The organism is Hymenobacter sp. R533113 (assembly GCF_056835965.1).
The window spans coordinates 856892-969226 of the sequence record NZ_JAKWBD010000013.1 but is presented as its reverse complement, the minus strand read 5'-3'; the positions used below and the strand labels follow the sequence as shown (position 1 = coordinate 969226).

Annotated in this window: 118 protein-coding genes, 3 pseudogenes and 1 riboswitch (1 of these 122 running past the window's edge); of the genes and pseudogenes, 84 read left to right on the top strand and 37 right to left on the bottom strand. The window is 53.5% G+C overall.

What is annotated here, in order from left to right:
• Positions 1 to 203 precede the first annotated feature (203 nt).
• The 42 genes and pseudogenes from rpoB to MKZ35_RS13220 all read left to right on the top strand — a co-directional run bounded on the left by rpoB (position 204) and on the right by MKZ35_RS13220 (position 32184).
• On the top strand, positions 204 to 4094 hold the full coding sequence (gene rpoB, locus MKZ35_RS13425; RefSeq protein WP_482513761.1) for a DNA-directed RNA polymerase subunit beta: 3891 nt from the start codon (positions 204 to 206) through the stop codon (positions 4092 to 4094).
• A gap of 115 nt (positions 4095 to 4209) precedes the next feature.
• Positions 4210 to 8559 carry a DNA-directed RNA polymerase subunit beta' gene (gene rpoC / locus MKZ35_RS13420; protein ID WP_482513760.1) on the top strand — a complete coding sequence of 1450 codons (4350 nt, stop codon included), beginning with the start codon at positions 4210 to 4212 and terminating at the stop codon, positions 8557 to 8559.
• A gap of 109 nt (positions 8560 to 8668) precedes the next feature.
• Positions 8669 to 9001, top strand: coding sequence for a DUF3467 domain-containing protein (locus MKZ35_RS13415; RefSeq protein ID WP_482513759.1), 333 nt, complete (start codon positions 8669 to 8671; stop codon positions 8999 to 9001).
• A gap of 423 nt (positions 9002 to 9424) precedes the next feature.
• Positions 9425 to 9853, top strand: a complete 429-nt coding sequence (rpsL, locus tag MKZ35_RS13410; RefSeq protein ID WP_084445982.1) for a 30S ribosomal protein S12 — start codon at positions 9425 to 9427, stop codon at positions 9851 to 9853.
• An 87-nt stretch (positions 9854 to 9940) separates the two neighbouring features.
• Positions 9941 to 10408: a 30S ribosomal protein S7 gene (gene rpsG / locus MKZ35_RS13405; protein ID WP_482513758.1), complete on the top strand. Its 468-nt coding sequence runs from the start codon at positions 9941 to 9943 to the stop codon at positions 10406 to 10408.
• Positions 10409 to 10506: 98 nt separating this feature from the next.
• Positions 10507 to 10917, top strand: a complete 411-nt coding sequence (locus MKZ35_RS13400) for a GTP-binding protein (protein WP_482513757.1) — start codon at positions 10507 to 10509, stop codon at positions 10915 to 10917.
• Positions 10880 to 12285 (top strand): annotated as a pseudogene (fusA, locus tag MKZ35_RS13395) (elongation factor G); the annotation flags it as partial. The gene MKZ35_RS13400 and the pseudogene fusA, both read left to right, overlap by 38 nt.
• A gap of 6 nt (positions 12286 to 12291) precedes the next feature.
• Positions 12292 to 12648 carry a hypothetical protein gene (locus tag MKZ35_RS13390; RefSeq protein ID WP_482514747.1) on the top strand — a complete coding sequence of 119 codons (357 nt, stop codon included), beginning with the start codon at positions 12292 to 12294 and terminating at the stop codon, positions 12646 to 12648.
• A 21-nt stretch (positions 12649 to 12669) separates the two neighbouring features.
• The gene (gene rpsJ, locus MKZ35_RS13385; protein ID WP_084445992.1) at positions 12670 to 12975 is read left to right on the top strand and encodes a 30S ribosomal protein S10; all 306 of its coding nucleotides are present in this window, start codon (positions 12670 to 12672) and stop codon (positions 12973 to 12975) included.
• 122 nt (positions 12976 to 13097) lie between these two features.
• Positions 13098 to 14375 (top strand): O-antigen ligase family protein, encoded by a 1278-nt coding sequence (locus MKZ35_RS13380; RefSeq protein ID WP_482513756.1) that lies wholly within the window; start codon positions 13098 to 13100, stop codon positions 14373 to 14375.
• Positions 14376 to 14561: 186 nt separating this feature from the next.
• Positions 14562 to 15182, top strand: coding sequence for a 50S ribosomal protein L3 (gene rplC / locus MKZ35_RS13375; protein ID WP_133271654.1), 621 nt, complete (start codon positions 14562 to 14564; stop codon positions 15180 to 15182).
• A 6-nt stretch (positions 15183 to 15188) separates the two neighbouring features.
• Positions 15189 to 15827: a 50S ribosomal protein L4 gene (rplD, locus tag MKZ35_RS13370; protein WP_482513755.1), complete on the top strand. Its 639-nt coding sequence runs from the start codon at positions 15189 to 15191 to the stop codon at positions 15825 to 15827.
• A complete protein-coding gene (gene rplW / locus MKZ35_RS13365) occupies positions 15827 to 16114 on the top strand; it encodes a 50S ribosomal protein L23 (RefSeq protein ID WP_482513754.1) in 288 nt (95 codons plus the stop codon). The genes rplD and rplW overlap by 1 nt, the downstream gene beginning before the upstream one ends.
• Before the next feature lie 34 nt (positions 16115 to 16148).
• Positions 16149 to 16976 (top strand): 50S ribosomal protein L2, encoded by an 828-nt coding sequence (gene rplB / locus MKZ35_RS13360; RefSeq protein WP_482513753.1) that lies wholly within the window; start codon positions 16149 to 16151, stop codon positions 16974 to 16976.
• A 3-nt stretch (positions 16977 to 16979) separates the two neighbouring features.
• Positions 16980 to 17258, top strand: coding sequence for a 30S ribosomal protein S19 (gene rpsS, locus MKZ35_RS13355; RefSeq protein WP_133271658.1), 279 nt, complete (start codon positions 16980 to 16982; stop codon positions 17256 to 17258).
• Position 17259: 1 nt separating this feature from the next.
• A complete protein-coding gene (rplV, locus tag MKZ35_RS13350; RefSeq protein WP_482513752.1) occupies positions 17260 to 17739 on the top strand; it encodes a 50S ribosomal protein L22 in 480 nt (159 codons plus the stop codon).
• Between the two features lie 5 nt (positions 17740 to 17744).
• Positions 17745 to 18638 (top strand): 30S ribosomal protein S3, encoded by an 894-nt coding sequence (gene rpsC / locus MKZ35_RS13345; RefSeq protein WP_482513751.1) that lies wholly within the window; start codon positions 17745 to 17747, stop codon positions 18636 to 18638.
• A 38-nt stretch (positions 18639 to 18676) separates the two neighbouring features.
• Positions 18677 to 19099: a 50S ribosomal protein L16 gene (rplP, locus tag MKZ35_RS13340; protein WP_084446017.1), complete on the top strand. Its 423-nt coding sequence runs from the start codon at positions 18677 to 18679 to the stop codon at positions 19097 to 19099.
• Between the two features lie 4 nt (positions 19100 to 19103).
• Positions 19104 to 19316 (top strand): 50S ribosomal protein L29, encoded by a 213-nt coding sequence (rpmC, locus tag MKZ35_RS13335; RefSeq protein ID WP_084446020.1) that lies wholly within the window; start codon positions 19104 to 19106, stop codon positions 19314 to 19316.
• Positions 19317 to 19318: 2 nt separating this feature from the next.
• On the top strand, positions 19319 to 19609 hold the full coding sequence (gene rpsQ, locus MKZ35_RS13330; protein WP_084446023.1) for a 30S ribosomal protein S17: 291 nt from the start codon (positions 19319 to 19321) through the stop codon (positions 19607 to 19609).
• A gap of 1 nt (position 19610) precedes the next feature.
• Positions 19611 to 19979: a 50S ribosomal protein L14 gene (rplN, locus tag MKZ35_RS13325; protein ID WP_084446026.1), complete on the top strand. Its 369-nt coding sequence runs from the start codon at positions 19611 to 19613 to the stop codon at positions 19977 to 19979.
• Between the two features lie 12 nt (positions 19980 to 19991).
• A complete protein-coding gene (gene rplX, locus MKZ35_RS13320; RefSeq protein WP_482513750.1) occupies positions 19992 to 20294 on the top strand; it encodes a 50S ribosomal protein L24 in 303 nt (100 codons plus the stop codon).
• 15 nt (positions 20295 to 20309) lie between these two features.
• A complete protein-coding gene (gene rplE, locus MKZ35_RS13315; RefSeq protein ID WP_133271662.1) occupies positions 20310 to 20870 on the top strand; it encodes a 50S ribosomal protein L5 in 561 nt (186 codons plus the stop codon).
• Entirely contained in the window at positions 20863 to 21132 is a 270-nt protein-coding gene (gene rpsN, locus MKZ35_RS13310) for a 30S ribosomal protein S14 (protein WP_084446035.1), read from the top strand. The genes rplE and rpsN overlap by 8 nt, the downstream gene beginning before the upstream one ends.
• Positions 21133 to 21333: 201 nt before the next feature.
• Positions 21334 to 21732 (top strand): 30S ribosomal protein S8, encoded by a 399-nt coding sequence (rpsH, locus tag MKZ35_RS13305; RefSeq protein WP_482513749.1) that lies wholly within the window; start codon positions 21334 to 21336, stop codon positions 21730 to 21732.
• Positions 21733 to 21750: 18 nt separating this feature from the next.
• A complete protein-coding gene (gene rplF / locus MKZ35_RS13300) occupies positions 21751 to 22305 on the top strand; it encodes a 50S ribosomal protein L6 (RefSeq protein WP_482513748.1) in 555 nt (184 codons plus the stop codon).
• A 9-nt stretch (positions 22306 to 22314) separates the two neighbouring features.
• Positions 22315 to 22668: a 50S ribosomal protein L18 gene (rplR, locus tag MKZ35_RS13295; RefSeq protein WP_482513747.1), complete on the top strand. Its 354-nt coding sequence runs from the start codon at positions 22315 to 22317 to the stop codon at positions 22666 to 22668.
• Between the two features lie 6 nt (positions 22669 to 22674).
• Positions 22675 to 23271: a 30S ribosomal protein S5 gene (gene rpsE, locus MKZ35_RS13290; RefSeq protein ID WP_482513746.1), complete on the top strand. Its 597-nt coding sequence runs from the start codon at positions 22675 to 22677 to the stop codon at positions 23269 to 23271.
• Positions 23272 to 23276: 5 nt separating this feature from the next.
• Positions 23277 to 23456: a 50S ribosomal protein L30 gene (rpmD, locus tag MKZ35_RS13285; RefSeq protein ID WP_187309875.1), complete on the top strand. Its 180-nt coding sequence runs from the start codon at positions 23277 to 23279 to the stop codon at positions 23454 to 23456.
• A gap of 13 nt (positions 23457 to 23469) precedes the next feature.
• Positions 23470 to 23916: a 50S ribosomal protein L15 gene (gene rplO, locus MKZ35_RS13280; protein ID WP_482513745.1), complete on the top strand. Its 447-nt coding sequence runs from the start codon at positions 23470 to 23472 to the stop codon at positions 23914 to 23916.
• A 13-nt stretch (positions 23917 to 23929) separates the two neighbouring features.
• Positions 23930 to 25246, top strand: a complete 1317-nt coding sequence (secY, locus tag MKZ35_RS13275; protein WP_482513744.1) for a preprotein translocase subunit SecY — start codon at positions 23930 to 23932, stop codon at positions 25244 to 25246.
• Between the two features lie 3 nt (positions 25247 to 25249).
• Positions 25250 to 26020, top strand: coding sequence for a type I methionyl aminopeptidase (map, locus tag MKZ35_RS13270; RefSeq protein WP_482513743.1), 771 nt, complete (start codon positions 25250 to 25252; stop codon positions 26018 to 26020).
• A 4-nt stretch (positions 26021 to 26024) separates the two neighbouring features.
• Positions 26025 to 26243, top strand: coding sequence for a translation initiation factor IF-1 (gene infA, locus MKZ35_RS13265; RefSeq protein WP_086592757.1), 219 nt, complete (start codon positions 26025 to 26027; stop codon positions 26241 to 26243).
• A 12-nt stretch (positions 26244 to 26255) separates the two neighbouring features.
• Positions 26256 to 26372 (top strand): 50S ribosomal protein L36, encoded by a 117-nt coding sequence (gene rpmJ / locus MKZ35_RS13260; protein ID WP_071890035.1) that lies wholly within the window; start codon positions 26256 to 26258, stop codon positions 26370 to 26372.
• Between the two features lie 22 nt (positions 26373 to 26394).
• On the top strand, positions 26395 to 26772 hold the full coding sequence (rpsM, locus tag MKZ35_RS13255; RefSeq protein WP_482513742.1) for a 30S ribosomal protein S13: 378 nt from the start codon (positions 26395 to 26397) through the stop codon (positions 26770 to 26772).
• A gap of 75 nt (positions 26773 to 26847) precedes the next feature.
• The gene (gene rpsK, locus MKZ35_RS13250) at positions 26848 to 27240 is read left to right on the top strand and encodes a 30S ribosomal protein S11 (RefSeq protein WP_084446069.1); all 393 of its coding nucleotides are present in this window, start codon (positions 26848 to 26850) and stop codon (positions 27238 to 27240) included.
• 143 nt (positions 27241 to 27383) lie between these two features.
• Positions 27384 to 27989, top strand: a complete 606-nt coding sequence (gene rpsD / locus MKZ35_RS13245) for a 30S ribosomal protein S4 (protein ID WP_166073293.1) — start codon at positions 27384 to 27386, stop codon at positions 27987 to 27989.
• A gap of 53 nt (positions 27990 to 28042) precedes the next feature.
• Positions 28043 to 29032, top strand: a complete 990-nt coding sequence (locus MKZ35_RS13240) for a DNA-directed RNA polymerase subunit alpha (RefSeq protein ID WP_482513741.1) — start codon at positions 28043 to 28045, stop codon at positions 29030 to 29032.
• A gap of 249 nt (positions 29033 to 29281) precedes the next feature.
• A complete protein-coding gene (gene rplQ, locus MKZ35_RS13235; RefSeq protein ID WP_482513740.1) occupies positions 29282 to 29824 on the top strand; it encodes a 50S ribosomal protein L17 in 543 nt (180 codons plus the stop codon).
• Between the two features lie 204 nt (positions 29825 to 30028).
• Complete coding sequence (gene eno, locus MKZ35_RS13230) at positions 30029 to 31300, top strand: phosphopyruvate hydratase (protein ID WP_482513739.1); 1272 nt, start codon at positions 30029 to 30031, stop codon at positions 31298 to 31300.
• A 36-nt stretch (positions 31301 to 31336) separates the two neighbouring features.
• Positions 31337 to 31714: an FtsB family cell division protein gene (locus tag MKZ35_RS13225; protein ID WP_482513738.1), complete on the top strand. Its 378-nt coding sequence runs from the start codon at positions 31337 to 31339 to the stop codon at positions 31712 to 31714.
• Entirely contained in the window at positions 31714 to 32184 is a 471-nt protein-coding gene (locus tag MKZ35_RS13220) for a hypothetical protein (protein WP_482513737.1), read from the top strand. Before MKZ35_RS13225 ends, MKZ35_RS13220 begins: the two co-directional genes overlap by 1 nt.
• 2 nt (positions 32185 to 32186) lie before the next feature.
• Here MKZ35_RS13220 and hscA read toward each other — a convergent pair whose 3' ends face one another.
• Complete coding sequence (gene hscA, locus MKZ35_RS13215; RefSeq protein WP_482513736.1) at positions 32187 to 34091, bottom strand: Fe-S protein assembly chaperone HscA; 1905 nt, start codon at positions 34089 to 34091, stop codon at positions 32187 to 32189.
• 480 nt (positions 34092 to 34571) lie between these two features.
• Here hscA and MKZ35_RS13210 point away from each other — a divergent pair, with 480 nt between their 5' ends.
• Entirely contained in the window at positions 34572 to 35402 is an 831-nt protein-coding gene (locus MKZ35_RS13210) for a murein L,D-transpeptidase catalytic domain family protein (RefSeq protein WP_482513735.1), read from the top strand.
• A gap of 76 nt (positions 35403 to 35478) precedes the next feature.
• Here MKZ35_RS13210 and MKZ35_RS13205 read toward each other — a convergent pair whose 3' ends face one another.
• The 3 genes from MKZ35_RS13205 to MKZ35_RS13195 form a co-directional block, all read right to left on the bottom strand.
• Positions 35479 to 36540: an Ldh family oxidoreductase gene (locus tag MKZ35_RS13205; protein WP_482513734.1), complete on the bottom strand. Its 1062-nt coding sequence runs from the start codon at positions 36538 to 36540 to the stop codon at positions 35479 to 35481.
• Positions 36541 to 36680: 140 nt separating this feature from the next.
• Positions 36681 to 37634 carry a Ppx/GppA phosphatase family protein gene (locus tag MKZ35_RS13200; RefSeq protein WP_482513733.1) on the bottom strand — a complete coding sequence of 318 codons (954 nt, stop codon included), beginning with the start codon at positions 37632 to 37634 and terminating at the stop codon, positions 36681 to 36683.
• 24 nt (positions 37635 to 37658) lie between these two features.
• Positions 37659 to 38540 carry a class I SAM-dependent methyltransferase gene (locus MKZ35_RS13195; RefSeq protein WP_482513732.1) on the bottom strand — a complete coding sequence of 294 codons (882 nt, stop codon included), beginning with the start codon at positions 38538 to 38540 and terminating at the stop codon, positions 37659 to 37661.
• A gap of 490 nt (positions 38541 to 39030) precedes the next feature.
• Between MKZ35_RS13195 and dapF the strand changes: the two genes are divergently transcribed.
• The 14 genes from dapF to MKZ35_RS13125 all read left to right on the top strand — a co-directional run bounded on the left by dapF (position 39031) and on the right by MKZ35_RS13125 (position 55263).
• Positions 39031 to 39825, top strand: a complete 795-nt coding sequence (gene dapF / locus MKZ35_RS13190; RefSeq protein ID WP_482513731.1) for a diaminopimelate epimerase — start codon at positions 39031 to 39033, stop codon at positions 39823 to 39825.
• Positions 39826 to 39886: 61 nt separating this feature from the next.
• Positions 39887 to 40399, top strand: a complete 513-nt coding sequence (locus MKZ35_RS13185) for a GNAT family N-acetyltransferase (RefSeq protein WP_482513730.1) — start codon at positions 39887 to 39889, stop codon at positions 40397 to 40399.
• 225 nt (positions 40400 to 40624) lie between these two features.
• Positions 40625 to 41347: a glycosyltransferase family protein gene (locus MKZ35_RS13180; RefSeq protein WP_482513729.1), complete on the top strand. Its 723-nt coding sequence runs from the start codon at positions 40625 to 40627 to the stop codon at positions 41345 to 41347.
• Positions 41341 to 41844, top strand: coding sequence for a glycosyltransferase (locus tag MKZ35_RS13175; protein WP_482513728.1), 504 nt, complete (start codon positions 41341 to 41343; stop codon positions 41842 to 41844). The genes MKZ35_RS13180 and MKZ35_RS13175 overlap by 7 nt, the downstream gene beginning before the upstream one ends.
• A 95-nt stretch (positions 41845 to 41939) precedes the next feature.
• Positions 41940 to 43121, top strand: a complete 1182-nt coding sequence (gene glf / locus MKZ35_RS13170) for a UDP-galactopyranose mutase (protein WP_482513727.1) — start codon at positions 41940 to 41942, stop codon at positions 43119 to 43121.
• A 186-nt stretch (positions 43122 to 43307) separates the two neighbouring features.
• Entirely contained in the window at positions 43308 to 44498 is a 1191-nt protein-coding gene (locus tag MKZ35_RS13165) for a family 1 glycosylhydrolase (RefSeq protein WP_482513726.1), read from the top strand.
• 119 nt (positions 44499 to 44617) lie between these two features.
• Complete coding sequence (locus MKZ35_RS13160) at positions 44618 to 45550, top strand: SDR family oxidoreductase (RefSeq protein ID WP_482513725.1); 933 nt, start codon at positions 44618 to 44620, stop codon at positions 45548 to 45550.
• A 227-nt stretch (positions 45551 to 45777) separates the two neighbouring features.
• A complete protein-coding gene (gene secA, locus MKZ35_RS13155; protein ID WP_482513724.1) occupies positions 45778 to 49191 on the top strand; it encodes a preprotein translocase subunit SecA in 3414 nt (1137 codons plus the stop codon).
• Positions 49192 to 49387: 196 nt separating this feature from the next.
• The gene (deoC, locus tag MKZ35_RS13150) at positions 49388 to 50065 is read left to right on the top strand and encodes a deoxyribose-phosphate aldolase (RefSeq protein WP_482513723.1); all 678 of its coding nucleotides are present in this window, start codon (positions 49388 to 49390) and stop codon (positions 50063 to 50065) included.
• A complete protein-coding gene (locus tag MKZ35_RS13145; protein WP_482513722.1) occupies positions 50046 to 50582 on the top strand; it encodes a sporulation protein in 537 nt (178 codons plus the stop codon). Before deoC ends, MKZ35_RS13145 begins: the two co-directional genes overlap by 20 nt.
• Before the next feature lie 98 nt (positions 50583 to 50680).
• Positions 50681 to 51874, top strand: coding sequence for a M20 metallopeptidase family protein (locus tag MKZ35_RS13140; protein ID WP_482513721.1), 1194 nt, complete (start codon positions 50681 to 50683; stop codon positions 51872 to 51874).
• A gap of 91 nt (positions 51875 to 51965) precedes the next feature.
• Complete coding sequence (locus tag MKZ35_RS13135) at positions 51966 to 52796, top strand: hypothetical protein (RefSeq protein WP_482513720.1); 831 nt, start codon at positions 51966 to 51968, stop codon at positions 52794 to 52796.
• Positions 52797 to 53095: 299 nt separating this feature from the next.
• Positions 53096 to 53566, top strand: a complete 471-nt coding sequence (locus MKZ35_RS13130) for an Hsp20/alpha crystallin family protein (protein ID WP_482513719.1) — start codon at positions 53096 to 53098, stop codon at positions 53564 to 53566.
• Between the two features lie 179 nt (positions 53567 to 53745).
• Positions 53746 to 55263 (top strand): Do family serine endopeptidase, encoded by a 1518-nt coding sequence (locus MKZ35_RS13125; protein ID WP_482513718.1) that lies wholly within the window; start codon positions 53746 to 53748, stop codon positions 55261 to 55263.
• Between the two features lie 230 nt (positions 55264 to 55493).
• Here MKZ35_RS13125 and MKZ35_RS13120 read toward each other — a convergent pair whose 3' ends face one another.
• Together MKZ35_RS13120 and MKZ35_RS13115 are read right to left on the bottom strand one after the other, a co-directional pair.
• Positions 55494 to 55793: a hypothetical protein gene (locus tag MKZ35_RS13120; RefSeq protein WP_482513717.1), complete on the bottom strand. Its 300-nt coding sequence runs from the start codon at positions 55791 to 55793 to the stop codon at positions 55494 to 55496.
• A gap of 3 nt (positions 55794 to 55796) precedes the next feature.
• Positions 55797 to 55919 carry a hypothetical protein gene (locus MKZ35_RS13115; RefSeq protein WP_482513716.1) on the bottom strand — a complete coding sequence of 41 codons (123 nt, stop codon included), beginning with the start codon at positions 55917 to 55919 and terminating at the stop codon, positions 55797 to 55799.
• A gap of 263 nt (positions 55920 to 56182) precedes the next feature.
• On the opposite strand from MKZ35_RS13115, the gene amaB reads away from it, so the two are divergent.
• The 6 genes from amaB (at position 56183) to MKZ35_RS13085 (ending at position 62002) form a co-directional block, all read left to right on the top strand.
• The gene (gene amaB, locus MKZ35_RS13110) at positions 56183 to 57781 is read left to right on the top strand and encodes an L-piperidine-6-carboxylate dehydrogenase (protein ID WP_482513715.1); all 1599 of its coding nucleotides are present in this window, start codon (positions 56183 to 56185) and stop codon (positions 57779 to 57781) included.
• A 272-nt stretch (positions 57782 to 58053) separates the two neighbouring features.
• Entirely contained in the window at positions 58054 to 58593 is a 540-nt protein-coding gene (locus MKZ35_RS13105; RefSeq protein WP_482513714.1) for an RNA polymerase sigma factor, read from the top strand.
• A 120-nt stretch (positions 58594 to 58713) separates the two neighbouring features.
• Complete coding sequence (locus MKZ35_RS13100; protein ID WP_482513713.1) at positions 58714 to 59472, top strand: hypothetical protein; 759 nt, start codon at positions 58714 to 58716, stop codon at positions 59470 to 59472.
• On the top strand, positions 59469 to 60719 hold the full coding sequence (locus MKZ35_RS13095; protein ID WP_482513712.1) for a hypothetical protein: 1251 nt from the start codon (positions 59469 to 59471) through the stop codon (positions 60717 to 60719). Before MKZ35_RS13100 ends, MKZ35_RS13095 begins: the two co-directional genes overlap by 4 nt.
• Before the next feature lie 181 nt (positions 60720 to 60900).
• Positions 60901 to 61458 (top strand): PPC domain-containing DNA-binding protein, encoded by a 558-nt coding sequence (locus MKZ35_RS13090; RefSeq protein WP_482513711.1) that lies wholly within the window; start codon positions 60901 to 60903, stop codon positions 61456 to 61458.
• 28 nt (positions 61459 to 61486) lie between these two features.
• Complete coding sequence (locus MKZ35_RS13085; RefSeq protein ID WP_482513710.1) at positions 61487 to 62002, top strand: PaaI family thioesterase; 516 nt, start codon at positions 61487 to 61489, stop codon at positions 62000 to 62002.
• 171 nt (positions 62003 to 62173) lie between these two features.
• Here the strand turns inward: MKZ35_RS13085 and MKZ35_RS13080 are convergent, their stop codons facing one another.
• Positions 62174 to 62701, bottom strand: coding sequence for an erythromycin esterase family protein (locus tag MKZ35_RS13080; RefSeq protein WP_482513709.1), 528 nt, complete (start codon positions 62699 to 62701; stop codon positions 62174 to 62176).
• On the bottom strand, positions 62682 to 63191 hold the full coding sequence (locus MKZ35_RS13075) for an erythromycin esterase family protein (protein WP_482513708.1): 510 nt from the start codon (positions 63189 to 63191) through the stop codon (positions 62682 to 62684). The genes MKZ35_RS13080 and MKZ35_RS13075 overlap by 20 nt, the downstream gene beginning before the upstream one ends.
• Before the next feature lie 201 nt (positions 63192 to 63392).
• On the opposite strand from MKZ35_RS13075, the gene MKZ35_RS13070 reads away from it, so the two are divergent.
• Positions 63393 to 64457 (top strand): IS701 family transposase, encoded by a 1065-nt coding sequence (locus tag MKZ35_RS13070; RefSeq protein ID WP_482511431.1) that lies wholly within the window; start codon positions 63393 to 63395, stop codon positions 64455 to 64457.
• 199 nt (positions 64458 to 64656) lie between these two features.
• Here the strand turns inward: MKZ35_RS13070 and MKZ35_RS13065 are convergent, their stop codons facing one another.
• From MKZ35_RS13065 to MKZ35_RS13055, 3 genes are all read right to left on the bottom strand, one after another.
• Positions 64657 to 65889 carry a diadenylate cyclase gene (locus tag MKZ35_RS13065; protein ID WP_482514746.1) on the bottom strand — a complete coding sequence of 411 codons (1233 nt, stop codon included), beginning with the start codon at positions 65887 to 65889 and terminating at the stop codon, positions 64657 to 64659.
• Entirely contained in the window at positions 65889 to 66239 is a 351-nt protein-coding gene (locus MKZ35_RS13060; protein WP_482513707.1) for a hypothetical protein, read from the bottom strand. The genes MKZ35_RS13065 and MKZ35_RS13060 overlap by 1 nt, the downstream gene beginning before the upstream one ends.
• A 111-nt stretch (positions 66240 to 66350) precedes the next feature.
• Positions 66351 to 67151: a TonB family protein gene (locus MKZ35_RS13055; RefSeq protein ID WP_482513706.1), complete on the bottom strand. Its 801-nt coding sequence runs from the start codon at positions 67149 to 67151 to the stop codon at positions 66351 to 66353.
• A 226-nt stretch (positions 67152 to 67377) separates the two neighbouring features.
• Here MKZ35_RS13055 and MKZ35_RS13050 point away from each other — a divergent pair, with 226 nt between their 5' ends.
• From MKZ35_RS13050 to MKZ35_RS13025, 6 genes are all read left to right on the top strand, one after another.
• Positions 67378 to 67734 (top strand): hypothetical protein, encoded by a 357-nt coding sequence (locus MKZ35_RS13050; protein WP_482513705.1) that lies wholly within the window; start codon positions 67378 to 67380, stop codon positions 67732 to 67734.
• Between the two features lie 37 nt (positions 67735 to 67771).
• The gene (locus MKZ35_RS13045; RefSeq protein WP_482513704.1) at positions 67772 to 69658 is read left to right on the top strand and encodes a MutS-related protein; all 1887 of its coding nucleotides are present in this window, start codon (positions 67772 to 67774) and stop codon (positions 69656 to 69658) included.
• A gap of 37 nt (positions 69659 to 69695) precedes the next feature.
• A complete protein-coding gene (locus MKZ35_RS13040) occupies positions 69696 to 70826 on the top strand; it encodes a bestrophin family protein (RefSeq protein ID WP_482513703.1) in 1131 nt (376 codons plus the stop codon).
• A gap of 86 nt (positions 70827 to 70912) precedes the next feature.
• The gene (locus MKZ35_RS13035; protein ID WP_482513702.1) at positions 70913 to 71461 is read left to right on the top strand and encodes a LysR family transcriptional regulator; all 549 of its coding nucleotides are present in this window, start codon (positions 70913 to 70915) and stop codon (positions 71459 to 71461) included.
• Positions 71462 to 71463: 2 nt separating this feature from the next.
• Positions 71464 to 71814 (top strand): LysR substrate-binding domain-containing protein, encoded by a 351-nt coding sequence (locus tag MKZ35_RS13030; RefSeq protein ID WP_482513701.1) that lies wholly within the window; start codon positions 71464 to 71466, stop codon positions 71812 to 71814.
• Between the two features lie 90 nt (positions 71815 to 71904).
• On the top strand, positions 71905 to 72933 hold the full coding sequence (locus tag MKZ35_RS13025) for a YeiH family protein (RefSeq protein WP_482513700.1): 1029 nt from the start codon (positions 71905 to 71907) through the stop codon (positions 72931 to 72933).
• A 64-nt stretch (positions 72934 to 72997) separates the two neighbouring features.
• Here the strand turns inward: MKZ35_RS13025 and MKZ35_RS13020 are convergent, their stop codons facing one another.
• Positions 72998 to 73186, bottom strand: coding sequence for a hypothetical protein (locus tag MKZ35_RS13020; RefSeq protein WP_482513699.1), 189 nt, complete (start codon positions 73184 to 73186; stop codon positions 72998 to 73000).
• A 130-nt stretch (positions 73187 to 73316) separates the two neighbouring features.
• Between MKZ35_RS13020 and MKZ35_RS13015 the strand changes: the two genes are divergently transcribed.
• The 4 genes from MKZ35_RS13015 to MKZ35_RS13000 all read left to right on the top strand — a co-directional run bounded on the left by MKZ35_RS13015 (position 73317) and on the right by MKZ35_RS13000 (position 76970).
• On the top strand, positions 73317 to 73577 hold the full coding sequence (locus MKZ35_RS13015) for a hypothetical protein (RefSeq protein ID WP_482513698.1): 261 nt from the start codon (positions 73317 to 73319) through the stop codon (positions 73575 to 73577).
• Between the two features lie 11 nt (positions 73578 to 73588).
• Positions 73589 to 74317, top strand: a complete 729-nt coding sequence (locus MKZ35_RS13010) for a hypothetical protein (protein ID WP_482513697.1) — start codon at positions 73589 to 73591, stop codon at positions 74315 to 74317.
• A gap of 56 nt (positions 74318 to 74373) precedes the next feature.
• Positions 74374 to 75831: an SHOCT domain-containing protein gene (locus tag MKZ35_RS13005; protein ID WP_482513696.1), complete on the top strand. Its 1458-nt coding sequence runs from the start codon at positions 74374 to 74376 to the stop codon at positions 75829 to 75831.
• 134 nt (positions 75832 to 75965) lie between these two features.
• Positions 75966 to 76970 carry a DUF3089 domain-containing protein gene (locus MKZ35_RS13000; protein ID WP_482513695.1) on the top strand — a complete coding sequence of 335 codons (1005 nt, stop codon included), beginning with the start codon at positions 75966 to 75968 and terminating at the stop codon, positions 76968 to 76970.
• On the opposite strand, the gene MKZ35_RS12995 is transcribed toward MKZ35_RS13000, so the two are convergent.
• From MKZ35_RS12995 to recA, 10 genes and pseudogenes are all read right to left on the bottom strand, one after another.
• On the bottom strand, positions 76961 to 77332 hold the full coding sequence (locus MKZ35_RS12995) for a hypothetical protein (protein ID WP_482513694.1): 372 nt from the start codon (positions 77330 to 77332) through the stop codon (positions 76961 to 76963). The two genes, MKZ35_RS13000 and MKZ35_RS12995, sit on opposite strands and share 10 nt — an antisense overlap.
• A 12-nt stretch (positions 77333 to 77344) precedes the next feature.
• Entirely contained in the window at positions 77345 to 78181 is an 837-nt protein-coding gene (tsf, locus tag MKZ35_RS12990) for a translation elongation factor Ts (RefSeq protein ID WP_482513693.1), read from the bottom strand.
• Between the two features lie 157 nt (positions 78182 to 78338).
• Complete coding sequence (gene rpsB, locus MKZ35_RS12985) at positions 78339 to 79106, bottom strand: 30S ribosomal protein S2 (RefSeq protein WP_482513692.1); 768 nt, start codon at positions 79104 to 79106, stop codon at positions 78339 to 78341.
• An 18-nt stretch (positions 79107 to 79124) separates the two neighbouring features.
• Positions 79125 to 79511, bottom strand: a complete 387-nt coding sequence (rpsI, locus tag MKZ35_RS12980; RefSeq protein ID WP_084446168.1) for a 30S ribosomal protein S9 — start codon at positions 79509 to 79511, stop codon at positions 79125 to 79127.
• A 39-nt stretch (positions 79512 to 79550) separates the two neighbouring features.
• Entirely contained in the window at positions 79551 to 80003 is a 453-nt protein-coding gene (gene rplM, locus MKZ35_RS12975; RefSeq protein WP_133271712.1) for a 50S ribosomal protein L13, read from the bottom strand.
• Positions 80004 to 80236: 233 nt separating this feature from the next.
• Positions 80237 to 80949: pseudogene (locus tag MKZ35_RS12970) on the bottom strand (RluA family pseudouridine synthase).
• A 63-nt stretch (positions 80950 to 81012) separates the two neighbouring features.
• Complete coding sequence (locus MKZ35_RS12965; protein ID WP_482513691.1) at positions 81013 to 82086, bottom strand: sensor histidine kinase; 1074 nt, start codon at positions 82084 to 82086, stop codon at positions 81013 to 81015.
• A gap of 113 nt (positions 82087 to 82199) precedes the next feature.
• Positions 82200 to 82901, bottom strand: a complete 702-nt coding sequence (locus tag MKZ35_RS12960) for a response regulator transcription factor (protein WP_482513690.1) — start codon at positions 82899 to 82901, stop codon at positions 82200 to 82202.
• A 104-nt stretch (positions 82902 to 83005) separates the two neighbouring features.
• Positions 83006 to 83842, bottom strand: a complete 837-nt coding sequence (locus tag MKZ35_RS12955; protein WP_482513689.1) for a DUF3108 domain-containing protein — start codon at positions 83840 to 83842, stop codon at positions 83006 to 83008.
• 248 nt (positions 83843 to 84090) lie between these two features.
• The gene (gene recA, locus MKZ35_RS12950) at positions 84091 to 85170 is read right to left on the bottom strand and encodes a recombinase RecA (RefSeq protein ID WP_482513688.1); all 1080 of its coding nucleotides are present in this window, start codon (positions 85168 to 85170) and stop codon (positions 84091 to 84093) included.
• Between the two features lie 200 nt (positions 85171 to 85370).
• Between recA and MKZ35_RS12945 the strand changes: the two genes are divergently transcribed.
• Positions 85371 to 86552 (top strand): hypothetical protein, encoded by a 1182-nt coding sequence (locus MKZ35_RS12945; RefSeq protein WP_482513687.1) that lies wholly within the window; start codon positions 85371 to 85373, stop codon positions 86550 to 86552.
• Between the two features lie 36 nt (positions 86553 to 86588).
• Here MKZ35_RS12945 and MKZ35_RS12940 read toward each other — a convergent pair whose 3' ends face one another.
• Positions 86589 to 87167 (bottom strand): GNAT family N-acetyltransferase, encoded by a 579-nt coding sequence (locus MKZ35_RS12940; RefSeq protein ID WP_482513686.1) that lies wholly within the window; start codon positions 87165 to 87167, stop codon positions 86589 to 86591.
• A 172-nt stretch (positions 87168 to 87339) separates the two neighbouring features.
• On the opposite strand from MKZ35_RS12940, the gene MKZ35_RS12935 reads away from it, so the two are divergent.
• Positions 87340 to 88224, top strand: coding sequence for an SDR family NAD(P)-dependent oxidoreductase (locus tag MKZ35_RS12935; RefSeq protein WP_482513685.1), 885 nt, complete (start codon positions 87340 to 87342; stop codon positions 88222 to 88224).
• Between the two features lie 70 nt (positions 88225 to 88294).
• Here the strand turns inward: MKZ35_RS12935 and MKZ35_RS12930 are convergent, their stop codons facing one another.
• The 12 genes and pseudogenes from MKZ35_RS12930 to MKZ35_RS12875 form a co-directional block, all read right to left on the bottom strand.
• Positions 88295 to 88711 carry a hypothetical protein gene (locus tag MKZ35_RS12930; RefSeq protein WP_482513684.1) on the bottom strand — a complete coding sequence of 139 codons (417 nt, stop codon included), beginning with the start codon at positions 88709 to 88711 and terminating at the stop codon, positions 88295 to 88297.
• Between the two features lie 119 nt (positions 88712 to 88830).
• Positions 88831 to 89796 carry an AAA family ATPase gene (locus tag MKZ35_RS12925; protein WP_482513683.1) on the bottom strand — a complete coding sequence of 322 codons (966 nt, stop codon included), beginning with the start codon at positions 89794 to 89796 and terminating at the stop codon, positions 88831 to 88833.
• Between the two features lie 109 nt (positions 89797 to 89905).
• The gene (locus MKZ35_RS12920) at positions 89906 to 91294 is read right to left on the bottom strand and encodes a peptidylprolyl isomerase (protein WP_482513682.1); all 1389 of its coding nucleotides are present in this window, start codon (positions 91292 to 91294) and stop codon (positions 89906 to 89908) included.
• 303 nt (positions 91295 to 91597) lie between these two features.
• Entirely contained in the window at positions 91598 to 93937 is a 2340-nt protein-coding gene (locus tag MKZ35_RS12915; RefSeq protein ID WP_482513681.1) for a peptidylprolyl isomerase, read from the bottom strand.
• 173 nt (positions 93938 to 94110) lie between these two features.
• Positions 94111 to 94524, bottom strand: a complete 414-nt coding sequence (locus tag MKZ35_RS12910) for an ATP-binding protein (protein WP_482513680.1) — start codon at positions 94522 to 94524, stop codon at positions 94111 to 94113.
• A gap of 21 nt (positions 94525 to 94545) precedes the next feature.
• Positions 94546 to 94875, bottom strand: a complete 330-nt coding sequence (locus MKZ35_RS12905; RefSeq protein WP_482513679.1) for an STAS domain-containing protein — start codon at positions 94873 to 94875, stop codon at positions 94546 to 94548.
• Positions 94876 to 94889: 14 nt separating this feature from the next.
• Positions 94890 to 95195, bottom strand: a complete 306-nt coding sequence (locus tag MKZ35_RS12900; RefSeq protein WP_482514745.1) for a PP2C family protein-serine/threonine phosphatase — start codon at positions 95193 to 95195, stop codon at positions 94890 to 94892.
• Complete coding sequence (locus MKZ35_RS12895) at positions 95155 to 96855, bottom strand: PP2C family protein-serine/threonine phosphatase (protein WP_482513678.1); 1701 nt, start codon at positions 96853 to 96855, stop codon at positions 95155 to 95157. The genes MKZ35_RS12900 and MKZ35_RS12895 overlap by 41 nt, the downstream gene beginning before the upstream one ends.
• 488 nt (positions 96856 to 97343) lie before the next feature.
• Positions 97344 to 98816 (bottom strand): IMP dehydrogenase, encoded by a 1473-nt coding sequence (gene guaB / locus MKZ35_RS12890; RefSeq protein ID WP_482513677.1) that lies wholly within the window; start codon positions 98814 to 98816, stop codon positions 97344 to 97346.
• 221 nt (positions 98817 to 99037) lie between these two features.
• A pseudogene (locus MKZ35_RS12885) lies at positions 99038 to 100134 on the bottom strand (ATP-dependent helicase C-terminal domain-containing protein).
• A 155-nt stretch (positions 100135 to 100289) separates the two neighbouring features.
• On the bottom strand, positions 100290 to 101576 hold the full coding sequence (gene hrpB / locus MKZ35_RS12880; protein WP_482513676.1) for an ATP-dependent helicase HrpB: 1287 nt from the start codon (positions 101574 to 101576) through the stop codon (positions 100290 to 100292).
• Positions 101577 to 101890: 314 nt separating this feature from the next.
• Positions 101891 to 102214, bottom strand: coding sequence for a rhodanese-like domain-containing protein (locus tag MKZ35_RS12875; protein WP_482513675.1), 324 nt, complete (start codon positions 102212 to 102214; stop codon positions 101891 to 101893).
• Between the two features lie 80 nt (positions 102215 to 102294).
• On the opposite strand from MKZ35_RS12875, the gene pnuC reads away from it, so the two are divergent.
• Genes pnuC through MKZ35_RS12860 form a run of 3 tightly spaced genes read left to right on the top strand, consistent with a single transcriptional unit; the run spans position 102295 to position 104311 of the window.
• Positions 102295 to 102909, top strand: coding sequence for a nicotinamide riboside transporter PnuC (gene pnuC, locus MKZ35_RS12870; protein ID WP_482513674.1), 615 nt, complete (start codon positions 102295 to 102297; stop codon positions 102907 to 102909).
• Positions 102909 to 103436 (top strand): AAA family ATPase, encoded by a 528-nt coding sequence (locus tag MKZ35_RS12865; RefSeq protein WP_482513673.1) that lies wholly within the window; start codon positions 102909 to 102911, stop codon positions 103434 to 103436. Before pnuC ends, MKZ35_RS12865 begins: the two co-directional genes overlap by 1 nt.
• On the top strand, positions 103433 to 104311 hold the full coding sequence (locus tag MKZ35_RS12860) for an aldose 1-epimerase family protein (protein WP_482513672.1): 879 nt from the start codon (positions 103433 to 103435) through the stop codon (positions 104309 to 104311). The genes MKZ35_RS12865 and MKZ35_RS12860 overlap by 4 nt, the downstream gene beginning before the upstream one ends.
• A gap of 115 nt (positions 104312 to 104426) precedes the next feature.
• Here MKZ35_RS12860 and MKZ35_RS12855 read toward each other — a convergent pair whose 3' ends face one another.
• Entirely contained in the window at positions 104427 to 104648 is a 222-nt protein-coding gene (locus MKZ35_RS12855; protein ID WP_482513671.1) for a hypothetical protein, read from the bottom strand.
• Positions 104649 to 104871: 223 nt separating this feature from the next.
• Positions 104872 to 104993: riboswitch (TPP riboswitch) on the top strand.
• A 60-nt stretch (positions 104994 to 105053) separates the two neighbouring features.
• On the opposite strand from MKZ35_RS12855, the gene MKZ35_RS12850 reads away from it, so the two are divergent.
• Positions 105054 to 107552, top strand: coding sequence for a TonB-dependent receptor (locus MKZ35_RS12850; RefSeq protein WP_482513670.1), 2499 nt, complete (start codon positions 105054 to 105056; stop codon positions 107550 to 107552).
• Positions 107553 to 107729: 177 nt separating this feature from the next.
• Here MKZ35_RS12850 and MKZ35_RS12845 read toward each other — a convergent pair whose 3' ends face one another.
• Entirely contained in the window at positions 107730 to 109469 is a 1740-nt protein-coding gene (locus MKZ35_RS12845) for an APC family permease (protein WP_482513669.1), read from the bottom strand.
• 290 nt (positions 109470 to 109759) lie between these two features.
• On the opposite strand from MKZ35_RS12845, the gene MKZ35_RS12840 reads away from it, so the two are divergent.
• From MKZ35_RS12840 to MKZ35_RS12825, 4 genes are all read left to right on the top strand, one after another.
• Positions 109760 to 110995: an acyl-CoA dehydrogenase family protein gene (locus tag MKZ35_RS12840; RefSeq protein WP_482513668.1), complete on the top strand. Its 1236-nt coding sequence runs from the start codon at positions 109760 to 109762 to the stop codon at positions 110993 to 110995.
• Between the two features lie 462 nt (positions 110996 to 111457).
• The gene (locus MKZ35_RS12835) at positions 111458 to 111679 is read left to right on the top strand and encodes a hypothetical protein (protein WP_482513667.1); all 222 of its coding nucleotides are present in this window, start codon (positions 111458 to 111460) and stop codon (positions 111677 to 111679) included.
• 7 nt (positions 111680 to 111686) lie between these two features.
• On the top strand, positions 111687 to 112034 hold the full coding sequence (locus MKZ35_RS12830; protein WP_482513666.1) for a hypothetical protein: 348 nt from the start codon (positions 111687 to 111689) through the stop codon (positions 112032 to 112034).
• A gap of 63 nt (positions 112035 to 112097) precedes the next feature.
• On the top strand, positions 112098 to 112335 hold the 5' portion of the coding sequence (locus tag MKZ35_RS12825; protein ID WP_482513665.1) for an HIRAN domain-containing protein. It continues 95 nt past the right edge of the window; 238 of the gene's 333 nt are visible here — the first part of the coding sequence; the start codon lies at positions 112098 to 112100; its stop codon lies off the right edge, out of view.

Genomic DNA, 112335 nt, shown 5'->3' with positions numbered 1-112335 from the left:
GCTGCGGCCCGCTTTTTCTCCTATAAACTTGGATAGGCCTGGCAACTAAGCCAGGTCTTTTCCTGTTTGTAGGCTATAAGTTTTAATAAAATGCCCCCCAGCGCCGCATTGCGGCTTTTCGTGCCTACGGGTACGTAGGTGGGAATGGTCAGGTTGACCAGAGTTAGTAAGCTTCAGTGTCCATTTCTTAAGACCCAAACGCATTGGCTACACCGAAAGCAGAGGCTTTGCAGAAAGCCGTTGAGCGAATCAATTTCGCCAAGATTAAAAAAGTTATCGAGTATCCGGACTTCTTGGACGTGCAGCTGCAGTCGTTCCAAGATTTCTTTCAGTTGGAGACTGCGGCCGAAAGCCGTGCCGACGAAGGCCTATTCAAGGTATTTGCGGAGAATTTTCCAATCTCGGACTCGCGCGAGAATTTCGTGCTGCAGTTTATGGATTATCACGTTGACCCGCCAAAATATTCGGTCGACGAGTGTATTGACCGTGGCTTGACTTATTCTGTACCGTTGAAGGCTAAGCTCCGTCTTATCTGCAACGACACGGATAATGAGGACTTCGAGACGATTGAGCAGGAAGTGTTTTTGGGAAATATCCCTTACATGACCGAAAAAGGCTCTTTCGTTATCAACGGTGCTGAGCGTGTTATTGTATCACAGTTGCACCGCTCACCTGGTGTGTTCTTTGCCCAAAGCAAGCACACCAACGGTACCAAGCTGTACTCAGCGCGTATCATCCCGTTCAAAGGCTCGTGGATTGAGTTTGCTACGGACGTGAACAACGTGATGTACGCTTACATTGATCGGAAGAAAAAATTCCCGGTAACGACTTTGCTCCGTGCTATCGGTTACGGAACTGACAAAGACATTCTCGATCTATTCGGTTTGTCGGAGGAAGTGAAGGCAGAGAAGAAGAGCTTGAAAAAGGCAGTAGGCCGTAAGTTAGCTGCTCGGGTGCTACGTACCTGGACGGAGGACTTTGTGGATGAGGATACTGGTGAAGTGGTCTCTATCGATCGTAACGAAGTTCTGTTGGAGCGTGACTCTACTATTCAGGAAGAGGATATCGATACTATTCTGAATGCAGGCCCTAAGTCTATCATTCTCCACAAAGAGAATGTAAACATCGCTGACTTCGCTATCATTTATAATACTCTTCAGAAGGACAATTCCAACTCGGAGAAGGAAGCTGTAGAGCAAATTTATCGTCAGCTCCGTAACACGGAAGCTCCTGACGAAGAGACTGCTCGCGACATCATCCAGAAGCTGTTCTTTTCTGATAAGCGCTATGACCTCGGCGACGTTGGTCGCTACCGTATTAATAAGAAGCTCGGTCTTGACAAGAACTGGGAAGCTCGGGTATTGACTAATGAGGACATCGTTCTCATCGTGAAATACCTGATCGGCCTTATCAACTCGAAGGCTGTGGTCGATGATATTGACCACTTGTCTAACCGTCGGGTACGTACGGTAGGGGAGCAGCTTTACGCCCAGTTTGGCGTGGGTCTGGCCCGTATGGCGCGTACTATTAAGGAGCGTATGAACGTGCGCGATAACGAGGACTTTAAGCCCGTTGACTTGATCAACGCTCGTACGCTGTCTTCGGTTATCAACTCCTTCTTCGGCACAAACCAGCTTTCTCAGTTCATGGACCAGACTAACCCGCTGGCCGAGGTGACGCACAAGCGTCGCGTATCGGCACTGGGGCCAGGAGGTCTGTCGCGTGAGCGTGCTGGTTTTGAAGTACGTGACGTACACTACACCCACTACGGGCGTTTGTGCACCATCGAGACTCCTGAAGGACCAAACATTGGTTTGATTTCTTCCCTCTGCGTTCACGCTCGCGTGAATGGCATGGGCTTTATCGAAACGCCTTACCGTGCTGTAAAAGAAGGTAAGGTAGACGTAAGCCATGAAGTGAAGTACCTAACCGCTGAAGAAGAAGATACTCACCACATCGCGCAGGCTAATGCTCGCATCGATGATAAAGGTAACTTCTTGTCAGAGCTGGTAAAAGGCCGCTTCGAAGGTGACTTCCCGGTTGTAGAGCCGGCTGAGTACTCCTATATGGACGTTGCGCCGAACCAGATTGTATCGGTAGCTGCTTCGTTGATTCCGTTCCTGGAGCACGATGACGCCAACCGCGCACTGATGGGCTCGAACATGCAACGTCAGGCCGTACCACTACTCCGTCCTGAGGCTCCCATTGTGGGCACAGGTCTGGAACGTCGTACTGCTATCGACTCTCGTACGCTAGTTGTATCTGAAGGCGACGGTGAAATTGATTATGTAGACGCTAATAGGATCATCGTTCGTTATGATCTGACTGCTGAGGATGTGCTCGTGAGCTTTGATGCGGAGCGAGTATCATATGACCTGATCAAGTTCCGCCGTACCAACCAGGATACCTGCATCAACCTCACGCCGCTGGTGAAGAAAGGCCAGCGCGTAAAGAAGGGTGAGCCGCTGTGCGAAGGTTATGGCACCAATAAAGGTGAGCTAGCTCTCGGTCGTAACATGCAAGTGGCCTTCATGCCATGGCAGGGTTACAACTTCGAGGATGCTATTGTCATTTCGGAGCGTGTAGTTCGTGATGACATCTTCACTTCTATCCACATTGAGGAATTCGAACTGGAAGTTCGGGAGACCAAGCGTGGTGAGGAGGAGTTGACGTCGGAAATTCCAAACGTGAGCGAAGAGGCTGTTCGTAACCTCGACGACAACGGTATCATCCGTCTAGGCGCTGAAGTAAAGGAAGGCGACATCCTTATTGGTAAGATTACTCCTAAAGGTGAAACTGATCCAACGCCAGAAGAGAAGTTGCTCCGCGCCATCTTTGGTGACAAAGCCGGTGATGTGAAAGATGCTTCGCTTAAGGCACCGCCATCCTTGAACGGGGTGGTTATCGGCACCAAGCTGTTTTCGCGTCCTAAGAAGGACAAGAACCTGCGCGCTAAGTCGAAGAAGGAGGTAGAAGAGTTGAAAGACCGCTACGCCCAAGAGCTTCGTAGCGTGAAGACAGTAATGGTTGATAAGCTGGTGCAGCTTCTGGAGGGTAAAACCTCTCAGGGTGTGAAGCACAAGTTTGGCGACGAGATATTATCTAAAGGAGTGAAGTTCGGTAAGAAGAACGTTACTGAGGCGCTCTTCCCTGAGAAGAACCCTTACAAGGATGAGAGCAACTATGCTGTACCGGAAGAGGTGAATATGTTCAAAGACCTTATCCTGGAGAACTGGACCGCCGACGAGAAAGTGAATGGTATGCTGCTGCAATTGGTGAAGAACTATGCCAAGCGTCGCAACACTATCACGGCTCGCTTCAAGCGCGACCGGTTCACCTTGGAGGTAGGTGATGAGCTACCCGCAGGTATCGTACAATTGGCCAAAGTTTACATCGCGAAGAAGCGTAAGCTGAAGGTGGGGGACAAAATGGCTGGTCGTCACGGTAATAAGGGGGTTGTAGCCCGCATCGTGCGCGATGAGGATATGCCTTTCCTAGCTGATGGTACACCAATGGACATTGTGCTTAACCCGCTCGGTGTACCAAGCCGTATGAACATCGGTCAGATTTATGAGACTGTACTAGGCTGGGCTGGCTTGAAGCTGGGCCGCACTTATGCTACTCCAATTTTCGATGGTGCTACTGAAGATGAGGTATCCAAAGAACTCGCGGAGGCTGGACTGCCAATTTTTGGTCGTTCTTATCTGCACGATGGTTTGACTGGTCAGCAGTTTGACCAGCCGGTGACTGTGGGTGTTATCTATATGCTGAAGCTGGGTCACTTGGTGGATGACAAGATGCACGCACGTTCTATCGGACCATACTCGCTTATTACGCAGCAGCCGCTGGGTGGTAAGGCTCAGTTTGGTGGTCAGCGCTTCGGCGAGATGGAAGTGTGGGCGTTGGAGGCCTTCGGTGCATCGAACGTACTGCAGGAAATCCTGACGGTGAAGTCGGACGACGTTGTTGGCCGAGCCAAAGCGTATGAAGCCATCGTGAAGGGCGACGTGCTGCCCAAGCCAAATATTCCTGAGTCGTTCAACGTACTCATTCACGAGTTGCGTGGTCTGGCACTGGAAATCACGCTTGAATAATTAGAAAAGGCGCGGTTCGCTTCTAAGTAATTGGAACGGGCCGCGCCGACTCTAGTGTTACGATAGGCTGCAAAGCACATTTTACTTCTGACATAGTTTTTAGAAAAACGACAGTATGGCGTTTGCAAAGAATAAAAAACTGGTGCAGGACTTCTCGAAAGTCACTATCTCACTGGCCTCGCCCGAATCCATTCTGGAGCGGTCGAACGGAGAAGTAGTGAAGCCCGAGACGATCAACTACCGGACGTACAAGCCTGAAATGGGCGGCCTATTTTGCGAGCGGATTTTTGGTCCTGTAAAGGACTGGGAATGCCACTGCGGCAAATACAAGCGCATCCGCTACAAGGGCATCATCTGCGACCGTTGCGGCGTGGAGGTGACTGAGAAAAAGGTGCGCCGGGAGCGGATGGGCCACATAGAACTGGTGGTGCCTGTTGCTCACATCTGGTACTTCAAGTCCCTGCCCAACAAAATTGGTTACTTGCTGGGCCTGCCTACCAAGAAGCTTGACCAGATTATCTACTACGAGCGCTATGTAGTAGTACAGCCTGGTGTATTAGCCGAAGAGGGCGTACAACAGCTAGACTTCCTCACCGAAGACGAGTACCTGGACATCATTGATAAACTCCCCCGGGAGAATCAGATGTTGCCCAATGAAGACCCTAATAAGTTTATTGCCCGTATGGGGGCCGATGCGCTACAACTCCTGTTGGAGCGTACCAACCTCGACGAGCTTTCCTATAGCCTGCGTGACTCCGCTGCGCACGAGACTTCGCAGCAGCGTAAAGCTGATGCGCTGAAGCGTCTGCGTGTGGTAGAAGCTTTCCGCGACGCGGCTACTCGCATTGAGAATAAGCCAGAGTGGATGGTAATTCGCATGGTGCCGGTGATTCCACCGGAGCTGCGTCCGCTTGTGCCGTTGGATGGGGGGCGTTTTGCTACCTCCGACCTGAATGACCTGTACCGTCGTGTTATCATCCGTAATAACCGCCTCAAGCGCCTGATCGAAATCAAGGCTCCTGAAGTGATTCTGCGGAACGAGAAGCGTATGCTACAGGAAGCAGTGGACTCGCTCTTTGACAACTCGCGTAAGGTAAACGCCGTGCGCGCCGAAGGCAACCGTGCGCTGAAGTCGCTGTCCGATATGCTGAAAGGCAAGCAGGGCCGCTTCCGTCAGAACTTGCTCGGTAAGCGTGTTGACTACTCTGGCCGTTCGGTTATTGTAGTTGGTCCTGAGCTGAAGCTGCACGAATGCGGTTTGCCTAAGAACATGGCAGCTGAGCTGTTTAAGCCATTCATTATCCGTAAGCTCATTGAGCGCGGCATTGTGAAGACGGTGAAATCAGCGAAGAAGATTGTTGATCGTAAGGATGCCGTGGTGTGGGATATCTTGGAGAACGTGCTGAAAGGCCATCCAGTCCTGCTTAACCGTGCTCCTACTTTGCACCGCTTGGGTATTCAAGCTTTCCAACCTCGTTTGATCGAAGGCAAGGCTATCCAACTGCACCCACTCGTTTGTACGGCCTTCAACGCTGACTTTGACGGTGACCAGATGGCTGTGCACGTTCCGCTTGGACCGGCCGCTATTCTGGAAGCTTCAACATTGATGCTGGCCTCGCACAACATTCTGAACCCAGCCAACGGCGCGCCTATCGCGGTACCGTCGCAGGACATGGTACTCGGACTGTATTATGTAACAAAAGGCAAGCGCAGCACCGATGAAGAGAAAGTACAAGGCGAAGGCCGTATTTTCTACTCAGATGAGGAAGTTGTAATTGCTATCAATGAAGGTCAGCTTTCTAAGCATGCCATTATCAAGGTGCGTACAAAGGTGCGGAACGAAAACGATGAGCTTGTTACCAAGATCATCGAGACCGTAGCCGGTCGTGTTTTGTTCAACCAGCTTGTTCCTGAGGAAGTAGGTTTCGTTGACGAGCTGCTGACCAAGAAGAAGCTACAGCAGATCATTTCGCTGGTGTTTAAGCGTACGGGCATGGCTCGCACGGCTCAGTTCCTCGACGACATCAAGACGCTGGGCTTCCAGTCGGCTTACAAAGGTGGTTTGTCGATGGGTCTGGGCGATATTCAGATTCCGAAGGAGAAGGATGCTCTTATCGCTCAGGCTCAGGCCGACGTGGTAGCGGTAACTCAAAACTACCAGATGGGTCTGATTACTGATAACGAGCGCTACAACCAGGTTATCGATATCTGGACGCGTATCAACAACCAGATCACAGAGACACTCATGGGCCGCCTCGAAAAGGAGAACCAGGGTTTCAACTCGATCTACATGATGATGCACTCCGGTGCTCGTGGCTCGCGTGAGCAGATTCGTCAGCTCGGCGGTATGCGGGGTCTGATGGCTAAGCCACAGAAGTCGCTGCAAGGCTCGGTAGGTGAGATTATCGAAAACCCGATTCTGTCTAACTTCAAAGAAGGGCTGGACGTTATCGAGTATTTCATCTCAACCCACGGTGCTCGGAAAGGTCTTGCCGATACAGCTCTGAAAACAGCCGATGCCGGTTACCTGACTCGTCGTCTGGTAGACGTATCGCAGGACGTTATCGTGAACGAAGTAGACTGCGGTACTCTCCGTGGCCTTGAGGTTTCGGCCTTGAAGGACAATGAGGACATCGTGGAGTCACTCGCTGAGCGTATCCTGGGTCGTGTGGCAGTTCACAACGTTGTGAACCCGCTGAATGATGAGATTATCTTAGCTGCGGGCGAAGAAATCACTGAGGAAATCACTCGCTTGATTGACAACACAGCTATTGAGACGGTGGAAATCCGTTCGGTACTGACTTGTGAGTCGAAGCGTGGTATTTGCGCCAAGTGCTACGGTCGTAACCTGTCTTCTGGCCGCATGGTGCAGAAAGGAGAGGCTGTCGGCGTAATTGCTGCTCAGTCTATTGGTGAGCCTGGTACTCAGCTTACCCTGCGAACCTTCCACGTAGGTGGTACTGCTTCTAACATTGCTGTTGAAGCCAGCATCCGCGCTAAGTTCGCCGGTACTGTTGAGTTCGAAGATATTCGTACAGTAGCTACTACTACCGATGAAGGTGTGAAGGGCAAAGTAGTAATGGGTCGCTCGGGCGAAGTTCGGATTGTAGATTCTGCTACGGGCAAAGTCTTCATCTCGAACCACGTTCCTTATGGCTCTTTCCTGATTGTTGACGAAGGTCAGCAAGTAGAGAAGGGTGATGAGCTTTGCAATTGGGATCCTTACAATGCCGTCATCCTTTCCGAATTTGATGGTACGGTTCAGTACGATGCTATCACGGAGGGTATCACGTATCGTGAGGAGTCGGATGAGCAGACAGGTCACCGCGAAAAGGTTATCATCGAATCGAAAGCCAAGGATCAGAACCCATCGATCATCGTTAGAGCTGGTAAGAAAGGCGATACTGAAGGTCAGAAGGGTTATAGCATCCCCGTAGGCTCTCACCTTAACGTGGAGAATGGCGATAAGATCAAGGCTGGTCACATTCTGGCTAAGATTCCCCGCGCCATTGGCAAGACCCGCGACATCACCGGTGGTCTGCCCCGCGTTACGGAGTTGTTCGAAGCACGTAACCCATCGAACCCGGCCGTAGTGTCGGAAATTGATGGTGTGGTAACCTACGGCACAGTGAAACGTGGCAACCGTGAAATCTTCATTGAGTCGAAAGACGGCGTGAAGAAGAAGTACATGGTGCCGCTGTCTAAGCACATTCTGGTGCAAGACAACGACTTCATTCGGGCTGGTATGCCACTCTCCGATGGTGCCATCACGCCATCCGACATCCTGAGCATTCAGGGTCCGGGTGCTGTGCAGGAGTACCTCGTGAACGAGATTCAGGAAGTTTACCGCTTGCAGGGTGTGAAAATCAACGATAAGCACATTGAGGTGGTAGTTCGCCAGATGATGCAGAAGGTGGTTATTCTCGATGCCGGCGACACAACTTTCCTCGAAAATCAGGTGATCGACAAAATCGTCTTCATGGAGGAGAACGATACCATCATCGACATGAAGGTGGTTACTGAGGCTGGCGACTCTACGGAACTGAAGCCTGGTCAGATTGTGAGTGCCCGCCGCCTGCGCGACGAGAATTCCAGCCTGAAGCGCCGCGACTTGAAACTCGTAGAAGTGCGCGATGCGCAGCCTTCGGTTTCTCGTCCGACACTGCAAGGCATCACCCAAGCCTCGTTGGGCACGCAAAGCTTCATTTCGGCCGCTTCCTTCCAGGAGACGACCAAGGTGCTTAGCGAAGCGGCTATCCGTGGCAAGGCTGATGAGTTGCTGGGCCTGAAGGAGAACGTAATTGTTGGTCACCTCATCCCGGCTGGTACCGGCCTGCGCGAGTATACTCGTCAGGTTGTGGGCTCGAAGGAGGAGATGGAGGCAGCTGCCGCTGCACCCAAGGCTGACACTGAAACAAAGCGTCCTGCTCGCGCAAGCAAGCGTGAGGCTTCCATTCAGGAGTAGTATTTGATACGTGAGTAAAGAGAAAAGCCGACTGGATACTTTCCGGTCGGCTTTTCTCTTTTCACTAATTTTGATTCTCAACTTGCAATTTGCCCCCTAGCCTTGTCCTATGAATCAACCACCTGACCAAAATGCCCCCCAGGATCCTAACGCAATTAATATTGAGCTGTCGGAAGAAATCGCAGAAGGCGAATATGCTAATCTGGCAATGATTGCGCATAGTAGCGGAGAATTTGTTATTGACTTCATCCGGCTTATGCCCGGTTTGCCGAAAGCGAAGGTTAAAGCTCGCATTGTCATAACGCCGGAGCATGCTAAGCGCCTTTTGGCAGCGCTGGCTGATAATGTTGACCGCTTCGAGCAGACATTTGGACCAATAAAAACGCAACCGGATATGCCAAACTTCCCGATGAACTTCGGTGGTACAATGGGGGAAGCTTAGTCGATATGGCTTTATACAACGAAACGTGGAGGAAGCATCCATTCAAACGTGGATGTAATTACTTAGCTAAACGGGACTTTGGAGGTTCACCAAGCTCTTTCTTTCGTGCTGGTGAGGTCTATAGATATATAACAGTTAACTACAGTCATTATGATTGTTGCACCATCTTTACTTTTTGTAAGGTTAGTGACAATGAAAATTATGGTTGGCATTGGTATGATGACGATCTAGTTAAACCATTAGATGTTTTTGCTGAAGTCGTAGCCTAAATCATGGTAATTAATAGCACTTGTTCCTTGCTGTTATCCTTGAGCTATACCATAAAACAAACTATTTCAACACGTTTGCTATTGTAAAGCAACTTCTATACCTTTGCAAGCCTAATTTTTGGGAGAGAACCCTCCTTGACAAACCATTCCGTAGATGCCTACCATCAATCAGTTAGTACGAAAAGGAAGAGAAAAGCTGACGACTAAGTCAAAGTCGCCGGCACTCGATTCCTGCCCGCAGCGCCGTGGCGTTTGCACCCGTGTATATACCACTACGCCCAAGAAGCCAAACTCGGCGATGCGTAAAGTCGCTCGTGTGCGCCTCACCAACGGCAAAGAAGTCAACGCCTACATTCCGGGCGAAGGCCACAACCTGCAGGAGCACAGCATCGTGCTGATTCGCGGTGGCCGCGTAAAGGACCTTCCCGGTGTGCGTTACCACATCATTCGCGGTGCCCTTGACACGGCTGGTGTAGGTGGTCGTACCCAGCGTCGTTCAAAGTATGGCGCTAAGCGTCCGAAGCCAGGGCAGCCCGCTGCAACCGGCAAAGGTGGCAAGCCAGCACCCGGCAAGAAAAAGTAATTAAATAAGAGATGAGTAGTAAGAAGTGAGCGGCGAGACACAAGTTCTCATCTCACTTCTCACTTCTCGTTACTCACTTCTGCTAAAATGAGAAAGTCAAAACCAAAAAAGCGCATCCTGCTGCCTGATCCTAAATACAAGGAGACGCTGGTAACCCGTTTCGTCAATTACATGATGTATGACGGAAAGAAGAACCTGGCGTACACCATTTTCTATGAGGCCTGCGAGCTAGTGGAGCAGCGTACCAAGGAAAATGGCCTCGAAATGTGGCGCAAGGCGCTGAACAACGTGATGCCGACTGTAGAAGTAAAGAGCCGCCGCGTAGGTGGTGCTACCTTCCAGGTGCCGATCGAAGTTCGTCCTGACCGTCGTATCTCCGTTGGTGCCAAGTGGATGATTCAGTACGCTCGTCGTCGTGGTGAGAAGACCATGAAGGATAAGTTGGCCGGCGAAATCATTGCCGCTGCTAAAGGCGAAGGTGCTTCCGTGAAAAAGAAAGACGATACGCACCGGATGGCGGAAGCCAACAAGGCTTTCTCGCACTTCCGTTTCTAAAGGAGAAAATTAGGGACTTGGGGACTAAGGAGCTTCAGGAGATGTTGTATCATTTCTACGCTCTTTAGTCCCCAAGCTCTTAAGACCCTACAAATAAAATGGCTAAACAAGACCTCAAATACCTCCGCAACATTGGGATTATGGCGCACATCGACGCCGGCAAGACCACGACCTCGGAGCGCATTCTGTATTATACAGGCAAAACCCACAAGATCGGGGAAGTACACGAAGGTGCTGCCACGATGGACTGGATGGAGCAAGAGCAGGAGCGGGGCATCACGATTACCTCGGCTGCCACCACTACCTTCTGGAACTACCCAACGGACGCCAGCGGTGAACCCACTGACGAAACCAAGCAGTACAAGATCAACCTGATTGACACTCCTGGCCACGTAGACTTTACCGTAGAGGTAGAGCGCTCTGTTGCGGGTACTGGATGGTGCTGTAGCATTGTTCTGTGCTGTATCAGGCGTGGAGCCTCAGTCGGAGACGGTATGGCGTCAGGCTGACAAATACAAAGTGCCACGTATCTGCTTCGTTAATAAGATGGACCGTGCTGGTGCTGACTTCTTTAAGGCAGTAGCTGAGATTAAGGACAAGCTAGGTGCTAACCCAGTTCCTTTGCAAATCCCAATCGGAGCCGAAGACACCTTCAAAGGTGTAGTCGATCTGCTGACGGGCAAAGCAATCGTGTGGGATGATGCTACGCAAGGCAAAGCCTATCACGAGATACCAGTACCTGAGGATCTGGTGGAAACGGTAGCCGAATGGCGTCAGAAGCTGGTAGAAAGCGTTGCTGAATATGATGACGCTCTGCTAGAGAAGTTCTTTGAAGATCCAGAAAGCATCACGCGTGAGGAAATGATGGTTGTTATCCGCCAGGCGGTTATCGACATGAAGTTCTCGCCCGTAATGTGTGGTTCGGCCTTCAAAAACAAAGGTGTGCAGTCCATGCTAGACGGTGTAATGGCTTACTTGCCTTCGCCGTTGGATATGCCCCCCATCATTGGTACCAACCCGGATACCCATGAAGAAGAAGTTCGTCTGCCTACTACCGAAGCACCTTTCGCTGCTTTAGCTTTTAAAATTGCTACTGACCCCTTCGTAGGTCGCTTGTGCTTCTTCCGCTGCTATAGCGGTACGCTGGAGGCTGGTTCGTACGTGTTCAACAACCGTACGGAGAAAAAAGAGCGTATCTCACGTTTGATGCAGATGCACTCCAATAAGCAGAATCCTATTGACCGCCTTGAGGCTGGTGATATTGGTGCTGGTGTTGGTTTCAAAGACATCAAAACTGGCGACACCCTCACCGATGAGAAGCACAGACTGGTGCTTGAGTCAATGAGCTTCCCTGAGCCTGTAATCGGCTACGCTATTGAGCCCAAAACTCAGGCTGACGTTGATAAGATGGGTATGGCTATTGCCAAGCTCGTAGAAGAAGACCCAACCCTGACGGTAAATACCGATCCTGAGACGGGCCAGACGATTCTGCGCGGCATGGGTGAGTTACACTTGGAAATCATCATCGACCGTATGCGTCGGGAGTTCAAAGTGGAAATCAACCAAGGTGCGCCGCAGGTGGCCTATAAGGAGATTCTGACCAAGAAAGTCGAGCACCGCGAGACGTATAAGAAGCAAACCGGTGGTCGTGGTAAGTTCGGCGACATCGTATTCGAACTTGGTCCGAAAGAGACTGAGCCAGAAAAAGCTGGCTTCGAATTCGACAATGCTATTGTAGGTGGTGTAATTCCCCGCGAATTCATTGCTCCGATTCAGAAGGGCTTTGAAGAAGCAATGAAGAACGGTCCATTGGCCGGATTCCCCTAGACTCAATGAAGGTGCGACTGTTCCACGGCTCCTTCCACGATGTTGACTCTGACGCCTTGTCGTTTGAATTGGCTGCCCGTGGTGGTTTCCGTGAGGCTGCTCGTCAGGCCGGCCCTAAGATCCTTGAACCTATCATGGCTGTCGAGGTTGTTTGCCCAGACGAGTACACCGGTCCCGTAACTGGTGACCTGAACCGTCGTCGGGGTATAATGAAAGGTATGGACACCAAAGCTGGTGCCCAGCTCATCAAGGCCGACGTGCCTCTGTCGGAGCTGTTCGGTTATGTAACTGACTTGCGTACCATCTCTTCAGGTCGTGCTTCCGCTTCGCTGACCTTCTCGCACTATGAGCAGGTACCAAATAACCTAGCTGAAGGCATTGTTGCTAAAGCCAAAGGTCACGCTGTTCGCTAATTCGCTTTCAAGACTTAAGACATGAACCAGAAAATTCGCATTAAACTCAAGTCCTACGATCATAACCTCGTAGACAAGTCGTCCGAGAAGATCGTGAAAGCGGTGAAGGCTACGGGCGCTATTGTAAGCGGCCCAATTCCGTTGCCCACTAAAAAAGAGAAGTTCACCGTTCTTCGTTCACCCCACGTGAACAAGAAGTCGCGTGAGCAATTTCAGCTTTGCACATACAAGCGCCTTGTGGACATCTACTCAACTTCGTCGAAGACGGTAGACGCCCTAATGAAGCTTGAGTTGCCCAGCGGTGTAGACGTAGAAATTAAAGTTTGAGGACTAATTTCTTCAATGATTAAAGAAGCCCCCCAGATTATTTCTGGGGGGCTTTTTTTTGCTGCGTAGGTTTGTCGCATCATTACATAAAGAAGGTAACCTGCTCACCACATTTCACTATAGTGTCTTTAGCTTCCGTTCTTACTACTGACCGTACCGAACTAGCAGCCACAGCGAGTATTGCGCTAATTCTTATTGGTCTCTTTACAAATGATTTCCTACCTGAGGTTTCTAGTATAGGTGTGCTGTGCTTGTTACTAACAGCCTTATTGCATTTTGTCGCGCATCAACAGATTGTGCAAAAGAAGCAATGGCGAGTTTATAGTGCACTCACTGGCGTATTCTTTCTGCACTTGATTGCGGGATTGAATACGAGTGAAGCAAATAGAGCAGCGTTTTGGATGGATGTATTTCAACAGCTTCCATTTCTAATATTGCCCATAGCTTTCTGGCTTCTGCCTCCATTATCCTCACGAGCCTTACGATATGTGTACTTACTATTTTACTATCTGGTAGTGGTATCAGCACTTGGGAGTACTGGCTACTATCTAATGCATGCAGATGAAATAAATCAGCTCTACTATCAGTCCCAGATTATGCCGACCGTCCCAGACTACATTCGATTTAGTCTAATGGTCACTTTGGCTATTGCTACAGGGGGGCTTTTCTTAGCAAAGAATGCAGTCATAGGACGCCATCGGTTATTGGTGTTGCTGGCTACTACCTTCTTAATTCTATACTTATACTTATTATCGGTAAGAAGCGGGCTAGTGGCTTTCAATGTGCTGGGTATCGTAACACTACTTTGGCTTCTGGTAAAGCGTAATTATAGGCAGGCAATCTGGGTAGGAGGAGTGTTGCTAATACTTCCATGGCTGAGCTTTCTGTGCTTTCCCACGTTTCACAACAAGTATTATAATACTCAAGATGATGTGAGCAGAGTAGAAAAAGTAAGTTCAGCTAATAACTTTTCGTTGGTAGGTAGAGTGTATTCCTATAAGGTCGGACTTCGGATTGCGCAAACTCACCCTTTGATAGGAGTAGGAAAAGCAGATATGCAGGATGAGGTAGCAGTCTACTACAAAGCTGACTTCCCCGATATCGAGCCATCAGCTTACCTACTACCACACAATCAGTTTCTCTACTACTTAGTAGCTTTTGGCGGACTGGGTCTCCTACTCTTCATTGTGTGTTTTTACTACCCATTTTATTGGGCCTGGACTAAAGTAAGGCCTTTAATGGTCGCTCAATACTTAGTTATTTCACTGTCATTTTTAGTAGAATATACACTTGATCAAAAAAATCACGTGGGCTTATTATTCACTTTGCTATTCGTATTACTACCAATAAATGGCTTAATGCCGCCTACCCGTCCAGAAGCAGGGTGGAGGCCTAGCTAGCTCAGCAGCTATTAATCGGAAATGATTGATAGAGAGCCCATAGCTTTAAGCACTGATGCAATGCTGCTCTAAAAATATTTTAGGCTGTGGTTTGAATAAAGCATTAAAATTCCCTAGCTTTGCACTCCCATTACGAAAACGTCATACGGGCGTTTTCTCTATGTCTTCTAATTAAACCAAAAACGAATGCCTGGCATCATCGGTAAAAAAATCGGTATGACAAGCCTCTTCACTCCGGACGGGAAAAATATTCCCTGCACGCTCATCGAAGCGGGTCCGTGCGTAGTGACGCAGGTTAAGACTATCGAAAAGGACGGCTACACAGCTGTTCAACTCGGTTACGGCGAGAAAAAAGCCAAGAATACCACCAAAGCACTGGCTGGTCACTTCGCCAAAGCCGGTACTACTCCCAAGAAAAAACTTGTTGAGTTCCGCCTCGACGCAGAGTCTACGTACGCTGCCGGTGCCGAAATCAAGGCTGACCTCTTCGAGGAAGGCGAGTTTGTCGACGTAGTAGGAACCTCAAAAGGTAAGGGTTTCCAAGGTGTCGTGAAGCGTTACAACTTTGCTGGTGTGGGTGGTCAAACCCACGGTCAGCATAACCGTCTTCGTCACCCTGGCTCTATCGGTGCCTGCTCATGGCCTTCGCGTGTATTCAAAGGAATGCGCATGGGTGGCCGTATGGGTGGTGACCGTGTGAAAATCCAGAACTTGAAGGTGATGCGCATTGTAGCCGATAAAAACCTGATTCTGGTTAGCGGCTCGGTTCCCGGCGCCAAGAATTCTTACGTGGTCCTGGAAAAATAACGCGAGATGGAACTGTCAGTATATAACATCAAAGGCGAAGACACGGGCCGTAAGGTTACGCTATCTGACGCAATCTTCGGTCTAGAGCCGAATGAGCACGTGATGTACCTCGACGTGAAGCAATACTTGGCCAATCAGCGCCAAGGCACGCACAAGTCGAAGCAGCGTCACGAAGTGCAAGGCAGCACTAAGAAAATCAAGAAGCAAAAAGGTACGGGCGGTGCCCGTGCTGGTAGCATGAAGTCACCGGTGTTTGTTGGTGGCGGTCGCGTATTTGGCCCCCAGCCCCGTGATTATGGCTTCAAGCTAAATAAAAAGACGAAGCGGGTTGCTCGTTTGTCGGCTCTGAGCGCTTTAGCTCAAGAAGGCAAAGTGGCTTTGGTAGAAACCATCACGCTAAATGCCCCCCGTACGAAAGATTTCCTTTCGATTCTGAATGGTTTGAAGCTGAACAACGGCAAGAAAACCTTGCTCGTGACCGGCGAAGCCAACAAGAACGTGCTGCTATCGGCGCGCAACATTCAGAAAGTGACCGTGGCTACGCCTATCGGCCTGAATACGCACGACCTGCTCAATACGGACACGCTGTTGCTGTCGGAAGACGGGCTGAAGTCGTTGGAACAACTTTACACCCCTGCTGAGTAATGAGCACGTTGAAGAAACCCATTGTGACCGAAAAGGCCACGGCTCTGAACGAAAAAGGTCAGTATGCTTTCGAAGTAGAGCGTACGGCTAATAAAGTTCAGATCAAAAAAGAGATCGAGCAATTGTATGGTGTAACGGTAACGGGCATTAGCACGATCCGCACTAACGGCAAGATCAAGTCTAAATTCCAGAAAGGTGGTGCCGTAACAGGCCGTCGTCCTCATGGGAAGAAGGCTATCGTGACTGTGAAGGAAGGCGATGTCATCGACTTCTATAGCGGTATATAAGGAGAGCTTACTCGCAAGCGCATTTTAAGATAAAATGGCACTCAAAAAACTAAGACCAACATCACCGGGTCAACGATTTCGCATCGCCCCGGCCTTCGACGAGATAACCACGTCGACGCCGGAGAAATCGTTGTTGGCACCCATGGAAAAATCCGGTGGCCGAAACAATTCGGGTAAAATGTCCAACCGCTACATCGGTGGTGGACACAAGCAGAAGTATCGTATCATCGACTTCAAGCGTGACAAAGCTGGTGTTCCAGCCACGGTGAAGACTATCGAGTACGATCCTAACCGCACAGCTCGCATTGCTCTACTTAACTACGCCGATGGCGAGAAGCGGTACATTATCGCTCCTGCTGGCTTAGAAGTAGGAACTACCATAATTGCTGGCCCTGGAGTCGCTCCTGAGGTAGGAAATGCACTGGTATTGCGCGAGATGCCTCTCGGTACCATCGTTCATAACATTGAACTGATGCCCGGCGGCGGTGCTGCAATCGCTCGCTCAGCTGGCACTTATGCTCAGCTAGTAGCTCGTGAAGACAAGTATGCTACATTGAAATTGCCCTCCGGTGAGATGCGCATGGTACTCGTTACCTGCATGGCTACGGTTGGTACCGTTTCGAATGGCGACCATATGAATGTGCGTCTTGGCAAAGCCGGTCGAAATCGTTGGATGGGTCGTCGTCCACGTGTTCGTGGTGTTGCTATGAACCCAGTCGATCACCCAATGGGTGGTGGCGAAGGTAAGTCGTCGGGTGGTCACCCACGTAGCCGTAACGGTATCTTCGCTAAGGGTCAGAAGACTCGCAACAAGAATAAGTACTCCGAGCAACTCATCGTAAACCGTAAAGGCAAAAAGTAAGCAATGGCACGTTCGCTAAAAAAAGGGCCGTACATTGACTTCCGGCTCGAGAAGAAAGTAACGGCAATGGAAGATTCCGGCAAGAAATCAGTGGTGAAGACTTGGTCGCGCCGCTCGATGATTTCTCCGGACTTCGTAGGCCACACCTTCGCTGTACACAATGGGAACAAGTTTATTCCCGTGTACGTGACTGAAAACATGGTTGGTCACAAGCTCGGTGAGTTCGCGCCCACGCGCAATTTCCGCGGCCACGTAGCCAAAAAAGATAAAGGCAAGCGCTAAGATGGAAGCAACAGCTAAACTCCGCAATGTGCCTACCTCGCCTCGTAAGATGCGTCTGGTAGCCGATATGGTCCGCGGTCAGAAAGTGACCCGCGCCTTGGGCTTGCTAAAGTTTGAAGCTAATTCAGGTGCTGAACGCATCGAGAAATTGCTTCTCTCGGCTTTGTCCAACTGGCAGCAGAAGAATGAAGACGAGCGCATCGAAGACGCTAACCTGTACATCAAAGAGATATTCGTTGATGAAGGTCGTCAGTTGAAGCGTCTGCGTCCTGCTCCTCAGGGTCGCGGTCACCGCATCCGCAAGCGCAGCAACCACGTGACGTTGGTAATTGATTCGAAGGTTGAGCCGCTAGGCAGCAAAGCTGCTGTTAAGCAAGCCTCCGAGCAAAAGCTGACTGAAGCGAAAGCTGGTGCTACTCGCACCCGTCGTAGCTCGACCAAGAAAACTACTACTGAAAACACGGCAGAAGCCACCGCATAAGCACTATGGGACAGAAAGTAAATCCGGTTGGCTTCCGCTTAGGTGTCATCAAAGGATGGGACTCGAACTGGTACGGCGGTAAGGACTTCGCCGACAAGCTAGTAGAGGACGAGAAAATCCGCAAATACATTCTTGCTCGTATTCCGAAAGGCGGTATTTCCCGCATCGTAATCGAGCGTACTCTGAAGCGTATCACCATTACTATTAATACGGCTCGTCCAGGTGTAGTAATCGGTAAGGGCGGTCAGGAAGTTGACAAGATTAAAGACGAACTAAAGCAGATTACCAGCAAAGACGTTCAGATCAACATCTTCGAAATTAAGCGTCCAGAACTTGATGCTAAGTTGGTAGGTGAGAGCATTGCTCAGCAGCTACAAGCTCGTATCTCGTTCCGTCGCGCAATGAAGCAGGCTATTCAGGCTGCAATGCGTGTAGGTGCCGAAGGTATCAAAGTGCAGTGTGGTGGTCGTCTTGGCGGCGCTGAAATTGCTCGCTCGGAGCAGTACAAAGAAGGTCGCACTCCGCTGCACACCTTGCGCGCTGACATTGATTATGCTTTGTCAGAAGCCCAAACTGTGTACGGTAAGATCGGCATCAAAGTGTGGATCATGCGTGGCGAGGTATTTGGCAAGCCCGACTTGTCGCCTAACCAGCAGCCTGCTAACCAGGGTACCGATAGCCGTGGCGGCAACGACCGTGGCCCACGTGGTGAGCGTGGCGACCGTGGTGGTGATCGTGGCCCGCGTCGTGACCGTAACGATCGTGGTGGCGAAAGCCGCGGCGACCGTGGCGGTGACAATCGTGGTGGTCAAGGTCAAGGTGCAGGCCCACGTCGCAACAGCGGTGCTGGTGGAGCTGGGGGGCAAAACCGCGGTGGCGGTGGTGCTCCTCGTCGCTAGCCCTCTCTCATTTCTCGAATCTATATTTTTCGATAATCATGTTACAACCGAAAAGGACCAAGTATCGCAAGATGCAAAAGGGTCGCGTAACAGGCCTAGCCTACCGCGGCAGCTCCATTGACTTCGGTTCATTCGCTATCAAGTCGCTGGAAACTGCGTGGATTACGGCTCGCCAGATTGAGGCGGCTCGTATCGCTATGACCCGTGCTATGAAGCGTGAAGGTCAAGTTTGGATCCGCATTTTCCCTGACAAGCCTATTACCAAGAAGCCTGCTGAAGTGCGGATGGGTAAAGGTAAAGGCTCACCAGAGTATTGGGTAGCCATTGTACACCCCGGCACTATCATGTTCGAATCGGACGGCGTTCCGCTCGAGGTAGCCCAGGAGTCTCTGCGTCTAGCGGCGCAAAAGTTGCCCGTGAAGACCAAGTTTGTTGTTCGTCGCGACTACGTAGAAAACTAGTAAGATGAAAAACGCTGATATCCGTGCTCTCTCAGTAGAAGAGCTAAAGAACCAGATCAAAACCGAACAGACTAGTGGTCAGTCGCTGCGTTTCGCGCACGCTATCTCTCCCCTAGAGAATCCGATTCGCCTGAAGCATAGCCGCAAGAACGTAGCTCGTCTGAAGACTGAGTTGACCCGCCGCGAGAACGAGCAGGCAAACCAAACTGCTAAATAACGATGGCAACCAACACAGATCAGCAGACTCCCGCTACTATTGAGCGGAATATGCGCAAAGAGATTATTGGGCGTGTGTCTAGCTCCAAAATGGATAAATCTATCACAGTAGTGGTAGAGGAAAAGCAGAAACACCCCATCTATGGCAAGTTCGTGAGCAAGACTACCAAGTTCATGGCTCATGATGAAAACAACGAATGTGGTGAAGGCGATACCGTGCGGATTATGTCCACGCGGCCGCTAAGCAAGAACAAGCGTTGGAGGTTAGTGGAAATCGTAGAGCGCGCCAAGTAAGATGATACAACAAGAATCCCGTCTGACCGTCGCTGATAATAGCGGCGCAAAAGAAGTGCTCTGTATCCGTGTCCTCGGGGGCACCGGTAAGAAATATGCTAGCGTAGGCGATAAGATCGTTGTTTCGATCAAGTCGGCTATCCCATCTGGCAACGCTAAAAAAGGCACTGTGTCGAGAGCGGTTGTCGTTCGCACGAAGAAAGAAGTACGTCGCAAAGACGGTTCTTACATTCGTTTCGACGACAACGCTGCCGTACTACTCAATAATAACGATGAACCGCGTGGTACCCGCATTTTCGGACCTGTGGCTCGTGAGTTGCGTGAGCGCCAGTTTATGAAGATTGTTTCACTGGCCCCAGAGGTTCTATAAGCATAGTAGCAAATGGCAACGAAAGCAAAAGACCAAAAGCCTGTGCAACTGCACGTGAAAACTGGTGATACCGTTAAGGTAATTGCTGGTGATGAGCGTGGCAAGACTGGCACTATAAAGTCGGTAAACCGCACTTCACAGCGTGTGATCATCGAGGGTTTGAATCTAGTGACGAAGCATAACAAGCCTAGCGCTAAAAACCCACAGGGTGGTATCACCAAGATTGAAGCTCCCATTCATGTGAGCAACGTGCAGCCCATTGACCCTAAGACGGGTGAGAGGGTACGCAAAAATGCCCCCCAGCAAAACGCCTAACCTGGCTTTACGACAATGGCTCGACTCAGAGAAATATATCAGAAAGACGTGGTGCCTGCGCTCCAGGAGAAATTCCAGTTCAAGAGCGTTATGCAGGTGCCACGCATCACTAAGATCTGTATCAACCGTGGTATCGGTGCAGCTGTAGCTGACAAGAAACTGGTTGATAATGGTGTGGACGAGCTGACGACTATCACTGGTCAGAAAGCTGTTCCTACCATTGCCAAGCGCTCGGTATCTAACTTTAAGCTCCGTGAAGGCATGCCCATCGGTGCTAAAGTTACCCTGCGCGGTGAGCGTATGTACGAGTTTATGGACCGTCTGCTGACGGTTGCTCTACCTCGTGTACGTGACTTCAAAGGCATCAACGATAAGGGCTTCGATGGCCGGGGTAATTATACCCTTGGCATCAAAGAGCAGATTATCTTCCCAGAAATTTCGATTGACAAAATCAAGTCGATTTCTGGTATGGATATCACCTTCGTTACAACCGCCGAGAACGACGAGCAGAGCTATGAGCTGCTTAAGGCTTTCGGAATGCCCTTCACTAACGCCAAGAAAGAAAATAATGGCTAAGGAATCCGTTAAAGCAAGAGAAAGAAAGCGTATCGCTACAGTTGCTCGTTATGCTGAGAAGCGTAAAGCACTTAAAGCTGCTGGCGATTACGAAGGTCTGGATAAGTTGCCCCGCAACGCTTCGCCAGTACGTGTTCACAACCGCGACAAGATCAACGGTCGCCCTCGAGGTTACATGCGTAAGTTCGGCATTAGCCGCGTTACGTTCCGTGAGATGGCGCTAGCTGGTAAGATCCCTGGAGTTACTAAGTCTAGCTGGTAGCTTAAGTGCAGCCATCATACCTCCCCAGTACTGGTATACTGGCTGTTCTTTACTCCTCTTACGGGTAACCCAAGAAACCATTGGCCGAGCTTTGAAGGCCGAGCCAAGTAGTCTTAACTGAAAATTTCGTTGTTGCTTTCTGCAGCTGCGAAATTTTCTTATCTTTGCGCTCCCTAAAAAGGAGTGTCTATTCTACATCAAATGAATACAGATCCAATTGCCGATTATTTGACTCGGGTGCGTAATGCCATCAAGGCAAACCACCGGGTAGTAGAAATACCGGCTAGCAAAATCAAAAAGGAAATCACGAAAGTGCTCTACCATAAGGGCTACATTCAGAGCTACCGCTTTGATGATTCGTCGGTACAAGGCACGATTAAGATTGCACTCAAGTACAACCCTGCTACTAAGCAGCCGGCTATTACGAAGCTGGAGCGTGTAAGTAAGCCTGGTCTGCGCAAATATGCGCATGTGGAGAATCTGCCACGTGTATTGAGCGGTCTCGGGGTAGCCATCCTATCCACGTCGAAAGGCGTGATGACGGAGAAAGAAGCCAAAAACGAAAACGTGGGCGGCGAGGTGCTGTGCTACGTTTACTAAGCGAGAGGAAACAGAACTATGTCACGCATTGGTAAACTGCCGATCAGCCTGCCCACAAGCGTGCAGATTGATATCAGCAAAGAAAACGAAGTAACTGTTAAGGGGCCGAAAGGGACCTTGACCACTCCCGTAGACCGCGACATCACCGTTTCTACTGCTGATGGTCAACTGGTAGTAGAGCGCCCTACCGAACAGAAGCGCCATAAGGCTATGCACGGTTTGTATCGTTCTCTCATTAACAACATGGTTGTTGGTGTTAGTGATGGCTATACAGAGCGTTTGGAGTTGGTAGGTGTAGGTTACAAGGCTGCAATGGCTGGTACTACGCTGGAACTCTCTTTAGGTTACTCGCACAATATTTTCTTGGCCTTGCCCAAGGAGGTAACTGCTACCGCTCTTACAGAGAAAGGTAAAAACCCCATCGTTACTCTGACTAGCATTGATAAGCAACTGTTAGGCCAAGTAGCTGCAAAAATTCGTTCGTTGCGTAAAGTTGAGCCTTACAAAGGCAAAGGTGTACGCTTCGTGGGTGAGCAGATTCGTCGCAAGGCTGGTAAAACAGCTTCGAAATAATTTCGCATTATGGCTTTCGATAAAGCATCAAGAAGAAAGCGGATCCAGCGCATCATTCGTACGCGGGTGGCTGGCACGTCCGATCGGCCGCGTTTGTCGGTGTTTCGCAGTAATAAGGGTATTTATGCCCAAATTATTGATGACACCATTGGTCAAACGCTGGTATCTGTATCATATAAGCACGTAACAACGGCTGATGATGCTACCCCAGTAGTTTCTGCTGCTGCTGTAGGCAAAGAAATTGCCTCACGCGCTCAGGAGAAAGGGATTACCAAAGTAGTGTTCGACCGTTCAGGTTACCTCTACCACGGCCGCGTAAAATCATTGGCAGAAGGAGCCCGCGAAGGCGGCCTCAATTTCTAAATCATCATGGCAGAATTTAACAACAGCAACCGTGGTGGTGGCAATGACCGTGGCGGGAACGATCGTCGTAGCGGCGGTAATGACCGTGGCGGTAACCGGGAGCAAACTCCTCGTGCTGGTGACACAGACCTAAAGGAAAAAGTAGTAGCCATCAATCGAGTAGCCAAAGTGGTGAAAGGTGGTCGTCGTTTCAGCTTTTCAGCTATTGTAGTAGTAGGTGATGGTAACGGTACTGTAGGCTTTGGCCTTGGTAAGGCTAACGAGGTAACTGATGCTATTGCAAAAGGTATTGACGACGCTAAGAAGAACTTAGTAAAAGTGCCTCTATATAAGCATACTGTGCCTCACGTAATGGAGGGTAAGTACTCAGGTGGCTTCGTTCTAGTTCAACCAGCAGCAGCCGGTACCGGAGTAATTGCTGGTGGTGCTATGCGCGCAGTTTTTGAAAGCGCAGGTATCAAAGACGTGCTAGCTAAGTCGAAAGGTTCGTCCAATCCCCACAACGTGGTAAAGGCTACCTTTGATGCTTTATTGAAGATGCGCGATCCTATGCAGATTGCTCAGCAGCGCGGTATTACTCTCCAACAAGTTTTCAACGGCTAGAAGAGATGGCGCAGATAAAAATCAAATTGATAAAAAGCGTAATTGATCGCCCTGAGCGTCAAAAGCGTACAGTTCAGGCCTTGGGTCTGGGTAAAATCGGTAGCACCTCGGAAAAGGAAAATACCCCCCAGATTGCTGGTATGGTAGCCGCAGTGCAACACTTGATTGAAGTAACCGAACTCTAAGAAGTATCTCAACATGAATCTCAGCAATCTAAAACCTGCCGTCGGCGCAACGCGCAACGAAAAGCGCATCGGTCGCGGTACAGGTTCAGGCCGCGGTGGTACATCTACTCGTGGTCATAAAGGGCAGAAGTCACGTTCGGGCTACTCTAAGAAGTCAGGCTTTGAGGGTGGTCAGATGCCTTTGCAGCGTCGTGTACCTAAGTTTGGTTTCACGAACATCAATCGGGTAGAGTACAAGGGAATTAACCTTGATGCTCTTCAGAGCCTAATGGAGAAAAACAGCGCAACCACTATGGACGTCGCTTATTTTGTATCCAATGGCCTTGTATCCAAGAACGCAAAAATTAAGATTCTAGGCCGCGGTGAAATCACCCAAGCTGTAGAAGTGCATGCTCATGCTTTCTCTAAATCTGCTGTTGAAGCGATTGAAAAGGCAGGTGGCAAAGCAGTGACTTTATAAAGCCTGACTGGCAATGAAGAAGTTTATCGAGACGATAAAGAATATTTTTGCGATTGAGGATCTGCGTATGCGGCTTCTCAATACGCTTTTTTTCATTGCCATCTACCGACTAGGTTCTTTCGTCGTGCTGCCTGGGGTAGATGCTACCAGATTAAAGCAAGGAGCTGAAGGCCTCTTCGGAATCCTAGATACCTTGTTAGGTGGGGCATTTAGTAATGCTTCTATCTTTGCATTAGGTATCATGCCTTATATCTCGGCTTCTATTGTACTGCAATTGCTAACAATAGCAGTTCCATACTTTCAAAAGCTACAAAAAGAAGGAGAGTCAGGTCGCAAGAAGATAAATCAATACACCCGTATTCTGACCATACCGATAGTGATGGCTCAGTCGATCGGCTTTATCGCTACCATAACACCTGAAGCCATCATATCGCCTGGCACATTCTTTACGATCTCCACCATGATTATTATCACGGCTGGAACGTTGTTCTGTATGTGGCTTGGAGAGAAAATTACCGATAAGGGCATTGGTAACGGTATCTCCATGATCATCATGATCGGTATCGTTTCCCGATTCCCAGGAGCTATTATCGGTGAAGCAGCAGCTAAGGGTATGCGTGGATCATTGATCTTTCTGATCGAGATGGTCGTGCTCTTCTTGGTTGTAATGGCAGTCATTGTGCTAACTCAAGCAGTTCGCCGTATTCCAGTACAATACGCAAAGCAGGTAGGTGGTACCACACAACTTACTGCTCAACGCCAGTTCATTCCTTTAAAGGTTAATGCTGCTGGCGTAATGCCAATCATCTTTGCTCAATCATTGATGTTTGTTCCAGCTATTGTTGCCTCCATTTGGCAAAATGATAGCGACACTGCTAGCTACATTGGTGTTAAATTTTCTGACTATACCTCTTGGCAGTATAACCTTGTGTTTGCTACCCTGATTATTGTCTTTACTTATTTCTACACCGCTATCAGTGTAAATCCTAATCAGATTGCCGACGACTTGAAACGTAGCGGCGGCTTTGTACCTGGAGTGAAGCCTGGTCGTGATACATCTGAGCATATGGATGAGATCTTAACTCGCATAACTTTGCCTGGGGCAATTGCACTTGCTCTAATTGCAATCTTTCCTGCTTTAGCATTGTTAGCAGGCGTAACTCGTCCTTTCTCAGCTTTCTACGGTGGTACCTCATTAATTATCATGGTAGGTGTTGTTTTAGATACGCTGAATCAAGTGGAAAGCTACTTGCTTATGCGCCACTACGATGGCATGATGAAGACGGGTAAGCTTAGAGGTAGATCGCAAAATGTGGCGATGGCTTCTTAAGTCATGATCGTCTACAAGACCGAAGAAGAAATAGAACTCATTCGGGCTAGTGCGAAAGTTTTAGCCCAGGCCCATGGTGAAGTCGCGAGCCTTATCAAAGAAGGAGTAACTACCCGCAAGCTAGATAAGCGAGCGGAGGAGTTCATCCGGGACAATGGAGGGCAGCCCTCATTTAAAGGCTATAATGATTTTCCCTATAGCCTTTGTATTTCGCCTAATTCCGTTGTAGTACATGGTTTTCCCAGTGACTATGCTCTAAGAGGTGGAGACATTGTTTCAGTAGACTGTGGTGTACTGCTCAATGGCTATCATAGTGACAGTGCTTACACCTACCCAATTGGGGAGGTAACGTCTGAGGTATTAGACTTATTAGCTCATACTAAACAGTCTTTATATCTTGGTATTGAACAAGCAATAGCCGGTAACCGAATGGGTGATGTCGGCCACGCTATTCAGAGCTTTGTTGAAAAACAAGGTTATGGAGTTGTCAGAGAGTTAGTTGGTCATGGCTTAGGCAAGAAGCTACACGAGCGACCTGAAGTACCTAACTATGGTAAACGTGGTTCAGGGCTTAAGTTGCAAACGGGGTTAGTTATTGCGATTGAGCCAATGATTAACTTAGGTGTAAAGCATGTTGTCCAAGAGAAAGATGGTTGGACCATCCGTACCAAAGACAAAAAGCCCTCGGCGCATTTTGAGCATACAGTAGTTGTTAGAAAAGACAAGGCGGAAATTTTAACCTCCTTCGAGTACATAGAAAAAGCCTTACAGTAGCCTTATGGCCAAACAATCCTCCATTGAGCAGGACGGAGTAATTCTAGAAGCACTCTCTAATGCGATGTTTCGTGTAGAGTTGGAAAACGGTCACCAACTGGTGGCTCATATTTCTGGGAAGATGCGTATGCACTACATCAAAATTCTGCCGGGAGATAAGGTGAAGCTGGAAATGTCACCCTACGACTTGTCGAAGGGACGCATTGTTTACCGTTACAAATAATTTACTGACGACATGAAAGTCAAAGCATCGGTCAAGAAACGCAGCGTTGACTGTAAGGTAATTCGCCGCAAAGGCAAACTTTACGTCATTAACAAAAAGAACCCTCGCTATAAGCAGCGTCAAGGTTAAACCATTCGTTTTATAAAAGCATATGGCTCGTATTGCAGGGGTTGATATCCCGGACAACAAGCGCGGCGAAATCGCCCTCACGTACATTTTTGGCATTGGCCGTTCCTTATCCCAGAAGATTCTTGGCCAAGCCGGCATCTCTGTAGATAAGAAGGTTAAAGACTGGACGGAGGCTGAAGCCAGCGAAATCCGTGCTATCATTGCCGCCCAGCACAAGACTGAGGGTGTTTTACGCTCGGAAGTGCAGCTCAACATCAAGCGCCTGATGGATATTGGCAGCTACCGTGGATTGCGTCACCGTAAGGGACTGCCAGTTCGTGGCCAGCGCACCAAGAACAACTCACGTACTCGTAAGGGTAAGCGTAAGACTGTTGCCAACAAGAAGAAGGCTACTAAATAACCAGTAGCGGAAATCGGTACTTGCTTAGGATACTAAGCGGGCATCAACACCTTCCGCGTTTTTTGCGATAACTAAATGGCACAAAAGAGAAAAGACAAAGCCAAGAAGCGCGTTGTCGTTGTTGAGCAAGTAGGTCAGATTCATATCAAGGCTTCTTTCAACAACATCATCATCTCCATCACCAACAACAACGGTCAGGTTATATCCTGGGCCTCTGCTGGTAAGATGGGCTTCCGTGGCTCGAAGAAGAATACTCCATATGCTGCTCAGATGGCAGCTACGGATTGCGGCAAAGTAGCTCATGATTTGGGTATGCGCAAAGCCGAAGTATTTGTAAAAGGACCAGGCTCAGGTCGTGAGTCGGCTATCCGTACCCTCCAGAATGTGGGCATTGAGGTAACTACCATCCGCGACGTAACACCGCTGCCCCACAACGGCTGCCGTCCGCCTAAGCGTCGTCGCGTCTGATATACTGAACAGGCAAAGCGTAGGCTACACGTCTGCGAATTTGCCCCCTGGTGTCGGGTTTCCGATGCGTATGCAACTGTTGCAACGCGTCTGCGAGGCTCGACATTCGCGGTTCAACCCCTGCAAAACTCAACATCCTCGAAATGGCACGTTATACCGGTCCTAAAACCAAGATTGCCCGTCGCTTCGCTGAGCCGATTTTCGGTCCAAGCAAGGCGCTCAATAAGAAAAATTACCCTCCCGGCCAGCATGGTCGTGGCCGCCGCAAGAAGCAGTCGGAATATGCTATCCAGCTGATGGAGAAGCAAAAGGTAAAGTACATGTACGGTGTACTGGAGAAGCAATTCGAAAACCTCTTCCATAAAGCTGCTGCCCTTCCTGGCATTACTGGCGACAACCTGTTGGCACTGTTGGAGTCACGGCTTGACAATACAGTGTACCGCTTAGGTGTAGCTCCTACCCGCCGTGCTGCTCGTCAGTTAGTGTTGCACAAGCACATCACTGTGAACGGCGAAGTGGTTAACATCGCTTCGTACAAGCTACGTGCGGGTGACGTTATTGGTGTTCGTGAGAAGTCAAAGTCGCTAGAAACTATCACCACCAGCTTGAGCGCTCGTAATGCCCGCGCTTTCTCGTGGTTGGAGTGGGACGGCAAGGAAATGGTGGGCAAATTCACGAATGCCCCCTCACGTGAGTTGATCCCGGAGAAGATCCAGGAGCAGTTGATCGTCGAGCTTTACTCGAAGTAATCGCCTTTTGGCAATCTTCGTTTTTCCCTTGTTGTATTTTTAAAGCCCCACTTATGTCAATCTTAGCTTTTCAAATGCCGGAGAAAGTTGTGATGGAGAAATCCGATGACTTTTACGGAACGTTTGAATTCAAGCCGCTGGAGAAAGGCTACGGCGTCACGATCGGCAATGCTTTGCGCCGTATCCTGCTGTCGTCGCTGGAGGGCTATGCCGTTACATCGGTTCGCACGCCCAGCGTGCTGCACGAATTCATGACTATTGAAGGTGTGATTGAGGATATGTCCGAAATCATTCTGAACCTGAAAATGGTCCGCTTTAAGAAGGTAAGCGACGCTATTGAGGACAAAATTACCGTCCGCATCAAAGGTCAGGATACATTCACGGCTGGTGATATCAATAAGTTTACCAACGGCTTCCAGGTATTGAATCCAGATTTGGTTATCTGCCATGTAGATGCCAACACTGAGTTGGAGTTCGAACTAGCTGTGCAGAAAGGCCGGGGCTATGTACCCGCCGAAGAAAATAAGCCTACCGATCAGGTATTCGGGCAAATTGCTATTGATGCCATCTTCACACCTATTAAGAATGTGAAGTATAGCATTGAGAACACTCGCGTAGAGCAGAAGACTGACTATGAGAAGCTTCTCATTGAAATTCAGACGGACGGCTCTATTCATCCTGAAGAAGCCCTCAAGGGTGCTGCTAACATTCTGATTCAGCATTTCATGTTGTTCTCTGATAATACAATGACCTTTGAAACGGCTAAAGCCGAAGAAGAGGAAACTGTAGACGAAGAGACACTGCATATGCGTAAGGTTCTGAAGACGCCATTGGCAGACATGGATCTGTCGGTGCGTGCTTACAACTGCCTCAAGGCTGCCGACATTAAGACGCTCGGTGACTTGGTACAGTTGGATATGAGCGACATGATGAAGTTCCGCAACTTTGGTAAGAAGTCGCTGACTGAGTTGGAGAACCTTGTAGAAGAAAAAGGTCTGAACTTTGGTATGGACCTGGGCAAGTATAAGCTCGACGAAGACTAGTATTTCTAAACAATGGCTGAATTGTCGAAGGCTTAGTGCCTGGACAATTCAGCCATTGTTTTTAATTTATTTCAGTGTGCCCGAGGTTGGGCGGTTCTAATGAGGTAGTTGCCATGTGCTAGCTGCCCGCCGTGGTCGCCCAACGCAAGCACATACACCCCGCATTCGCACAACATTACAATGAGACACGGTAAAACAATTAACCACTTAGGCCGTACGGCCGCGCATCGTAACTCGATGCTGTCCAACATGGCTTCTTCGTTGATTATGCATAAGCGCGTATCAACGACAGTAGCTAAAGCTAAAGCACTGCGCAAGTTTATCGAGCCTCTGCTGACCAAAGCTAAGAGCGACACTACGCACGCTCGCCGCACAGTATTCTCAACCCTGCAAGACAAAGAATCCATAAAGGAGCTTTTCGGTAATGTAGCCGCTAAGATTGCTACCCGTCCGGGCGGTTATACTCGCATCATTAAGCTTAGCGAAAACCGCTTGGGTGACAATGCTGAGTTGTGCATCATTGAGTTAGTTGATTACAACGAGACGTTGCTAGAAGCGAAGAATGCTGGTGAAGCCAAGACGACGACTCGTCGTTCACGTGGCCGCAAGAAGTCGGCTACGGCTGGTGAAGGCGAGTCATCGGCTGAAGTAGTAGCTGAGTCTAAAGCCGCGGCCACAACTGCTGCTCCGGTAGTGGCTACTGCCGCTCCTGAAGACACGCCTACGACGACCGTACAGGAAGACGAGACTCGTGATGAGGCGAAAGCCAAAGACGAAGAAGCTGCTTCGTAGCCTTAAGTTGTCCAAGTCAAAAAGGGGCGTGCCATCTGGTACGCTCCTTTTTTGTTTTAGGAATTGTGGGGGGCAAATTCTGCCTCGTGGCTACTAGCTCTCTTTCCTCTAAAGCTAATTTCTTACCTTGCTTGCGCCTTTTGGCAGATACAAGCTTTTATTACAGCAGATTTTCGCTTCATTTTCAACCTTCACTCTTTCATCATGAGCATTATCTCCGCCATTCACGCCCGGCAGATTTTTGATTCACGCGGCAATCCAACAGTTGAAGTAGATGTGACGACAGACAACGGAATAGTAGGCCGTGCTGCTGTGCCGTCAGGGGCTTCCACGGGTAAACACGAGGCCGTGGAGCTGCGCGACGATGATAAGTCGATGTATATGGGTAAGGGAGTGCTCAAGGCCGTAGAGAACGTTAATAGCACGATAGCGGAGGAGTTGATTGGCTTCTCGGTATATGAGCAAAGCTTGCTCGACCGTGTCATGATTGAACTGGATGGTACGCCGAACAAGGCTAACCTCGGTGCCAATGCTATTCTGGGTGTATCCTTGGCTATTGCCCGGGCAGCGGCACAAGAGGCTGGTATGCCGCTTTACCGCTACGTCGGGGGCGTCGGGGCCTCTACGCTACCCGTGCCCATGATGAACATCCTGAATGGCGGCTCACACGCCGATAATTCTATCGACTTTCAGGAGTTCATGATTATGCCCGTTGGAGCAGAGTCATTCTCGGAAGGCTTGCGCTGGGGCACTGAGATATTTCACCACTTGAAAAACGTGTTGAAGAAGCAGGGCTTGAGCACCAACGTCGGCGACGAGGGTGGTTTTGCTCCAAATATTAAGTCCAATGAGGACGCTATTAAGGTGGTGTTGCAAGCTATCGAGACAGCTGGCTACCGTCCGGGCGAGGACGTGATGATTGCGATGGATGCTGCTGCCTCCGAGTTTTACGAAAATGGTGTGTACCACTTCAAGAAGAGCACCGGCGACAAGCTGACTTCCTCGGAGATGGTTTCCTACTGGGCAGACTGGGTTAGCAAGTATCCTATCCTGAGCATCGAAGACGGAATGGATGAGGACGACTGGGCTGGTTGGAAGCAGCATACCGAGAGCCTGGGGGGCAAAATTCAGCTCGTAGGCGACGATTTGTTTGTAACGAATGTAGATCGTTTGCAGCGGGGCATTGACGAAAATATTGCCAATGCAATTCTCATCAAAGTAAACCAGATTGGTACGCTCACCGAGACAATTGCAGCTATCAACCTTGGACGTCGTAATGGTTATAAGAGCATTATGTCGCACCGTTCGGGTGAAACCGAGGACAATACCATTGCTGACTTGGCAGTGGCTCTGAACACGGGCCAGATCAAAACCGGCTCGGCTTCGCGCTCCGACCGGATGGCGAAGTACAACCAACTGCTCCGTATTGAGGAGGAGCTAGGTGAAATTGCCTACTATCCGGGCCGCAAGATGTAGCCTACTACCTTGCGCTAGTCCCGTATTGATTAGCAAATGATAACAGAACGGCACCGTGGCTCTATAGGCTGTGGTGCCGTTTTTAGTATATTTGAGCCTATGAGCTTTTCTGTTTTTCTTGCTTCCGCAGCGCGCGTCGTACGTAGTTTTTACTTTCTCACTGGAGTAAGCTTCGTGGTATGGATGTTCGTTTTTGACGCCAACGACCTATTCAAACAGTACGATATGTACAAAAAGTGGCGCGAACTGCAAACGGAGAAGGAGTACTACTTGACCAATATTGAAACCGTGAAGAAGGAGCGAACGGAGCTACTGAGCAGCCCGGAGTTACTGGAGAAATTCGCTCGTGAACGGTACATTATGAAGCGTCCTGGTGAGGATGTGTTCATACTGGTCCCGCAGGAAGAAGAGTAATGCGGGCTCCACTAACTGATGGCCACCAGCAAATGCGCGCTTGGCGCGTGGGGGGCAAATTAGTGTGCTTGGCGCTCTTGCTACTACTTAGTTTTCCAGTAGCTGCCCAACCTTCACAAATACAGATAGCTCGTCAGTTTTTGCTGGCCGTGCTGCGTGGCGACAACAATGCAGCGTACAAGCTGCTGGCACCCGAGGTAAGCAAAGCGGTTTCTAAAAAGCGGTTCAAAGAGGCGGTCCGGCCCTTGTATCAGCAAGGAAAAGACTTCGGCCAACCCATTGCGCTATACAAGCTGGGCATACGGTTGGGCGAAGAAGCGATGCCTCGCTACTTTTATGCCTTCTCGTTTAAAAGCGACACCCTACAAGCCCAGCCCCGCGTCATGCTCGACGTTACGTTCCGGGATACAACAGCTACGCGTATTCTGAGCTTCGGCATGATTCCGGCCCCGCAGGGCAAGCGCAAATAAACTTACTCGATCTTCTTGCCGGTCATGGCCTGCTTGATGGAAATGTTCATTACCCGCTCAGCAAAGGGGCTGGTCAGGCTTTCTAACTCATCTACGGCTTTCAAAATTGTGTCCTTATCCTGGGTAGTCAGGGCATCTTTCAGGTTCTGAACCGAGGCGGCGGTATGCGTGATTTCGTCCTCTGTTAGATACTGGGAGTTTTTGTCGACGAAGCGCTCTACCTGATAAATCATCTGCTCGGCCACAGTGCGGGCCTCGATTACCATACGGGCTGACACGTCCTCACGAGCGTAAGTAAGCGAATCCATGAGCATCTTCTCTACTTGCTCATCTGTGAGGCCATACTGCGGCTTTATCTCGACGGCTTGATGAGTGTTAGAGCGAAGCTCAAGCGCCTCTACTTTCAAAATGCCGTCGGCATTCAGAATAAAGTTGACATCCACTTTGGGCAAACCAGCGGGCATAGCGGGAATGCCCCGAAGGTCAAATTCGGCCAGCTTACGGTTTTCCTTCACTAAGTCTCGTTCCCCTTGGTAAACAGAAATCTTAAGATTTACCTGGCCATCGACGCTGGTTGTGTACTGACGCCCGGCTTTCGTCGGAATCTTAGAGTTTCGGGGAATAATCGGATCCATGAGCCCGCCCAAAGTTTCAATGCCTAGAGTAAGTGGCGTCACGTCAAGCAGAAGTACATCGCGGCGGTTGCCGCCTAATATGTCCGCTTGAATAGCTGCTCCCAAGGCCACTACTTCATCGGGGTTGAGGGAGCTGTTGGCGGGCTGTTGGAAGAATTCGGACACCGTATCATATACCAAGGGCACACGCGTCGAGCCGCCTACCAGTAACACCGCGTCGAGGGCGCTGGGGGGCAATTTGGCGTCCGTTAGGGCTTGCTGGCAGGCATTAATGGTACGAGCTATCAAGGGGCGGATTAAATCATCGAACTCCGCTTTGGTAAGGCTCACCTGACCAGCACCGGGCAGATCGGCGGTAAATTTGTCGTGCTGGCTTAAGTGCTTTTTGGCTTGCTCGGCAGTTAGTCGGAGCTGTTGCTGTAGCTGACCATCAGTAGCCGCAGCGAGCTGGCTGGTTAGGTTGTACCGCTGAATCCAATGCTCACTCACTAAGCGGTCGAAGTCGTCGCCGCCAAGGTACGTGTCGCCATTAGTGCTGAGTACCTCGAATATTCCCTGCTGAATGCGCAGAATGCTGATATCGAAGGTGCCGCCACCAAGATCATACACGGCTACTATCTTCTCTTCATCGGGCGATAAGCCAATACCGTAGGCCAATGCGGCAGCGGTAGGCTCGTTCACGATGCGCAGCACTTCCAACCCGGCCAGGCGGCCAGCGTCGCGGGTAGCCTGACGTTGCGAGTCGTTGAAGTAAGCAGGCACGGTAATAACAGCCTTATTTACGGGCGTTTTGAGCGCGTGCTCCGCACGGGTCCGCAGCTCCTTTAAGATCTCAGCTGAAAGCTCAATAGGTGAGTAAAAATGCCCCCCAACGCGGATTTTGACCAATCCTTCCGTATTATCATCAATAATTTTATAGCCCAGCTGCCCGGCATGCTCACCTAAGTCGCGGTACGATTTGCCCAGCAGGCGCTTTACAGAGTAAATCGTGTTTTGCGGATCGGTGAGGAGATATTGCTTGGCATCGGTACCTACAATAGGGTCATCATCGGCGGGGAAGTGGACCACGCTAGGCACAATGGTACCGCGGCCCTGATCGTTGATGGCCACTGGCTGCCGGCCTTCGGGGTGAATATAGGCCACTAAGCTGTTCGTGGTACCCAGATCGATGCCCACGATGATTTCTTCCTGCTGAATACTCCCGGTCGAGAGGTTGATTGCTACTTTAGCCATAAATGCGAAGGACGACGCGCCGAAGCGGTAGATGAGCAAAGCGAATTTGCAGCTAGCAAATAATCAGAACCGCTTTGGAGCAACAAAAGTAGATAAGAAATGTGGGCAGCCTTTGTTTACGCCTCCAGCGAGGAAGAGGTGCATAATCAAGGCAGAGACAAAAAAAGATTCATTGAAAGTGGCTATGCAGCCTTAAGCAGCTATAATGCGCGTTTTACATTCTCTAAACGTTGTTTTTTGAAGTAGTTCACTTAACTTATGCTAGTAATACAGACTGACATAACACACGTAACAGCCTACTCGCCGTTGGTGTCTGAAGGCTAAAAAAGCGGCTGGTAATCTGTTATGTCGGTACGAACGCGAGGCCTTAAAGGAATCAAAAATGCCCTCAGGACGTTAAAGCAACTCCTGGCAATTTCAAATAGCTATATCGTTTCGTAGGGCTTTGCGTATAAAAGCTTTCGTGTGATGAAGGTAAGCTCCGCTTAGCTAAGTTACTCATCCTAAAGACCCAAGCAGATGGAGAAGACCAGTGTAGTACATCGTCAGCGTGTGAAGCGCCGTGCCCGTCGAGTAGTTCGGCGTATGCTGCCCTTTATGGCTTCGCTGTTTATGGCCACACCATTGGCTACACCCATCAAAAGCACTATGGCTAGTGCGAAGGGTGTAGAGGTGAAGATGCCGACAGGAAAGGAAATGGACGCTGCTTTTTTCGATCAGCGGATGCACGATCTGTACCGCGACCTGAACGTGGAGCAGCAGGGTTTACGCTTCGAAGTATTTGAGAGGGCCATGACTGGCTACCTCAACCTGCGTAATGAAAACAAGCTCGGCGACAAGCAGCTTTTGACCGTTGTCGACTTCGAAAAGCCTTCTACGGAGAAGCGTTTGTGGGTGCTAGACCTTGATAAAAAAGAGGTGAAGTTTCACACGCTCGTGGCTCACGGCCGCAACTCGGGTGAAAACCTGACCAACACTTTCTCCAATGAGAATGAGTCGAATATGAGCAGTTTGGGCTTCTATGTAACTCAGGATGAGTATATCGGCAAACATGGTCGTTCGCTCAAGCTTGAGGGCGTGGATGAAGGCTATAATAGCAACGCCCTGGCTCGCTCCGTAGTAATGCACGGCGCTGATTATGTGAGCGAGGAGTTCGTTCGTCAGTATGGCCGTTTGGGCCGCAGCCTCGGTTGCCCCGCTCTGCCCATGGATCAATACGCCCAGATTATTGATGAAGTAGGCGGCAAAACCTGTTTGTTCCTGAACGGTTCGGACACAAATTACTCTTCAAAGTATCTGAACCAAGACGTAGCTTTATCGACGCTGGTTAGCGCTAATCAGATGATTTAAGGTTAATTAATAGATAGTAAAAAGCCCCCAGAATTAGTTCTGGGGGCTTTTTCGTAGCGCGAAAATCCGTTCCGCGCTACAGCTGCACGCCAAACTTGAGGCCCACCGTCTCTAGGTCCCGCACGACGGTTTCGAGCAGCGGAATGCCCCCCAGCAGGCGCTCGGCAGCTATCTGCCGCTCCGGGTCGCCGGGGATGAGCACTTGCTGGCCCTCCACGGCGCGGGCCTGGCGGAAAGTGGAAATCCAGTTGTCCATGTGGGCTTTGAACTCGGCGGCCGGCCGGAAGGCATCTACGCGCATAGCCCCAAAGAAGTGACCAATTCCTTGGCCCACTGGGTCGGCGGGCGGCTGAAGGAAGGCCACGAAGGGCGGTACCCACGGGCCATAATTCGCGCCTGATAGTACCGCCGAGAAAATATCCACCACGCTGCCCAGGCAATAGCCTTTGTGCGAGCCGGTTTCGCCCCCCAGCGGCAATAAGGCGCCGCCGTCTTTCAGCTCATTCGGGTTTGTCGATGATTGACCCTGGGCATCTTGGATCCAGCCAGCGGGCGCGGGCTGCTGCTTGCGTTGCAATATCTCAAGCTTACCATTAGCAGCTGTCGTAGTAGCAAAGTCAGCCACGAAATCGGGCTGCTCGCCGGCCGGAATGGCGACGGCAATGGGGTTGGTACCCAGCAAACGGTCAAGTGAGTGAGTAGGCGCTACCAAAGGGCTGGCATTCGTCATGGCAATGCCAATCATATCGTGGGCCAGGGCCTTCATGGCATGGTAGCCGGCAATACCGAAGTGGTTGGAATTTTTCACTGAAACCCACCCGGTGCCTGCGATGCGTGCTTTTTCTAAAGCTACCTGCATAGCCCTGGGCGCCACCACTAGGCCTAAGCCACCGTCACCATCCACTACAGCCGTGCTGGGTGTTTCGTACACCACGCCCACCCGCGGCGTCGGGTTGATGCGGCCGGCCTCCCAGAGGCGCACGTAGCCAATGAGCCGGGCCACGCCGTGCGAGTCGATGCCGCGCAGGTCGGCTGCCAGCAGTGCTTCCGTAGCTTGTATAGCGTCGGGCTCGGGGCAGCCAATACTGTGAAAGACAGCTTCTGTGAACGTGAACAGGTGATTGTAGGAAAAAGTCATAGCAGGTAATGCTAGCGGGCGCTGATGTGCATCGAGGAATTAATACGAATCAGTGAGCGAAAAACGTGGGTAAACGCTGCTGGGGGGCAAATTTCGACTCTCGAAGTGGTGACAACCTGCAGGCACTGATTCGGGTGGATTCAGGACTTAATAATCTCTGCCAGTAATCCTTCCTTCAGCGCATAAGTTGAAGCTCTTATGTTGGAGTCAGTGAGTTGGTAGGTCGTCAGTATAAAATCAATCAGGACGCAGGCCACCACAATCATATCGGCACGCATGGGCGTCATGCCTGGCATGGCTAAGCGCTGGGCATGGGTGGTCGTAAGCAGCAGCTCATAGCTTTGATAAAAGCTCTGGAGCGTGATTTCGGTGACGGGCGGTGGCATTTCGGGGCGAAACTCATTGCGCTGAGCCGCCTGCAAGTCCCCTAGCGTATCAAACGTTCCGGAAGCTCCTACCAAACCAACTGGTCGGAACTGCTGTATGGCAGCCGTCAGCGGCGCGAGCTGAGCGGCTAGATAAGCCTGCTCATCGCGCACATCGTCGGCCGTGAGCGGGTCGTGCTTGAAAAACAAGTCGAGCAGTCGCTGAGCCCCGATTTCAAAGCTTTGTTTCCAGAAAATAGTATCCTCATCGGCAATAATAAATTCCACGCTACCCCCGCCAATATCGACCAGCAGGTGAGGTGTACGCCCCAGCGCCACGGCTTGCCGCATGCCCTGGCAAATCAGCTCCGCCTCCCGGTCGCCCGAAATAATATCGACTTTGATGCCCGTCTGCTCGAAAATGGCCTCGGCCAGCTCCGTGCCATTGCGAGCGCTGCGCACGGCGCTGGTGGCCGTAGCGCGCACATCCGTAACCTGGTGCAGCTCTATCTCTTCCTGAAAAGCCGCCAGCGTGTGCAACGCCCGCGCAAAAGCCTCGGGCGCAATTTCGCCGTTGCTGATACCGCCTTCGCCCAGCTTTACGCCTACTTTGGTGCGCAGCAATACGGCAGGCTCGGCATCGGAGCCCGCGGGGGGCATTTCTACGATGAGCAGGTGAAACGTGTTGGTGCCCATGTCAATCAGGGCCAGACGTGGCGATTTGGTCATTGTCATGGGTTGGTGTTGAGGCAGCTAAGAGCTAAATCGGCAGAACGTGCCCAGCGGCAACTTGCGCTGGCCCTGGTCGTGCAGATAAATCTCGCCGATTTCGCGGGTGCCCCGAATAGCCGGGAAGATATTAGAAACCAGGTTATCCAGAATAAGGGCTGAGAAGCCCAGCGAATACAAGTTGATCAGAAAAAAATGATCCTGCAGGTCCAGCAGCTCTTTGCATAGTTTCAGCAGCTCGTTCAGCTCATCTTCCAGCTGCCACTTCTCCCCATTTGGGCCCCGGCCGTAAGCGGGCGGATCGAGGATGAGGCCCTGGTATTTGCTGCCGCGCTTTACTTCCCGGCGCACATACTTCATGGCATCTTCTACCAGCCAGCGCACTCCATCGAGCTGACTCGCTTCCATATTATCGCGGGCCCAGAAGTTGACTTGCTTCACCGAGTCGAGGTGGGTGACATCGGCACCGGCGGCACGGGCGGCCAGCGTAGCCGCGCCGGTGTAGGCAAAGAGGTTGAGCACCCGCGGTTGCGCGGCCTTGCGCTGTTTGGTTTGCTCAAAGATGAAGCGCCAGTTGGGGTCTTGCTCCGGGAAAAGCCCCACGTGCTTAAAAGCCGACAAGCCCAGGCGGAAGCGCAAATGCAGGTCGCCTTGGTCGTAATTAATCACCCATTGCTCGGGCATTCCGGCCTTCAATTGCCATTGCCCGCGCTCCTGGCTGCCTTTTTCGCGGCGAAACGTGGCGTGGGCGCGCTCCCATTCGCTGGGGGGCAAATGCTGGTCCCAGATGGCTTGGGGCTCGGGCCGGGCCAGCACGTAGCGCCCGAAGCGTTCGAGCTTTTCAAAGTTGCCCGCGTCGAGCAATTCATAATCGGGCCAGGTGCCGGTGGTGAGGAAGGAATACATAGGGCGTCGTAAAGCTGCCGTTGAGCGGGCGGCCAAAGGTAAGGCAGGCGCGTAAGCTTTGTGTTTGATCGTGGTATTCCAGGAACGGTGGTTGGTGTCGGGGCCAGCAGGTCGTCATGCTGAGGATACGAAGCATCTCGTGTGCAAGGGTATTGTCATGCTGACGACAGGAAGCATCTCGCGTGTTTAGTTGAGATTAGCAACTCAACTAAACACGCGAGGAGATGCTTCGCTCTGCTCAGTATGACGTTCTTTCATTGGCGGTGGTCTAAAGCGTGGTGATAAGCCTAATGCATGACCAACTGAAAAAGGCGCTGAACAAGCTATTCAAGCTCCTTTTGATTCAACCTGAAACGGCACCATCACCACGCTTTAGACCACCGCCCTTTCATTAATTGTCCACACACCCTAGTGCAAAACGGACTTGTTACGTAATCCTGTTGCTAACAGCGAAGTACACTTTACACCCCATAAATGCGACCTTTGCCTTATGACACTTCGTTTCAATAAATACCAGGGCACCGGCAACGACTTTGTGATGGTAGATGACCGCGCGCAGGAGTTTGCCGTGAACAACCATCAGCTGGTGCGGCGCCTCTGCGACCGGCGGCTGGGAGTTGGGGCCGATGGCCTGATTCTGTTGCGCCTACATCCCGACTTCGATTTCGAGATGGTGTATTTCAACGCCGACGGTTATCTCGGCTCGATGTGCGGGAATGGTGGGCGCTGTACCGTGGCTTTCGCGCATCACCTGGGGCTTATTCAAAACCAAACCCGCTTTACCGCCGCCGACGGTGCCCACGAAGCCCATATTGGCGCCGACGGCACCGTGCATCTGCGCATGCAGGATGTCCTGGGCCAGCAGGAGGTAAGCGAAGACGGCGTATTCCTAAATACAGGCTCGCCCCACATTGTGCGGTTTCTGGACCCAAGCCGGTTAGCTGAGCTAAACGTGGTCAGTGAGGGCCGGGCCATTCGTTACAACGAGCGGTTTCGGGAGCGCGGCACCAACGTAAACTTCGCCGAAATGCCCCCCACACCTGATTTGCCCTGGCAGGTACGCACCTACGAGCGCGGCGTAGAAGATGAGACGCTGTCCTGTGGTACAGGCGTGACAGCTGTTGCGCTGGCCGCTTCCCGGCGCGGCGCCGTCAGCCCGGTACACTTGCGCACACCCGGCGGCGACCTGCGTGTTTCCTTCGAAGCCCAGCCCGATGGTTCGTTTATAAATGTCTATCTCAGCGGGCCGGCCGTACGCGTATTTGAGGGTAGCCTAGACGTATAGCCAACACCATTTTGCCCCCCAGCGCCTCAGATCAGCTACCAGGTATATCAATTTCAGTTCAATGTCAGCTGTCCCGGTTTTTCTGCGCGCCCTCGAAGACTCCGATCTGGAGCTCCTGTATGCGTTGGAAAATGACCCGGCCATCTGGGGCGTTTCGGATACGATGGCGCCCGTGTCGCGCTATGCGCTGCGCGAGTACCTGGCCCATTCCTCCGCTGATTTCTATGAAGTGCGCCAGCTCCGGCTTGTTATCTGCGCTCAAATAGATGGGCGTGCCGTGGGCATCCTCGATATATTTGATTTTCAGCCACTGCATCTGCGGGCTGGGCTGGGCATTACTATTCTGAGCGCTGAGCGGCGGCGTGGCTTTGCATTAGCTGCGTTAGCTGCATGTCTGGAATATGCCCGTCTCACACTGCGCTTGCATCAATTGCATTGTACGGTAGCCGCCACCAACCAAGCCAGCTTGCTCCTGTTTGAAAAAGCGGGCTTCCGGCGGGTTGGCATCCGGCAGGAGTGGCTGCGGACGGCTGTTGGCTGGGAGGATGCTGTTGAGCTTCAAAAAATTTTCTAAAAAGTACTGTATAAGGCAATTAGCGGCAGATTAAATACTTGTGCATTTTAGGATTATAAGGGAGAGTAACTAGTGTTGAGGTTGCTGGATGCTAATTAAAATAGCATTATAAAATAGGTATCTTTTTTAGCAAACGGTCGTATAAGGTAAGCGTTGTAGCACCGGAGAATTATACTGTTGAGTTAGCCTATCCGGTTTATCACGATACTTTCTAGCCCTTTGTCTATGCCGATTTCTACCTCGGCGGGAACGCCTACGCGCGCTTCAGCCTCAGTACCAACCCAAACTCCTGCTTCTTCCCCAACGCTTACCAATAATTTTTCCTGCAGCTTACCTGATTTGGTTTGCTTCGCGCACCTGCATTGGGATTTTGTGTGGCAGCGTCCTCAGCACCTACTGTCGCGTTTTGCGCAGTACAGCCGGGTTTTCTATGTAGAAGAGCCATTCGTGCACGGAGATAATGCGTCTCTTGTCGCTCACATTGAAATAAAAGAGCGTCAGAATGGATTGAAAGTGCTGGTAGCTCACTTACCGGCTGGGCTGAATGAAGAAGCTACTGATCAGGCGCAGGCAAAGCTGCTAACGCAGTATTTCGCCGAAAATAGCATCGACCAGTTTGTCTCGTGGTACTATACGCCCATGGCGCTGAGCAAGTCGCGGCATTTGCAGGCGGCTCTTACCGTGTATGACTGTATGGACGAGTTAGCAAACTTCAAATTTGCCCCCCGCGACTGCGTCAGCTGGAACAAGAGCTTTTTGGGCGTGCCGATCTGGTATTCACTGGCGGCCAGAGCTTATACGAGGCCAAAAGCCTGCAACACGCCGATGCGCACGCTTTCCCCAGTAGCATCGATAAAGCCCATTTTGGGCAGGCCCGCGCCGCCGGCGTTGATCCAGTGGATCAAGCCAAGATTGCACATCCTCGGGTTGGATTTTTTGGCGTGGTAGATGAGCGCCTGGATATTGAGCTGCTGGGCCAACTGGCTAAAGCCCATCCGGAGTGGCAGTTTATCATTATCGGGCCGGTGGTAAAGATTGAGGAGGCCGCCCTGCCGCGCACTTCCAACATTCATTATCTGGGGGGCAAAGACTATAAGGAACTCCCTATGTATTTGCGGGGTTGGGATGTAGCAACGTTGCTGTTCGCTGATAACGAGAGTACTAAGTTTATTTCGCCTACCAAAACACCCGAGTATTTGGCTGCGGGCAAGCCGGTAGTCAGTACGCCTATCCGGGATGTGGTACGCCCTTATGGTGAATTAAATCTGGTACAGATTGCTTCTAATGCCGCCGATTTTGGGCAAGCAATAACGCGGGCTTTGCAGCAAAAAGATGACACTGAGTGGCTGGCTCGCACGGATGCTTACTTAGCTACCATTTCCTGGGACCTTACCTGGCAGGACATGGTTAACCTGATGCAGCAGCGCTTGACAGACAAGAAATAATTGGACAATACCGAATCGGTGGTAGCCCTCGTAAGTGTTGACACTTTAAGTAGCTTTTCCGCCCCTATCTCCCTCACCAAAACACAAATTTAGCTATGTTCGATTATCTAATCGTTGGGGCCGGCTTCGCTGGCAGCGTACTTGCCGAGCGGCTCGCTACCCGCTCTAATAAGAAAGTATTAGTTATTGATAAGCGCAGCCATATTGCTGGCAATGCGTATGATCACTACAACGAGGAGGGCATATTAGTACACAAATATGGCCCCCACATTTTTCACACTAACTCGAAGGACGTATTCGAATACCTTACCAATTTTACCGATTGGCGCCCTTACGAGCACCGCGTATTAGCTTCCGTTGACGGGCAAATGGTGCCCATGCCTATCAACCTGGATACCATCAATAAGCTGTACGGTCTGAGCCTGAATAGCTTCGAGGTAGAGCAGTTCTTGGAGTCGCTGGCCGAAACTATTCCGGTTATCAAGACCTCGGAGGATGTAGTGGTGAGTAAGGTTGGCCGTGAGCTGTACGAGAAGTTCTTCAAGAACTATACCCGCAAGCAGTGGGGCATGGACCCTTCGGAGCTGGATAAGTCGGTAACCTCGCGCGTGCCTACCCGCACCAACCGCGACGACCGCTACTTCACCGATACCTACCAGGCCATGCCGCTGCACGGCTACACGCGCATGTTTGAGAAGATGCTTGATCATCCGAACATCAAGATCATGCTCAACACCGATTACCACGACATTATCGACTTCATCCCATTTAAGGAAATCATCTTCACTGGCCCGGTTGATGAGTACTTCGACTTTAAGTTCGGCAAGCTGCCTTACCGCTCGCTGGAGTTTAAGCACGAAACCCTGAACGTGGAGAAGTTCCTGGCCGCGCCAGTAGTAAACTACCCCAATGAGCACCTTTATACTCGGATTACTGAGTTTAAGGCGCTAACCGGCCAACAGCACCCCAAAACCAGCGTGGTGTATGAATATCCTAAAGCCGAGGGCGACCCTTACTACCCCATTCCGCGCCTCGAAAATGCGGAACTGTATAACAAGTACAAAAAGCTGGCTGACGAGACACCCAACGTGCACTTTGTAGGTCGTTTGGCTACGTATAAGTACTACAACATGGACCAGGTAGTAGCGCAAGCACTTACCTTATACAAGAAACTAACGGAGAAAACGGAGGAGGCACAACAAGCCAAAAAGCCAGCTATTTCTGGTTCTACTTCACTCGTAGAGAAGCTTGTTTCCCGCGCTCCAGCCAAGGAGTAGCGTATTGTTAAACCGGCTGTCAGACGTCTGTCACTCTGCGACGGCGCGAGAAGTTTTAAGTCAAAAAAGCCCCCCGGCCCACGACTGATAAGCTCCTCGCTTCGTACAGAGTGACAGAACTGTTTTCGGAAGGTGCCAACTCAACACTGCTAGTGTTAGTACTGGCAGCCACAAACCGAGAGAAGAATGGATAAAGTAGAAATGTGGGGCGGCGTAGAATGTACCATTCGGCGGATCGGGAATGGATATTCGGATCAAATCGTCAGTAGTGGCCACCGCACCCGAATTGAGGACTTAGATAGGTTCGCCGAGCTGGGTATTCGCAAGCTGCGCTACCCAATTCTGTGGGAGCAGGTAGCCCCGGAAAGCTTGGATAATCCCGACTGGACCTGGACTGATGAGCGTATGGCGCGCCTTCGGGAGCTAGGTATCGACCCCATCGTAACTTTGCTACACCACGGCAGCGGTCCGCGCTACACGGCTTTACACGAGGATAGTTTCGTGCCGGGCCTGGCTCGCTTTGCTCGCATGGTAGCCGAGCGCTATCCGTGGATTCAGCACTACACGCCCGTAAACGAGCCGCTTACTACTGCTCGCTTCAGCGGCTTGTATGGCATCTGGTACCCGCACGCCCTGGACGACCACACCTTCGTCCGCATTCAGCTGAATCATATTAAAGGAGTGAAAGAGGCCATGAAGGCCATTCGGGAAGTAAACCCGGAAGCGCAGCTAGTTCAGACCGAAGATTTAGGCAAAACGCATAGCACACCCAGCTTAGAGAATCAGGCCGAGTTTGAAAACACCCGGCGCTGGCTCACTTTCGATTTGTTGTGCGGCTACGTCGACCGTCATCATCCGTTTTGGCATTACTTACGCGAAAACGGTGCTTCGGAAGACGAACTGCTGGAACTCGCTAATGACCCGCTGCCGCCCGATGTGATAGGCATCAATTATTATATCACCAGTGAACGGTTCTTGGATGAGAACCATCATTACTTCCCCGCTCACCACCTGCGCCGCAGCCAGGAGCGCACTGATTATGCCGACATAGAAGCGGTACGAGTGCGCTTGGTGGAGTTGGCCGGCCCGCACGATTTACTGCTGGAGGCTTGGGAGCGGTACCATTTGCCCCTGGCTATTACGGAAGTCCACCTCGACTGCACCCGCGAGGAGCAGATGCGCTGGCTACAATATGCCTGGGACGCGGCCAACAAGCTGAAGGAGGGAGGCGTCGAGTTGCGCGCCATCACCGTATGGTCTTTACTCGGAGCCTACGATTGGAATACGCTGCTCACCCAGGAGGGCGCCTTTTACGAAAGCGGCGTTTTTGACCTGCGGGGGGCAAACCTCGTCCTACCGCGCTATTTAAAATGGTGAAAAGCCTTACTACGGAAGGCTGTTATGACCATCCGTTGCTGAAGTCTAAAGGTTGGTGGGAACGGGAGGACCGTTTTATCTATCATCACCATTGCCCTACCTCTAAAGCATCCTGAGCTATGAAGATACTCGATATGAATGATCTGGCCACAGAACTGAATGAGCCTGTGGTTCAACCCTTGCTGATTACCGGGGCCAACGGCACCCTGGGCCGCGCTTTTCAGCGCGTTTGTGCAATACGGGGCATTGAAGCCGTCGCTCTGGGCCGCGCCGAAATGGATATCACCGATCCGGTTTCGGTGGAAAAAGCAATAACCCAGCATAATCCCTGGGCCGTGGTAAACGCGGCGGGCTACGTGCGGGTTGACGAGGCCGAAGCCGACTTTAAACGCTGCTACCTCGAAAATACGACCGGTCCGGCCATTGTAGCGGCTGCCTGTGCATACCGCGAAATTCCCTTTCTAACGTTTTCCTCTGACCTAGTATTCGACGGCAATAAGTCGGCTGCTTATGTAGAAACGGACACTCCTTGCCCACTCAACGTGTACGGTAATAGTAAGCGCCTAGCCGAGCGCGATGTGCTGGCTTGTATGCCTAATGCGCTTGTGGTGCGTACCAGTGCTTTTTTTAGTCCCTGGGACGAGTACAACTTTGTGTATTACGCTTTGCGGGCTGGTCATCACAAGCAAGCCTTCGAGGCTGCCGACGACGTCTTGATTTCGCCCACCTACGTTCCGGACCTGGTAAATGAGTCGCTAAACCTACTCATTGATGAGGAGCGCGGCGTGTGGCACTTAGCTAATCAAGGCTCTTATACCTGGGCCGATCTAGCGCGTTTGGCCGCTGATATGGCCAGCTTAGATACTTCTTTTGTGGTTCCTCGCGCCATGCAGGCATTTGGCCTGGCCGCTGCGCGACCTTTATATAGTGTACTTGGCAGCAAGCAAGGCAACATGTTGCCTTCGGTAGAAGAGCGGCTGGAGCGGTGTGTCTCCGAAATGATGACTAATATGAGAAACTCGCCCGAAGAGCCTGTTGCAGTAGCTTCCTAAAGCTCACAGCAGTTTGAAGGTAGCTTCTATATACCGCCACCTCTGTTCTGATTGGTCGAAAAAGCCCCCCAGAGCCTGACAACTTTTCTATCCTGGAAACCCCGCACACTCTTTGAGGTGGCGGGGTTTCGTCGTTTTGGAGGCTGGGGGGCATTTTGGCCGGGACTTTCCCAAAAAGGCCGTAAATTTGGAGTGCGCCCCGGCGTTTTAAGCTAAATAATATCAACATGTTTGATTTCCTAGGGAAAACCGTCGCCAAGATTTTCGGCTCCAAATCGGAGCGGGACTTGAAGGAGATTATCCCATACGTGGCGCTCATCAACGCCGAATATGCCAAATTGGCACCGCTCTCCGACGACCAGCTGCGTGAGCAGACCCAGGAAGTGCGCGCCCGCATTGATGCCCACCTCAAGGCCACCGACGACCAGATAGCCGGCCTGCACCAGCGTATCACCGACGAGCCCAACCTCGACATCACGCAGAAGGAGCAGCTCTTTGACCAGATCGATGCGCTTGAAAAGCAGCGTAACAAGGAGCTGGAAGTCGTGCTGCTGCAAGTGTTGCCGGCCTCTTTTGCCATTGTGAAAGAAACGGCGCGCCGCTACAAAGAAAACGGCCAGCTGAGCGTCACGGCCACCGACTACGACCGCGAATACGCTACCCGCAAGCAGAACGTCACCATTCAGGGTGACCAGGCTGTATGGGCTAACAAGTGGATTGCCGGCGGGGCCGAAATCACCTGGGACATGGTGCACTACGACGTGCAGCTGATTGGCGGCGTAGTACTGCATCAGGGTAAGATTGCCGAAATGGCCACGGGTGAAGGTAAAACGCTGGTTTCGACCTTGCCTGCCTTCCTCAATGCGCTGGCCCGTCGTGGCGTGCACTTGGTAACAGTCAACGACTACCTGGCCAAGCGTGACTCGGAGTGGAATGCGCCGCTGTTCGAGTTTCACGGCATCACGGTGGACTGTATCGACAAGCACCAGCCCAACACCGACGCCCGCCGCCGCGCCTACGCGGCCGACGTTACCTACGGCACCAACAACGAATTCGGCTTCGACTACCTGCGCGACAACATGGCGCGGGAAACCGAGGAGCTGGTGCAGCGCAAGCATCATTACGCGATGGTCGACGAAGTGGACTCGGTGCTGGTTGATGACGCCCGGACGCCGCTTATCATCTCCGGCCCCGTGCCCCGCGGTGATGTACACGAATTTTATCAGTTGAAGCCCCGCATTCAGATGCTGGTGGATGCCCAGAAAAAGATTGTACAGGACTATCTGGTGCAGGCACGTAAGCTCATCAAAGAAGGCAAAGACGGCTCGGAAGCTGGCAGTAAGGACGGTGAAGGTGGCTTGATGCTGTTCCGCGCTTACCGTGGCCTGCCGAAGAGCAAGCCGCTTATTAAGTTCTTGTCGGAGACGGGCATGCGGGCCGTGCTGCTGAAGACGGAGAGCTTTTATCTGGCCGACAACTCGCGGCAGATGCCCAAGGCCGATGAGCCGCTGTACTTTACCATCGACGAGAAAAATAACCAGATTGAGCTGACCGAAAAAGGCATTGACCTGATTACGGCCCAGGGCGAAGATCCGCAGCTATTTATCATGCCTGATATCGGGATGGAAATTGCGGCCATCGAGAACAGCAAAGCCATCGGCGACGAGGATAAGCTGCACCAAAAGGAAAAGCTGATGCAGGATTATCAGGAGAAGTCGGAGCGGGTACACACCGTAAACCAGCTGCTGAAGGCTTACACGCTGTTTGAGCGCGACGACCAGTACATCCTGACCGACGATGGCAAGGTGAAAATCGTGGATGAGCAGACCGGCCGCGTGATGGAAGGTCGCCGCTACTCCGACGGCTTGCACCAGGCTATTGAAGCAAAAGAGAATGTGCGCGTGGAAGACGCCACCCAGACTTACGCCACGGTTACGCTTCAGAACTACTTCCGCATGTACCACAAGCTGGCCGGCATGACCGGTACGGCCGAAACGGAAGCGGGCGAATTCTGGCAGATTTACAAGCTCGACGTGGTCGTGATTCCGACCAACCGTCAGATTTCCCGCCAGGACGAGCACGACAAGGTTTACAAGACCGTGCGCGAGAAGTACAACGCCGTAGCCGAGGAAATTCAAGCGTTGGTGCAAGCTGGCCGCCCGGTGCTGGTAGGTACCACGTCGGTGGAGATTTCGGAGCTGGTAAGCCGTATGCTCAAGCTGCGCGGTATTCAGCACCAGGTGTTGAACGCTAAGCAAAACCAGCGCGAAGCCGAGATTGTGGCCGGCGCTGGCTTCCCCGGCACCGTGACTATTGCTACCAACATGGCTGGCCGTGGTACCGACATTAAGCTGAAAGAAACCTCGCGCGACTCGGGTGGTCTGGCCATTATTGGTACGGAGCGCCACGAAAGCCGCCGCGTAGACCGGCAGCTGCGTGGTCGGGCCGGCCGGCAGGGCGACCCAGGCTCGTCTCAGTTCTTTGTGTCGTTGGAAGACAACCTGATGCGCTTGTTCGGCTCGGACCGCATTGCCAAGCTCATGGACCGTATGGGTCTGGAGGAAGGCGAAGTGATTCAGCACTCCATGATTACGAGCAGCATTGAGCGGGCTCAGAAGAAAGTGGAGGAGAACAACTTCGGCACGCGGAAACGCCTATTGGAGTACGACGACGTGATGAACGCTCAGCGCGAAGTGGTGTACAAGCGTCGCCGCAACGCTCTGTTTGGCGAGCGTCTGGAGCTGGATATCTGGAACATGATTTACGACGTCTGCGACGACATCGTGAACGTACACAAAGTCAGCAACGACTTCGAAGACTTCAAGCTGGCCGTTATCCGGGTGTTTGGTTACGATACGCATCTTACCGCTCAGGACCTAGCCGGCCAGCCAGCGCCGGCGTTGGCCCAAAAGCTGTATGATGAGGCTTTGGGTTATTATCAGAGCAAAAACGACCACATTGGGGCCAACACGCTGCCGCTGGTGAATGACCTGATAAAGCAAAACGCTCCTTTCGAGAATATTGCCATTCCGTTCACCGATGGCCGCAAGCAGATTACGGTAGTTACCAACCTGCGCCGCAACCAAGCCACTGAAGGCCACGAAACCATTCGGGGTATGGAGAAAATCGTGGTGCTTTCAACCATCGATACGGCCTGGACTCAGCATCTACGTCAGATGGACGACCTGAAGCAGGTGGTGCAGAACGCGGTGTACGAGCAGAAAGACCCGTTGTTGGTGTACAAGTTTGAGTCGTTTGAGCTGTTCAAGCAGATGATAGGCAAGGTGAACGAGGAAACAGTTTCCTTCCTCTTCCGCGCCGACATTCCAATGCAGCAGGAAAGCGGCCACACCCAGGAGCCGGAATTCTTTGTAGAGGCCGATTTGCCCCCCGCACCGAAAGCCCCCAAGCTAAAGGCGCAAAAGGAACTCTCCTCTATTTCGCTCGGCGCCGGACCCGAGGACATGGGTCCCGAGCCAGCTCCGGTATTGGAAAAGCAGCAGCCCGTGCGCGCGCAGAAAGTGGCTAACCGCAACGAAAAAGTAAGCGTGCAGTACATGGACGGCCGCATCGTGCGCGACGTGAAATACAAGACTGTGGAAGACGATGTGCTGAACAACCGCTGCGTATTGGTTGGGTAAAAAAGCCCCCGGAACGCAGTAAATAGTAGTGGCAGGCAGCTTTCCCAAAAAGCTGCCTGCCACTTGTTATTTGGCAATGTTTCTGTGTAGGCTACGCATCGGAACCACTCACCATTAGCTTGCTAAAGCAACCCATGGCGGCTGTGCAAATCCGTTTTAGCGCTACCTTACCTTTGCCTTCCTGTTGATTCGGTTTATGAGCCTTCCTATTACCCAGCTTGCCGCCTCCATCGATCATACCCTATTGCGCCCTGATGCCACGCCCAATGAAATAGCCCAATTATGTGCCGAAGCAGTGCAGTTTAAATTAGCTACTGTGTGTGTGCCGCCTTGCTACGTGCGTTTTGCCGCCGAGCAGCTGCGGGGGGCAATTCCGGTGTGTACCGTGGTCGGCTTTCCGTTGGGTTATCAAATCACCAAAGTCAAGTTTTTTGAGGCTCACCAGGCACTCAACGATGGCGCTACTGAGATTGACATGGTCATGAATATCGGTGCCTTCAAGTCGGGTAGAGTAGAGGAAGTAGAAGACGAGATTGGTCAATTGGTGGAGCTGTGTCACTTCAAAAACGCACTTTTGAAAGTAATTATCGAAACGGCCCTGCTGACGGAAGAAGAAATAATATCTGCCTGCCGCATCTGCGCGGCAGTAGGAGCCGATTTTGTCAAAACGTCAACTGGCTTTGCGGCCCGTGGGGCATCCGTGGCCGACATTACCTTGATGCGCGACCATTTGCCCCCCAGAGTCCGCATAAAAGCTGCGGGCGGCATTCGGACCCGAGTAGCGGCACTGGCACTGCTGGCGGCTGGTGCCCACCGGATAGGTTCCTCCAATAGTTTGGTTCTGCTGAAAGAAGATGAAATTCCTGCTACGTAACGTGTTTTTGTTTTCGGCTTTACTCTCGCTGGCTTCGTGCGCGACATCGGGGCCGGTAAGCAAGACGGCCACTCCTGATACTACCCGTCGGCGCGAGTCGGCTCCTGCCGAAGATCTGAGCCGCTACCGGCCCGTGTTCACGTCGCCCGCGGCTACTGCTAAACCTGTTGGGGCCAAGCCCGCCGTAATGCCTGCGAACCACGTGAACAGCCAGATTGACCAGCGCCTCCGCGATCAGGCCGTCACGAACCTGAACGTAAAGTATGCTCAGGGCTACCGCATTCTGGCTTATGTGGGTCTGGAGCGCGAGCAGGTGATGGCCATCCGCCGCGCCGTAATCAGTCGCTACCCCGATGAAACGGACTATATAACGTTCAAGCAGCCAACGTATCGTCTTCTTATTGGTGATTATCTCACCCGTTTGGAGGCCGAGCAGGCCATGTTGCGCATTAAGCCGCTGGCGCCGAAATCCCAGCTGCAGCCGGCGCAAGTGGTGCTGAACAAAACCCGGTTCTAGGCTGCCAAGGCTAAACACTTGAATACTTACTAGGCTTTATCATGTTTTCGCTTGGTGAAGCCTGACTACCAGCTACCAGAGAACATAACTTCCTTTCCGTGAATCAGAGCTTACTTTCCCGCATTCAACAGCTGGCTGCTGCCGCTGCCGCCGAAACGGTTGCTCTGCGTGAGCACCTGCACGCGCATCCTGAGCTTTCTTTTGAGGAGGTAAACACGGCAGCTTTTGTCACGGCGGAGCTAAAAAAGCTTGGTTTGATTCCGCAACCGCTGGCTAATACGGGCGTGGTAGCTCTTATCGAAGGCAAAAATCCTGGTAGCCGCACCGTAGCCCTGCGCGCCGATATGGATGCGTTGCCCATTCAGGAGACCAATGAGGTGCCTTATCGCTCCACCAATGCGGGCGTGATGCACGCCTGCGGCCACGATGTACACACCTCGTCCCTGCTGGGAACGGCCCGTATTCTGACTCAATTGCGCACTGAGTTTGAGGGTACCGTAAAGCTGATTTTTCAGCCCGGCGAGGAAAAGCTGCCTGGTGGCGCGTCGTTGATGATAAAGGAAGGCGTATTGGAAAACCCCGTTCCGGCCAGTGTACTTGGTCAGCACGTATTTCCGCGGCTGCCAGCGGGTAAAATTGGGCTGCGGCCGGGTCGCTACATGGCCAGCACCGACGAGCTGTACATGACCGTGCGCGGCAAGGGCGGCCACGGTGCCATGCCCGAGCAGAATATTGATCCAGTGCTGGTTACGGCTCATATTATCGTCGCGGCCCAACAGATTGTGAGCCGCCGTGCTAATCCCAAGCTGCCTTCGGTGCTATCATTTGGTAAAGTCATTGCGAATGGCGCTACCAACGTGCTTCCGAATGAGGTGTACGTGGAGGGCACTTTTCGCACCCTCAATGAAGAATGGCGCAGCGAGGCCCACATACATCTGCGTAAGCTGGTGGAAGGCATAGCCGAATCGATGGGCGCCACCTGCGAGCTGGAAATTCGCCGGGGCTATCCTTACCTCGAAAACGAGCCGCAACTAACGGCCCGTACCCGCGCCGCTGCCGAGGAGTATTTAGGTGCCGAAAACGTGGTTGAGCTGGATCAATGGATGGCCGCCGAGGATTTTGCCTATTTCTCCCAGCACGCCGATGCCTGTTTTTACCGCCTCGGCACTAGCGCTCCCGACGGTCGCCACACGTCCTCGGTCCATACGCCTACCTTCGACATCGACCCCAAAGCGCTCGAAATTGGTCCTGGGCTTATGGCTTGGCTTACGTTGCGCGAGTTGGAGGAATAGGCCGACCAATTTTTAAATTTTCAATTAACGGCCTTGTACCAAAAGCAGAGTGCCACTCCGTTCCTGGTGCAAGGCCAATTAAAAAAAACAGATGCGCTTTGTTTTTAGTGGGCTCGTAGCGGCCATCTTCTTGGCTTGGGCGGCCCCGACTAAGGCCCAGCAGCGTACCCGGTCCTATACGCTGCTCCAGCCCCAGGCTCAACTGGAGGTGCCCCTCACCGGCAACGACTACGTATTCGGGGCTGTTGCCCTCCAGCATTCCACCACGCCGCTGGCAGATATTCCCTTGTTTCCGGGCAGTCAGCTTAAAGTGGGTTACGAGCACTTTTTTACTCCTGCTTGGAGCTGGGGCGCTACGCTGATGGGCCAGCGCCTGCGGTTTTATAGTACCAACTGGTTTGATGATATTAGCCCGGCGTACTACCTCGTGCCAGAAGTATTCGGGCGGCACTGGAATACGTTTGGCACTATCAACTTTCGGCAGCGGCTGGGCGTGAGCTACTTTCGGCCCCTCGACCAGGCGGACGCCAGCCGCTTCCTGGCCAGCTTGCGTCTGGATGTGGATCGGGTATTCCCGCTTGGGACCGGTGGACTGGCTTTGCGGCCGCGCATCGCTTTTGAGCCTGTTGCTTACCTGCGGTTTCAGCGGGAAGAATACGAAGCTAAAGAGCCCTTTCTGGACTTTACGGAGCTGCGCGGGGAGGTGGGCGTCCGCGTCTCGCCGCGCCTGGATTTTACGCCCTGGTTTTCCTGGCAAAACAGCTACTACGTTGCCCTGCCGCAGTATGATAACAACGGCAACGTCACTATCGCGGGCGGCAATAGCCGCGCCGTGGCGCCGGTTGTAGGCTTAGATATGCGCCTGACGGTCGGCAAGCAGGTCAGCAGCCCGGAGAGGCGGCAGCTGCCTACGCACTACTAGGGCAAACAAATCGCCGGCCAGGCACTGGCATGTGCGGTACCCTGGTCGTGGTGGCTCCGCTATCTTGTACCTGCAGAATGACATTATGTCTTTTGTGGGTTAATGTAGAAAGCTGTTCATAATAGCTTTAAAGATGTATTATAAAAATAATCAGGTTATAGTATCAGCTTCGTATTTCCGAAATAAGACATTTTGTCTTTACCTGAACCCGCTCATGTGGTTGGTACAGATTTTATAGAATGAGAGTGTCGCCGCTGCAAAAGCGGTCTTCACTTTGACTTCTAAAAACATCCGTTACCATGGCTACAATTCTGTATAACAACCGTCCGGCTACTCGCCCAACCCGCGCTTTCAACACCGTATTGAATGAACTGCTGCGCGACACGCTGCCAACTGCCACTGAGCCGGCCAAATCCTTTATTCCTCAGGCCGACATCCTTGAATTGGAGGCTGGCTTTGAGCTGCACCTAGCGCTGCCTGGCGTAGCCAAAGAAGCTGTCCAAATTGACATTCAGGAGGGCAGGCTAATTATCAGCGGCGAGCGTAGAGTTCCAGCTCCCGAAACGGCTGAACCTGAAGAGAGTGAGTCGCAAAATGCCCCCCGGTTCCGTCGCTTGGAAACCAGCTATGGCAATTTCACCCGCACTTTCCGCTTACCCGAGACGGTAGATGTGGCGGCTATTGGAGCTGAAATGACCGACGGCATCCTGCGTGTTCGATTGCCTTTCGATAACAAAAAAGTGACCAAGCACCACATTGAGGTGCGCTAAGCATGGCAGGTTCAAAAAAAGGCTCCGCAATTGGAGCCTTTTTTTGAACCTGCCATGTTGTACCTATAAGCAACTTCCCTTCGTTACGTTGCATCTTATAGTCGATGGTGGATTCGCAGTTGAATCGTACCTTTTTTTGCTTTAAATTCATCTTCCTCTCCAATCCTCGTTTCAACCCCATGCAAGCAAAACAAATGATGCTCGGTCTGCTCGGTTCTGCCATTCTGGGCGGGGGCGTGGCCGTGGGCGGGTACAAGCTACTAGAGCCTACAAACACCAACGCCCCGCAGGTAGTAGCCGCCGACCCCAATGTGCGCTATACCAGTGAGCTGCGCAATAGTGATTATGTAGTGCCGGAGGGCCTGAACTTCGTAGCAGCCGCTTCGTCGGTGACGCCGGCCGTGGTGCACGTAATGACCGAGTATGCGCCCAAAATGCGCAGCAACGCTGGTTCCGAGCGTATGGACCCGCTATTGCGTCAGTTCTTCGGCGAAGATTTCGAACAATATCACGGTGGTGGAAGCGGCCGGGCGCAAGGCCCCCAAATGGGTTCGGGCTCGGGGGTTATCATTGCTGCTAACGGCTACATCGTCACGAATAATCATGTGATTGATAAGGCCGATAAGATTGAGGTAGTACTCGACGATAAGCGCAAGTATAAGGCGGAGCTGGTGGGCACTGACCCCACGACCGACTTGGCCCTATTGAAGGTGCAAGCTGATAACCTGCCCTTTGTGCGCTACGGCAACTCCGACAACGTGAAAGTAGGGGAGTGGGTGCTGGCCATCGGCAACCCGTTCAACCTGAACTCTACCGTGACGGCTGGTATTATTTCCGCCAAAGGCCGCAACATTGGCATCTTGCAGCGCGAAGACCGTATGGGACTTGAGTCGTTTCTGCAAACCGATGCCGTAGTGAACCGGGGCAACTCGGGTGGCGCGCTGGTGAATCTAAACGGTGATTTAGTGGGTATCAACTCGGCTATTGCCTCGCAGAGCGGCAATTTCGAGGGCTACTCTTTCGCCGTGCCCAGCAGCATCGTGAGCAAGGTAGTAGACGACCTGTTGAAGTATAAAGTGGTGCAGCGGGCCTTGCTCGGCGTCCAGATTCGGGAAGTAGATGCCCGGTTGGCCGCTGAGAAAAAGCTCAAGAACCTGAACGGCGTGTACGTGGAGGAGCTGAGCGAAAATAGCGCCGCCGCCGCCGCTGGTTTGGAGAAAGGCGACGTGATTACCGAAATCAACGGCGCGAAAGTGAATACTTCTTCCCAACTGCAGGAGCAGGTAGCGCGCTACCGCCCCGGCGACAAGATTAAAGTAGCCTTCCTGCGTGGCAACAACGAGCGCACTGCCACGACCACGCTTCGCAATGCTACCGGCACTACCGATGTGGTGCGGGCCGACGTAATCAAGGCGGTGAAGTACGAAGGTGCTACGCTGGAGCCGGTCACTAGCCAGGAGAAGAGCAAGCTTGGTATAGAAGGCGGGGCCAAAATCAAGGGTATCCGCGACAGCAACTTCCGCCAGACTGGCATTGCCGATGGCTTCATCATCACGCGCATCGATAAGAACAAAGTAACCAAGCCCCAGGATGTGCAACGCTTGCTGGAGATTGCCAAAAACGGCGATGGCGCCCTGGTAGAAGGCATTTATCCGGACGGCCGCAAAGCCTATTACCCGATTGGGCAGGCGGAGTAGGGGTTGTAATCGCGCAACCGCAATAACGAACAGACGGTCATGCTGAGCTTATCGAAGCATCTCTCCCGCTTCGTTGCAGAAGCATTGATTACTAGTCAATAGAGATGCTTCCTCTCGTCAGCATGACGTTCCAAATAAAAAGCCCCCAGACTAGTCTAGGGGGCTTTTTTATGTTGCTTACTTGCCGCATGTGTTGGGGAGCGGCGTGTTTGTATCGCCTCGCCGCACGGTTAGCTTTCCGTCAGCCAAGCTATAGCCGATGCTTCGTTGAGGAAAACGCGCAGCCGGTAGTGTTGGTAGGGGTTTTGGGCCCGTGCGATGGTGGCCCGCAAGTTGGGTTGGGCCAAGGCTTGCTGGCGGCTGGGTGACATCAGGTAGGCAACGCGCAGTGTTGTGGCGGGCAGAAAGGCCGTGGCCTGGGGCAGGAACACGTCGCCCACCCACCGCGAATGAGCCTCATTGACGAACTGTCGCCGCCGCACGTCCACAAACCAGGCGGTAGCCGCGTGGTGCAGGGCCAGGGCCCCCACCGCCTAGTGGCCTGCTTGCAACTCCGGCAGCGACACATCGCGCAGCCAGCGCAGCACTATCACCCGTAGGTCGGGGCGATAAGTAAGACTCAGATAATCAGCGTAAGCGGGAGCAGAAAGTGTCACGGCGCAAACTTACATGACTGATGCCGAAACTACTAAGCTGAGCCGGTGCCGGATGGGGCAGTCAGTCCTGCAAACCGCCTCGGGCTGACTCTAGGGAAGAGGGAGAACTAATTCTAAAAAATACAAGGTAGTTTCCCTCTACCCTAGGAGAGGTCGACTAGGAGGTGAGGCTTCGTTGAACGAACGAAGGTTTAGTAGCTTTGCCTAACGCCGGGCTACCCCCGCGTCTTCTGATACCGCTACTTTTTTATCCCATACATCCCATGAAACAAGCCCTCGAAGAAGCCACCGCCACTCACACCGACGTGCAGGACCACGACCACCACGGCATCCGGCAAGTATTACAGGAGCTAGGCGTGCAGGCCAATAACGCCGCCTTCAGCACCGGCCTCGTTTGGGGCGGTGCGGCCAACGGAAAGCAGCGCGCTATTCACTCACCTGCTGATGGCAAGCTCATTGCCAACGTGCGTTTCGCTACGGCCCAAGATTACGAACAGGTAGTACAGACGGCCCAACAAGCTTTCCAAACCTGGCGGCTGGTGCCTGCGCCCAAGCGTGGCGAGGTGGTGCGCCAGATCGGTAATAAGCTGCGCGAATACAAGGAGCCGCTGGGCAAGCTGGTGAGCTACGAGATGGGCAAAATCCTGCAGGAAGGCTTAGGCGAAGTGCAGGAAATGATTGACATCTGCGACTTTGCCGTGGGCCTGTCGCGCCAGCTGCACGGCTTTACCATGCATTCGGAGCGCCCCGCCCACCGCATGTACGACCAGTACCACCCGCTGGGCGTGGTCGGCATTATCTCAGCTTTCAACTTCCCGGTGGCCGTCTGGAGCTGGAATGCCATGCTGGCCGCCGTCTGCGGCGACGTGAGCATCTGGAAGCCCTCGGAGAAAACGCCGCTGGTAGCGGTGGCCGTGCAGCATATCATCCGGGATGTGTTGAAGGAAAACGAACTACCAGAGGGCATTTTCAACGTCATCATCGGCGACGCCGAAATCGGGCAGCTCATGGCTGCCGACGGGCGCGTGCCGCTGGTGTCGGCCACGGGCTCTACTCGTATGGGCAAGAAGGTAGGTGAAGTGGTTGGAGCCCGTTTGGGCCGGGCTTTGCTGGAGCTGGGGGGCAATAATGCCATTATCCTCACCGAGCACGCCGACCTGGATATTGCCATGCGGGCCGTGGTGTTCGGGGCCGTGGGCACGGCCGGGCAGCGCTGCACCACTACGCGCCGCCTTATCATTCACGAGTCGTTGTTTGAGGACGTGAAGCAGCGCTTGCTCACTATTTACCCCAAGCTTCCCATTGGTAACCCGCTAATGGAAGGCACCTTGGTCGGTCCGCTGATTGACGAGGCGGCCGTACGCGGGTTCAGCGAAGCGCTGGAAGCAGTGCAGCAGGAGGGAGGCAAATTGCTGATTGGGGGGCAAATTCTGACTGGCGACCAATATCCGGGGGGCAATTATGTGCAGCCCGCTTTGGTCGAAGCCGAAAACCATTACCACACGGTGCAGGAAGAAACCTTCGCGCCCATTCTGTATCTGATTAAATACAGCGGCGACGTGGAGGCTGCTATTGCCTTGCAAAACGGCGTCCGGCAAGGACTGTCATCGAGCATTTTTACCCTGAACATGCGCGAGGCCGAAGCATTCCTGGCCCAGTCTGGCTCCGACTGCGGCATTGCCAACGTCAATATTGGCACTTCCGGTGCCGAAATCGGGGGCGCATTCGGCGGTGAAAAAGAAACCGGCGGCGGCCGCGAGTCCGGCTCCGACGCCTGGAAAATCTATATGCGCCGGCAAACGAATACCATCAACTACTCGCGTGAGCTGCCGCTGGCTCAGGGAATCAAGTTTGACGTGTAGGCGACCACTAAGGCGGTCATGCTGAGCGGAGCGAAGCATCTCGCGTGCTGACGGTAGGTTACTAATCCTACTACCGCTGGCGAGATGCTTCGCTCCGCTCAGCATGACCGCCTCGGCACGATTGCCTTTTTAGCATGATTGCCATGCCGTGCAACCTCACCTTCTAGTCCTTTGTCTTTCTCTCGCTTACCCATCAGAACGAGGAGTTTAGCGAAGAAATTCGGATATTCACGGACTACTATTTCTGACCCTGCACAACCCAAATACCGCACATGGAGGCTTTTGCGTATACTGATATCAACGCCCCATTGGTGGAGCGTTGTCGTTTGGGCGACCGTCGCGCTCAGGCCGAGATCTATAAGCGCTATGCGAAGGCTATGTTCAATGCCTCCCTGCGCATTACCGGCGACTTTGCCGAGGCCGAAGACGTGTTGCAGGAGTCGTTTCTGAGCGCGTTTCGCGAGTTGCATAGCTACAAAGGCGACTCGTCGTTCGGGAGCTGGCTCAAGCGCATCGTCATCAACAAAAGCATCAACTGCCTGCGCAATCGGCGCTTACAGCTGGTGCCGCTGGCCGAGCAGCACGATTCGGTAGGCTCCGACCAAGACGACGACACCGACTTTGCGGAAGTGAGTTGGCGGGCCGACCGATTGCGCCGCTGCATACAGGAACTACCCGATGGCTACCGCGTAGTCCTCTCCTTATACCTGCTCGAAGGCTACGACCACGCCGAAATAGCAAGTATTCTGAATATAACCGAATCAACCTCCAAATCACAGTATAGCAGGGCCCGAAAAAATTGCTGGAACTAGGGCGCCAGCACGGATTGTAAAGCACCTAGTAAGTGTTGGAGAAGCCGGCCGGACTGACGCTCCACCCACTTGCAAGCGGGTCACGGTCGGAAGGGAAGAAACGTGCGAATAACCACCTGTATGAACGAGAATAAGAAAACACTGGAAGCTTTCGTAGAGCAGCACCGCGCCGACTTCGACGCGTTCGAGCCGCGCCCCGATCTGTGGGACAGCATCGAAGAGGAGCTGACAACGCCCTCTGTGGCATTCGATGAAACGGAAGAGGAAGTGCCCTTGCGCGTGATAAAACTGGCCCCCGAGCCAATGATACCAGCCAAAAACGCCCCCTGGAGTGGCCGCTTTGGGATTGCCGCCGCTATTGCCATTACGGTAGTAGCCGGTGGGGGGCTTTTCTGGCAACATTCCGCTTCGCAAGCTACTTCTGCCTGGACGAGCATAAGTCCAAGTCCTGTGCCTTACCTTACCACGGCTCCTACTGAAGAAGAAACTAACGACTCTTTTTATTTCGGAACCAACCCTGTAGCTACGGCCGCCGCCAATGCGCCCATCCAGCGCCTGAACACGGCCGTGAAGCAGATGGAAACCTACTTCGCCTCGCAGATTAAAGAACGGGCCGGCGAGCTACGCCAGCTGGAAGAAGAGACTTCTAATGCCCCCGCCGCCGATTGGCAACGGGAGTTAGCCGCGCTCGACTCGACGTATGCGCAGCTCAAAACCGAGTTATACCGCAACCCCGAGCCGGATATGGTGCTCGATGCCATGAATCGTAATCTGCAAATCAGAGTTGATATCTTAAACCAGCAGCTGCGCACCCGCGAACGGATTCTGGAGTACCACGCTGATGAGCCGGTAGTGGCCAAAAACAGTCGCAAGCGATGAAAACGGTCCTGATGGTTTCTACATATTGTCTGTTGTTTCTGGCTACAAGCCTGATACCAGCTGCGCAAGGGCAAGCTATCCAGCTTCCCTCGCTGGAGCCGGTGAGTGTTGTCATTGATCATTATAATCAAGCGACGGGCACCAACCAGCCTAGCGTGTGGCAGCAAGGTGGTGCTCCGCCTTCTACTGCGCCAGTGCAGCAAGGCAGCCAGGGCCAGCAAGAGATGGGCGCCATGCCCGCCGTGGAAAAAAGCCGCAAGCTGAGCCGCACCTTTGCGGCCCGCGCCGACCGCCCCTACTATCTGCAAACCCGCTACGGGCGCGTCCAGATCAATACCTGGAACCGGGCCGAGATTCGTACGGACGTCGACATCATTACCCGCGCCGATTCGGACGAAAAAGCGCAGGAGCTGATGAATATGATTCAGGTCAGGATGCTGGAAAACGATCCGGCTACGGGCGGCATCGCAGTGCAGTCGAAGTTTGGGGCCATGCCGAAGGGCTGTGCCAGCCGGCAGCGGCTTTACGAGGTGAACTACACTGTGTGGCTGCCCAAAAACACGCCTTTACGCGTGTACAATATCTTTGGCGACATCAGCATCAATAACGATCTGACGGGCTCCACGGAGCTGGCGGTAGAATATGGCACCCTACGCACGAGTCGCCTGGATGGTCCGCAGAACCTGTTGCGCGTAGGTAATGGCCAAAGTACTATTGCTTTTGCCGGCAAAGCCAGCATCGATGCTTCCTATTCCAAGCTCCGCTTAGATGCCGGTGAGGTAGTAGACTTGCGCAACAACTACTCCGATATCGACATTGGCACGGTGCGCGACCTAACGGTGCATAGCAAGTACGGCGACGTGGCGCTGGGCACCGTTCGGAACCTGCGCGGCTCATCGGGCTTCTCCAAATTCAGTATTGATCAGCTTAATGACCAGCTGGATATGAAGGTGCAGTACTGCCCCGTTTTCGAGGTTCGCAACACGGGCAAAAACTTCCGCCAGATCAATTTGGATGGTGGCTACAGCACTTTCCTGCTGAATTTCTCGGAAGGTGCCGGCTTTGACTTCGATGTAAATACCCAGCACGGCAAACTGTTGGTAGATAAAGACCTAGTGCGTGTCCGGTCGGAAGAAAGCAGCTCCACTGCCAGCGATACGCAAGGCAAGTTTGGGGGAGCCAGCGCCAAAAATTCGGGCAACGTAAACATCAAAGTGCGCTACGGCAACGTAAGCTTTAATAAATAGGGCGCTGCAACGCCCTCATCACTATCGTTCTGATGGTGAGTGCAGGAGGGTAGTGAGAAGCGGAGAAAAATCAGCTTGAGCTGGTTTTTCTCCTCTTTACTTTTAGGCCGTATCCGCCGCTGGGGGGCAAAATATCTTCGTTGTTGGACAGCGGCTACCTTTGCGCTACCAACCCGTCTGTATGCGCCTTTTACTTACTTTGCTTTGGCTGGGACTAGGTGTTCCAGCGGCTTCTGCCCAAACCAAATCTGCTATGTCTTCGCCTGCTTCCCCTGCCGTATCTGCCCTGTCGTCGCCTATGCGCACGTATGCGTTGCGCCTGGCGCCCGGTCAGGATGTACGGGAGCAGTTGCAGGCTTTCGCGCAGGCACATCAGGTGAAAGCGGCCACTATAGTTACCAGCGTCGGCAGCCTCACAACCGTTCGGTTGCGCCTCGCCAATCAGTCTGAGCCTACCGAGTACAAGGGCCATTTTGAGGTGGTGTCGCTGGTAGGTACGCTCTCCGTGAATGGCAGCCATCTGCATTTGGCCGTTGCTGATTCCACGGGCCGGACTATTGGGGGGCATTTAGCAGATGGAAATCTGGTTTATACCACCATGGAGCTAGTAATTGGAGTGCTGGAAGAGCTGGACTTCCGACGTGAGACCGACCCTGTTTCTACGTATCAGGAGCTGGTAGTTTATCCAGCTGAGCGTAAGGCCAAAAAGGCGCGGCCAACCAAGGCTCAAAAGCCGTAAAATAGTATCGTTCGAGTATCTTATTGCTATGATGTCTTCTTCGCCCGTTGCGCCCGCCGATACGCCCCAAGCTGTTGCTTTCCGGCGTGCCATTCAGAACCCGCTGAAGCTGCGCCTGTTTATGCTGCGCAGCTTACCGATGGCTTACCTGGCGGGGCTGCGCGTGCGCGACGTGACACCGGAGCAGGCAACCGTAACGGTACCATATAAATACCTGACCAAAAACCCTTTTCGCAGCATTTACTTTGCCTGCCTGAGCATGGCCGCCGAAATGGCCAGCGGGGTGCTGGCGCTTATGCACATCAGCAGCGGCTCGCCCGTATCTATGCTGGTAACGGGGCTGGAGGCGGAGTTTACGAAAAAAGCTGTGGGCCTCATCCGCTTCACTAGCACCGATGGGGGGCAAATTGGGCAGGCTATTGCCGAGAGCCGCGCCACGGGCGAAGGTCACACCGTGGTCTGCACCAGCACCGGAATCGATCAGGTCGGCGATATGGTAGCCGTTTTTCGGATTACGTGGTCGTTTCGGGCGAAGAGGAGGTAACGCGTTCTTGGAAAGGCGAGAAAATGCGAATGGGTCAGCGTCTGATATTTAACAAAAGAGTAGTTGTACTCCCAACCTCGGAATGATAGCAGTTTTCGGTCGCTTGCTGGAACATACCTAGCGTGGCGCTCTTCTGGTAGCGCCTTATTTTGTCAGCATAGCTTTAGTGTGCTACCTAGCCTTACAAGTTTGAGATGGGGAGGTTTGATGTAAGTAGATGAGCGCATCAAAAAGATCAGGCAGAGGCCGATGCCAGACAAATTGGCCATCAGGCTCTTCTGATAACACTCGTGCGCCAATCAGCCGAAAATACTTGGCTTGTGTTAGCCAGTTACCTTCAGGGATTGAAGTTCCGATGGCTTTCAGGTCTAATAGGAAATTTGGTTCGTTTGCACGGTCAAGCCAGTGTTCAAATGAGTTGGAAATAGGCTCCTGCAAAGGAGTAGAAACAAAGGTGCCATCTGCTTTAAAAGTGCTTGCTGTTCCTGTGCCCGTAGCAAAGCCAATAGTGATATAGGAGGCGCCAAACTGTTGTTCTAAGTAATAACCCATCCTTTTTTCAGAGCCATCTAACTTTTTAATGTGCTCATTATGAGCCCAAACTACTACTCTAGCTGCTGGACTTTGTTCTAAGATCCATGCTACGTTGCTTGCCATTGCTTGATCACGAGCTGTTCCGTTAAAACCTTGCCGCAGCAAGCGAGCGAGTTGCGAGTTGGCTTAGAACGCGGGCGTTGTGTTTAACAGTAGTTGGCGCATTCACCGCCTGCAAGTGCTGTTCTATTTCCTCCGATGAGCGTAGTAGCCGCTGCTTGGTGGCTGCTGGTATACTCCCCCACGATTTCTTGACAGCAAAATGCTGATTACGCAGCGTTATCACCCGCTTGCTTAACGCAGAAGCTGCCTGTTGTCGAGCATAATGTTCTAACGCAAATAAGTTGGGAAACGGACTCTGTATATCGATGCCGACATATTGAAGTTTGGTCGTATGACGTTGATTGTACGCCCGCATCCACTCTACCATCTCCCAAAATTCTTTTGTGTTCCAAATGGCGAAGCCCGCGGAGCTGTGTACCGTTAGCGAGTCACCTTCACCCGTCTGCACGTACTCGTTGAGAATTTGCCCAAAGGCATAATCGGCCTCGATAGCGAATGTCGTGAAGCCTTGCTGGGTGACGAGGTATTCCAAGAGCCGGTGCTTCATTTGGAACACCTCATGGCTCCCGTGAGTGTACTCCCCTAAGGCTACTATCTGGGCATCACCTACCACTTTGGTTATGGCCCCTAAGTCATTAAAGCCATTTCCTGCTTCGATGTATTGAATAGGAGAAATACAGTTATTAACTGCTGTTACGCAGTCAGAGTCGGCTTCTGCCCGTTTACTACGCTTATGACGACTTGCACGCTGGACTTGTACACGGATTATTTGTTGAGTTCGACGGGTCCGACAACGGCCACGGGCTTGTCGCGCCTGGTAGACGGGGCCTTGAGCCACGACCAGATCACGCGCTGGCTGAGCAGCACCGCGTGGGGCTCGGCCGCTATTTGGCGAGCGGCCAAGCCGCTGATTCGCCAGGCCGAAGCCCAGCGTGGAGCCGAGGAATTTGCGGTGCTTATCGTCGACGATTCGATTCTGGAAAAGGCCCATACCGCTGCCAACGAGCTGATTTGCACCCACTGGGACCACAGCCAGCAGCGCTACGTGAAGGGCTTGAATTTCGTCAGCCTGCTCTACCAGGCCGGCGAGTTGGCCCTGCCGCTGGCCGTCGAGCTGGTGCGCAAAACGGTCCCGGTCTACCATGCCAAGACCCAGCAAACCAGCTATCAAAGTGCCTTTACCAAGAACGAGTACCTGCAGCAGATGCTGCGCGTGGCCCAGCAACAAGTGGCTTACCGCTACCTGCTGGCCGATACTTGGTATGCCTCGGCCGAGAACATGAGCTTGGTGCGAGCCCTGGGCCACCATTTCGTCTTTGCCCTCGAATCCTCCCGCACCGTGGCCCTGAGCGAAGCGGCACGGGCGCAAGGCCAGTTTCAGGCCGTGCAAACGCTGGTGTTTCCCGATACGCAGCCCCTGCGGGTCTATTTGCGGGCCGTCCAAGAGGCGGTGCTGGTGAGCAGGCACGTCTTGACAAACCAAGACGGCAGCCAGGGCGTGTTATATCTGGTCAGCAGCGACACCGACTTGAACCAGGCCCAGTTGACTGCGATTTACCAGAGACGGTGGAAAGTGGAAGAATATCATAAATCGCTCAAACAGAATGCCTCCATGGGCAAATCGCCCACCAAAACCCTGACCACGCAGGCCAATCATTTCTTCGCGGCCGTGCTGGCCTACACCAAGCTCGAGATACTCAAACTCAAGTGTGGGATGGGCCATTTTCGCCTCAAAGCCCAGCTCTACGCCGTGGGCCTCAAAGCCATGTACCACCAACTTGGCCTACTCCGTGCGTAACATCAGTTATTAAGTCACGTAATTTCCTCTGAACTCTGCGCGTATGATCTGCTAGAAGCCAGGAATAACACAATTAGGACTAGATATTTCGAGTAAAAACTACAATCAATCATAATACTAATCAAGTGTTTGCAGCCTATTAAGAAGGGTAGCGAAAGCAACGAAAGAGAGTTAGCTCCTTATTTTATATCCAAGCGCCCTACTCTTCCTCCGCTAGGCTCTCCTTGGTAATCACGTCCACCATACCATCCTCGCTCACCACGATAGCCATGCACGGGTACGGCGAGCTTTGCACGTAGCGGATAGCGGAGTTGTAGCGGGCGCCGCGGGTACTAGTGCCCCGGCCCGAAGCCTTGCCATCGAGAATGACACCGATGGAGTAGCAGTAAGATTCGGGGTCCACGAGCACAGCCCCATCGATAGACGTTACGAGGCGGGTGATGAGCGGCGTGAGCGGGACGGGCTCGATGAGCGTGCATTGGAGCTTGAGGCGGTCAGCTTCGGCCAGCGCTTCCGTCGTAACAACTACCAGCGTACCGTGCTTCTGCTTACTGGCCTCCAGCACGACGTCCCAAAGCCGCTCCACTTTTTCAGGGGCAGTCAGATCGAAGGTGCGGCGCAGATCTTTGCGGAACTGGCTGCGGTTGAGGCGGGCGCGTGGCAGACTAGGATTGCCGTAAGTGGTACGCATCAGCACTTTGCCATCGTGCTGAAACTCCCAGGCATAGTGCGTTACGAAGTTGATAACGAACAAATCTTCCCGGCTGGGGTCGTAGTGCCCGACGGGCCGACCCAGGGCGTACACATTTTCGCCATCGGCAAGCAGACTTACATCGGCGGTTGTCATTTCCAGCAGCTTGCGCACGGCCCGGTAGTCGGTGAGCGGGGTGGGACAAGTGAGGGCGAAAACTTCCTCCAGATTAGGATGGTGGCGCTTAGCCAGATACATCTTGCCCACGCCTTCAGCGCCCTCATAGCGCAGAGAGGAAATGGTGTTGTACGTCGCAAATAGCTTGGCTGTAGCCGGACTCATACCCAAGGCCTGCGCGGGCGTATCCATGAGCAGCTTGCCGGCGGCACGCAGCAGCTCATCGGTTTCGCGGTGGCGCAGCAGCATTCCCGAGCCGGGTTCGGGCTCCGTCAGCGACTTCACGCACTCCTCATGAAAGCGCAGCACGGCGGCCAGTCCCAGCGACGAAGCCAGCAAACGGCCGTCGGTGTAATAGCGGTTGGGCATGAGGGCCGGGTGGGTGCGCAGAACTTTTCGGTTTAAGCGCAGCACCGTCAGCACGTAGAAACTACTGATCTGAATGGGTATGCCGGCGAAAGACTGAAGCTTTTTATCCACCGAGTCTACCTTGTCGAGGACTTCCTGCACGGCCAGACGCAAGCCAATGGCATGCTGCTTCCGACGCAGCATTTCTTCGCTCATCACCTGCTCGCGGTCAAAATAAGCCCCCAGGGCTCCCGCAGCTGAAACTCCTGGCCCCGAACCAGCACTTGGCCGAAATGAGCGGAATCAAGGCCACAATCGGTGGGCTCCAGGCACACGGCGGACAATACATCCTCATTTTGCTGGTCGGGCTCAGCCACCGGAATGCCGAGCAGGAGCACGTTAGGCGCTAAATCATCATCAAGCGTATCAAAAATGCCGTTAGCAATGGCCTGAGCAGCCTGTTGAAAACGGGACTGGTACGCCCATATTATTTGCAAGCCCGGTGCGGGCATGGGCATAATAGGCGATACGGGAGGCGCCGAAATAAGGGGAAGCGGAGAAAGCATAGCGCAGGCAGCGAGAAAAACGGAGCGAAATAAATAAAGATAAACTACTGATTAATAAGAATGTGGATAATATAAATAGGATGTGCCAGCCAGTGCACCAGCGCGTAGCCTTTATAGCTGAAATACAACTGGCAACACCATCTTTTGCTTCATCGGCTGCCCTTTGTAGCGGGCGGGCGTCCACTTGGGGGCCGTTTTGATCAGGCGCAGTGCTTCCTCATCGAGGCCCGAGCCGAGGCGCTTAATCACCTTGGGCTCCACGAGTGAGCCGTCTTTTTCCACAATAAACTCCATCATGACACGGCCTTCCACTTTGCGCTGACGGGCCAAGGCCGGGTATTTCTGATTTGCCTGAATCCAGGCAAAAAAGGCCTCGGTGCCGCCTACGGGCCGAGCCGGCTCGTCGGGTTTTACCAGTGTGGGGCCGATCGTTGGAGTCGTTGCGCCGCCCATCCCACTGACAGCGGTAGCGCCGGGCTCGGCGGCCGGAATGGCAAACGAGACGGGCACCGTGACGCGCTGCCGCACTTTTGCCCCCCGGTGCTGGGCCGGCGTCCACTTTGGCCCGCCTTTAATCAGGCGGATAGCTTCCTGATCCAGCTCCGGGTCGAGGGGCTGCGCGACGGCTACATTAGAAATAACTCCCGATTTCTCCACCACAAACGTGACAGGCGCGGTGCCCTGCACGCCCCGCTGCAAGGCAGCCGTCGGGTAGCGCTGATTGTCGGCCAGATACTGCGCGTAGGCCTCTATGCCGCCCACGGGCACGGCAGGCTGGGCCACACTGTCGTAAATCTCGGCGTCGTCGGGCTTGGGGGCTTTTAGTTTTTGCTGGGCGTGGACGGTAGAAAGACCGGACGTACTTAGTGCTAACAACAAACTCAGGCGAAGAATGGGGTGCAATAGCGACATAACAGTAGGAGCAAAATGGAGAGTTAGGCCGCGACAACAACCGCACCAGCGGTCCCGCTGGTTCATTGGGCCAAACTTAACCGCCATTTTGACTAGTAAGCTGGTCGGTAAAAATGACAGCTAAACGGCGCTCGGCGGGTTAGAGAGTTTAGCCCGCCGAACATGCAACTTCTTGGGTAAGGGCAGGCTCTGCCTAATAAAGACACTAAAACTAAAAGAACTAACCATGCTGCTCCGACTAAAAATGGTATTCCTGAATGCTCTGCTGCTAACATCGGTCATGAGCTGCGACGACACGCCGATAGTAGACCTGGTTACGGTGCGCTACCAGCAAACCCAATGCGCCGATCCTTGGAGCCCATCTGCCCGCCTCAACGACCCAGTGGAATTTTCGGATGCCGCCGTGCGCTACGTGCAGCGCACCTACGCTATTGGCCTGCGCAATGTCAGGACCGACGACCGACGGACCACGGACGCGGCCGTGTGCCTGGCCTGTACTTGCCCTAGTGGCCTGAATTTGTACGCGGAAGTAACAAGCCTGCAAGCCAGGACCTTGGCCGAGGCTGGTTTTCAACAGCGTTAGTAGGCGCGCATTTTTGGCTGATTTATGGTCGGAATGGATGATTAAATACAGAGCGGCTACATTTGAGCTTCTGCTCACCAGTCGCCTGCCTGTGCCCCAACCTGCTGCCTTTCGCCCCCTCTCCATCGCGCCCGCCGACGTATTTACCGACAATCTGGCTGCCCACGCCAAGCAGGAGCAGTACTACGGGCGGCGCCACCAGGCGGTGGCCTGGGTTCGGGTGCTGGTGTTTGTAGCTGGGGCGCTGGGGGGCTATTATCTGTTCAGCAATGGCCGCAACGTGGCCGGGCTGGCTTTTGTGCTGATCCTATACGTGGTGTTTGTAGTGGTGATGCGCTGGCATAGTCGCCTGGGGTATCGCTACAATCACTACCGCCTGCTGGGCGTTATCAACCAGGAAGAGTTAGCACGGCTGGGGGGCAAATTAACGCAGTTCGACGCCGGCATGCGCTACCTGGAGGCCAGCCACGCCTACGCTGCCGACCTCGATGTGTTTGGTCCGCATTCGTTGTTTCAACTCCTGAGCCGGGCCACCTCGCGCCTGGGCCAAGACCGGCTGGCCGACTGGCTGCGGCAAGCGGCCACGCCCCCGACCGTGCTTGCCCGCCAAGCTGCGGTAGCCGAGCTGGCCCCCGATGCCACCTTGCAGCAGGAGTGGCAGACCCGCGCCCGCCACTTCCCGCGCCAAACCGACGACCCGCGCCGCTTTGCTGACTGGCTGCAACAGCCTGATTTCTTCGCCGACAAAGCCTGGCTCAAAGCTGCCTTGTTCGTGCTGCCGCCACTGGCCCTTACCAGCGCGGGTCTATGGCTGTCGGGCTACTCGTTTGGGGTAGTTGTGCCATTTCTGGTGTTGCTGGGGGGCATTAATCACTACTACCGCGCGGCCCGCGACGACTACTTCGAGCACAGCGACAGTATGTATGATGTGCTGCGCGCCTACCGCGACCAGCTGGCTTTACTCGAAACCCAGACGTTTACATCGCCTCAGTTAGTAACGCTGCACAACATCGTGGCAGCGCCGGGCGCTGTTCCCGCCTCCCAGCTTATCGGCCAACTGGCCAGCATTGTGGCCTATTTCTCTATGCGGCAGAGTACGCTGGCGGCGTTTTTTGCCAATAATCTGCTGTTCTGGGACTTCTTCTGGATGTGGCGCCTCGAAGGCTGGAAGCGGCGGCTGGGGGGCAAATTGACGAGTATGCTCGATGTCGTGGCTGAAGTGGAAGTGCTGGTAAGTCTGGCGGCGTATCAGTTTGCCAACCCTGGATACACAGTGCCCGAGCTTAGCAATGAGGAGCTGGAGGTTACGGCTGAAGGCCTGGGCCACCCGCTTATCTTCGCCACCGAGCGCATCACCAACGATTTCAGCACGGTAGGGGCGGGGTGTACGGGCGTGGTTACGGGCTCTAATATGTCGGGTAAAACTACCTTTTTGCGCACTATAGGCGTGAATATGGTGCTGGCGTTGGCCGGTGGTGCCGTTTGCGCCCGCCGCCTGCGCCTGAGCCCGGCCCAGGTGTACACGGCCATGCGCACCCAGGATAACCTGGCCGAAAGCACTTCTTCTTTCTACGCCGAGTTGAAGCGCCTCCGCCTGCTGCTGGAGCTGACGGCCTCGGGCACGCCCGTTTTCTATCTGCTCGACGAGATTCTGAAAGGCACTAACTCCCGCGACCGGCACCGCGGGGCCCGCGCCCTTATTCACCAGCTCCACCAGCGCCCCGCCAGCGGCCTCATCAGCACCCACGATTTGGAGCTGGGCGCTCTGGCCGACGAGCTGCCGGGCGCCGTTACCAATTACAGCTTCAACAGCACCATTGAGGGCGACGAAATCCGGTTTGATTACCACCTTACACCGGGGTTATGCCGTAGCTTCAATGCCAGCAAGCTAATGCAGCTCATGGGCATCGATATTAAGGAGTGAAATAGTGAGTGGTGAGATGGTGAGTTTGATATTCAGTTTGCGCCTTGAGAACGTCAAACTCACCATCTCACCATCTCACCATCTCACCATCTCACCATCTCACCATCTCACCATCTCACCATCTCACCATCTCACCATCTCACCATCTCACCATCTCACCACTCACCATCTCACCACTCACCATTTCACCGCCGCAGTGTACGTTCGCAATAATATTCGCTGGCGCGTCGTCTGGAAGTTCTCCTGGCGTAGCGTGTGCATATTTACCCTCCACGCCTTCCTGGTGTGTGTAGTGTATGGTCCGCTGGATTTTAAATCAGTTGCTATACCATGGCAGCCCGTGGCTACGCTTGGTATAGCCGTTTCCTTTTATATCGGCTTTAAAAATAATGGCTCCTACGACCGCTTCTGGGAAGGGCGGCAGCTGTGGGGAGGCATCGTAAACTATAGCCGCTTGTGGGCAGTGCAAGCGCTGGAGTTCGTTACTTCCCGCGTAGATGCCCCCGACGTAGAAGCCCCCAAAGCCTCGGCCCAGGAACTGACTGAGCGGCACCGCCACCTAGTACACCGCCAGATAGCCTGGTGCAACTCCGTACGGTTGCAGTTGCGCCGCCAGGTAGCTGACTATTGGGATGCCGATGTAGCCCCTTTTCTGAGCGCGGAGGAAAGCGAAAACCTTCGTGATTTACAAAATCCGGCGGCGCACATCATTCGGCTCCAGGCCGCGGAGCTACGGATTCTGCGCGAGGAGCGGGGCCTGCTCAACGACTTCCAGCACATGCGCCTCATGCAGACGTTGGAAGAGTTTTATAATCTGCAGGGCGGCTGTGAGCGAATCAAGAATACGCCCTTTCCGCGCCAGTATGCTTACTACAGCTTTGTCTTTGTCTGGCTGTTTTCTACGTTGCTGCCCTTAGGCCTGATTAGTGAGTTCGCCCAAATGGGCCCCGATCATATCTGGCTCACTATTCCGTTTTCGGTGCTTATTTCCTGGGTGTTCAACACCATTGAAGTAGTGGGCCACACCAGCGAAAATCCCTTTGAAAATCAGATGAACGACGTGCCCATGACCAGCATCTGCCGCACCATCGAGATTGACCTGCGCGAAATGCTCGGCGAAACCAACGTCCCGAAAAAACTGGAGCCAGTAAACGACATTTTATACTAGAAGCCCAGTAACCAGAGTACTTTGTAAGAAGAAAGCTGAAAACACCCATTTAAGCCAGCTTCTGGCACTAATCTTAGCTTGCGGCCATGCCCGATTTTCGTCTGCGTGTTTTTCAAGCGGTGGCGCGTCATCTAAGCTTTACTAAAGCTGCGCAGGAGCTGTTTATCACGCAGCCGGCCATTACCAAACATATTAGGGAGCTGGAAACGAGCTACGGCCAGCGCCTCTTTGAGCGGCGCGGCAACCGGGTAAGCCTTACCGCCGCTGGTACGCTGCTGCTCACCCACGCCGATGAGGTGGAGCTATTGCACGAGCGCCTGCAAAACCGGCTCCACGCCCTGCACGATGAAGCCGCCGGCCGCCTGCGCCTGGGAGCCAGTACCACGCTGGCCCAGTATGTGTTGCCGCCCATTTTGCCCGGTTTTCAGGCCCAATACCCACGCGTGGAGCTAACGCTGCTCAACGGCAACTCCGAGCAGATTGCCGAAGCGCTGCTCAGGGGGCAAATTGATTTGGGCTTTGTGGAAGGGCAGGTTAAGAACCGCGACCTCCATTACGAGCTGCTGCTCGACGATGAGCTGGTAGCCGTTCGTTGTGCCCATCCTGAAAAAAGCCCCCCAAGCCCCTGCCTTTAGCTGTGGCCCTTCAGCATCCGCTGGTCCTGCGGGAGCGCGGCTCTGGCACGCTCGAAGTGTTGGAGTATGCTTTGCGCGCTCATAAAATCAAGCTGTCAGACCTGAACGTTGCCCTTTATCTGGATAACACGGAGGGCATCAAGTCCTACCTGGAGGCTGCCCCTCTTTGCTTGGGCTTTGTGTCGCGGCGCGCTTTGATGAAGGAAGTAGCGGCTGGCTGGCTGGAAATTGTGCCTGTGCAGGCGTTGCACCTCTCCCGGCGCTTTGAGGTAGTCTGGGTGCAAGGTCAGCCTTTAGCTGCTCAGGCTCAGCGTTTTCTGACCTATGCTCATCGTCACATAAAGCCGTATTAATAACTTATAGTTATTAGTAATAATCAATTTTGATTATCAAATGCGGCTGGAGAACGTTGTTCTGGAGCAGAGCTTGCAACGCTTTGTTCCATGAAAGTTACCCGCCCTTTAGTTTCACATTCCGCCCGCTCAGAAGCAGTACAACCTAGTGCTGCCTTATTTCTTAGCCAACCACTTACGGTATTTGGCTATCCTCTCACGCCGCAAAAAGTCCTTTTCTGGCTGGGGCTAGTTTTCTGCCTGACACCCTGGGCCTCACCGCCGGTAGCCTTGGCTTTGGGCTTATTAGTGGCTTTGTTGATCGGAAATCCATTTGCCGTTCAAACTCACAAATACACCAGTAAGCTGTTGCAGTACTCCGTGGTGGGGTTGGGCTTTGGCATAAACGCCAGCGCCGCTGCTCAGGCCGGGCGCGAGGGTTTTGTATTTACCATCGCCACTATTCTGGGGACACTGGTGCTAGGGTATGGAATGGGTCGCTGGTTGGGAATTGAGCGCAAGACGGCTCACCTGATTTCGTGCGGTACCGCTATTTGCGGCGGTAGCGCCATTGCGACGGTAGGGCCGATACTGCAAGCCGAAAAATCGCAGTTTTCGGTGGCGCTGGGCACCGTATTCGTTCTCAATTCGGTGGCGCTGCTGCTGTTTCCAGCCTTGGGCCACGCCTTGCAAATGACTCAAAACCAGTTTGGCTTGTGGTGCGCCATTGCCATTCATGACACCAGCTCGGTGGTTGGCGCCGCCAGTCACTACGGCGACCAGGCCTTGCAAGTGGCTACTACCGTGAAGCTTTCGCGCGCACTTTGGATAATACCGGTAGCGCTGGGTACTGCCTTTTTGTTTAAAACGCCGGGGACTAAAGTCAAGCTGCCTTACTTCATTCTGGGCTTTATCGGTGCCATGTTGCTCACCACCTACGTGCCGGCTTTACGCGGAGCGGGCGCAGTGGCGGCCCAGGTAGCGAAAGTAGGCCTGACGCTGACCCTGTTTCTGATTGGGGCTGGCCTCTCGATGGAGGTTGTGCGCAAAGTGGGAGTCCGGCCGTTTGGGTTGGGCGTACTGCTGTGGCTTGTCATTTCGGTTACCTCGCTGTGGGTAATTCTGCACACCGTAGCCTAGAATTTATAAAAAAGCCCCCCAGCACTACGCTGGGGGGCTTTTTTGTGGGTGCGGATATGTGTTGTTACTCTTTTGCAGGCTTCTTGCGGCCGGAGCCGCTTTTCTTGCCACCTCCGTCTTGCTTATTGACGGTGGCCCAAGCCCGGCGTTCAGCCTCATCTTCCGACAGGCCTTGCTTTTCGTAGCTTTCCTCGATGTGTTCGGCCTGACGCCTCTGCTTGTCGGTGTAAGCCGATTTGTCTCCTTGTGGCATGATAAAAATGGTTGATGGGGAAAAGAAGGGAGCGGCACAGCCGTATACGCGACCTTCAGATATAGGGGTTTCACGATGGTAAAAGCCGTTGTTGAGCGCAGGCTGACTATCTTCGCCTATTCGTCAGAAAATGCCCCCAGCCATGCGCCACGTAGCCGATATTCCGCACCCTGATGCCAAAATCACCCTTTTCTCCTGGAACGGCAAGTACCTTATTAAGCTGGAGAAAGGGCCTTTGGAGCAAACTTATAAGGTCAGCGAAATGGACCTGACCGGCGGCGACGCCGAGGTACGCACCCTGCTCGACGATGAGTTTCTACAAGCTGCCGTGCAGCGCTTCGAGCACATGCGCCAGGATCTGCACGCCACCTTCGAGCGCCACGACATTTAAGCCCACATCCTATGAAAAAACTATACACGTTTTTGCTCCTGGGGAGCTTTTTTGGCCTTTTGTCCCAGCCCGTGGCTGCCCAGCTCTATGATGTACGCGACGGCACCGTCAGTTTTGAGCGCAAAGAGCGGGAAGCCCTGAAAGTGCAGGTCGACGGCACCGCCCAGTGGCTGCGTGACTACTGGCAGGCCTGGCTAAAAGACAGCTACAACATTCGCCTGAAGGGCGACGGCACCTTCGGTGTGGGCAAAAAAGACTTGCTGATAGCGAAGCAGACGCCCGTGTCCAGCGTGTCGGGCAATCTACTTGACTTGTACTCCAGCATCGTTGCCCCAGCCGACACCGTAGCCGAGTTAGCTGTTTGGGCTACACTGGGGGGCAATTCTTACCTATCGGCCACCCAAACGCCCTCGGAATATGCGGCTATGCGTACCATGATCCAAAGCTTCGCGGCAGCGGCCCGCATCAAAGCTTACCGAGACCAAACAACGGAGGCAGAGAAGCTAGTAAAGGAAGTGGAAAAAGAGCGGGAGAAGCTGAAAAAGAACATCCAAAACCTGCAAGCCAACACGACCAGCAACCTGGCACGCATCGAAACGCTCCAAAAGCAAAACACAGAAAATACCCTCAAAGCCCGTCAGGATTCGGTTAAATTAATCACTAACGCGCAGCAACTGGAGTTGCGCAAGCTCCGGTTGGAACGACGACGTGATCGTCTGACCACACTTGAACGTAAGTAGGTAGCAAATGCGTTTTGCCGTTGCTTTTGCTTCGGTTTATTTGCCGCTTTTGCCCTATGGAAAACGAGCCTTCTGCCCTTGCTACCCTGCGCCAGCTGAAAGAATGGCTGGATGCGGGCGCCATCACGCCCGCAGAATTTGAAGTGCTGAAACGCAAGCTGCTCTTCAGTGATACGAGCGAGGCAACCACTGCTCCAGCTGCCTCACCGCCTGCGCCGCCAATTCCGCCGCCTGCTCCGGCTCCGGCCGCTTCCGCCGTACCCACGCCTCCAACCGTGGTGCCTGCTCCCGAGCCTCTGCCGCCACCGCCACCTTCTTGGGAATTCAAGCATGATCCTACGGTCACAGTTAGGCCGGTAGAAAATGCGACGGTGCCTCCTGTGATAGCCTCACCGCCGCGTGTAGAGCCCACACCGCGCCCAGCCGCCGCGATTCCGCCTGTGCCTCCACAGCCACCAGTAACTCCGGTAGTACCGGTGCCACCCATCGTGCCGACGCGCGAACAAAGCCAGGCTCCACCCAAAAGGCCGGCTCCCCCAATTGACACCTTTACTCGCCCCGTTGAGATGGTGAAAGTGGGCTCCTCATCCTACCGCGACGCCGACTCGCTTACGCCCGCCGAACCGCAGATTTCTGACAGTCGCCGCCCCCGCCCGGCTATTCCGCCGCAGTCCGGTCGAAGTCCACTGGCCACAGTCCTTATCGTGGGGGGCATTTTAGCCTTACTTGCTTTAATTGCTTACCTCGTGATGGATGATCGGGAGTCGGAGCGACTTACCAGCCTGTCGCGCTCCGGCGCCGATACCGTTAATGTTGTGCCGGAAGTTGGCCCTCAGGCCCAAGCTGAACAGCAAGAACTCCCGCCTATAACCGATACTGATACGGCACGGGTGACGCCCGCTTTACCGGCCACACCTCCCGCGGCGACCATCGATTCCGTTCGTCGTACTCCGGTACCGGCCGCGCAGGTGCCTGTAGTATCCGCTCCTACACCTTCAGTGCCGGAAAGGGAGGAGCCTGCTAATACCTCGTCACCGGTTACTGCCCCGGAGGATAGCCAAGCTACCCCGACGGAGCAGACGCCGCCCACTGCGCCGGCACCAAGGGCGAAAGTGGGGGAGGTAGAAGCGAAGGTTCGTAGCGCGCTTAGCTCGTATTATGAGGATTTGAAAGCGCCGCCTTTTAATGCTGCTCAACATTTTGCGCCCACTGTCGAGCGGTTCTACACCTTGCAGAATACTACACCAGCCGCCATCAGCGCAGAACTGGATCGGTCGCACTTCCCGGAGTTTTTGCAAGGTGAAACCCAAGGGGTACCCGGCAGCCTCTCTATCAGCGAACCGGTTCGGGATGGCTCACGAGTTGTCACCTATCTGGAAAAAAGTCGGGCGTTCCGCAAATCACGACAACAGCATCAGAACACTACGGCGCAAGTGCGCATCCGCTTTGACCGCGACTATAAAATTGTGTATCTGCGCCAAGAGCGACTACTGGAAAACACGTTTTCGGAGTAAATTTGTGCTTGATTATATAGCACTTGGAGGCCTGCACCCCTGTGTGGGCCTTTTTCGTTTTTGCTCTTCGTGTAATGCTAGTTTTTGTGTTAATGCACAGTTGCCGCCGACTCGGCTGGCTTCTATTATTGAGTGTGCTTTCTTCCTGTTTAGGCGTCATTAAGCCGGTTCGGAACTTCACAGCCTATAAGCTCGCCCCCGCGCCCGATTATGCGCAGCAGGCTAGTTGGGCGGCGTTGCCTACCCGCCGCGATTCCGCCGATGCTGTACCCAAAAACTCAGGCTTGCGCGACCAACAAGCTACCGCAGCCGCCGATGTCTTTTTCATCCACCTCACGACGCTCATCCGTCCGCACGGATGGAACGGTTCCATCACTGATCCAGCTTTAAACCTCTTCACTGATCAGTTTAGTATTCGTCGCCAGGCATCGGTTTTTAATGCCGCCGGGCGGATATATGCTCCCCGTTACCGCCAGGCAGCCTTATACAGCTTCTTCGACGCGGACAGCAGTGCGAATGCCAATGCTGCTTTAGCCTTAGCTTACAAAGACGTAAAAACTGCTTTTCAGTATTACCTGGAGCATTACAACCAAGGCCGCCCCATCATTCTAGCCGGGCATAGCCAGGGGGCATTTCACGCCCAGCGCCTCCTTCACGACTTCTTCGACCAGGACCCTAAGCGCCGTGGCCAGCTAGTAGCCGCATATCTGGTAGGCTTCAAAGTAAATCCGGACGCTTACCAAAATCTCCGTCCCTGCGAAGACTCTACCCAGACCAACTGCTTTATCAGCTGGAATACCGGCGAGTGGGGCTACAGCTACGAACCTTACCGTGACGCTCTGGCCATCAACCCCCTTACCTGGACCCGCGACACCGCTGCCGCGCCCGCATCCCTAAATAGAGGCAGCGTGCCGCAATCCTTCAACCGCATAGATATGGCTGTCGCCGATGCCAAAGTGCACGATGGCGTGCTTTGGGTGCACCCGCCCGCTACTTCGGGCTATCTACGCTTCCTGATTCCCGGCCGCCCCGAGCTACGCCATTCCTTTCACATTGCCGATTACGGACTGTACTATATGAATGTGCGCGAGAATGCTGTAGCGCGGGTAAAGGCGTGGCAGTTTAAAGATCAGCTTTGATTCAACTCAAGTAGGCGGTCCTCGAATATCTGTTTGAAATGGCTGACTGCAATTGCTGGATTGCGTTCGTTGAAATAGTCAATGTTTTCCCAGAATCGCTGCTCATCAAAGTCTACAAAATCATTGGATGCTGTTAAAGCAAAGTTGTGTAACAGATAGGCTATGGCTCCTGCATAGTTGATATACTTGATACGCTGTTGCTCATTCATCGAGTCTGCGGTATTATCAGCCGGAATTGTGCGAATGTCTAGCAGGAAAGCATAGAGCAAATACCGATAAGCTTTTTTTCTGTTTTCTTCCATAATGCGCAAGTAATCAAAAAGCCCCCCAGCAATCTGCTGGGGGGCTTTTTTTATTATCACGGCTAAGAAAGCTTAGCCACCAATAACTACACGCTTGAAATCAGTTACCGTCATGCCTTTCTGCTTCTTGTCGAGCAGTTGAGCGATGGTTACTGAGTTGTCTTTCACGAATTCCTGGTTCAGCAGAGTGTTGTCCTTGTAGAACTTGTTCAGCTTGCCTTGGGCAATCTTCTCCAGCATAGCTTCGGGCTTGCCTTCGGCGCGCGCCTGCTCTTTGCCAATCTCGATTTCACGCTCAACAGTAGCAGAATCAACACCTTCTTTATCTACGGCTACGGGCTTCATCGCTACGATCTGCATCGCCACGTCGCGGCCAACTTCGGTTACGTCGGCACCGGCTACATTCTTCAGGCCAACGAGTACGCCTTTCTTGCTGTCGGAGTGGATGTAAGAAGCTACTTTTTCAGCCGTCAGCGTGGCGTAGGTTACGTCCAGTTTCTCACCGATTTTACCCATCAGGTCGGTGATGTGCTCTTGCACGGTCAAGCCATCAGCTTCTTTAGTAGCCAACAGGTCTTCCTTCGTGCCAGCGTTGGTACGCACGGCCGCGTCCAGAATCTGCTGGGTCAGCTCGCGGAAGTTAGCCACTTTGGCTACCGATTCCGTTTCGCAGGCCAGCGCAACCAGCTTGCCAGCGGTGCCATCTTCGCTTACCTGTACGAGCACGAGGCCTTCGGAAGTAGCATTGTCCGCACGCTTGTCAGCGATTTTCTGGCCTTGCTTGCGCAGAATGTCACGAGCGGCTTCGAAATCGCCATCAGCCTCGGTCAGAGCCTTCTTGCAATCCATCATGCCCGCGCCAGTCATAGCGCGTAGCTTGTTCACGTCTTGGGCGGTAATTGCTGCCATTTCTTTTTTAGGAGTTAGTAGCTAAAAGCTAGGAGTTAGAATCTTACTAGGGGAGGACGGTATGCAAGAAGCTAGGAGCTAAAAGGTAGAATCGAAGGGCAGATTGCCAGCATCACAGATTCTATCTTCTAACTCCTAGCTTCTAGCTCCTCAGAAATTATTCGTCGGCGGCTTGCTTTTCCTTGATGCCTTCCTCTTCGGACTGCTTCTTGTCAGCTTCTTCCTTGTCAACTTTGCGCTCCGACAAGCCTTCTTCGATAGCCTTGCTCATTGCACTTACGATGAGAGAGATAGACTTCGAGGCGTCGTCGTTAGCAGGAATTGGGAAGTCAACCAACTCAGGGTTAGAGTTGGTATCGCACATAGCGAATACCGGTATACCCAGCTTCTTGGCTTCTTTTACAGCAATGTGCTCACGCTTTACGTCGATTACGAACAGAGCAGCGGGCAGACGGCTTAGGTCGGCAACGCCACCTAGTACGCGCTCCAGCTTCTCCCGCTCGCGCGACATCATCAGACGCTCACGCTTAGCCATGGCCGCATAAGCAGTATTCTCTTTTACCATCTTGTCGATGGTAGTCATCTTCTTCAACGACTTACGCACCGTAGCGAAGTTGGTGAGCATGCCACCCAACCACCGGTCGGTTACGAAAGGCATTTTGAGGCGCTTGGCCTCTTCGGTTACTATTTCCTGAGCCTGCTTCTTGGTAGCAACAAACATTACCTTCCGACCGCTCTTGGCGATATTGCGGATAGCGTTGGTAGCCTGATCCAGCGAAGCGAGGGTTTTGTTCAGGTCAATGATATGGATGCCGTTCTTCTCCATGAAGATGTACGGCGCCATTTTTGGATCCCACTTGCGCGTAAGGTGACCAAAGTGGGCACCCGCGTCGAGCAGGTCTTTATAGCTGGTGGACTGAGCCATGATGAATTTCCTCTGGTTTTAGCGTTTTGAGAACTGGAACGAGCGGCGGGCCTTACGCTTACCGAACTTCTTACGCTCCACCATGCGGGGGTCGCGCGTCATGAAGCCTTCTTTCTTAAGAGCCGGCCGTGATTCGGCGTCCTCGCCTACCAGCGCTTTAGAAATGGCTAAGCGAATGGCTTCGGCCTGAGCCGAGATGCCGCCGCCGCGCACATTTACTTTCACGTCGTACTGCCCGAGTTTCTCGAGCGTGGCGAAAGGCTGGTTCACGATGTTTTCCAGGAGCTCGTTGCCAAAATAGGCCTTCATTTCCCGGTCATTGATAGTGATATTCCCTTGCCCGGCCTGCATATAGATGCGGGCCACCGAGGTTTTTCTTCTACCAGAGGTGTTGGAGATTTCCATTAAAGAAAAGTTAGAAAAAAATACGCAAGCCGTCGTGGCTTACAGTTTGTTCAAATTGGCCTCCACAGGCTGCTGCGCAGCGTGGGGGTGCTCAGCGCCCTCATACACGAATAGGCTGCGGAATTGCTCGCGGCCCAAACGGTTGTGAGGCAACATACCGCGTACGGCATGCTCAATCACCCGAGTCGATGACTTTTCCATCACCTCACGCATGGTTTTGCGCTTTTGACCACCAGGATAACCCGAGTGCGAGATGTAGATTTTTTCAGTCATTTTCTTGCCCGTCACGCGCAGCTTGTCAGCGTTGATAACGATAACCGAGTCGCCGCAATCAGAGTTGGGCGTAAACGAGGGCTTGTGCTTGCCGCGCAGGATGTTGGCAATCTGGCTGGCCACGCGACCCAGCGGGGCCACGCTGGCGTCAACGACAACCCAGCCCTTGTTGGCGTTGGCTTTGTTGACGGATTGCGTCTTGAAGCTCAGATGATCCATTGGGAAGAAGGTAAGCGGTTGGAAATGAGAATAGAACGGACCAGGGTCCGGGAAAACGGACACAAAGTTACCGCCTTTCGACTGATATGCAAGGGTGAGGTTGATATTTGTGCCTGAAACACAGAAGCTAGAGGTGAGACAGGAGAAGTGAGAGGCAAGGCTTTATGGCTACAACGTAAGGTTATTCAACAGAATCTTACCTCTCACTTCTCCTGTCTTACCTCTCTATTGATTTACTGAAGCTGACGCATATTCTCCACCAGCACCCGGAAATCCTTCGGGTAGGGAGCTTCCACGGTTACTTCTTCGCCATCAAGACGGGCGAACGTAAGCTTGGCGGCGTGCAAGGCAAAGCGCTTGATAAATGGCTGCTCTTCTTCGCCGGCTTTCATGTTAAACTTCTTTTTCAGCGACGACAAAAAGAACTCTTCACCTCCGTACAGCGTGTCGTTTACAATGGGCGCCTGCAGATACATCAGGTGCAGGCGAATCTGATGCATGCGGCCGGTGACAGGCACGCATTGCACCAGCGTATGCTTAGCAAACGTTTCGAGCGTGGTGAAGTAGGTTTCGGCCGCTTTGCCTTTATAAGCCAGTCGAGCCTTGCCTTTGGTCGTCGTTTCGATGCTGCGGTCTACCAGCTTATTGTCGAAGTGATGGACACCCCAGGCCACAGCATGATAGTTCTTTTTACCTCCCGGTTCTCAAATTGCATGGAGAGGTGGCGGTACGCCTCCGGGTTCTTGGCCAAGGCTAAAGCACCAGACGTTTCCTTGTCCAGGCGGTGGCAGGCCTGCATATCGGAGTGGTACTGGCGCGCCATGCGCAGAATGTTGGGCGCACCGCCCACGCGCTCGTCGAGCGTGGCCAGGAAAGGCGGCTTGTTGATAACGATGTAATCGTCGTCCTCAAACAGAATAAGGTCTTGAAAATCGGGTTGCTTCATAACGGGCCGCAAAGGTACGAAGCAATGCACGCTTTACAGCTTATGCGATGATGACCTTATGCCCTACATCTGGGGCACTCCCGTAGCCTTTGCTGGCTTGCGCGGTTTCACAAGCTTAAACTCCAACGAGGTACCATGCCCAGCCTCACTATGCACTCGAATAGTCGACTTGTGCGCTTCTACAATATGTTTGCTAATGGCAAGGCCCAGACCCGAGCCGCCGGAATCGCGGGAGCGGCTTTTGTCGATGCGGTAGAAACGCTCAAAAATGCGGGTTTGGTGCTGCTTTGGAATTCCCTCGCCATCGTCGCGGACGGAAATGCGGACGGCTTTGGTGGTTTCGGCAAGCATGACGGTTACATGGCCGGCCTCACGACCATATTTTATGGCATTATCAATCAGATTGACGAGCACTTGCCGAATGCGGTTGCGGTCGGCTAGCACTAAAGTGCCCTCCGCCGATTCATTCGGCAGGATTAACTCCAGCGTAACCTGGCGCTGAGTGGCTTTGGATTCCAGCTGCTCGAATATCTCACGGACTAACTCGGCCAAATCGAATGCCTGCCGTCGCATCCGGACTACGCCTTTCTCCAGCTGTGATATTGTCACTAGATCCTGCACCAGCGCATCGAGAGTATCGAGGCTGGTAGCAGCTTTCTTGAGGAACTTCTGGCGCAGAAACTCGTCGTCCATGTCGCCGTCCAGCACGGTGTGCAGGAAGCCTTGGGCGGCAAAAATGGGCGTTTTTAACTCGTGCGATACATCGGCCAGAAACTCGCGACGAAGCGTTTGCAGGCGTTTTAGCTCGTCTATTTCCCGCTGTTTGCGCTCGGCCATTTGCAGAATCTCATCGCGCATGCGCTTCAGTGGCTCGGGCCGAAATAAGAACTTATTCGATAGCCTTCGAAATTCCTTGCGCTTAACGTTTTCCAGGCCAGCGTAGATATTATTGATTTCGCGAAAGATCAATGCTTCAAACGCCAGATACACGAGCAGAAAGCAGGCTGCTACGGTGATACCCGCGGCCAGAAAGGCTTGCTGAAAAGGCAGCGTCGGCACCGTCCAGGCGAACGTGACGAGCACCGACGCCACGAGCAAGGCAATCAGAATGGCAATCGAGCGAGACGAGAAATCCATGTCATTTAACAATTATCAATTAACATTTAACAGCTGTCCTCTCATCCGTCTGTTCGCTTGGCCTGCGCCAGGTCATCCAAAACGACTGTTAATTGATAATTGTTGAATGACACCTACTCGTCGATATTAAACTTATAGCCCACGCCCTTAATGGTTTGGATATGATGGTCGCCAACTTTTTCGCGCACTTTGCGCACGTGTACATCCACGGTGCGAGCGAGTACGAATACATCATTGCCCCAAATATTCTGGAGCAACTCTTCGCGGCCGAATACCTTGTGAGGCGCAGCAGCTAAGAAAGCCAATAGCTCAAACTCCTTCTTGGGTAATGATATTTTGCGCCCGTCCTGATACACGGCAAAGCCGGTACGGTCGATGCGCAAACCGTTGATTTCGATAGTGTCCAGCACCACTTGCGGGTCTTTATCGCGGCGCACGAAGGCGGCCAAGCGGCCCATGAGGGCGCGCGGCTTGATGGGTTTAGCAATGAAATCGTCGGCGCCAGCCTCGAAGGCAGCTACTTCCGAGAATTCTTCGGCGCGGGCCGTCAGGAAGATGATGTACGTGTCTTTGAACTTAGGCAAGGTCCGCAGCTGCCGGCAGGTATCAATGCCGTCGAGGTGAGGCATCATCACGTCGAGCAGCACGATGTCAGGCTCAAACTGGGGGGCAATTTCAAGGGCTTTGCGACCATCGGGAGCGGTAGCCACGTCGTAGCCTTCTTTGCGCAGGTTGTACTCCAGCAGCTCTACAATGTCCGGGTCATCATCGACTACCAGAATCTTGTAGGCATTGGGGGCGGCGGTTGGTTGCACAGGGCAGGGGGTTGAGTCAGAAGATGCTGTCGACTACAAAAATACCGCTTGCCAAGGCCAACCTAATGTTACCTTTTTGTGAACTACCTCGGCCAGTAGTGTACTCAAGGATTAGCACCAGCGCGAGCTACCATATTCAAACGATGCTTTAAGCCCTGATATTTATACATGTCCACCTTTACGGCACCTACAAACATCTCAGCCTGAATGAGTACTGGAATCTTGTTGCGGTCATCGGAAAGGTAGACAGAAACACCGTCCTCCCCGCGGAAAAGCTTGTTGGGGGGCATTTTTGGTACCAAGCGAATAGCGCGGATGACGCCCGCCTTTGTCTCTACCGTTTCGCGGCCTTTGTACACCACGTCCATGTTGTACACTTCGTTACTGAAAAACCCCTGCACCCGAATTACTTCGCCTACGCGGCGCTGGTCATAATTGAGAGTGCGGAGAAAGTAGAAGCCGCTTACCAGGTCCTGTATATTCTCCGGTACTTTGTGGGCGCCACGCTTCACGGGGTCCTTCTCTTTCTTGCGCGACTCTACGCTGGCTATGTTCTTATAATGGTCGAAGTCAACAGTTTCACGCTTGCGGTAAGTGTTCTCCTCAATGTTGCGGTAAAAGCGCTGGGGCAAGATGCTGGTCGTATCGATGAAAGTGCGCCAGGTGTCGCGGACACGCAGGAAAAAGTCGAAGGAGCCTAATGTGCGGCCCGTTACGGTAGCCTGGTAGCAAGGCCGGTCATTGATGCGCTGCAAAGAGCTGGAAACTTCAATAGTAGCTTCGGCCGCGTTTATTAGCCCGTAATGCACTTTATAATGCATCTTCTCGCCCCTTACGAAGCTGGTGTTCTTGATAGCGCGGGACCCATCGGCCGGCTGCCAGGCCAGCAGCGCCAGCAACGGCAGCAAAAGCGGGAAAAGTAGTAACCAGCGGCGAGTCATGAAGGGCAAACCAAAAAGTGATTCAACTGACACTAAGTCAAATGAAATGCCAGCAAATATATCCTTAACCCTGCGAACGTCCGGCAGAACAGGACTTGGCGAAACGTCAACGCTTAAAAACGAGTTGCACGACGGCGCGGATTGCAGCTAACACTCAACGGGGCAAGACAGTAGCTTATTGCTGAACAAAAAAGCCCCTCAGAAGTCATCTGGGGGGCTTTTTTGTTTTACAAAAAGTCAAAAATGATTTAGTCGTCGTCTTCGTCAGTCGACTCATCGGTAGGAATGGCAGCCAGTGCAGCAGCGGGCTCACCTTTCACCATTGCCCGAATTTTGGCCTCGATTTCATCAGCCAGCTCGGGGTTGTCGTGCAGAATGGTTTTTACACCCTCACGGCCTTGACCCAAACGGTCGCCGTTGTAGCTAAACCAGGAGCCCGACTTAGCGATGATGTTCATATCAACGCCCAGGTCGAGAATCTCGCCGACTTTGGAAATACCCTCGCCGTAGATGATATCGAACTCAACCACTTTGAAGGGCGGCGCTACTTTGTTCTTCACCACCTTCACCTTCGTGCGGTTGCCGGTTACGTTGTCCTTGTCTTCCTTGATCTGGCCAATACGGCGAATATCAAGCCGTACGGAGGCGTAGAATTTCAGCGCGTTACCACCGGTGGTCGTTTCGGGCGAACCGAACATAACCCCGATTTTCTCACGCAGCTGGTTGATAAAAATACAGCAGCAGCCAGTCTTGTTGATCGTACCGGTGAGCTTGCGCAGGGCTTGGCTCATCAAGCGGGCGTGCAAGCCTACTTTCGAGTCGCCCATGTCGCCTTCCAGTTCACCTTTCGGTACCAGCGCAGCTACGGAGTCAATAACGATGATGTCGATGGCACCGCTGGAAATCAACTGATCAGCAATTTCAAGAGCTTGCTCACCGTTGTCGGGCTGCGAAATGAGCAGGTTTTCGGTGTTGATGCCCAGCTTCTCGGCGTAGGCGCGGTCGAAGGCGTGCTCGGCGTCGATGAAAGCGGCCATGCCACCTTTCTTCTGCGCTTCCGCAATGCAGTGCAGCGTCAGCGTGGTTTTACCGCTCGACTCAGGACCGTAAATCTCTACGACGCGGCCGCGGGGCAAGCCACCAATGCCGAGGGCAATATCCAGCCCGAGCGAGCCGGTGCTGATAGCAGGAATATCAACGACTTTGTTGTCGCTCAATTTCATGACGGTGCCTTTGCCATAGCTTTTGTCGAGCTTGTCCAGCGTGAGCTGGAGAGCTTTCATTTTTTCGGCGTTGGCGTTGACAACTTTGTCAGTGGATGCAGCCATTAGAATGGGGTTGGGGTATAAATGCTTAGGTTTGGTGAAATTAGGCTTTTTAGGCCGTTTTTGCAAGTTGGAAGGCTGCTTTCTAGGTGCCAGTTAGGGCTATTTAGGTCGGCTTTGGGTAACAGAGCTAACCTATATTTTGTGCCCGCAATGCTAAAAATATTTGCTGATTCTGGGAAAAATAAATAATGCTAAAATTTTTGTCAAAGGTAGTCATTGATACCCAGATCAAACCGGTTTTATGGCCATCAGTTAGCCTGATCTTTAGTTTGTTGCTAAGCAGCTTGCCGGTAGCTGCTCAGCTTGATAATCACGCCTTTCAATACTCTTTGCCTGTTAAGCCCGAGTACGAAGGCCAGCTTCGGGTAGCCGTGCAGGGATTCCTGTTTACCAAGGATAACGAGTATTTCAACAAAATAGACGAGGGCCGAACCTATTATGGTACGCAGCTGGCCCCGCGCCTTGTATACTTTCCCAACGTCAACATACGCTTGGAGGCCGGCATCTTTTTGTATAAAGACTACGGCACGTCGCGCCTGCGGCAGGTGCGGCCCGTGTTTACGGCCAAGTACCAAAATGGTCCCCATAGCTTCTTATTCGGCAATATCGAAGGGCACTTGCAGCACGACTACATTGAGCCGCTGTTCGATTTTGAGCGCGTGATGACCAACCGGCTGGAAGAAGGCATGCAGTACAAGCTCCAGACCAACCGCGTGAAGCTCGACGCCTGGGTTGACTGGCAGCGGCAGCAGTACCGATTCAGCAACTTCCAGGAGCAGGTAGCCGGCGGCCTCACCTCCGAAGTCACGGCTTACCAGGATTCGGCGGGCTGGCGGCTGAGCGTAGTGCCGCTACAGTTTCTGGCGATGCACCGTGGGGGGCAAATTGATACGATTGCCACGCCTTTACAAACCCTGTTCAACTTCGCTACCGGCCTGCGGATGCGGCGCAAGTTGTCAGCCACCGGCTTCGTGCGGGCGCTGCATTTCGACGGTTACGTTACGCACTTCACTGACTACTCTTTTACGGAAGTTTTGCCCTACAACAAGGGCAACGGCCTGTACCTGAACGCGGGCGTGAATACGCGCCTCTCCAATATTATGCTCAGCTATTGGTCGGGTAATGGTTTTATTTCCCCCCAGGGTGGGCGGCTATATCAGTCCATTTCCAGCACCGTCAATAACTCCGACTTCACACAGCGCCGCCGCGAGCTACTCATTCTTCGCATGTTCAGCGACTTCCATTTGCCCGGCAACATCCTGCTGACGACCCGCTTCGAGCCGTTCTATGACCTCAATCGCCGCCAGATAGAGTTTTCGTTTGGCACGTATCTGAACTTCAATCAGGAGTTTTTTCTGACCATGTTACGGCGGGCCGACTAACCTAAACGCAAGCTTTTTCTGTCCCAAAGAAGCGTATCAGGGTCGGTCAAGCGCGAAATGAAGAATGTCGGACTCTTTCTCTGATTTTCGGACTGACCACAATCTGGTTTGGTGTGGCACTGGCTGAAAGCCGCTTGCTACAGCTACCGCACAACTGCGCGGATTATTGACTCGGCAACGGATAACCAGGCGGTCGGCGTTGATAATGGAGCTAAAGCCGAGCTGTACGGCTGCCGTTAGTGCCTCCCGAGCGTACCCATGTCCTTCGGCCTCCAAAGCGAGGTAGTACCCAATTTCGGCCGTGATAGTTCGGGCCCAAGTCGGCTTCAGACTGATATCGCCCAAATATTGTCCCCCGGCCGTGTGCCAGATGCCCAGCACAAACATCCGTTTAGTGTGCCAATCCTGGTCGAAGGACTCCAAAATGCGGCCAGCGTCAGCTAGTGTCTGAACGGCGGCCAGGCGGGCTGGAAATGCTTCCTGAAGTCGGGTACGATCCTTTTCAAGAACAGCGAAAAATGCCGCTTCATCCGAAGACACATAGGGCCGAAGCGTGAGGTGGGGCGTGAGCAAAGGCAAGCGGGCCGGAGAAAGTGGCAGATCGGCGGCGTACATAATTCGGCGAAAGCAACAAGCTACCCTACGCGCAAACCAGGCTCTGGGATGATAGAAGCAAGGCAATAGTAACTCCGGGGGGCAAATCCCGTTTGGTTTGAATAGCTATCAACTTAATAGAAAGGAGTTTTTCCTTCTTCAAGAAGCTATTCTCAACCTCATACAAACTGCTATGAAAAGAAGACTGGAAAGCAAAGTTGCCATTGTAACTGGCGGCGGCACCGGCATCGGTGAAGCTATCAGCAAACGATTTGCGCAGGAAGGCGCGGCCGTAGTGGTCGTGGGCCTCGATACGGACCCCGTGCGCGAAGTAGTAGACGAAATTCAAGCCCGTGGGGGCCGTGCTATCGGCTTCCTTGGCGATATTTCCCGGCAGGAAGCGGCCGAAGAATGCGTGAAACTAGCTATCCACGACTTCGGTAAGCTGGATATCCTGATCAATAATGCCGGCGTGTTTCCCGCTATTTCTACCATTGATAAATATCCGATAGACGCGTTTGAGTACATGATCAAGCACAACGTGTACTCCAACTTTATGATGACGCGCGCTGCCATTCCTTATCTGCAGAAAACGCGCGGCAATATCGTGTCGGCCGGATCGGAAGCGGGGCATATGGGTATCCCGCAAAACGCGCCGTATGGGGGCACCAAAGGCTTCGTGCACGCTTTCCAGCGCGGCGTAGCGGTGGAGCAGGCCAAGTTCGGGGTGCGGTCTAACATCGTTGGTCCGGGCCCTATCGACACGGCCTGGACGCACCAGGAAACCGGACCGATGACTGCTAAAATGGAAAAGCAGACGGTGCAAGGCGTACCGATGGGCCGCCGAGGCACCGCGGAGGAAGTAGCCAACGTGTATCTGTTTCTCGCTTCCGATGAAGCCAGTTACGTGACCGGCGCAACTTATTTCGTAGATGGTGGCGTAACGCTTTCCAAAGGTGCGCACGGTGACGAGGTGCCTAGCAAATTCAAGAAGGAGCCCGCCGATGATCTAGACCTACAGCATGAAAGAGACGGCCACACCAAAATTAAGTCTGAGTATAAGGCGAAAATGAACTAGCCTAGATTTAGCCTACAAAAAAGCCCCCAGATTAAGCCTGGGGGGCTTTTTTATGACTTGCAGTGCTTGCTTATGGGTGCTTGTACTGTAAGGGGCTTCCTAGAGCCTGCTGAATGCGCATGACGTTTACCTGCCGGGCAGCCTCGTTGAAATACTCAAGCCGACGGATAAGCATTTCCTTTACCAGCATACGGCCTTCCGGCGTCCGCATTACGGCTTTTTTGTCGTCCAGGACGCGTTGCATGATGGCTTCGGTTTCAGCTTCCCGCTGTAGGTACTGGTCACGAAACTCGGCCAAGCGAGCCAAACTATCGGTGGTGAGGCGGTACTGAGCGCCTCCCTGGTTCAGTACCTCACAGAGCACATATACTTCCAGTGGCAGGGAAGTAGCCAGCGTGGTGGTGCGCAAATCGAGGCCCGCTTGTAAGGCATCCAGAATAATAGCAATGTTGCGCTCGAATTGCTGGTAATAACCGGAAGCTTCCATTTTTTCAATTAACAGTTAACATTGATCATTTAACAGCCGTGCGGCGTATCATCACGCATTTTAGGGCAGATTCTGGCTGATATCCACCTGTTAAATGTTAAATGATAGTTGTTAAATGCTTAAAGGAGTTCTTTTACAATCTGTTCTACCGAAATTCCTTCGGCTTCCGCTTTGAAATTGCGCACCAAGCGATGGCGCAGAATAGGCAATGCCACGGCCCGCACATCTTCGATATCGGGTGAATACTTGCCATTGAGCAACGCGTTGCATTTGGCCCCCACAATCAGGTGTTGCGAGGCCCGCGGCCCGGCGCCCCACTCCAGCAGCTGCGTAGCCCGCGCCGCGCCCCGATCTGTGTTTGGACGGGTTTTATGCACCAAGTTAACGGCGTATTCTACCACATTATCGGCCACGGGTACGCGGCGCACCAAATGCTGAAACGCCTGAATGTCGTCGCCATGCAATATTTTACTCACCGTGGGACGGTGGTCAGAAGTCGTGTTTTTCACGATCTGCAACTCAGCTTCGTAGCTAGGGTAGCCGAGCTGGATATTGAACATGAAGCGGTCGAGCTGGGCTTCCGGTAGGGGATAAGTACCTTCCTGCTCAATCGGATTTTGGGTCGCCAGCACAAAGAAAGGCCGCTCCAGCGGGTAGCGCTGCCCAGCCACCGTTACCGAGTATTCCTGCATGCTTTCCAGCAATGCCGCCTGCGTCTTGGGTGGGGTGCGGTTAATTTCGTCGGCCAGCACGATGTTGGCAAACACAGGCCCTTTCACGAAGTGAAAATCGCGCTGCTGATTCATCGTTTCCGAGCCCACAATGTCGGAGGGCATCAGGTCGGGAGTAAACTGAATGCGGTTGAACGACAAGTCGAGCGAGTCGGCAATAGTCTGGATGAGCAGCGTCTTGGCCAGGCCCGGCACACCTACCAGCAAGCAATGGCCCTGCGAAAACACGGCCGTAAGCACCAGGCGTACTACCTCATCTTGGCCAATGATAATTTTACCGATTTCCTGCCGTAGGGCCTGGTAAGACTGAGCCAACGCGTCGGCGGCTTCTTTATCAGAAGAGAAATTTCGCATGTAAGGAGGGGGAGACATGAGTGCAAAGAAGTGAGAGGCGAGACTTTGTTGTGGCATAGCACGTCAGAACAAAGTCTCGCCTCTCACTTCTTTGCACTCGCTTCTATACTTAATTAACCGCATTAAGTAGCTTACAGCCAGCGTACTGCGGGTCTACTTCAATATAGACGTCGCCGCGATTCTTCTTAAACCACTCATCCAGGGCCTTGTTTTTCTTCTCATTAAGAGCAGCTGCCGCGATTTTCTGGTAGTCGTCCTGCAGGTTAGCCTGGTGGGGCGGGTTATTCGATTTCAGCCATAGAATACGCATGGCATCCTTGCCATCGTCGGTGCGGTAGGGCATGGGGGGCGTAATGCTGCCCACTTTCATGGTATCGATAGTGAAGAAGATGGCCGGATCAATCTTATCCAGGGGAAGGTAGTTGCTCCGGTCCTGGGGGTTCTGAATCAGGCCGCCGTTGCCGCTAGTGTTCTTGTCGTCGGAGAAATCTTTGGCCGCTTTGGCAAACGTGATGCTATCAGCCAGAATGCGCTTGCGAACCTTGCTAAGCTGCACGGCTGCCTCGCTCACGTCGGAAGTGCCCGTATTAGGCTTAAGCAGAATATGGCGAGTGCTGAAGGTCTCACCTTTGCGCTCGATAAGCTGGATAAGGTGAAAGCCAAACTGCGACTCCACGATGGGCGACATCTGGCCCGGCTCCAGACGTAAAGCGGCAGCCTCATACTCGGGTACCAACTCGCGGCGCTTAAAAAAGCCCAGATAGCCACCCTCCGCGGCCGAGCCGGGGTCCTGCGAAAACTCTTTGGCCAGCTTCTCGAAGCTTTCACCGGCCTGAATGCGCCCGCGAATATCGTTGAGTTTGGCCTGCGCTTCCTGCTTGGCCTTCTGGTTTACTTGCGCGAACTTAATAATCTGGCCTACCTCCACTTCGGTTGAGTAGTAAGGCAAGCTGTCCTTCGGAATGCGGTTAAAAAACTGCTTTACCTCCCGAGGTGTCACGGTCACTTTGCCGGAAATCTCTTCCTGCATCTTCTGCTGAACGAGCTGCTCCTTCACCTGCGGCCGCAAATCGTCTTTGAGCTGCTTGATGGGCTTTTTGTAATACTCTTCCAGCTTCTGCTCCGAGCCAATCTGCTGCACGAAATACGCCATGCGCCGGTCGAGCTCACCTTTCACCTGGTCGTCCTCGACTACTACGGAGTCAACCTCGGCTTTGGCCAGCATGAGCTTGTTCAGCACGATGCTCTCCAAAATCTGGCACTTCACATCCGGGGGCAGCGGTTTGCCTTCAGCGCGCGCTACTTCTTGCTGATAGATATTTTCGAGGTCGGAGCGCAAGACAATCTGATTGTCCAGCTTCACGATGATGGCGTCTACGGTTTGACGCCCTACTGGCCGGGCCAAGCCCAGCTGAGCGAAGCCAGTGCTAACCGCACCTACAAGCAAGCCACCGCTCAACAGCGCTACACGAGCCGCCGTACGAAATAATTGAGTCATGTAATTCAGAAAATAAGAGGCTGAACAGCAAAGAGTATTCAGCCCAACGGCTATCGAAACGCAAAAAGCCGCCGGTAAATTTCAACATAAATCCCTTCTCTGGCAAAAAGCTGGGTTTGAAGCCGGAAAAGAGCGTTTCGGAGTAAAGAGACCTTATTGTCGGCTAACGTTGCGCGGTCCACCAACTTTTGCTGAGTCATAGCAAACGCGTTCCTTGCTCAAGGTTATAAACGAAAAAGCCCCCCAGAAAACGGCCGCCTTTGCTGGGCTCTCTGGGGGGCTTTTTCCGGCAGCTTCGCCAGCTTATTTGGTTATCAGCTTATTTACTTCTGTCTGATTGACCTGCACCGGGTACTGGGCGCGCAGTTGCGTCAACCATTGCTTTTCCAAGTAGTTCTGGTAGTCGGAAGTAGCCTGGCCACGCGTCTCAGCCAGCGTTTTAGGTCCGGCGGGCAGTGCTTTCTCAATCGTAACAGCATAGAAACGGCCATCTTTCTGCACTGGGTAAGTGCCTGGGCCCCGGTCCATTACCTCATCTACTACCTTGTTGTCGCCCTTCTGAAAGCTTTGCTGGGTGATTTGCACAGCCAGGGGATTCTTGCTGTTGTAGCGACGCTCTATAGTAGCTGGGTCGCGGGTGTAGCCACGAATGTAAACAGCATCCGCTGAGCCAGCCTGGGCCTGTTTTCTGTCAATCGTTACATTCGCTATGATCTTAGCAGCCTTAACGCTTTTATTTATTAGAAAAGCTTTGACACGTTCCGTTCTCTGACGCGCTAACGCCGTAGTGGCATTCGGCTTCTGATAGCTTATGACAGTGATAAACAAAGTAGTATCAGTTGCCATTTTGTCGGCCAAGGATTCCAGCGTGGTAGCGCTGGCTGGCGTTAATGTAGCCGTCCGGGCCTGAAAGCTTATGCTGGCTGGAATGCCCTCCGCCGTCGGCATTGATGTATCTTTACCAAACAACATCTGTACATTTTCGCGTATTTCAGGCGAGGCCGCGCTGATCAGGCGGGCCTGCACCCGCGGTCCCCACTGATAATTGGCCTGGTTAGCCGTGAAAAATTGCTGCAAGCCCACCGTATCGGTCAGTGCCTTTGACCACACTTTCTCATCCATCAATTGGAAAAGCAATATGCCGTCGCGATACTCTTTTACCAGCATGCGGTAGTCCTCGTACTTGGTATCGAGGTTGGTTTTTTCAAATTCTGTCAGGCTTTGGTCTATGTACTGATCGTAGAGCTGCTGCATAACAAAGCGCGGATCGGCGCCGGCGCGCGGGCGCTGACTCTGTTGCACATAGGCCAGAAAATCCTTGATTGAGTAAGCTTTGCCCTTAATGGTAAACAAGGGAGCATCGCCGCTCACTGTCGTCTCGCCTTTTTTGCGCTTGCCACTCGGAAATTTGCTTAGAAACGTTTCTGACTTGAAACGACCATTAACCAGCGCCGTATCGGCCTGCGCTAGTAAAGCGTCACGCACGGGGGGCATTTCTCCGAACTGATTCTCCTGCCGGATGCGCTTGAGAAAGGCCGCACGGTTTAGCTCTGAGCGCGAGTCTTTGGCAACTTTGCTCTTGAGCATAGGGGCCATGGCCTCAAACGTGGGCACTGGCTGCTTTTCAATGAGCTTGATGATGTGCCAACCATAGGGCGTCTGGACTGGCGCTGCGATGTCGCCGGGCTTCTGCAGCTTAAAGGCTACTTCCTCGAAGCTCGGAATCATGCGCCCGGTGCCAAACGCGGGCAACTCGCCACCATTGGCGGCCGAGCCGGCATCTTCCGAAAACTGCGTTACCAGCTTGTCCCAGTCTTCGCGCCGACGCAAGCGGGAGTACAGCTCGTCCACTTTCTTTTTAGCGGTTACGGAGTCGGCCTTGGGCATGCCGGGCGTGGCCCGGAGCATAAGGTGGGCCACTTTTATCTCACCTTGAGCCGGCCGCACGTCATTCACCTTAATCACATGGTAGCCAAAGCGCGTCCGAACTGGTGCCGATACATCGCCTGCTTTTGTCTTATACGCTACGTTCTCAAATGGATAGACCATTTGCATAGCGGTAAAGTAGCCTAGCTGCCCGCCATTGTCACGCGCCGAAGGGTCTTCGGAAGCCTGACGAGCTACCTGATTGAAGTTTTCACCGCTGGTAACGCGCTGGCGCAATGCTACTGCCTTTTGATAGGCTGCTAAGGTATCGCGAGGGTCAGCGTCGGGAGCCACGCGCACCAGAATATGGGAGGCGCTGATCTCCTTGCTCAGCCGATCGTAAGCTTCCCGCACAAGCTGGTCGGTTACGCTTTTCTCGGTAAGGTAAGGCTGGGCCAGTTGCTGCTTGTAGCCGTCCAGCTCACGCTGGAAAGCCTGCGTGGTATCGATACCACGCTGCTCGGCTTCCAGCACCTTCAGCTTGAAGTTAGTGTACAGATCCAGGTATTCCGTCACGTTGGCACGGGTTCCGTAGTCGGGAGCCGTGGCGTTATTTTTTCGGTATACGTAGGCGAATTCTGAGGCTGGTACTATCTGCTTCCCCAGCGTGACTACCGCCGGTTGCTTGGCAGTGGAAGTGGTTGATTTGGTAGACTGGCATCCGATGGCCAGTAGCGCGCCGGCCGCGAGGCTGGCGTACAAAATGCGTTTGGGCATAAAGAAAAGAAGATTCGACACAAACAATAACTCTGCTATGACCCTGAAGGCCGAGTCGTTGCCAGATGCAATTTTACGGATTTTTTCGGCCTAACGCAGCGCCTTATCAAACTGAGCGTGTACAAAAAAGCCCCCCAAGGTACTGGGGGGCTTTTAAAAATCAGAACGTTGGGCTACACCACTTTCTTGTAGAGCCGACAAACATTGTGGTTGCCGGAGGAAGAAAACTCCACGCGGTCCATGATGCGGTTGACCAGTGCCATGCCTACGCCGCCCTTCTTACCCGTGCGGATATGTTCCAGCAAATCGGGCTCCCGAAAGCTCAACGGCTGGTAAGATTCCTTGCTGTCATCCTCTATCTCGACGCCGAACATGTGGTCTTCCATGGCGAGCTTGAGTTGCAGATACTGCGATTCGTTCTCTGCGTTGGCGTGAATGATCAGATTAGCTACGACCTCATCAACAGCCAGCACAATCTGATTGACGTGCAATTCGGACAAGTGATAAACGGACAGATAGGCGCTCACGAAGTCGCGCACTATTTTCAGGTTGTCCCGGCTACAACTTATGCGAATTACGTTCTTCATCCCCTCTTTATGCTGTCAAACTTAAATAGCAGTAGCCTCCGATTCGGAAGGCACGATGGTCATCAGCGTATCTAACCCCAGAATCTCAAATACGTTGTGCACCTTTTCCTGCATGTTGAAAAATACCAGCTTGACATTGGCATCCTGGAAGCGCTGTAAGTGAGAAATGAATACGCCAAGGCCCGCAGAAGAAATGTAGTTCAAGCGCTGGCAATCAATTAATACTTTCTGATAATTCAGGATTTCGGGCTTAGTTAGCTCTGTGTCAAGAATCACAGAAGAGCTAGCATCCAACTCGCCGTCGAGGCTGAGCGTGAGCGTATGCGCGGTAATTTGCTGTGTGATTTTCATAGAAGCCATCTACGTCAGACGGTTGGTTCTGGTTGGGACGCCCGGAACTTGATAACTAGCAAGGTCTGGTCGTCGTGCATTGGTTGGCCACGGCTGAATTCAGCCAGGTCTTCCAGAATCATATTTTTGATTTCATCAGCCTCCAGGTAATACGTGCGCTCTAGCATCTGTTGCAGGCGCTCCTCACCGTATTCTTCCTTATTTGCCCCCCGCGCCTCCACAATGCCATCCGTGTAGATTACCATTACGTCGCCGGGGTTGTAATCGTAGAACTGGTTCTTAATATGTTTCTCGTAGGAGTCGTGGCGAATAATACCCAGTCCTAGGCCCGCCGTGTGGAAGTAGGATACTTCCTCCTTTGATGGAATGATAATATAAGGTATGACAATGGCCGGCCCGTGCAAAAACGAAGCCACGGTTCTCATAGTCTATTATATATAGAGATGCTGTAATAAAAGACGACTTTTCGAGGCAGTGGACCAAGGCCTTATTGGCCATGGCCATAAACTTGCTGGGCACCGGAAACTTCTCGCGCTCATTGCGGGCCAGTGGGTTCTCCTGCATCAAAGCGTGAAAAATACCTTTCATCTGGGCCATGTGAAAAGCCGCCGTAATGCCCTTACCCGACACATCACCAATAAGAATAGCGAGGCGCTGACCCGGCAAGTGTAGAAAGTCATAAAAATCGCCCCCTACTTCCTTGGCGGCTAGCGCATGCGAGCTGATTTCAAACCAGTTGTCAATGGGCAAATCTTTTGGAATCAAGCTTTCCTGCACAGTGGAAGCAATTTTAAGCTCCTCCTGCACGCGCTCATTCTGAATAGAAGCCGCTAACAATTGTAGGTTCTCAATGCTAAGAATCGTCTGACTGGTGAAAGTTTGCAGAATGCCCAAATTCTCACGGTCGAAGCCCTGCGGCTGGGTCTTCAGCATATACAAAGCTCCGTACTGGCGCTTCGCGGAGCGTAAAGGCATCACGATAAGCGAACCAAAAGGCAGGCCCAAACTGCGAAAGCCGCTGCTATTCGGCAGGTCATTGTTCAGGTATTCGATGTGCCCCAGGTTATAATCGGCCAGCAGCCCCCGAATGGCCGTGCATTGCTCCTCCGTAATATGGTAGCGCTGGCCTTTATAGGCCTCGTCGCTTGCTTCTACATCGAGCCAGGCAGCATCGGCTTCCACGGTTTGTACGGTAGCATCGAAGAGCATGCTGTACACGTCTTCTTCCGTCTGACCACGCTGAATAAGCTGCGTGAGGCGCTGCAAACTCAGTATTTCCTCCCGCTTCTGCTCAAAGACGCCCGCCGTAGGCAAATTAAAGAACGTAACAAATAGCCCCATCACGGCAAAGAAAGCCGCGAAGAACACTGTGAGCAGTAAGAAAGCATGCTGAGATTCGGGAGCTAGCAGCTTGGGGTCGTATTGAATCCGCACGAAGTAGGCCACAAAAATGGTCATGCACAGCAGGATAGCCAGTTGCATAAATATTACCTCCCACTTCTGCCGCCGGTTCAGATATGCCACCCATTTCTGGTTGCCGCTCAGGTACACGCCAAAAATGGCTAACCCCCCAATAATCAGCAGCGATACCAGAGTAGGCAGCTGCCAGCCCATCAGCCGAAAAAGCAGCGTACTACCTAGTAAAATCTCAAAAAGCTCCCACTCGCGGCGTAACCTTGCCGAAGAGCGAAACAGCACTAAGGACCGCCATGTGTAGGTAGTGCTGGCTAGGAATAAAATAAACAGCCCTAGATTAATCGTGTAAATGACCGCAAAAAAGGTGCGGTTACTGCTTGGCAGCTGGTACTGTATGAAGCGTTCCAGTAGGTGAAGCGCCACACAAATGCTGGCTAGTACACCTGGTCCGAGCACCAACCGACGAAATAATCCTATAAAATCGGTGCCCCGCAATGGGTCGGGCTGGAGGCGGTAGTACACGAATACACCCACTGCAAAAACGGCTTGGGCAACTAATGTCACCCAATCAGGCGGAACTGGCAGAGAAGCCGTTGACGGCGGGCTAGCGCGAAGAAGCGTACTAACCAGCAGCACGACCCAGCTTAGCATCGTAAGGGGTAATAGCGTGGCTGTTAGCCTCTGGCTAGAGGGCATAGAGAGAAATTAAGTACAAATTTCGCGCAAGTGAGAAAAAACAGGTGAAAGCAGAAATCTTCAGCAAGATAAAGCCTTAAATAAAATAAAGTTGAGCATCTTCTTCCTTACTCACTGCAACTACTCAGGACACGATGGTTTTGAACTAGAGTAACCTAAATCTGAATGAGTAAATTATGTACAGTAGACAGCACGCTCTAAAAGAGTTTTGGCTACGTACTTGCCAAAGCTTTTTTAGTACAGATATGAGGGCGGATCAGGTAGTCGGCCGCATCCGATAGTAGACTAAGCGACCATGAAAATGCCCCCCACTGAAGTGCGAGGGGCACAGTATAATTTAATAACATCGTTTGGGTTTAGCGGCTGCTGTAGTTCGGCGACTCACTCGTGATTTGTACGTCGTGCGGATGGCTTTCACGCAAGCCAGCACCTGTGATGCGTACCATACGAGCCTCCTGCAATACGGCTATGGTAGGAGCCCCGCAGTAGCCCATGCCGGCCCGCAAACCACCGGCCAACTGGTAAAGCACCTCACTTACGCCGCCCTTAAACGGCACACGGCCGACGATACCCTCCGGTACGAGCTTCTTTACATCATCCTCTGAGGACTGGAAGTAGCGGTCTTTGGAGCCGTCTTCCATGGCTTCCACCGAGCCCATTCCCCGATAGGTCTTGAACTTGCGGCCTTCGTAAATGGTAACCTCCCCGGGGGCTTCCTCGGTGCCCGCCAGCATAGAGCCAATCATGACGGAGGAGGCGCCACCGGCTAAGGCCTTTACCGCGTCGCCCGAAAACTTCACGCCCCCATCGGCAATAAGTGGTACGCCGGTGCCTTCCAAGCCACGCGCGGCCTCAATTACAGCTGTAAGCTGCGGCACTCCGATACCCGCGATAATGCGGGTAGTGCAGATAGAACCGGGTCCTACGCCTACTTTCACCGCGTCGGCGCCGGCATCAGCTAGGGCGCGGGCACCCTCGGCGGTAGCTACGTTGCCGGCAATTACTTCCAGGTCGGGATAGTGTTGTTTGATGCTGCGAACGGCATCTAATACGCCTTTGGAATGGCCATGGGCCGTGTCTACACTCACTACATCGACTCCGGATTGCACCAGAGCTTCTATGCGCTCCAGCAGATCGGGGGTTACGCCTACGGCGGCACCTACGCGCAGGCGACCAAACAGGTCCTTGCAGGCGCGCGGCGTGCGGCGGCGTTTGCGAATGTCTTTGTAAGTAATGAGGCCGGTAAGGCGGCCTTGCTCATCCACGACGGGCAGTTTTTCGACTTTAAACTCCTGCAACAAGTCCTCCGCCTGCGCCATGTCGGTGCCGGTAGCCGCCGTTATCAGGTTCTCGCGGGTCATTACCTCGGCCACGGAGCGCTCCATGTCCTTTTCGAAACGCAAGTCGCGGTTAGTCAGGATGCCTTTAAGATGCCGTTGCTCGTCGATGATCGGGATACCGCCAATCTTATGCTGGCGCATGAGTTGCTTGGCGTCGCCGAGAGTAGCGGTTTCGGACAGCGTAAACGGGTCCAGAATCATCCCGCTTTCTGAGCGCTTCACCCGGCGCACCTGCTCGGCCTGGGCCTTGATGCTCATGTTCTTATGAATGATTCCGATGCCGCCCTCCTGAGCCATCGTAATAGCCAGCTCATACTCGGTAACGGTATCCATAGCTGCCGACACGAAGGGCAGGTTCAGGCGGATATTCCGGGTAAGTTGGGAGCTGGTGTCGGCGTCGCGGGGCAATACCTCCGAATAGGCAGGTAGCAGCAGAACGTCGTCGTAGGTAAGGGCCTCGAAGGCAATTTTGGCAGATTGGTCAGCCATGGCAACAAGAAGATTAGGTGACTCTTATTGCCGGGTAAAGCTACGACGAAAAGTTGGGTTACGTCATTGAGATTGAGAATCTTCTCATTATTAAATGGTGAAGGAACCCACCAAAGTGGCCATTGCTAGGCGTATTTTTTCAAGAGTTGCCCCCACCAATTCCAGCTTGAGCGAAGGCCCAGACAGTCCTAGCCAAGCGGTACGGAACGAGGTGTGCCGCCTTACTTCAGGCCATTCTGCCGGCGCGTGCCCCGCATCGGTTCCGCTTCCAGCGGATTATCGGGCCAGTAGTGCTTCGGATAACGTCCGCGCATATCCTTGCGCACTTCAAAGTAGCCTGTGGCCCAGAAGCTGCGCAAATCCCGCGTGACCTGTACTGGCCGGTAGCCGGGCGAAAGCAGGTGCATGGTAAGCGGAATTTGCCCCCAGCCACTCGTGGAGTATCCAGCAGCCCAAAAACCTCCTGTAAACGCACGGCTAGCGCGGGGGCTGCGGGGTTGGAGTAATCAACACGAATGCGCGAGCCGGTAGGCACCACAACGTGGGCAGGCGCTAGGCGGTCCATCTCTTGGCGCTGGGACCAGCCACCGGGCAGCCAGCTCGACAGCACCTCATTTAAGTCCAGCCGGTTTACCTCCGTGAGGGAGCGCAGGCCGGTAAGAAAAGGCCCCAGCCACTCGGTTAAGTGCAGAAGCAAAGCCGCATCCGATACATCGGGCCACTCCGCAGGACTTGCCTGCTGTAAGAAAGCCAGCCGTTCGCGCAGATGTTGGGCTTCCTCGGTCCAAGGTAAGCGCTGAATGCCCTGGCGGCGTAACCCATTCAGCAGCGCTTCTTCTACCGCCGATGGATCAGGTTGAGAAAGTGCCTGATCGGTGAGAATTAACGCGCCCAAGCGACGCAGACGACGGGCTATTACCCGCCCGGCCGCATCATCCCAGCGTACTTCCTCTTCACTGGTAATAAGCTCGGGAAAATGTTGTTCCAACTCGGCTCGGTCTAAGGGGGCGGCCAGTACGGCACGCGGCGCGGCGGCATTGCCATCTAAGTGAGCCACAGCAAAAAACACGGCTTCCTGGCTGAAATGCTCAGCGGGCAATACGGCGCGCTGACCAGTTACGAGGCGGACGCGCTCGGGCGTTTCGCGCTGGGCAAGGCGGTCGGGGTAAGCTAAGGCAGCTAATAGCCCGGCCGCATCCGGCTCGATGAGAGAGTTGGGAACAGCAGCCCGGTTTCGAAGCACGGCAGCAGCCTCCCGCACCCGATGCAAGGCTCCATTATCGGGCACTAAACCGGGCAGAGGAGCGCGGCCGGTCATTAAGGCTTCAAGGCGCAGGCGCAAATCGGGTGGGGCGGGGGTGCTGTCGGCAGGGCGCAGTAAGTCGCGCTCAGTAAGCAACGCGGCTAAGGCGCAGGCTGTGGAGCCGTGCCCCGCTTCTTTGCCCCGCAATACCAGATGCCCTAAACGGGGCACTAAGCCCAGGCCAGCCAAAGCACGGCCATGCGGCGTGGGAGGACCGGGGGCAAAATGGCTCCCAACCTGACCAGCAAATCGCGGGCCTGCGCTAGAGCCGCAGCCGGTGGTGCATCGAGCCAGCGCAACGCGGCCGGATCATAGGTTCCCCAAAGCGCCAGTTCCAGGGCCAGACTGCTCAAGTCGGCGGTAAGGATTTCGGGGGGCAAATGTGCCGGATGCTCCGCGTGCTCGGCTTCAGTCCAGAGGCGCACACAGGTTCCCGGACCCAGACGGCCGGCACGGCCGCGGCGCTGGTCGGCCGCAGCCTTACTTACGGGCACGGTTTGCAGCGTGCTTAAGCCCGTGCGCGGCTCAAAGTGGGGCACCCTGGCATAACCTCCGTCTATCACCACCCGCACACCTTCAATAGTCAGGCTGGTTTCGGCGATGCTGGTGGCCAGCACGATTTTGCGCCGCCCCGTGGGGGCAGGCCGAAGAGCCGCATCCTGCTGCTCGGCGGGCAATTCGCCATGCAAAACGTGCACATCAACAACAGGTGCCAGCGTGCCGGCCAGGCGCTCCGCCACGCGGCGCTGGTCAGCCAGACCGGGCAAAAACACCAGCACGTCGCCGAGCGGATGCTGGGCCAGGGCTTCGCGAATGGCCGTTGGCACCAGGGCCGTCAGCCGTTCCGTGGGTCGGTTGCCGGCCGCCGCTGCCCGGCTGGGGGACAAATATTGCGTGCTGACCGGGTGTTGCAGGCCCGCGCTTCGTACCACCGGAGCCCCGAGCCAGGTGCCCAAGCGCTCGGCTTCCAGCGTGGCGCTCATAATAAGAATCCGCAAATCTGGGCGCAGTACGGCTTGGGCATCCAGGGCCAGCGCCAGGCCCAAATCGGCCTGCACGCTCCGCTCGTGAAACTCATCGAACAGCACGGCCGCTACGCCTTCCAGGGCCGGATCATCCTGCAGCATGCGCGTCAGGATAACCTCCGTAGCGACTTCAATGCGGGTTTTGGCCGAAACCCGGCTTTCCAGTCGTACCCGATATCCTACTGTTTGCCCCACTGGCTCACCCAGAAGCTGCGCCATGCGCGCCGCCGCCGCCCGCGCCGCCAGTCGCCGCGGTTCGAGCACAATGATGCGCCCGGTGGGCGGCATCCAGGGCGCATTCAGTAACGCCAATGGCACCAGGGTCGTCTTGCCCGCGCCCGGCGGGGCCTGCAATACGGCACAAGTCATAGCGCCAAGCGTGGCCAGCAGCTCCGGCAGGGCCGCGCGAATAGGCAGATCAGGCAGTTGCAAATGGATAGGTTGCTTGAGAAATGAGAAACTGAGGATGGGAGGCGGTCAGCTCCCCTCCTTACCAAGGAGGAGATGCCGCGCCGAAGGTGCGGCTGGGGTGGTTAGGTCGTTGCCGATGTTGTTTAGTAAGTCATTTTAAAAAAGCCCTCCAATACCAGCTATCCATTGTTTGGCTGCTTATCGTTCAGCTAAACAACGAGCCCCTCCAGTAGCACCACCCCAGCTTTGGCTTCGCCAAACCGTCCCCTCCTTACTAAGGAGGGGAGCTGACCGCCTGCCGTCCCCGATTCTTTATTCCTCATTAAGCACCGCCTCTAATAAATAGCCACCGAAGGATCTACCTGTACACTCCAGGCGTGAATGCCGCCGCGCAGGTTCAGCAGGTTTGTCAGGCCGTGGCGGTGTTGCAGATAGCCCAGGGCCTGAGCCGAGCGCACCCCATGGTGGCAGATAAGCACTACCGGCCGGTCGGTGGCCAACTCCTCTACGTGCTGCGGTAGTTCGCCCAAAGGCAGCAGCAAACTGCCCGCTATGTGGCAGTATTCATACTCCTCCGGCTCGCGCACGTCCACGAGTTGCAGGGATTCGCCGCGCGCCAGGCGGGCTTGCAGATCTTGGGGCGTCAGTTCGGGGAGCATAGCGTGAGAATAGAGTTGGGGGGCAAAAATAAGGGAAGCCTTGCTACCTTCGGCCTTTCCTCCTGCCTAAAGAATAGCGCGTGGCCTTATCTGATTTGTGGTCGGGGTTGCTGGCCAGCAGCCCCATAGAGCTGGCCGGCGTAGTCACGGGCATCGCCTGCGTATGGCTGGCCGCCCGCAATTCCATCTGGAACTTCCCCACCGCGCTGGTCAGCTGCGCCCTCTACGTTATCGTATTCTGGGAGGCGCGGCTGTACTCCGACATGGCCTTGCAAGGCGTATTTATTGCGCTGGCATTTTATGGCTGGTACCAATGGCTGTACGGTGGTCCGCAGGCCCAGGAGCTGCCCGTGACGCGGGCCACGGCGCGGCAATGGACGTGGCTGAGCGCCATAGGCGTGGCTTACGCGGCGGGTGTGGGTTATGGCTTGAGCCAATACACCGATGCCGCCATTCCGTACTGGGATAGCTCCACTACCGCTATTAGCTTGGTGGCCCAAGTGCTGCTGACGCGCAAAAAAATCGAGAACTGGATACTCTGGCTGGTGGTCGATGTGGCCTATATTGGTCTGTACTGGCACCGGGAGCTTTATTTAACGGCCGGGCTGTACGCGGTGTACCTGGTGCTGGCTGCCTACGGCTACCTGGAGTGGCGTCGCCTGCTACGGGCCACCCTTCAGCCCCAAGCTGCCTGATGCTGCGCGTCGCTATTACCGGCCCCGAGTCAACGGGAAAGTCCACGCTGAGCCGCCTGTTGGCTGAGCACTATAAGACGACTTGGGCCCCCGAATATGCCCGCCAGTATTTGGAAGAAAACGGCCCCAGCTACACGCTACAGGATTTAGAGCAAATCGCCCACGGCCAGCTTGCTGCCGAAGCTGCGGCAGTGGCTACGGCCCACGAAATCGTGTTCTTCGACACCGACCTGTTGGTGATTAAAATATGGGCGGAAGACGCGTTTGGGCAGTGCCCGGCCTGGATTCAGCGCCACTTGGAGCGGCAGCGCTACGACCTGGTGTTACTCCCCGGCATTGACTTGCCCTGGGAGTTTGACTCCCTGCGCGAACACCCGCACCGGCGGCAGTATTTTTATGATTTATACTTGAGTGAACTGCGGAAGATGGGCGCTAATTATGTCGAAATAAGCGGGACAAGTAGCCAACGATTTGAGCAAGCGCGTAAGGCAGTGGATGTCCTAAAAAATCAAACTCTTTCTTCATGACTTTTTCTCTCGAAAACGACCAGTGCTGCGTGACTGTGAGCTCTTACGGGGCCGAGCTAAGTAGCTTTATCCGTAAAGATTTCAATGAGTTGGAGTACATCTGGCAGGCCGATCCGGCGGTGTGGGCGCGGCATGCGCCGGTGCTCTTTCCTATTGTCGGCCGCTTGCCACAGGATACCTACTTACATGAAGGCAAGGAGTACAAACTGCCCCAGCATGGTTTCGCCCGCGACCAGCAGTTTGCCCTTCTCAGCCAAACCAGCGACGAGCTTATCTTTAGCCTGAAGGCCAATGAAGCCTCGCACGCGTTGTATCCGTTCGATTTTGAGCTGATCATTCGCTACCGCCTGCGGGGCAACACACTGTTGGTAAATTGGCAGGTGCATAACCCAGCGGCGGAGCAGGAATTGCTGTTCAGCATTGGGGCGCACCCGGCGTTTCGGTGTCCGTTACTGCCCGACGAGCAATTCGAGGACTACTATTTTGAGTTCGATCATGCCGTCAGCTTTGAGCGGCATTTGCTTACTGGCGGCCTACTCACGGGCCAGACGGAGCCGGTGCTGGATAACCAAACGGAGTTGCCGCTAACCTACGAGCTGTTTGCCGACGATGCGCTGGTTCTGAAGAAATTCGATTTTACCCATCTCACCTTACGAAGCCGCACATCGGAGCGCGCCGTGCGCCTGCGCTTCGACGGGTTTCCTTATTTAGGTCTCTGGACTAAAGGACCGGGCGCGCCTTTCGTGTGCGTGGAGCCCTGGCAGGGAGTGGCCAGCACGGCAGGCGGGCCGCAGGAGCTGGCAGACAAAGAAGGTATCCTGAATTTGCCCCCCAGTCAGACATTTGCCACCGAATACAGTATTACGGTGGAATAACTGAACCGCAGTTCAGGTTGCACGAAAAAGCCCCCACGGCCTGCTCCAGATTGCTGTGTCAGCCACGATGACAGCGGGGGAGCGGGCCGTGGGGGCCTTTCTTGCTTAACTACCGCTACGAAAGGAGCGGCGCGGTAGGACGACTCGGGGAAGTAGGCCGACGGTTGTAGTCGGGTTCCCAGTCGTTGATAGGGCGCGTGATGCCGGGGGGCAAATCCAGATCGGGTAGGCCGTCATCGAGGGGCTCGCCGCCCTCATCATCATTGTCGGGGGAGGGCGGCCGCTGGAACCGACGCCGGGGCACGACCATGAAATAGGCGAGGATGGCAAGAACCACGAGCGTATAAACAAGGCTGATCATGGCGGGTAAAGACTGGAGTTCAACGCGGTAAGAATATCATAGGCTCCGATATAGTTAACGGGGCCGGGGGTGGAGTTGTTTTCGGACGCCACAATTTTTCCGGGCCGGTTAGAGCCTTCTCTAAGTTACAGAGTTTTTAACGGAAAGTAAAGGCCAGGCCGCATCGGTAGGAAGTGTAAAGCACCGGTTGTAGCTTTGCAGCGAAGTTTAGGGGTGCCCCACCAACTTAACCGGTCATGTTGCCGGCAGCGGGGCTGAGATTATACCCATTGAACCTGATCCGGGTAATGCCGGCGAAGGGAACAAACGGTCCACGAACGTAAAAACCGGTCCTCCGACCCCTGGAGAGCGGTTCGTTCCACTTTTCCATTTTTGTCATTCTTGAAAAAGTACGTATTGACCGGCGTGACGCTCTTGGCGCTAACCGGCGCGGCATGGGCGCAGGGCCCCGTGTCCGGCAGCCTGTTGGCGCCTAACGACGCCACCGGCAACCAGCCCGTACCGGGCGCCACCGTTTACCTCGATGGTCTGGCAGTCGGCGCTACTGCCGCTGATGGCTCCTTTCAGCTGCCGGCCGTGCCAACCGGCTCCCACACGCTGCGATTCACCGCCATTGGCTTCAGCCCGGCTACGGTAAGAATAACAGGGCAGGCGGAGCCCCAACAGGTGCCGTCCGTGGCCCTGCAAACGGCCAGTAGCCTCACTTCGGAAGTACTCGTCACGGCCTCCCGCGCCAATGACCGCACGGCCACGGCTTACTCCAACCTCGACCGCGAAGACCTGGATAAGCGCAACTTCGCCCAGGACTTGCCTTACCTGCTCGACCAGACGCCTTCCGTCGTCGTGACCTCCGACGCGGGGGCGGGCGTGGGCTATACCGACATCCGCATCCGGGGCACGAGCAACACGGGCATCAACATGACCATCAACGGAGTGCCGCTGAACGATCCGGAGTCGCGGGGGGCGTTTTTGGTGAATCTGCCCGATCTGGCCTCGTCGGTGAGCAGCCTGCAGGTGCAGCGTGGCGTGGGCACCAGCCAGAACGGAGGCGCGGCCTTCGGGGCTAGCATCAACATTTCCACCCTCGACGTGCGCCGCGAAGCCTACGCCGAAACCCAGAATGCCTACGGCTCCTTCAACACCTGGAAAAACAACGTGCAGTTTGGTACGGGGCTGCTTGGGGGGCATTTTACTATTGATGGCCGCCTCTCGCGCATTGCCACCGACGGCTATATGAAACGCGCCGAGTCGGATCTGAAATCGTACTACCTGGCGGCTGGCTACCAGGCCAAGAATACGCTGGTGAAGTTCATCACCTTTTCGGGCCGTGAGAAAACCTATCAGGCCTGGAATGGGGTGCCCGAGCCGGCCCTTACCGGCAACCGCGACCTGCTGCAAACCTACGTCGACAACGGGGAGCTCTCGACCGCCGATGCTGAGCGGGTATTGCAGGAAGGCCGCCGCTACAGCTACTACACCTACGACAACCAAACCGATAATTACCAGCAAAACCACTACCAGCTCCATCTTTCTCAGGGCCTGGGCCAGGATTGGAATATCGGGGCGGCCCTGCATCTTACGCGCGGCTTTGGCTACTACGAAAGCTTCCGCGCCAACCGACGGTTTTCGGCTTATAACCTTCCCAACGTAGTGCTGGGCAACCAAACCATTACCCGTACCGACCTGGTTGACCGCAAATGGCTGGATAACTATTTCTACGGCGGCACCTTCGCGCTGAACTACCAGCCCAAGAATAACGATAAGTTTGAGGCGACGCTCGGCGGGGCCGTCAACCGCTTCGACAACGACCACTACGGCGAAATCATCTGGGCGCGATACGCCTCTACCAGCAACATTCGCCAGCGCTACTACTTCAACGAGGCCACCAAATCGGACTACAACACCTACGCCCGCGCCACCTGGCAGGTGCTGCCCCGGCTCGGCGTGTACGGCGACTTGCAGCTGCGCCGCATCGACTACGCTATTAATGGGGTGGAAGACGACCAGAACGACGTTACTACCCGCGCCGACTATACTTTTTTCAACCCTAAAGCCGGCGCTACTTTCTCTCTGGCTGAAGGGCAGAAGCTTTACGCCAGCTTCGCCGTGGGCCAGCGCGAACCCGTGCGCGCCGACTTCACCGACCGTCCCGCCGGCGACCAAAGCGCCAAAGCCGAGCGCCTCGAAGACTTCGAAGCCGGCTACCGCCTCAATCTGTCAGACCTCCAGCTGCTCACGCCGCGCACCGACCTGCGCTTCGAGGCTAACTACTTCTACATGAACTACCGCAACCAGCTGGTAGCCACCGGCCAGCTGAACGACGTAGGCACGGCCCTGCGCACGAACGTAGCCCGAAGCTACCGCACCGGCGTAGAACTGACTGGCTTTGTATCGGCTGATGATAAAATCAGCTTGAGCAGCACGCTTACCCTCAGCCGCAACCGCATTCTGGATTACCGCGACGTTTCCTACGACGAGGAGTTCACCCCCGTAGTTGCCGCGGAAGGACGTACCACCACTATTTCTTATTCGCCATCCGCCGTGTCGGCCCACACGCTGGAGGGCCAGCCGCTGCCAGGCTTGCGCCTCGCCTTGCTCTACAAAACCGTGAGCCGCCAGTACCTCGACAACTCTGCCAGCGAGGCCCGGAGCATTCAGCCCTACCAAGTGCTCGATTTCCGGGCGCGCTACACTATTCGTCCCACGTTTATGAAGGAAATCGAGCTGGCACTGCTGGTAAATAACCTGCTCAACCGCGAGTACGTGGCCAACGGCTACACCTACGGCTACATTGGCGCCAGCGGGCAGCAGGAAACCTTCAACTGGTATTACCCGCAGGCTACCCGCAACTTCCTGGTTTCGGTGGGGCTTAAGTTCTGAATCGCGGATTTTACCGATTAGTCGGATTTATCGGATTTTGGTGACGATTACTTTGTATTAAACACGCCGCTTCTATTAAGCAAAAAAGCCCCCCAGAACTATTCTGGGGGGCTTTTTCATGAGTTATAAATCGTCACCAAAATCCGATAAATCCGACTAATCGGCAAAATCCGCGATTCAAATAATCAGCCGCACACCGCCTAGCTCGGAAATGTGATAGGGAAACTGGTCGCCGGGCGAGCCAATGAACATGAAGTTCTTCGGTATTTCCCACTCCTGCGAGAGCTTATCAATCAGCTCAGGACCAAATTTGCCTTCTAAGGTTACAAAATCAACTTCGATCTGCTCGTAGGCCCGATCCAGTACGTGGATGTCGGTGAGCAAATCCTGCGGGTATGTTTCGCCGGGTCGGAGCAAGGTCACGATTTTTAGCTTGGTCGTAAACTCGTTTTCCACTACGTAAGCCATCACCTTATTAAGGTTTGAAACATTGTCGCCCTTCGTAAAAAACACAAATTCCTGTTGGTGCAATTCCCGCATCATATGCCGTAGCTTGAGGCGAAGGAGCCGCGAAAAGCGAGGCGATTGCTCAGCAAACGAGTTGGCGGCGGCCAAAATCAGATTCAGAATGCCGATGCGGTTCAGCATGACGTAAATCACCACCATGGCCGGCAGGAAGTACTGCAGAAATACAATAAGGTAGTCGGGGTGAATTTTGATATTGCCGTACAAGGCTAACAAAATGCTGATCAGCGCCAAAGTCACGGTAAATATGCCCGCATATACCGGCCGCGGTAGTTTGGGTCGCTTCCGCTTGAGCAGAAAGTTGCCCAGCGCAAAAAATGCCATTACGGCCAAAAACGAAATGGTATACACGCCCGACAGTGGCCCCAACTGACCATTTGTGATCAGCAGCACCGATACGCACAGCAGGAAGAAGGTGATAAGAATGATATAGTTGCTCTTGCGCTTGTTTTCCTTCAGGAAGAATTGGGGCAGAATCCGATCTAAAGCCATGCGCTTCATCAGGCCGCTTACGCCCACAAAGGAGGTGAGCACCGCCCCGCTGAGCACCGCCACCGCGTCTACCGAAATCAGCGTGCCGAGCCAGGCGCCGCCGGTGGTATTGCCCAAATGGGATAACAGCGTTTCGGTATGCTCCCCAACCTCGCCCATGGGTAGGGCCGCTATGGCCAAAAAGGCAATGGCCGGGTTGAAGAAGCTCACCACCAGCCACATATTGCGCAGGGTTTTGCTAAATACGCCCCGAGCCTGCTCCTCTACAAAGTTGGCGGAGCTTTCAAAGCCCGAAATGCCCAGCATAGCCGCGCTAAACCCGAAAAACAACGCATTTGCGACGCTACCGCCTTTTACGGGTAGACTGAAATTGGCGGTTAGCGCCTCAGTACCGTGGGTTGTTAAGTACCAGATGGCACTGCCGACCAGCAAGGTGAGCGAGATAAGGTGCACCAGAAAAATGGCCACCGCCACCTTCGCCGACTCCGAGATGCCCAGAATAGTGAGTACCAGAAACAGCCCCAGCAAGCCCAGCGTAGCCCAGATAATGGGCAGGCCATGCCAGAGCGTGTGCAGATAGTGCATGGCTTCGCTGGCCGAAATAACGGCGGTAGCCATGTAGGAAAGAATCGTCAGGCAGGCCGCCAGCGCCGCGTTGCGCTTACTGGTAGTATTCAACAGCACATTATAGGCACCGCCATTGAGCGGGAGCGCGCCCACCACTTCGCCGTATATCTTCCGAAACAGGAACAGCACGGCGCCCACCATGAGCAGGGCAATCCAGGCGTATTGCCCGGCGTAGGCAATGGCTAACGCCGATACATACAGGCAGGAAGAGGAAATATCATTGCCGCAAATGGCAGTGGCTTCCAATTCATTGAGTTTCTTCTCGTGACTCATAAAACAAGGTAAGGCGGGCTTCAGAAACGACGAACCGCAGCTGGCTTAGCTAAGGAGCAGCTAAGCCGCCGCTGGGGGGCATTTTGGCTAAGGTAGGCGAATAGGAAGCGTCTATCCAACGGGCTTGGATTGATGTCGATACGTTGGGGGGTATTTTTAGGTAGTCATTCGGTCAAAAAACCTCGACTATAAACTCCCGGCCCACCCGCGAACCAAGCACAGGACAAGCCGGTTCTCCTGGTCGAAACCCTTATCTTTGAACTCCTACCCACCCCATTCAAACTTCCGTTATGTCTTCCCAAGCCGACGTTCTCTCGCCCGAATCTAAAGCCCACACCGCCCAAAAAGGCAGCACCAACGCTGCCGGCTTCACCGACTACTTCGACCTCGACGGCCTGCTCACCGAAGAGCACCTGCTCATCCGCCAAAGCATCCGCGACTTTGTGAAGCGCGAGATTTCACCCAGCATCGAGAAGTGGGCCCAGCAGGCGCATTTCCCGTCCGAAATAGTGCGCAAGTTTGGTGAAGTAGGCGCATTTGGCCCCACCATCCCCGTAGAGTACGGCGGCGGCGGCCTCGACTACATCAGCTACGGCCTGATTATGCAGGAAATTGAGCGTGGCGACTCCGGCATGCGCTCCACGGCCTCGGTGCAGGGCTCGTTGGTTATGTTCCCCATTTACCAGTACGGCTCGGAGGAGCAGCGCCAGAAGTTTCTGCCCAAGCTGGCCTCGGGCGAGTGGCTGGGCTGCTTCGGCCTTACGGAGCCCGACCACGGCTCCAACCCCGCCGGCATGATGACCAAGCTGGAAGACAAAGGCGACTACTATCTGCTGAACGGGGCCAAGCTCTGGATTTCCAACTCGCCCGAGTGCCAGGTGGCCGTTGTGTGGGCCAAAAACGAAGACGGCCGCATCAAGGGCGTACTCGTGGAGCGCGGCATGGAAGGCTTCACCACCCCCGAAATTCACAACAAGTGGAGCCTGCGGGCCAGCACTACTGGCGAGCTGGTCTTCGACAACGTGCGCATCCCGAAGGAAAACGTCCTGCCCAACGTGGAAGGACTAAAAGGCCCCCTGAGCTGCCTCGATTCCGCCCGCTTCGGTATTGCCTGGGGGGCAATTGGCGCCGCCATCGACTGCTACGAGTCGGCCCTGAAGTATTCTTTGGAGCGTGAGCAGTTCGGCAAGCCCATAGCCGCCTTCCAGTTGCAGCAGCGCAAGCTGGCCGAAATGATTACCGAAATCACCAAAGCTCAGCTTATGGCCTGGCGCTTAGGTGTTTTGAAAAATGAGGGCAAAGCCACCAGTGCCCAAATCAGCATGGCCAAGCGCAACTCCGTGGACATGGCCCTGCACATCGCCCGCGAAGCCCGCCAGATTCACGGCGGCATGGGCATCACCGGCGAGTACCCCATCATGCGCCACATGATGAACCTGGAATCGGTGATTACTTATGAGGGTACGCATGATATTCACTTGCTTATTACGGGCGCGGATATTACGGGTATTCAGGCGTTTAAGTAGAATAGAAAGAATCAAGTTTACTTCGTGAAGATGCACAAGCTTCTTCACGAAGTAAACTGAAGAAATAGATTTTGCGTCTGCTTAATTAATGTACAGATGGATAAGAGAGGATTGTTCTGGGCTCTTTTTGCGGGTTGGATTTTATTCTGCATTTCCACAATTCACATGATGGTGCCATCAGGCGGAGGTTGTGATGGTGGACTTTGCTTACTAGGATTCTTCTTTGTTCCTATAATGTGGGTCGGTGTTGGAGTGATATTGTTCGTAATCGGATTGATTATAAGCTTGTTTTTACCACGCAAGGCTACAAATAATACAAAGCCGCCAATCATAAACAAAGCACCATAGCATCTTCAGTAGAGTTTTGGACTGCGAAAACCAAAGAATTAGTACTTGACTGCGTGATCAATTTCAATCTTTACAGCGTCCGCATACATTAACACAAAAACTTAGTTCTTAATCATGGCCGCGCAACCGCTCCATTATTTAACCGACGAAACCGGCAAGCCCGAGGCCGTAGTCATTCCTATTGCCCGTTGGAAGGAGTTGGAGGCGTATTACGAACAGTTGCGTGGCCGCGAACGAGTGTTAGAGGGAATGCAAGACGCTTTGCGTGAAGTATCTGACATAGAGGCTGGTAAGCAGGAGGGTGAGGACTTAGACGATTTTTTGAACTCGCTATAAGTCTGGGATGCCGGTTCGTATTATCATCACGGCGAACTCCAAGCGCGAAGCCAAGCCGCTACTAAAAAAGTATCGTTCGCTGAAAAATGAGTTGGCCGCCCTTGGGACAGAGTTAACACGTAATCCTGGTTATGGGGAACCGCTGGGATCAGATTGCTACAAAATTCGCGTAGCCATTGCCAGTAAGCAGCGCGGTAAAAGTGGTGGCGCCCGCGTTATTTCTTACCGCCGCGTGGTAGATGCGCAGACAGCAAACGAATCGGTATTTCTGTTGACGATTTACGATAAATCGGAAGTGGCTTCTATTGGCCGCGAGCAAATTCAGCAGCTTGTTGCCAAAACCGATTCCGAGTAGCACAACTGCTAATCAGACCTATATTAGCCCATCTTTTACACGTTATTCTCCTCGCCTGCTGCTATGGCTGCCTCCTCTTCGCCCTTAGTGCTACTCGAATGCCTTATTGCCGGCACTTCACACCGCGAGGGCCTGAAGGCCTACGAGCCAAACCTGCAACTAGGCCAGGACCTGACGGTAGCCCGCGAAGCCGACAGCGCCTACGATGATTGGGCCGTGCGCGTGTACACGGCCGGCGCTGAGCCGATGTGGCTGGGCTACCTGCCGGAAGGGCGCAACGAAACCGTGGCCCGTTTGCTCG

What these genes read in the sequence shown, in the direction of transcription:
- MKZ35_RS12860 (WP_482513672.1), top strand. Translation starts at nt 103,433, where the DNA reads ATGACTTTTTCTCTCGAAAACGACCAGTGCTGCGTGACTGTGAGCTCT.
- tsf (WP_482513693.1), bottom strand. Translation starts at nt 78,181, where the DNA reads ATGGCAGCAATTACCGCCCAAGACGTGAACAAGCTACGCGCTATGACT.
- rplC (WP_133271654.1), top strand. Translation starts at nt 14,562, where the DNA reads ATGCCTGGCATCATCGGTAAAAAAATCGGTATGACAAGCCTCTTCACT.
- MKZ35_RS13185 (WP_482513730.1), top strand. Translation starts at nt 39,887, where the DNA reads ATGTCAGCTGTCCCGGTTTTTCTGCGCGCCCTCGAAGACTCCGATCTG.
- MKZ35_RS12905 (WP_482513679.1), bottom strand. Translation starts at nt 94,875, where the DNA reads ATGAAAATCACACAGCAAATTACCGCGCATACGCTCACGCTCAGCCTC.
- rpsE (WP_482513746.1), top strand. Translation starts at nt 22,675, where the DNA reads ATGGCAGAATTTAACAACAGCAACCGTGGTGGTGGCAATGACCGTGGC.
- MKZ35_RS12845 (WP_482513669.1), bottom strand. Translation starts at nt 109,469, where the DNA reads ATGAGTCACGAGAAGAAACTCAATGAATTGGAAGCCACTGCCATTTGC.
- MKZ35_RS13100 (WP_482513713.1), top strand. Translation starts at nt 58,714, where the DNA reads ATGAACGAGAATAAGAAAACACTGGAAGCTTTCGTAGAGCAGCACCGC.
- MKZ35_RS13085 (WP_482513710.1), top strand. Translation starts at nt 61,487, where the DNA reads ATGATGTCTTCTTCGCCCGTTGCGCCCGCCGATACGCCCCAAGCTGTT.
- rpsH (WP_482513749.1), top strand. Translation starts at nt 21,334, where the DNA reads ATGAATACAGATCCAATTGCCGATTATTTGACTCGGGTGCGTAATGCC.
- MKZ35_RS13025 (WP_482513700.1), top strand. Translation starts at nt 71,905, where the DNA reads ATGAAAGTTACCCGCCCTTTAGTTTCACATTCCGCCCGCTCAGAAGCA.
- MKZ35_RS13015 (WP_482513698.1), top strand. Translation starts at nt 73,317, where the DNA reads ATGCCCCCAGCCATGCGCCACGTAGCCGATATTCCGCACCCTGATGCC.
- rplX (WP_482513750.1), top strand. Translation starts at nt 19,992, where the DNA reads ATGGCAACGAAAGCAAAAGACCAAAAGCCTGTGCAACTGCACGTGAAA.
- rpoC (WP_482513760.1), top strand. Translation starts at nt 4,210, where the DNA reads ATGGCGTTTGCAAAGAATAAAAAACTGGTGCAGGACTTCTCGAAAGTC.
- rplQ (WP_482513740.1), top strand. Translation starts at nt 29,282, where the DNA reads ATGGCTTCTTCGTTGATTATGCATAAGCGCGTATCAACGACAGTAGCT.
- MKZ35_RS13205 (WP_482513734.1), bottom strand. Translation starts at nt 36,540, where the DNA reads ATGACTTTTTCCTACAATCACCTGTTCACGTTCACAGAAGCTGTCTTT.
- MKZ35_RS12955 (WP_482513689.1), bottom strand. Translation starts at nt 83,842, where the DNA reads ATGACTCGCCGCTGGTTACTACTTTTCCCGCTTTTGCTGCCGTTGCTG.
- rplO (WP_482513745.1), top strand. Translation starts at nt 23,470, where the DNA reads ATGAATCTCAGCAATCTAAAACCTGCCGTCGGCGCAACGCGCAACGAA.
- MKZ35_RS12910 (WP_482513680.1), bottom strand. Translation starts at nt 94,524, where the DNA reads ATGAAGAACGTAATTCGCATAAGTTGTAGCCGGGACAACCTGAAAATA.
- guaB (WP_482513677.1), bottom strand. Translation starts at nt 98,816, where the DNA reads ATGGCTGACCAATCTGCCAAAATTGCCTTCGAGGCCCTTACCTACGAC.
- MKZ35_RS13060 (WP_482513707.1), bottom strand. Translation starts at nt 66,239, where the DNA reads ATGCTTTCTCCGCTTCCCCTTATTTCGGCGCCTCCCGTATCGCCTATT.
- deoC (WP_482513723.1), top strand. Translation starts at nt 49,388, where the DNA reads ATGAGCCTTCCTATTACCCAGCTTGCCGCCTCCATCGATCATACCCTA.
- rplB (WP_482513753.1), top strand. Translation starts at nt 16,149, where the DNA reads ATGGCACTCAAAAAACTAAGACCAACATCACCGGGTCAACGATTTCGC.
- eno (WP_482513739.1), top strand. Translation starts at nt 30,029, where the DNA reads ATGAGCATTATCTCCGCCATTCACGCCCGGCAGATTTTTGATTCACGC.
- rplV (WP_482513752.1), top strand. Translation starts at nt 17,260, where the DNA reads ATGGAAGCAACAGCTAAACTCCGCAATGTGCCTACCTCGCCTCGTAAG.
- secA (WP_482513724.1), top strand. Translation starts at nt 45,778, where the DNA reads ATGTTTGATTTCCTAGGGAAAACCGTCGCCAAGATTTTCGGCTCCAAA.
- MKZ35_RS13020 (WP_482513699.1), bottom strand. Translation starts at nt 73,186, where the DNA reads ATGCCACAAGGAGACAAATCGGCTTACACCGACAAGCAGAGGCGTCAG.
- rplR (WP_482513747.1), top strand. Translation starts at nt 22,315, where the DNA reads ATGGCTTTCGATAAAGCATCAAGAAGAAAGCGGATCCAGCGCATCATT.
- MKZ35_RS13200 (WP_482513733.1), bottom strand. Translation starts at nt 37,634, where the DNA reads ATGACCAAATCGCCACGTCTGGCCCTGATTGACATGGGCACCAACACG.
- MKZ35_RS13005 (WP_482513696.1), top strand. Translation starts at nt 74,374, where the DNA reads ATGGAAAACGAGCCTTCTGCCCTTGCTACCCTGCGCCAGCTGAAAGAA.
- MKZ35_RS13160 (WP_482513725.1), top strand. Translation starts at nt 44,618, where the DNA reads ATGAAGATACTCGATATGAATGATCTGGCCACAGAACTGAATGAGCCT.
- rpsC (WP_482513751.1), top strand. Translation starts at nt 17,745, where the DNA reads ATGGGACAGAAAGTAAATCCGGTTGGCTTCCGCTTAGGTGTCATCAAA.
- MKZ35_RS12965 (WP_482513691.1), bottom strand. Translation starts at nt 82,086, where the DNA reads ATGGATTTCTCGTCTCGCTCGATTGCCATTCTGATTGCCTTGCTCGTG.
- MKZ35_RS12925 (WP_482513683.1), bottom strand. Translation starts at nt 89,796, where the DNA reads ATGCGAAATTTCTCTTCTGATAAAGAAGCCGCCGACGCGTTGGCTCAG.
- rpmJ (WP_071890035.1), top strand. Translation starts at nt 26,256, where the DNA reads ATGAAAGTCAAAGCATCGGTCAAGAAACGCAGCGTTGACTGTAAGGTA.
- MKZ35_RS13090 (WP_482513711.1), top strand. Translation starts at nt 60,901, where the DNA reads ATGCGCCTTTTACTTACTTTGCTTTGGCTGGGACTAGGTGTTCCAGCG.
- rplN (WP_084446026.1), top strand. Translation starts at nt 19,611, where the DNA reads ATGATACAACAAGAATCCCGTCTGACCGTCGCTGATAATAGCGGCGCA.
- MKZ35_RS13045 (WP_482513704.1), top strand. Translation starts at nt 67,772, where the DNA reads ATGATTAAATACAGAGCGGCTACATTTGAGCTTCTGCTCACCAGTCGC.
- infA (WP_086592757.1), top strand. Translation starts at nt 26,025, where the DNA reads ATGGCCAAACAATCCTCCATTGAGCAGGACGGAGTAATTCTAGAAGCA.
- rplE (WP_133271662.1), top strand. Translation starts at nt 20,310, where the DNA reads ATGGCTCGACTCAGAGAAATATATCAGAAAGACGTGGTGCCTGCGCTC.
- MKZ35_RS12940 (WP_482513686.1), bottom strand. Translation starts at nt 87,167, where the DNA reads ATGTACGCCGCCGATCTGCCACTTTCTCCGGCCCGCTTGCCTTTGCTC.
- MKZ35_RS13055 (WP_482513706.1), bottom strand. Translation starts at nt 67,151, where the DNA reads ATGTCGCTATTGCACCCCATTCTTCGCCTGAGTTTGTTGTTAGCACTA.
- MKZ35_RS12920 (WP_482513682.1), bottom strand. Translation starts at nt 91,294, where the DNA reads ATGACTCAATTATTTCGTACGGCGGCTCGTGTAGCGCTGTTGAGCGGT.
- rplD (WP_482513755.1), top strand. Translation starts at nt 15,189, where the DNA reads ATGGAACTGTCAGTATATAACATCAAAGGCGAAGACACGGGCCGTAAG.
- map (WP_482513743.1), top strand. Translation starts at nt 25,250, where the DNA reads ATGATCGTCTACAAGACCGAAGAAGAAATAGAACTCATTCGGGCTAGT.
- rpsL (WP_084445982.1), top strand. Translation starts at nt 9,425, where the DNA reads ATGCCTACCATCAATCAGTTAGTACGAAAAGGAAGAGAAAAGCTGACG.
- rplW (WP_482513754.1), top strand. Translation starts at nt 15,827, where the DNA reads ATGAGCACGTTGAAGAAACCCATTGTGACCGAAAAGGCCACGGCTCTG.
- secY (WP_482513744.1), top strand. Translation starts at nt 23,930, where the DNA reads ATGAAGAAGTTTATCGAGACGATAAAGAATATTTTTGCGATTGAGGAT.
- MKZ35_RS12935 (WP_482513685.1), top strand. Translation starts at nt 87,340, where the DNA reads ATGAAAAGAAGACTGGAAAGCAAAGTTGCCATTGTAACTGGCGGCGGC.
- MKZ35_RS13210 (WP_482513735.1), top strand. Translation starts at nt 34,572, where the DNA reads ATGGAGAAGACCAGTGTAGTACATCGTCAGCGTGTGAAGCGCCGTGCC.
- MKZ35_RS12830 (WP_482513666.1), top strand. Translation starts at nt 111,687, where the DNA reads ATGCCGGTTCGTATTATCATCACGGCGAACTCCAAGCGCGAAGCCAAG.
- MKZ35_RS13180 (WP_482513729.1), top strand. Translation starts at nt 40,625, where the DNA reads ATGCCGATTTCTACCTCGGCGGGAACGCCTACGCGCGCTTCAGCCTCA.
- rpsN (WP_084446035.1), top strand. Translation starts at nt 20,863, where the DNA reads ATGGCTAAGGAATCCGTTAAAGCAAGAGAAAGAAAGCGTATCGCTACA.
- MKZ35_RS13165 (WP_482513726.1), top strand. Translation starts at nt 43,308, where the DNA reads ATGGATAAAGTAGAAATGTGGGGCGGCGTAGAATGTACCATTCGGCGG.
- amaB (WP_482513715.1), top strand. Translation starts at nt 56,183, where the DNA reads ATGAAACAAGCCCTCGAAGAAGCCACCGCCACTCACACCGACGTGCAG.
- rpmC (WP_084446020.1), top strand. Translation starts at nt 19,104, where the DNA reads ATGAAAAACGCTGATATCCGTGCTCTCTCAGTAGAAGAGCTAAAGAAC.
- recA (WP_482513688.1), bottom strand. Translation starts at nt 85,170, where the DNA reads ATGGCTGCATCCACTGACAAAGTTGTCAACGCCAACGCCGAAAAAATG.
- dapF (WP_482513731.1), top strand. Translation starts at nt 39,031, where the DNA reads ATGACACTTCGTTTCAATAAATACCAGGGCACCGGCAACGACTTTGTG.
- MKZ35_RS13070 (WP_482511431.1), top strand. Translation starts at nt 63,393, where the DNA reads ATGACGACTTGCACGCTGGACTTGTACACGGATTATTTGTTGAGTTCG.
- MKZ35_RS12875 (WP_482513675.1), bottom strand. Translation starts at nt 102,214, where the DNA reads ATGCTCCCCGAACTGACGCCCCAAGATCTGCAAGCCCGCCTGGCGCGC.
- rpsS (WP_133271658.1), top strand. Translation starts at nt 16,980, where the DNA reads ATGGCACGTTCGCTAAAAAAAGGGCCGTACATTGACTTCCGGCTCGAG.
- MKZ35_RS13035 (WP_482513702.1), top strand. Translation starts at nt 70,913, where the DNA reads ATGCCCGATTTTCGTCTGCGTGTTTTTCAAGCGGTGGCGCGTCATCTA.
- MKZ35_RS13050 (WP_482513705.1), top strand. Translation starts at nt 67,378, where the DNA reads ATGCTGCTCCGACTAAAAATGGTATTCCTGAATGCTCTGCTGCTAACA.
- glf (WP_482513727.1), top strand. Translation starts at nt 41,940, where the DNA reads ATGTTCGATTATCTAATCGTTGGGGCCGGCTTCGCTGGCAGCGTACTT.
- MKZ35_RS12835 (WP_482513667.1), top strand. Translation starts at nt 111,458, where the DNA reads ATGGCCGCGCAACCGCTCCATTATTTAACCGACGAAACCGGCAAGCCC.
- MKZ35_RS12930 (WP_482513684.1), bottom strand. Translation starts at nt 88,711, where the DNA reads ATGGAAGCTTCCGGTTATTACCAGCAATTCGAGCGCAACATTGCTATT.
- rpsI (WP_084446168.1), bottom strand. Translation starts at nt 79,511, where the DNA reads ATGGAAATCTCCAACACCTCTGGTAGAAGAAAAACCTCGGTGGCCCGC.
- MKZ35_RS13010 (WP_482513697.1), top strand. Translation starts at nt 73,589, where the DNA reads ATGAAAAAACTATACACGTTTTTGCTCCTGGGGAGCTTTTTTGGCCTT.
- rplF (WP_482513748.1), top strand. Translation starts at nt 21,751, where the DNA reads ATGTCACGCATTGGTAAACTGCCGATCAGCCTGCCCACAAGCGTGCAG.
- MKZ35_RS13145 (WP_482513722.1), top strand. Translation starts at nt 50,046, where the DNA reads ATGAAATTCCTGCTACGTAACGTGTTTTTGTTTTCGGCTTTACTCTCG.
- MKZ35_RS13240 (WP_482513741.1), top strand. Translation starts at nt 28,043, where the DNA reads ATGTCAATCTTAGCTTTTCAAATGCCGGAGAAAGTTGTGATGGAGAAA.
- MKZ35_RS13095 (WP_482513712.1), top strand. Translation starts at nt 59,469, where the DNA reads ATGAAAACGGTCCTGATGGTTTCTACATATTGTCTGTTGTTTCTGGCT.
- MKZ35_RS12915 (WP_482513681.1), bottom strand. Translation starts at nt 93,937, where the DNA reads ATGCCCAAACGCATTTTGTACGCCAGCCTCGCGGCCGGCGCGCTACTG.
- MKZ35_RS13125 (WP_482513718.1), top strand. Translation starts at nt 53,746, where the DNA reads ATGCAAGCAAAACAAATGATGCTCGGTCTGCTCGGTTCTGCCATTCTG.
- MKZ35_RS13400 (WP_482513757.1), top strand. Translation starts at nt 10,507, where the DNA reads ATGGCTAAACAAGACCTCAAATACCTCCGCAACATTGGGATTATGGCG.
- MKZ35_RS12840 (WP_482513668.1), top strand. Translation starts at nt 109,760, where the DNA reads ATGTCTTCCCAAGCCGACGTTCTCTCGCCCGAATCTAAAGCCCACACC.
- rplM (WP_133271712.1), bottom strand. Translation starts at nt 80,003, where the DNA reads ATGGATCATCTGAGCTTCAAGACGCAATCCGTCAACAAAGCCAACGCC.
- MKZ35_RS13225 (WP_482513738.1), top strand. Translation starts at nt 31,337, where the DNA reads ATGATAACAGAACGGCACCGTGGCTCTATAGGCTGTGGTGCCGTTTTT.
- MKZ35_RS12865 (WP_482513673.1), top strand. Translation starts at nt 102,909, where the DNA reads ATGCTGCGCGTCGCTATTACCGGCCCCGAGTCAACGGGAAAGTCCACG.
- MKZ35_RS13195 (WP_482513732.1), bottom strand. Translation starts at nt 38,540, where the DNA reads ATGTATTCCTTCCTCACCACCGGCACCTGGCCCGATTATGAATTGCTC.
- MKZ35_RS13065 (WP_482514746.1), bottom strand. Translation starts at nt 65,889, where the DNA reads ATGAGCGAAGAAATGCTGCGTCGGAAGCAGCATGCCATTGGCTTGCGT.
- MKZ35_RS13105 (WP_482513714.1), top strand. Translation starts at nt 58,054, where the DNA reads ATGGAGGCTTTTGCGTATACTGATATCAACGCCCCATTGGTGGAGCGT.
- rplP (WP_084446017.1), top strand. Translation starts at nt 18,677, where the DNA reads ATGTTACAACCGAAAAGGACCAAGTATCGCAAGATGCAAAAGGGTCGC.
- rpmD (WP_187309875.1), top strand. Translation starts at nt 23,277, where the DNA reads ATGGCGCAGATAAAAATCAAATTGATAAAAAGCGTAATTGATCGCCCT.
- rpsQ (WP_084446023.1), top strand. Translation starts at nt 19,319, where the DNA reads ATGGCAACCAACACAGATCAGCAGACTCCCGCTACTATTGAGCGGAAT.
- rpsD (WP_166073293.1), top strand. Translation starts at nt 27,384, where the DNA reads ATGGCACGTTATACCGGTCCTAAAACCAAGATTGCCCGTCGCTTCGCT.
- rpsB (WP_482513692.1), bottom strand. Translation starts at nt 79,106, where the DNA reads ATGGCTCAGTCCACCAGCTATAAAGACCTGCTCGACGCGGGTGCCCAC.
- MKZ35_RS13130 (WP_482513719.1), top strand. Translation starts at nt 53,096, where the DNA reads ATGGCTACAATTCTGTATAACAACCGTCCGGCTACTCGCCCAACCCGC.
- rpsG (WP_482513758.1), top strand. Translation starts at nt 9,941, where the DNA reads ATGAGAAAGTCAAAACCAAAAAAGCGCATCCTGCTGCCTGATCCTAAA.
- rpsJ (WP_084445992.1), top strand. Translation starts at nt 12,670, where the DNA reads ATGAACCAGAAAATTCGCATTAAACTCAAGTCCTACGATCATAACCTC.
- rpsK (WP_084446069.1), top strand. Translation starts at nt 26,848, where the DNA reads ATGGCACAAAAGAGAAAAGACAAAGCCAAGAAGCGCGTTGTCGTTGTT.
- MKZ35_RS13220 (WP_482513737.1), top strand. Translation starts at nt 31,714, where the DNA reads ATGCGGGCTCCACTAACTGATGGCCACCAGCAAATGCGCGCTTGGCGC.
- MKZ35_RS13135 (WP_482513720.1), top strand. Translation starts at nt 51,966, where the DNA reads ATGCGCTTTGTTTTTAGTGGGCTCGTAGCGGCCATCTTCTTGGCTTGG.
- MKZ35_RS13415 (WP_482513759.1), top strand. Translation starts at nt 8,669, where the DNA reads ATGAATCAACCACCTGACCAAAATGCCCCCCAGGATCCTAACGCAATT.
- rpsM (WP_482513742.1), top strand. Translation starts at nt 26,395, where the DNA reads ATGGCTCGTATTGCAGGGGTTGATATCCCGGACAACAAGCGCGGCGAA.